Genomic DNA, 115,343 nt, shown 5'->3' with positions numbered 1-115,343 from the left:
TGCAATTCCTTTGCATCACGCTCAAGCTGCTCCATGTGCAATTGAAGATCGGTCACTCGTTTGATCAGCTCCGAATCGCTCGCAACACGTCTTAATTGAGAAAAGTAGTTCTTGATTTCATCCAAAGTGTACTTTTCTTTCTTTAACTGACTAATACGTTCGAGACGCTCTATCGTTTCAATGTGATACAACCTATAATTGGTATTTGTTCGCTGAGCTGGTTCGATGAGCCCGATCTTCGTGTAATAGTCGATGGTCCGCTGGCTTAGCGATGTTGCCCGGGCTAACTCCCCAATGCGGTATAGCTTCATATTCACAATTGCCTCCACCCCGTTTCCCTACTCTAATTGATGTCGTGCAAAAGACGAAACCAACATTCGACCTGAGCTGCAGTGCGTGCGAACTGCAGTATTTTATTTCTCTTTGAATGACTGTAAGTGAGGTATTCTTCATTCTTATAACCATATGATACTTCATTCGAAACCATACAGTCAAACGTTACGGTTTTTGTATATGTTAATTAATATTACATAAAATTGTGTTGGTGGGATATAAAAATGATTTATTCTCAATTTTTGAAATAAATATTGCCATAACTTAACTAATATGATTATAATGTCATCAATACTTATTTAGCATGTAATATAAACTAACATTAAGGAGTGGCTGTCATGAGGTTGGTCGTGAATAGGTCGAGAATGTTGTCGGTATCTGCTATGGTGTTCATCAGCTTGCTTTTGGGCGGAAGTTCTGCATTTGCAGCTGGTGATGCGACCACAGCTGAGCTGAAGGTAGGGTTGGATGGAGTGTGGATCCTGATTGCAGCTGTACTGGTGCTGCTGATGCAAGGCGGATTTGCGCTTCTAGAGGCGGGCTCAACGCGAATGAAGAATGCAGGTCATGTTGCAGGCAAAACGGTCCTTACCTTAGGAATCTGCGCGATTGCCTTCTGGATGTTTGGTTTTGGCCTTGGATTTGGCGAGACGAATGGATTTTTTGGAACGACCGGCTACTTCTTTGGTGGAGATGAATCCACCTCTGCTTCTTTATTTAGCTCCCTCAGCGGTTCAGATGTCCCCATTACCATTAAGTTTTTGTATCAAATGGCATTTGCTGCAATCTCCTTAGCCATCGCTTGCGGTGGATTCGCAGAACGTGCGAAACTCTCCATCTATATCATCTTCGGTTTCTTATTCACAATCATTATTTATCCTGTTGCTGCTCACTGGGTGTGGGGCGGCGGATGGCTGGCGGAGCTAGGCATGCAGGACTTCGCGGGCTCTGCTGTAGTCCATATGCAAGGCGCAACGGCCGCGCTGATCGCAACCATTCTCCTTAAGCCTCGTCTTGGCAAGTATAGTCCTGATGGCAAGCCTGCCATGATTCCTGGACACAATCAGGTATATTCTGTGCTTGGTGTTATTCTACTTTGGATTGGATGGTTTGGATTCAATCCAGGAAGTACGCTTGGGGCTGTAAATGATGGCTTCTTCGGATATGTTGCGATGACGACCCAGCTTGCAGCTGCGGCAGGAGCAGTAGCTGCCCTTCTCATCTCTTGGATGGTTTTTGGCAAGGCTGACATCCCGAGCATGCTGAACGGCGTACTGGCGGCGTTAGTTGCCATAACAGGCGCTTGTGCATTTGTACAGCCATGGGCTGCCCTTGTCATCGGAGCTGTTGCGGGCGTCGTTACATTTTTTACCGCACAGTGGGTCGAAAAGATGGGGATTGACGATCCTATCTATGCTTTTTCCGTTCATGGTGTGGCAGGAATCTGGGGAGCACTTTCGACGGGGCTGTTCGCTGCTCCGCACTTGGTCGAGACAGTTGGGGTAGGCAAGGCAGGATTATTTTACGGAGGCGGTATCAATCAGCTGTTTGTGCAGTTGATCGGAATCTTAGGCGTATTCGCCTTTGTGGCTGTGCTGTCTGTAGTCGTACTTGGATTCTTGAAATGGACCATTGGACTTCGTGTCACGGAAGAAGAGGAATTGGTTGGCTTAGACATGAGTGAGCATGGAAGCTACGGATATCCTGAACAAATGAAGGCATTGCAAGCGCAGGAGGCAGCTGTGCTGGCAAAAGCCGACGAGACGCTTCGCATTGACTAATCCAAATGAGCCGATGACAGAAAGGCTGACGCAATACTGGCTTCAACGCTTCTCCTTGGACCGTTCACGTTCTATGGATGATCGGTTGAAAGAGATGAGGCATATTCGCGAAGAATGGATGCGTGCTATCTCCGATTGGAGCGTCACAGGAAGGATGAATCCTGATTGTCCCGATTGCTTCCTTGATGGATCCGTCTCATCAGATGCGAGCATACAAGTGACTGCGCTTGACAGGCATCGAATGATAACCCGGATATATGATCATCTGTTTCGCACTGCAGCAGCTTGGACAGAAGAATGTATGGAGATGGAGGGAATAGGGAGTGCTCCACTCTCTTATGTCTGTGTATGGTTCGGCAGTGGAGGAAGAAAAGAGATGACACCTTGGAGCGATCAGGATCACGGGGTAATCTGGGAAGATGAGCATGGATGGCTCCAAGCACGCGTGGAAGCGTATTTTACAGTATGGGGAGAAACGTTTACGAGTTTGCTCACTCAACTCGGTTTTGCTCCCTGTTCTGGGAAAGTGTTAGCCAACAATCGGCAATGGCAAGGGTCGATCACGGAATGGAAGAATAATACAGGACGCTGGATGCAAGAAAGAGGCTGGGAAAATACCAGATATTTGACGATGGCAATGGACATGAGGGCGGTATATGGCCAAAGCGAGCTTGCGAAACGGTGGAGCCATTCCTTGGAACTGCCCCCTTCGTCTCTGCGAGAAAATGTGGCAAGCGCATTGACGGCAAACCTCCTGCATCGCAAAAGAGCTCATAATAGCTTTGGCAAGCTCATTCGTGAACGCTACGGTGAAGAGGCGGGACGCTTTGATGTCAAATATCGAACCTATGTCCCGATCGCTCAGCTTGCCCGCAACACAAGTTGGATTGTAGGGAATACAGAGCAAGGTCTTTCGACCAAAGAGCGATTGAGTTGGCTTCTCGAACATACTATCGAGGATGGTGCTCTGCATGCAGCTATTCATGAAGCGGATCAAGCTTGGGAAGCTGTGCTAGAGTGCCGCCTTAAGGCAGAGGGATACCAAGAGCAGCTGCAATGGCAATCAACAGGAATGATTGATCCCGATCGATTAACACCAGCTCTAAAAGACAGTCTAAAGGCAAGTTCCCATGCGATAACGAAATGGCTTAAGTGGCTGGAACGGAGGTACTTGCATGGTTGATGATGATAAGATCGGTAGCTCCGGGTGGTTGCAGCGCTTAAGAGCAAAAGCAGGATGGATGGAAAAATCATCACTGAAGCAGAGGGCGCAGCCCCCGAGACAGGAGAGGAGCCAATCGGTATATCGCTCCTCACACCTTCATTCAGAAGGGGCAAGGCAAGCTTATGAGCGTTCAATTGCGAAGGAAAAAGGAAAGGCACAGCAAGGCAAAAATCGCTCAGATCTGCTTGATATCCCCTTGAATGAGCTTCCGGTTGTGGTAATAGATCTTGAGACGACGGGCTTTGAACCCTATGCAGATGAGATAATCTCTATCGGGGCAAGGAAAATTACCGGAATATCATGGGAGCCTGAAGAATCGAGTGTGATGTATGAGCTGCTGAACCCAGGCATGCAGATCCCTGCCCATATTGAATATCTCACGGGAATATCTAATGATGATGTCGCACATGCCCCGGATGTGGGAGCAGGCTTAAGCCGCTTTATTGGATTTGTAGACAACCGCTTAATCATCGCCCATGCGAGCGGGCATGACAAAGCATTCCTGCGCAATGCGTTGTGGCGTTATCATCGTCATACGTGGAGATATCGCATGCTGGATACGATGCTTGTTGCCAGGTGGCTGTATCCCGAGCAGAAGGAATTGGATCTGGATACGCTTGCTCAGATGCATCACATTGAGATCGAGCGAAGGCACCACGCACTCCACGATGCCAAAGCAACAGGAGAGCTGTGGATCTTGTTTGTTGAGAAGGCTATGAAGAGGCGGGTAACGACCCTGCGCGAGATGTATATGTACTTGAGCCGATATTAGATAAGTAAGCCGATAACGCACGATGAAGGTGCGGCTATCGGCTTACTTTTGCATATGCTGGCTGAATGATTAAGGGGAAGAGCGCTAGGCTACCTTCTTGTCTGGCTTGATGAAGAAGAAGACAAGCACTAAAGCGATAGCGGAGAGTGACGTAACGCTTATAAAAATTATTTTGTGCGATATGTCCATCATCCAACTGAACAAAGGCGGTCCAAGGGCCACTCCAATAAAGCGCATGCTGCTGTATAAGGAGGTGATCATGCCGCGCTCTGCTTTTTCGACTGTGCCTGTGATCATCGTGTTCAAACAAGGCAGCAGAAGTCCGGTTCCTATAGAGCTTAAGGTAATCAGACCGATGAACACATATAGATTGCGGCTGAAGAAGATCGTGAGGCATAGCGAGACAGCCATTAAGGCTAAGCCGATGTTCATTAGCCAGCGAATAAGCACGCCGTTTTTCTTAATCAGGCTTCCTGTCGTAAAAGAGGTGATGACCATCCCTAGAAGCGGAATAGCCAGCACCAGCCCTTTTTTGACCCCCTTTATGGTATAAGGAGCTTCCTCAAGAATATCAGATAAATAAAAAAGAATGCCAAACAAAATAAATAAAGCGAGAGAGCCGGATATAAAGGCGGGGATTAGCCAATGCCCTTTTTGCTTGAATATTTGCTTAATGTTTTTCAAGTAATCAGATAAGGGGATTTTTTTCTTGTCTGCTGATGCTTTTGGTTCTTTGATTAAAAAGATCATGGCGACCAAGGAGCCCGCGCAAAATACAGGGAACGCAAAAAAAGGCACCGTCCAGCTCCACAGAGCAAGCAGCGATCCAAGAATGGGACTTGCTACTTTGCCGGCACCATTGGACGCTTCAATCAGTCCAAGCGCTTGGCTCTCAGTGGCGCCCTTGTATAGATCGCCTACTAGCGCCATCGCAATCGGAGCAGTTCCGGCTGCCCCAATCCCTTGGATCGCTCTTGCGGCAATTAGGATTGGGTAAGACTTCCACAATGCGCCGAATCCTGCAAGGACGCCTGCAGCACCGTATAGGATCAGAGCGGGGATAATGATTTTTTTGCGGCCATAGCGATCGGATAAATAACCGGCTATCGGAATGATAATTCCTGCGGCAAGCGAAAACAGCGTAATAATCAAGCTGGTCTGGAGCTGAGTTAATGATAATTGTCTTTTGACATCAGGCAGGATGGGAACCAGCATTGAATTGCCTAGAACGAGCACAAGCGGGACGGATGCGAGTGCAATGTATTCGATCCATTTGGATTGTTCTGGCTGCTTGGCTTCCTGCTTCGAGTTGGTCTGTTCCATGATGGCCTCCATCTCTATCGTTGTTCACATGCTAATTAACGTTCCCTAGATTCCTTGTGTGCATGCTGTCGTATTATTGAGAAAAAAAGGGTATGATAAATGCTGTAGACCTAAATGAGAAAGGGATGAAAGGCATGAAAAAAAGCACAGGGGTTCTCCTGCTGCTTGTTATTCTCGTTGCAGTTACCGTGGCGAATAATCATAACGTAAGTGGAGAGGAGCGAGGCTCCGCACAGGAAGCGATCGTCTCGACCGAGGAAGCGCCGCGTGTAGGCTACATGGCGCCTGCCTTTGCACTTCAATCAATAGATGGCAAGACAAGCTATGAGGTAGGAGGAAAGCGGGATAAGCTGTTGTTTCTTAACTTCTGGGCATCTTGGTGCGGGCCTTGTCAGGCTGAGGCTCCGGATCTAGTCAAGTTGTATGGGAAATACAAGGATTCGCTGGATATGTACTCCGTAAATGTTACCTCTAATGATACGATTCAAAAAGCTCAACAATTTGTCGATCAGTATAGTCTTGTCAATCCGATCCTGATGGATGTCAAGGGTGATATTTTTCAGAAATATAACGGCATGGCTTTCCCGACTAATCTGCTCATTGATCGCAATGGCGTTGTGCGCCACGTATTTATTGGCATGCGGCCAGTCAAGGATATTGAAAAAGCGATTGTTAATTTGTTGAATGAGAATCCTTGATTCAAGAGCAGATTCAATAGCCTGCTTACATAAAAAGACACCGATGGATCCTTACGAATGTGCCTTGGCTGTAATCCTTAGGGAGACTACAGCCTGCAAATAGAGTGGCATTCGCAAGTCTTCGGTGTCAGTTTGGACCAATATTTATGTTAACTATTGTCGATCTTAATGATTTACAATTCCAAGCTGTTCTTTGCGCTCACTCAGCAAGGATTGTTTTTCTTTGCCGATCAGAGCATAACGGAAGCTGTCAACGAGAGCTTCCCAGCTTGCCTCGATGACGTTAGAGGATACACCAACGGTGCTCCAGGTGCTGCCGAAGTTGGTAGACTCAATAAGCACACGAACCTTGGCTGCCGTTGTATCATTCTCATCGAGCACGCGAACCTTATAATCAGTAAGATGCATATGCTCAATATCAGGGTAATGGCGCACGAGCGCTTTACGAAGGGCATTATCGAGCGCATTGACTGGACCGTTGCCCTCTGCCACTGTAAGGATGGTCTCTTCATCAATCATCAGCTTGACAATGGCTTCTGAGCAGGAAGAGTCGTCGCTTGCCATATCGGTAATGATCTTAAAGGATTCGAAGGTAAAGGCATCCTGGAATTGTCCAGTTGCTTTTCGAAGCAGCAGTTCTAAAGAGGCGTCTGCACCTTCGAATTGGTAGCCTTGATGCTCAAGCTCCTTAATCCGATCAATGATGGATCGAGTCTCAGGATTGGTAGCATCCAGCTCGTATCCCAACTGTGCCGCTTTAGACAACACATTGCTCTGTCCAGCGAGCTCGGACACAAGGATGCGCTGTGTATTGCCTACAAGCTCAGGCTCGATATGCTCATATGTTCTCGAATCCTTCATGATGGCCGAGACATGAATGCCTCCTTTGTGTGCGAAGGCTGCATTGCCGACATAAGGCTGATTGACAGGCATATGCACGTTGGCAATCTCGCTGACGTATCGCGCAACGCTTGTGAGATCTTTAAGCTGATCTTGAGGCAGCACATCATAATTCATCTTCAACTGCAGCGTAGGAATGATGGAGCATAGATTCGCATTGCCACAGCGTTCGCCATAGCCGTTGATGGTACCTTGAACCTGAAGAGCTCCTGCCTGAACCGCAGCGAGAGCATTGGCAACAGCCAGCTCGCAATCATTATGAGTATGAATGCCTAATTTTACTTTAACCGTTTGAACTGCGCTGGTCACGATCTCAGCGATCTCCTGCGGCAAGCTTCCTCCATTCGTATCGCACATTACAATCCAATCAACCCCGGCTTCTTCTGCGCGTCGCAGCACAGCTCTTGCGTATTCCGGATTGTGCTTGTATCCATCGAAGAAATGCTCTGCATCAAGCATAACTTCAAGGCCAGCCTGCTTAAGATAAGCAATCGAATCTCCGATCATGGCCAAGTTTTCTTCCAGCGTTGTTTGAAGGGCAGTATGCACGTGAAAATCCCATGATTTCCCGACGAGCGTTGCTGCTGGTACTTGCGCTTCAATCATTCGATTGAGACTTATATCTTGTTCAGCTCGCGAGTCTTTTCTTCTCGTACTGCCAAATGCAGTGAGCTTAGAGCTCCAGCTGTAGGTTTTGGCTCGATGAAAGAACTCGATATCCTTGCCATTGCTTCCAGGAATTCCGCCTTCAATATAATGAACACCTAGTGCATTTAATTTACGCGCAATCTTGATTTTGTCGTCTGCAGAAAGACTAATGCCCTCTCCTTGTGTACCGTCTCGAAGCGTTGTGTCGAAGATGGCAATGGATGTCGTCATGAGATGGCCCTCCTTTTTTGAAGTGTGGATGAATATGGTAAGTTTTATTTTCCTATTATAGCATCGGATTTTGGCTTGTATAGTGGAAGTTTCAGAACTTCGCGGACAAGAGCATAACAAGTGTGACATGTTTATATAATGTTCAATAGGAGAAAATCGCTTTCATGCTCTTTAAGATGATTGGCATACGCTAGGAAAGTGAGAAGTGTGATGCTGGATGAAGGCATGATTAGCATTATTGGAAGAACTTGATCCTTTTATTATGGTAAAATAAGAAAAGAAGGTGATGATGGAGGAAGAAGAGATGAGTGCGGATGAATCGGTTGTCGATGTGAAGCGTTACTATCCAGCGAAGGGAAGAGTGATTCTTCACTTGGACATGAACGCTTTTTACTGTTCTGTTCATGAGGCTGAGGATCCTGAACAATATCACAGGAAGCCTACTGCTGTCGCTGGGAGTACAGAGCTAAGAAAAGGCATCGTCGTGACATGCTCCTATGCAGCTCGCGCAGTTGGAGTGAAGACGGGAATGACAGTAAGACAAGCTACTCAGCTTTGTCCCGATCTCATCCTCATTAGGCCGGATTTTGATTTGTATCGTACCTATTCAAGGGCCTTTCTAGAAATAGCGAGATCGTACACACCGCTGGTGGAGCCGGTATCTATTGATGAATGCTATCTGGATATTACGGGCTCAAAAAGCTTTGGCACACCCTTGGATATTGCTAAGGAGCTTCAGGGCCGGATTCGTGAACAGCTATTGATTCCATGCTCCATCGGCATAGCTCCCAATAAGCTGCTCGCCAAGATGGCCTCGGATATGAAGAAGCCAAATGGAATCACCGTGCTTAGAATTCGAGAAGTGCCGAAGCTCATGTGGCATCGACCGTGTGGCGAATTGTTCGGGGTAGGGAAGAAAACAGCTGCTAAGCTTGAACGTATGGGCATACGAACGATTGGGGAGCTTGCCAAAACGGATGAGGATAGACTTGTGCACGCCTTTGGGACATATGGGCATGCGATGAAGCAGGCGGCGAACGGAATAGATGACGGAGAAGTAAAGCCGGAACGAGAAGCGGCCAAGTCCATCGGACATTCAACAACGCTTCCCGCAGATGTGGATACGGAGGAGGATGTGAAGCGAGTGCTGCTTAATCTTGCGGATCAGGTGACTAGGCGAATCCGCAGGCAGCATGTGCTTGCCCACACGATCCAGCTAACGATTCGGTCCCCGGACATGAAGACGATTACTCGATCTGTGACACTCGAAACGCCAACGGACGACCGCAACAGAATGCTGGAAGAAGCCTTGCGCTTGTATCACAGGCATTGGAAGCATGGAGAGCCTATTCGATTGCTGGGCATCACGGGCCAGAATTTAGTGATAAAGGAAGAAGCAGCAGTCCAACTGGATTTATTTGATTATGAAGAGCAGCCGAAAAAAGATAAATTAAATGAAACGATGGACAAAATAAGGGACAAGTATGGTGAGAATTCGCTCGTTACGCTCGGCATGCTGGGTGATGATCCGTCAGTATTGCTTCGCAACCATAAACGGCGCGGGACATCTCTGGAAACAGATTTTTTGAGGGAATGGGAGCAAGATAATAAAAAGGAGACATAACGGGATAAATGTTGTCTCTAATCAATATGTGGTAAAAAATGGATTTACATGCATCTCAATTAATCCGTTCTCACACGGAATAGACCCTGATTTGTCAAGGAAAATCGTTTGAATTTCCACCATCTTTGTATTATAGTGATTACGGAGGAACGAGAAAGTAGATCGTAGTTAACCAGGAGGGAACAAAGTAATGGCAAAATATACTTGGGTTGAGAAAGATACATGCATTGCATGTGGTGCTTGCGGAGCAACAGCACCTGATATTTACGATTACGATGATGAAGGTCTAGCTGAAGTCATCTATGAAGGCGACAACAATCAAGGAATTACCGAGATTCCAGAAGATTTGTTTGACGACCTGCAGGATGCTGCTGATGGATGTCCAACAGACTCCATTAAGATCGCGGACACTCCGTTCAATTAATTCGTTATTATCTACATGATGATTTGTCATGATATATAGAGATCAACCAACACAACCAACAAGCGAAGAAACTCCCGCGTGAAGCGGGGGTTTTTTTGTCGAATCCAATGAGAAAATTGTCACGTTATGCAGTGCGGCTTCGAATCTTGTAGTTTTAAATTTCCTATATAGCCATTACAATGAAATAGATAAAAGAAGGGAGATGGATATGCACACAAAAACATTTCCTATTATAATAGCTTGTTTGATAACGCTCATATTAGGAGGATTATACATAGGGGGATCAGGCGGCATTCTGCAAGTTACCGAGAATGCCTTTCGAGATGTGCTGCTGCTTAAGTCCGAAGAAGAACGGCTGCCTGATGATCGAATCAAAATGATTGTCATTGATGATGAATCACTGCAGACACTGGGGAGCTTTCCCTGGCCGAGATCGTTATATGCGGATGTGGCGGATGAACTGATGTCAGCAGGGGCAAAAGCTGTCGCGATCGACCTGCTGCTCTTGGAACCGTCCGCAGATGCGCAAGATGATCAACGATTATCTGAGGTGATGAAGCGTTGGCCTTCCATCTATGTTCCTGTTCAAGCAGTCTTTCCGCTGCTTCAAAAAGATAAGCATTCCCTTGAGATCGAGCGTTTGGATCGACCTGCCAGCACGATTGGAGCTGACAAGAATCAGCTTGGCCATGTCAATGTGATGCAGGATCAAGATGGCATCATTCGAAGATTGACGCTCGGGCTTCCTGATGAAGAGGGAAACATGATTCCAGCGCTAAGCGTTCGACTTGCGAACGCGCTTTTAGAGAAGAGAGAACAGATCATATGGGATGCAGACAAAAAAGTTTGGATTCAGGGCAACCGCATCATTCCAACGAATGATCGCTATCAAGTTCGCATTGATTATTACTCTACTGCCTATGATTCGATTAAAGGGGCGCTTAGAGGATATGATCGCCAATCGTTTTCCGATGTTTTACTAGGCCATATTGATCCTAACTATTACAAGGATACGATCGTCTTACTAGGCCCCTATTCACAGACGTTAGGTGATCGACATCTTACACCGGTGAGCCGATCTATTCCTTTATTCGGATTAGAGATTCATGCGAACATGATTCAATCACTGCTTGAGCACGACTATTATCAAGAGATAAACCCTATGGTCGGCCTGATCATGATCTTTATCATTACGCTGCTTGCTTCTATTTCAGCGGCTTATTTTAAAGGCTTCAAGACCTATATCAGCTTCGGGTTAATTATCTTATTATATATGAGTATAGGGTATATGTGCTTTTATCTAACCGATACCTATATTCCGTTCTTATATGGTTTGTTAGGGATACTAGCTGGATTTGTCGTCGTTACGGCAAAAAAGAGCAGTGATGAACGCGCTCTTCGCAAACACGTGACGCATTTGTTTGGACGCTATGTTTCCCCGGATGTCGTTACTGCTTTATTGGCCTCTAAGGACCCGATTAAGCCAGGGGGAGTCCGTATGGATATCACCGTGATGTTTATCGATATCAGGTCCTTCACTCCGCTTGCTGAACAGCTTTCTCCGGAAGAAACGCTCTCTATTCTCAACCGTTATCTGCATATGTGTACAGAAACTGTATTCCGACACCAGGGTACGCTTGACAAATTTTTGGGAGATGGCGTAATGGCGATATTTGGTGCGCCTCAGCGACTGGAGAGCCATGTCGAATTTGCAGCGGATGCAGCCTTAGAATTGACTCGGCTGGCTGAAAAGTGGACAGCAGATATGGAAGCAGAATATGGGCGTGGAATACAATTTGGGATAGGGCTTGAGTGCGGCGAAGCGGTAGTGGGAAATATTGGGTCGGAGTCGCTTCGGATGGATTATACGGCAATCGGCGACACCGTCAATGTTGCTGCAAGACTTGAAGGTAAGGCTTTGCCTGGGAGAATTGTCATTGGGCCAAAAGCGGCTGCAAGATTAGAGTCAGCCTATGAATTACACTCAATTGGAAGGGTGGAGCTTAAAGGGAAGTCGGAACCGATGGAATTAAGTGAGCTCCTTGGAAAACGATGAATACTGTCATTCAGAATTTGTTCGCTATTCAAAAACTTGAACGAAAACCATTCATTGCCGATAAACATGAAGAGAGGAGGTCTGTGATGAGAGCGACACGTTACATTGCCGTCTTGCTGTTGATTATGCCGATCCTATTTGGCGTACAGCCTCATCAGATAATGGCGCAGGATAAGCTTGTCCGGGCCGCCGTTGTAACAGACTGGAAAGGAAAAGCTTCGGTCACAAAGACAGGAAGCAAAAAAGCCATTCAGGTTTTCAAAAAAATGAGCATTAATGAAGGAGACCGAATCGTAACAGGCGCGGAATCCAAAGTTGTCCTGCAGCTTGTTGGTGGAGACAAAGAAGATACAGTAACAATTGGAGAGGACTCGGACGTTACCTTTGCTTCGTTGAAGAGTGAAAAAGGAATCAAGACGAAGATTAGTGTGTGGTCAGGATCTGCATGGCTGAAGGTGAAGTCTGCAGCAGGTGCGGATGCTAGATTTGAGCTGGAGACGCCTACTACGGTGATGGCTGTTCGTGGTACTCAGTTTGGCGTGCATGTGAGCCCAGCAGATGGCCGTTCTCGACTGCAGGTGGCAGCGGGGGTTGTAGAAGTGCGCTACCCTGTCCAAGAGCTAAACCATCACACTAAGTCCTCCTATGGGGATCAGTCTATGCTTATGCTGGATCAGCTCAAGGTATATCCGGCACAATCTGCTTTATTTATTCCAAGACAAGCAGATAACGGCCATGTTCGTGCATTTATCAGCTACATAGATCCCGCGCTGCTCGCTAATGAGAAGGATGCGGCTATGATTGAAGCGATGGCTGCAGGCTATCAAGATGCCGTGGAGGAGAATAATCAGCTGTGGGAAAAGTGGACGAAGGCATTTGCAGAGTCCCCTGATTTCTCTTCACCTTCTTTACAATCGTATGCGGAGCTTGGAAAGGACGGAAGTGCTACATCGATAACAGAGGAGCTTCTAGAGCGTGCTAAGCATAATATCGACTATATGATAGGCGCAGTTATGCTTAAGGCGGAAGCGAATGGAGTGGTCTCAAAGCCGGTGTTGACAAGCTGGCTGAAGGAGGCAGGGCTGAATGCGAATCATATCACGCTTAAGCTGACAGATGATGAGCGTTCGATGCAGCAGAACATACAGCTAATAGAGCAGGAGTCGGTTAAGGTTGACATGTCTGATCGGCTGGGACAGCTGACAAAAGAGCTGGAGGCTGCCTGGCAGCAGCGTCTACAGAATCAGAAGGAACTTGATCAAAAAGCGCAGGCCGAGCTTGAAGAGAAATATAAGGACCGCCTCAGCGCCCAAGAGAAGCTGCAGTATGAGAAGGATCGACTGACCGCTAATGAGGAGCTGTGCACACATGCATCCGCCTATTATGCATGCAGCGATTCCGGAGGCGGAACGGGAGAAACCTCCACTGGTGGAGGCGATGGAAACGGCGGCAAGCCGGAAAATCCTGATCCGGAACCAGAACCGGAACCAGAGCCAGAACCGAAACCGGCTAACGTCATTGAACTTGGCACCAATTCTAAGGATGCAACTGCTGGAAGTCGGGTTATGGTTAATGTGCTGCTGGCAAGGTTTGATGCGCCCCCGCAGGTAAGTGCTGTAGAATTAACTTTTGAGGTTGCAGGCGGAGATTGGGATATGATCGAACTGACAGGCCCAGACAAGAAAAAATATAGACACGGAGCCAATGGGAAGCTGGGCATTGCCTTTACGGCTGCTGAACATGCCTCCTCCTCAGCAGTTGATCAGATGAGGCCTGATGGTAAACAACTGGTTTATCGGGTGCTGAAGACGAGCGCTGGCGCAGTGTCGCTTGAAAATGGCGATGTGCTTCTATCCCTTCCCGTGACAGCGCTTCAGGAAGCGAAGCTGGTAATCTCCATCAAGGACGTTAAAATGTATGATGCCGCCGGAAAGCTAATCGAAGCACATGCTTCAAAGGATCAATTGGCTATACCGATCCAACAACCTTAACAACTACACATCTCGTTATCTATTTGGAGCGGGTACAGGATAAGGAGCAGTAAGAGTATGAATAGATGGTTGCATCATCAATGGTTTAAACGATGCTTGTCACTCGTTTGTATGCTTATCATTGTTCAAGCAGCAGCGGTACATGGCATGTTTGGAGGCGGGCGGGCCATCGCTGCTTCTGCCGCTAAACCTAATAAGACCGATACACTCTCTGTGATGAAATCGCCTAGATTCGATGCGAAGGATTGGCTGCAGTCACCAGAATGGTATGAAATGGATTCATTGACGGGTATAGGAGCGCCGGGCTATCGTGATGGCAGCGTTGATCGGGCAGCTTATCGCAATCCTTCTGGCTTGTTCGCTGCAGCGGATGGCTCATTGCTTGTGGCAGATACGGGCAACCATATCATCCGCAAATGGACGATGCAGGGGACAACTTCTATCGCTGGAGCGTGGCTCGGTCCCCTTGACACAGGACTGCCACACGGCGGCTGGCATGACAGCAAGGCTGCTACTGCCTTGTTCAATGAGCCCTCGGCTATCGTGCAGGCGCAGGATGGAACGGTATACGTAGCAGATTCAGGCAATCATGTGATTCGCAAAATTGACCCGATGGGCAACGTAACAACAATAGCAGGAGACGGACTTGCTGGCTTGCAGGATGGAGTGGGCGCCAAGGCTCGGTTCCATTCACCGCACGGCATCGCGCTTGCCGAGGATGGAACGCTTTATGTTGCGGACTCTTTGAATCATGTGATTCGAAGCATTGATTCAACCGGAAAAGTGGTCACGCTGACCGCACCAACAGATCGAATTGTCGAATATTCGAAGGGGGCTATTGCAGCTGCGGGTGATTATAAGGATGGCGCATTGGAACAAGCAAAGTTCAACGAGCCTTCAGCGATTATCGTTGCTCAGGATGGGACACTGATTATTAGTGATTCAGGCAACCAGCGTATCCGTCAAATCGATCTTAAGAAGCGGCAGGTGTCCACGATCGCTGGCGGCAATCGGTTCAGCTCATCTCAATGGTATGCGAAGAACAGCTTATATGCACCGCCTGGCTACAGAGATGGGGCAGCAAGTGAGGCGTGGTTTCATTATCCTGTTGGACTTGCAGAGCTGCAAGACGGGAGTCTCGTGGTGGCGGATCGCAACAATCATGCGATACGATTAATTCGAGACAAGCGTGTTTACACCATAGCAGGGAGCAGTACTACAGCAGGATATCAAGACGGCATTGCTTCACAAGCATTGCTGCATGAGCCGACAGGAGTGGCGGTACTTCCAAATGGTGCGATTGCCATAACCGATTCCTTCAACAGTGCCATTCGGATCTTGAAGCACTATCAGCTTCCTGAGCAGGCATTGGATCAACTGGCAGCAGGCGTAGAAAAGAGACCGCTGCTTGTATACAATCAGCAGTTGATTGTTAGTGATGCGCCACCACTATTGCATGAAGGAAGAACCTATCTTCCGATTCGGGCATTGGGGGATGCCATTGGTCTCTCTTCGGCTTGGGATGCATCCGATGGAAAGGCGAAGCTGTCAGCAGGAGAGACAGCCTATCATTTTGAACCGAATGAACGAGAGGCAGTACGGCAAGTAGGGAGCAAGTCGGAAGCGATAATGATGGATCAGGCTCCGCTGCTTATCAAAGGAAGATTGTACGTGCCTGTTCGATTTTTTGCCGAGGAGTTCGGATTCCGAGTAGATTGGATTCAAGCTCTAGACACAATCGTTGTTCGTGATGCTGCACATGTAAAAATGATCAGGCATTCATCTGCAGCATCGCTGAAGCAATAAGGGTAGACCATGGATCAGCAGGAGGGCTAACATGAACAAGAGGCAGGAGGATGCCGGATTCTCTGCTAAAGATCAAGCCTATATGAAGAAATACGTGGAATCCCACCCAGACAGTCGGATGGCGTGGTACTTGCTTGGCAAAGAGTATGAACGAATGGGAGAGCTGAATAAAGCGAAATACTGCTTCAATGAAGCAGGCGATATCTATAAGGCGTTTGAAAATGAGCCGCTGCCAGCGGAGATGGAAGCTGAGGCAAGAGAGAAGCGACAGCAGATCGTTCTATGGAAGCAGGACAAGAAAAGACGGCAGAAGCTCATCATGCGCACTATTGCTACAGCACTCTTCTTGCTTATTATGGGAACAATCCTGATCACAAGTGATGCAGATGCGCCCTCTATGAGCCCAGTGAAGCAGGTGGAAGATCCAAAGGATATGGTAGAAGTGGAAAAGCCGAATGTGGCCGTTCAGGACCATATCTACTTATCGGTCAAGGGGGCTGCGGGCAAACAAGGTGAGCTGTTGGCGAAGCTGCTGCAGGAGAGGATAAGCGCTGATGCCTCTTCCCTAATCGTTGAACAAGACGATGCAGGGCGGTGGAAGCTCTGGACGCAGCAGCCGCAGCCTGTATATGCGCTGCAGGCAACCGATAAGAAGCGTATCTCGCAGGTAACACAGCTGCAGCAAGCGGATTGTGAATGCGAGGAGGAGCGGGCGAAGAGCAAAATCAAGGCGCAAAGCTGGGCAGAGGATCAAGAGCGGATGATGCAGGCGAGATCAATTCTGTCGGCGGTTCTGACGCTTGGAAAAAAACCGCCTTCTGATCTTCATCAGCTGGCAGCAGGCTATCCGAACAATACGATTGCTGGAGTGGACAAGCTTCTTATTCCGTATTACGAAAAGGCTTATGCGGAATGGAAAGCATTCGGCGCACCTCTGACGGAAAAAGGCGGCGAGGAGCTTTGGAAGGAACATCCTGCTTCAAGCACCCATCCATTTGGCGGGCCGCTGCGCATCGTTGTCGATAAGGCCAATCATCGGCTGGCAATCATTAGCGGGGATCAGATTCTCCGCAATTATGAGGTGGGCCTTGGTGGAAAGCGGACGCCAGAAGGCGAGTTTGTGATCTCGGAGAAAGTCGTGAATCCTAATGGAAGTGCAACGGGGGCCTTTGGGAGCAGAGGAATGACGCTATCGGACACCTTATACGCCATCCATGGAACGGACGAACCAGAGAGCATGGGCCAGGATCAATCGCTAGGATGCGTAAGGATGCTGCGTGAGGATGTAGAGGAGTTGTTCGACCTCGTGCCTATGGGGACAAAAGTAACGATTACATCAGGTGTGCTGCCTGATGAGAAGCATGTGCCTGAAGGGGACAGATATCGCGTGCCACTGACACCGAAGCAGGATAATCCCCATAAGATTTATAAATGGCTGTAGGGATTGAACTCTTGATCCGCAGACTGCTTGGCGCTAGCTTGCAGTCTGCGGATCTATTTTTTTGCTCAGAACATTATAAATACAGTACCATGAGAACGATTAGGACCAAGACGATGAAGCCTAAGGAGCCCACCACCCATTTCAGTGCGCTGCGATTGACTTCTTCTTGCTGCTTGTGAGACATGGTTGGCTTGACTCGTTTGACAGACATGTTCATCACCTTTCTTTGCATCACTTGTCATGAGAATGATCTAGAATGAATACAAAAATCGTATACTACTATTGTAAACGGTTTCTCTTTTTTGGGCTATAGATTTCATTTCGGGAGTACTTTTCTTTTATTCATCAAACGATTAAACTGATGCATAGGTGTGTTGTGGATTCGGCAAGAAGTGGAATCAAGCTAACCATTTAATATGATTTTATGTTAGAATTAATTACATGATAACTGACGAACGGAGTGACATCTTTTGTTATACCGTAATTTTCTGAAACCTATATTTTTCCGTATGGACCCTGAACGTGCGCATCATACTGTAATGGGAGGCATGTCTGCGGCTGGGAAAATTCCAGGAGCGCTGGCGATAATAAAAGGGCTGTATGGTGTCAAGGAAGACCCGATGCTTGCATCCGATGTATTTGGTCTTCACTTTCATAGTCCAATTGGTCTAGCAGCAGGACTTGATAAGAATGCAGAAGCGGTTAGAGGGATGTCAGCTGTAGGCTTTGGCTTTCTTGAGGTGGGAACCGTAACGCCTGTGGGGCAGCCTGGCAACGACAAGCCAAGAATGTTCCGACTGCCTCCTGACGAAGCGCTTATTAATCGAATGGGCTTCAATAATGAAGGCGCGGATGCCATGCTGAATCGATTGACAGCATTGAAGCAGCACACGGTGCCGGTATGGGTGAACATCGGTAAAAATAAAGTTACCCCGAACGATCAAGCGCACGAGGATTATCTTACATGCATTCGCAAGCTGTATTCGGAAGCAGACCTATTCGTAGTCAACATCAGCTCCCCGAATACGCCTAATCTCCGCAATCTTCAGCACGGCGAGGAGCTTCGCCAGCTGCTGGGGCAAATTGTGCTGGAAATGAAAAAGCAAAATGAATCTGCTGGTAAGAATAAGGCTGTATTGGTCAAGATTGCACCGGATGTCACGGAAGAGGAACTGGCGCACATGACAGAGACGATCGTTGACAGCGGCGTGTCGGGAATCATTGCGACGAATACAACTTTATCCCGCATGGGAACAACGCACGCAAACCGTTCAGAAACTGGGGGCTTAAGCGGAAGACCTCTGACTAAACGGTCAGCAGATGTCATCCGCCAAGTGTATCAGCTGACGGAAGGGAAGATTCCGATTATCGGATCGGGCGGCGTGTTCACAGCAGAGGATGCTTATGCCCAGATTTGTGCAGGTGCAAGCCTGGTAGAAATATATACCTCCTTTATCTACCGCGGCCCAGATGTGAACCGCGAGTTAGCAAAAGGACTAAAAGAACTGCTTCAGCGTGATGGCTACAAGCATATCTCAGAGGCGATCGGTCGAGATCATCGCTGATGAATTGGCCTGTCGCCTTAGCAAGCATGAACGGTTGTAAGGACAGGAGGCGTAGAGATGGACGGAAGAGACTGGGGAAAGTTTTTATTACCTTATGAACAAGCCGTCGAAGAGCTGAAGGTCAAATTCAAGACCATGCGAAACGAGCTTAAGAAGCGTGAAGAATATTCACCGATTGAATTCGTAACGGGACGGGTAAAGAAAATATCGAGTATCCTGGAGAAGTCGAGACGGCTTCATATCCCGATGGAAGATATTGAGCAGGGCATAGAAGACATTGCCGGGATTCGGATCATGTGCCAGTTTGTAGAGGACATTCGTTATGTTGCGCAATTGATTCGTAACCGTAAGGATATGAGTGTGCTCTATGAGAAAGATTATATTACGAATTTCAAGGACAGCGGCTATCGCAGCTTCCATATGATTGTGGAATACCCTGTACAGACAGCCCTTGGGCAGAAGCTCGTGCTGGCTGAGATTCAAATCCGTACTCTGGCAATGAACTTCTGGGCTACGATTGAGCATTCGCTGAACTATAAATTTCGGGACCGACTTCCTGAGGACGTGAAAGAACGTCTTAAAAAGGCAGCTGAAGCGGCCTTTATTCTTGATAACGAAATGACAAGCATTCGTCATGAGATTCTTGATGCTCAGCGCAGCTTCGAAGATAAGTCGAGAATTGTGCAGAATTGCTTGACCTTCATTCAGGAACTGTACTTCTACCATCAGATCCATGAGGCGCTTCAATATCAAAGTCGCTTCAATGAGATTTGGGAACATGAGGATCTTGCAGGCTTAAGGCAGCTTGAAGAAGAGTTGATTCAAGCGATAAGCGATGCAAAGCGCAGCAACAGTGTGAAGGATTAGCCGGAATCAGAATAAGTTAAAGGCTCGTCATCCTAATGGGATGCGAGCCTTTTTTTGAGCAAGCTGGTGGTTCAATCAGCAATTTTAGAATGAGCACTTAGGATGAAAAGATAAGTATCAAGAATGAGGATTGTGTTATATCGTGCATTCATGCCAGCTGTCATCGATAGAGATGCAGTTCATCAGCATTAGGCGGCTATTGCAGGACTACGACATCACCCATTTGAAGTCCTTCCTTAACTTCGATCTTCTCAGGCGTTTCCATGCCTGTTTGGATATCTCTGCGGATGACTTGTCCATCGGATTGACGAAGCATGACGTACGAGCCTGCCTCATCTTTCATCACGGCAACCGTTGGGACGACGATCACGCCTTCCTTGCGTTCCGTCTCGATCTGACCGGTCAGGCTTAAGCCTGCAATAAGATGCTCGCTCTTTTCAAGACTAATGATGACTTCGAATTGAGCAGGCTGACTGCTGTTGCTTTCCGTTCCGCTTTTTGCAAATTTAGATACTTTCAGCACGTCACCATATAGCGTAATATCCTTCAACGCATTAATAGTCACTTGAACAGGCATTCCTTCTTTAATATTGAAGACATCCTGTTCGCCTACGAAGGTGACAAGCTGGAGCTTGCTCATATCGACAATCTTGCCGATTCGTTCATTTTCTTGGACAAGCTGCGGCAGCTTGGAGGCATCATCATACAAGAAAATGCCGGATGTCGCCGCCTTGTACTGGGCTTGGTTCATTTTATTTCTTTTTTCCTTCACATCTTCGACTTGAATATCGGTTGTGACCTGACTTAATTCACGCTGCAGCTTAGCGCTCTCGCGTTCAATGAATTGACGCTTGGCTTCTTCTTCTGTCATCTCCATCGCAGCATTTGCTCCAGCTGCTTGCTGCTGGAATTCTGCCAATTGCTTCTCAAGATCCTGCTTCTTCAGATTCGCCTCCGTTTGAGCGATGTCTTGCTTTAGTTCTTTCGTGCTTAATTGGAAGAGCACATCGCCCTTGCTGACCTGCTGGCCGTCCTTCATGGTCCACTTCTCTACCTTGCCAGTGAAAGGGGCGTATACGATCGTTTCCTTTTCATAGGTGGATTTGCCTTTTACCTCGATATTATGGATTAGAGTTTCCTTCGAGATGTCAAAGGTGATCATGGAATCCAGGTCATTGTTGTTCATAGCGGGTGTATTCGGCTTGCTGAATTGATAGAGTCCGTAGCTGATACCTAACACGATGATAATCACAATCAGCCATTTTATTTTTTTCTTCATAAAAGGTTAGTCCTCCCTTTGTTGTACCAATAACCTTATTTCAGCTAATCTCGTTTTATCGCCGTCAGCGCGTCTGTCTTCGAAGCCGACAACGCTGGATAGATGCCAGACAGCACTCCAGTCAAGATCGCAAAGAAAATGCCGAGCGGGATAATGTAGAACGGAATGAAAATAATGGTTTCCTGGCTTGACGTTGCTGTTATGACTGCGCCATTAATGCCCCATACGATCCAATAAGACATCAGCACCCCGATCAATCCCCCGATAAATCCAAGCAAGGCGGCCTCGATAATAAACATGTTGCGGATCTGGCCAAGATTCGCACCAAGCACCTTCATAATGCCGATTTGCCTTCTGCGCTGGTAGGTGGACATGGTCATTGCTACGACGATGGAGATGGAGGCAATAAGCAGTACGAACAATCCAGCTCCAAGCGCGATCGTACGGATGATGGCAAACTGCTCCGTGAGTCGATCTTTCTGATTGAGATTGGTCTGTGTGTTCAGCACGAGCTTCTTGATCTGCTCTTCCACCTTAGCTACGTGGTCTTGCTGGTCGACCTTAACCACGACAGCATTGTATTGGCCTTTCTTCAAGGGAGCAACCCCGCTCGTTTCGCTAAGCTTCAGCTGATCCATAAGCAGCTCAGCGGTCTCAAAAGAGACATAGGCTTTCTTGTCATAAACGGCCATGCTGTCCGTTGAATTAGCGGGCTTGGCCAGTATTCCTGTGACTCTCATATAGGAGCTTGAAAGTTCCTTATTCGGCTCCATGCCCTGATATTTAAAGCGAACCTGCTTCTGATACAAGGAAGCGGGCAGCTTTTGAATCTGATTAATCTGCTTGTTAAGCTCCTCGTTGAAAGGATCTCGCTCAAGCTTCGTATATAGATCATTCAAAGCCTGTTGATCAATTAAGCCGAAGGTGGCTCCATGATTGAGCACGATTGTATCCGGGATATCTGAGGGGGAGCCTTGCCTGAACGTATTCCCCATAGACATCAGCTCATTCAGGTCAGTCGCAATGACTTCAACATGGTTGTTGCGATCATCTGACATAAACATAGGCATATAGGATAACGACTGCATGGGCAGCGCACTCTTCACATGAGGAAGCTTGCGAATGACCTCCAGCTTCTGATCGGTAAGCTGTCCGCGTATCGCTTCTTCGCTGTTCGGATTGGACTCGCCGCTGCGATTGCCGCCAGCAGAAAAGGGCGTTACTGTAATCTCATCAATGCGCAGGAAGGAGTTCATCTCCTTCTCCGCATAGGACTGTGCGGAATCTCCCAAGCTCATAGCTACGATGATGGCGGCACAGCCGATGGAGATCCCTGCCGCGCACAGTGCCGTCACAACTTTGCGTCTTCGCAGCTGATCAAACGCTAAGGACATATAATCTCGAATTCTCATGTTGTTCCTCCAAGCACAGGCGTGCGCACAGGTTCCTCTTCAAGATGACCATCGCGCAGGGTGAGGACACGTCTTGTATGTTCGGCAACCTCGCGTTCGTGCGTGACGATAATGAAGGTGGTCTGCATGCTCTTATTAAGTTCTTTTAAGATCGCGATGATCTCTTCTTCGGTTTTGGTATCCAGGTTCCCTGTAGGCTCGTCCGCAAAAATGACCGACGGCTCAGTGATGAGCGAACGAGCAATACTTACGCGCTGCTGCTGTCCGCCGGACAACTGAGAGGTAAACATCTCCGACTTGTCGGGAAGACCGACCTGCTCAAGCAGCACCATTGCTTTTTCCTTGCGCTTCCTTGGCGATAGGCCTTGGAAGACGAGTGGAAGCTCAATATTCTCTCTAACGGTTAAATTCGGGATCAACTCGTAGGCTTGAAAGATAAAGCCGATATGTGATCTTCTGAATTCGGCCAGCTGATTCTCGTTCATCGTCACGATATCCTGACCGGCTATGTAAATGCTGCCCTCCGTCGGCTTCATTAAGCCTGCCATCAAGTTCAACAGAGTGGATTTCCCGGAGCCGGAGCTTCCAAGAAGCGCAACCATGTCTCCTTTATGAACTTCAAAGCTGATTTGATGAAGGACCTCGGTCCATTCAAGACCATTCCGGAAGGAGTGCGACAGTTGATCTATTTTAAGCATAGGACTTTTGTCTCCTTTCCCATTTAAGCCTAAGAACGATTGTACATGCTGTTCTCGATTGTGAACAAGCGAAAAGATGCAACGTGACAATATTGTAATGTTGATTGGACGTAAGCGTTTGAAAGATTACGTCAATATTTCAAAATAAGTTTCAAAATGATATGCTGTACATAGTAATGACACGTAAGGCTTGAAAGGATGAATATATCGATATATGAGGCTTCCTACAGCGTTTGTAAACGCCATGAAACAGCGGCTTGGCGAAGAATTTGAAGCATTTATGAAGAGTTATGAGGAGATTGTGCGTGCGGGAATTAGAATAAACACGATAAAGACGGAAATGGATAAGGTTATCGCTCATCTTCCTTATCCTGCGGCTTCCATACCTTGGACCAAGGATGGCTTCTACACGCCGCCAGAGGCAAGACCTGGCAAGCACCCGTTTTATTATGCCGGCTTGTATTACATTCAAGAGCCAAGTGCGATGTCGCCAGTCGAGCTGCTTGATGTTCAGCCAGGGGATTATGTGCTGGATCTGTGTGCGGCTCCGGGAGGCAAATCCGTGCAGATTGGGGCAGGTCTTGAAGGACAGGGCTTACTTGTCACAAATGATATCCATCCAGACCGTACGAAGGCGCTTGTGCGCAACATGGAGCTGTATGGCGTCACCCAGTCGATCGTGTTGAATGAAGAGCCAGCACGAATAGCAAATGCATTTCCCGCCTTTTTCGATAAGGTGCTGGTCGACGCGCCATGCTCAGGCGAAGGCATGTTTCGCAAGGATCCAGACATGGTTCGAGCTTGGGAGCGGGAGCCGGTTACGACTTATGCACAGATGCAGCAGGATATTCTCGATTCAGCTGCCAAGCTTGTTGCGCCTGGAGGACGGCTTGTATATTCTACATGCACGTTTTCACCAGAAGAGAATGAAGCTTCAATCGCACGTTTCCTAACCAAGCATCCAGATTATAAGGTCATTCCGATTGAATTAAAGCATGGCTTTGCAAGCGGAAGACCGGAGTGGGCGCAAGCCTGCATGGAGGAGCATGGCTGGGAGGCTGACAACGAGGCGATTGAAGCGACTCGACATACCATCCGCTTATGGCCGCATCGCCTGCAGGGCGAGGGTCATTATGTGGCTGTTCTTGGGCGAGCTGGAGCACGCGAGGAGCGCGAGGAGCTTCAAGGTGCTGCAGCTTGCTCGTTACAGGGACATCCTTGTACGAAAGAACAATCCCATGCTGGTTCAGCACTCAAGCATCGGGAATCGAAGAAGCATGCTCGTAAAGGCAATAAAGAGGATAAAAAGGCGATGCGCACTCATTCAGGCCCTGTGAACAAAGGCCCTCGCTTGCCTGACGTTACCGAGCAAGATCTTTATTCTGCCTTCTGCCAAGAGCACTTGCGTGAGCAGCCTGCTCCGATGAATGCGATGATGAACACCTATGGATACAGCTGTCCGCTGCCGATTGAGCGGCTGTCTGGTCTTCGCGTCGTGCGGCCAGGCTGGTTTCTCGGGACGTTCAAGTCTGGACGCTTCGAGCCTTCGCATGCGATGGCGCTTGGACTCAAAGCTGTCCACATGAAGCGTGTGTATCCTCTTCAAGTGGATTCAGACACGCTGATCCCGTACTTGAGAGGCGATACGCTAACAATAGGCGAAGAGCAGCTTGTTCTGCATTCGGGTGCTGCAGCCAAAGGGTATGTGCTGATTACCTTGATGGATGCGCCCTTGGGCTTTGGCAAATACGTGAATGGCATGCTCAAAAATGAATATCCTGCGGCGTGGAGGTGGAATTCTTAAATGGCAAAGACGATGAGAGTGGATAAGCTGCTCAGCCATATGGGCTGCGGCACAAGGTCGGAGATCAAAAAATGGACGAAGGCAGGCTTGATTCAAGTGAACGGAGCCGTTATAAAGGACAGTGGCAAGCAAGTTCATCCTGAGCAGGATGAGATTCGATTGGATGGAGAATTAATCCGTTACCGCGAATTTATATATGTTATGCTGAACAAGCCGCCTGGGGTCGTCTCAGCGACAGAGGATCGCCATGACCCAACGGTTGTGGAATTGCTGGCAGATGAACTGCAGGCCTTTGAACCGTTTCCTGTAGGGCGGCTCGACAAAGATACGGAGGGCTTGCTGCTGCTGTCTAACGACGGCAAGCTGGCTCATGAGCTGCTGGCGCCAAAGAAGCATGTCCCAAAGACCTATTATGCTAAGGTGCAAGGCCGTGTAGACGATGCGGATATTCGTGCCTTCGAGGCAGGGGTCACCTTAGATGACGGCTATGTGACCAAGCCTGCACATTTGATCATTACCTCGGTAGAGGAGGGAGCATCGCTAACGATGTCTCATATAGAACTTACGATCTCTGAAGGGAAGTTCCATCAGGTAAAGCGAATGTTTGAGGCTGTTGGCAAGAAGGTGACTTACTTGAAGCGTCTGTCAATGGGAGCATTAGTCCTTGACGAAGCACTCTCGCTCGGTGAGTGGAGAGAACTTACAGATGAGGAGCTTCATTCATTGAAGAATACGTCCTTATCGAAATAGAAAGACATGATGGAGGGAAATAAAACTTGCATATAAAGATGGTAGCATTGGATATGGATGGAACGCTGCTTCATGACGATCATCGTTTGTCGCCGAAGAATAGAGCCACGATTCAAGAGTTGTCAGCACATGGTGTTGACATTGTTCTATGCACAGGAAGGAGCCCGAGCAGCACACTGCCTTATCTAGATGAGCTTGGGATGGATGGGATCGTAATCACGCATAACGGTGCAGCAACCGTACAGTCGGTAGGGCGCAAGGTGCTTCATTCCTTTGAGATGACTCAAGAAGAGCTTAGCCCTTATTTGGCGTTTTGCGAGCAGCATGACCTTCATTTTGATTTGAATACAACGTTTGATTTGTTTGTGACACATTATGAAGCCTTAACACCTGAGATGCTGGGCTTATATGCACAGTTTCGCATCGAGCCAAAGGGCTTTCCCGGATGGGATCAATTAGAGAGCCCGGTCGTAAAGATGACCATAAGCGGTGAGAAAGAACGGATGGACAAGATAGAAGAAGAGCTTGCGAAGTGGGATCATAAGCTGCAGTGCATCCGATCTGGCGACTATTTTATTGATGTCATGCATGCTGAAGCCACTAAGGGAAATGCGCTGAAGAAGCTTTCTGAGATTCGTAATGTGGATCAAAAGAACATTCTAGCAATCGGCAACTATTATAATGATTTGACGATGATTCAATTTGCTGGAATCGGTATAGCAATGGATAATTCTCCAGAAGATATCAAGGAAGCGGCTGATGACGTGACCTTGTCCAACAATGATGATGGCGTACATGCTGCATTGGTCAAGTACTGCAAGTCCATTATATAGAACAAAAAGGAGGGGGATTAATCCCCCTCCTTATCGTGGTAGCGTTCTGTTGTTGGAGTTAGTAAAGGAATACTTTAGAAACGATGACCAACAGGATGAACAACACCAAAATAACACCCGTGGAAGTGTAACCTGCTACAGCACTCATTATACAATTCCTCCCTTAGCAATGTAGTTGGTCCACACCGAATCGGGCTGATTTGGCTCCGGGCAGTTGGAGGATGCAGCGGAACCGTCCGTCATTCGGTATATAGTATAGTATGCGATCGCCTTGATCAGGATTGGACATTTATCCCGATTCCTTGCATTTGGGCTATACCGCCAAGTTTCCTCTTCATACACAGGCATTGATTCTTTATAGACAAGCTTCTGACGTCTGCCGCGCCTCCACCCCTTCAATCTGGAAGATGACGATAATGTAAGAGTTTTTCTCCCTATAATGCATTACAATAGTAACTGCCAGTAAGCAAATCCCCAAAGGATATGACTAGGGTGTAACAAATAAGGAGTGAGGTCATGAATGATATCGTCGTAGAGATTAGAAATGTGACGAAAAAAATGGGCGGCAAGACGATTATTGATAACTTGTCGTTTAGCGTAGAACGCGGAGAAATATACGGCTTTCTTGGACCGAATGGAGCGGGGAAGACAACCACCATCCGCATGATGGTTGGACTGATGTCCATGAATGCTGGTGAGATCATTATTGAAGGGCACAATGTAGCGACAGATCGTGCTAAAGCCATGATGCATGTGGGCGCTATTGTTGAGAACCCTGAGTTATACAAGTTTATGACAGGTCGTCAAAATTTGATCCACTTTGCCAGAATGAGCGGCAGAACGATTAGTGAAGAGCGGATCCAGGAGATCGTGAAGCTCGTTGATTTGGATCAAGCGCTGGACAAGAAGGTCAAAAATTATTCTCTAGGCATGAGACAGCGTCTTGGAATTGCTCAAGCGCTGCTGCACCACCCATCGATTCTAATTCTTGATGAACCAACCAATGGCCTAGATCCTGCTGGAATTCGAGAGCTTCGCGATTACTTGCGGCGCTTGTCTAGAGAAGAGAATATTTCGATCCTGGTATCCAGCCATTTGCTCTCTGAGATAGAGCTGATGTGTGATCGTGTATTGATCATTCAGAATGGCCAATACGTGGGTGAGCGTTTATTGGATGGCAGCAAGGAAGGCTCGCAAGCAGAAGAATTACAGTCGATTCAGCTGCAGGTAGAGACAATGGAGGAGATTCAACAGGCGCTGCAGGATAGCGCATGGAGCATAACCTCAGCTGAAGGCAATCGCGTAACGCTGAGCTTGCCACACCATGACATCCCACAGTTGATTGAACATCTCGTAAAGCAAGGTGTGAAGCTGTATGAGGTACGGAAGGTTACACCAACCCTTGAGGATACATTCTTGCAAATGACAAAGGGAGGTCGTATCCAATGAAGTACTTCAACGGACTGGTTCAAAATGAATGGATGAAGGCAACAAGCAAAAGACAATTGCCTTACTACTATATCTTCTTGGCGCTGCTTGCAATTGGGATCGGCGTTGTGATGAGACTCGCGATTGGAGGAAGAGGCGAATATGCTGCGATAGAATCCATGAACGTCAGCATCTCTGTGCTTCTGACCATATCAAGTTACTTCTTTATTGTTGTGGCATCTCAGACGATAACGGATGAATTCAAGGACGGCACCATCAAGCAAATTCTAATTCGTCCTGCAAGCCGCACGATGGTCTTAATGTCCAAGCTTGCGAATCTGCTGCTGATTATGCTGTCTGTCTATGTTCTGGCAGTTGTCCTGAGTGCTGCAGTCGGCTTTATTTTGTTCTCAGGGGATACGACCATGACCATCATGGATGTGCTGAGACAGACCTTATTGTCGCTGCCATCCGCATTATTCTATATGCTGTTTGCTTTTATGGTTGCTGTGTTAACAAGAAGCTTAGGGCTAGCAATCAGTATTCCGATCATTATTCAGTCGCTAAGCGGACTGACGATGTTTATGGCGAACAAATCGTGGTACAAGTTCCTCATCTTCCCGAATCTGAATTGGGAAGGGTTTATAACAGGGAACTCCAATGCATTGCCTTATGAGGGAGCAACATTCCTATTCACGCTTGTCATTTATGTGATCTATATGCTTATTCCGCTCCTTGCATCGATTTACGCTTTTAATTCGAGAGACATTCAATAAGATAAAAAGATCCCCTGCAAATCGCAACTGACCTGCAGGGGATTGTTTATGTCTACGTCAACTTGATTTGGACGGATAATGGGATGCGTTGCTTAGCTGATCGAAGCTCGTTACACGATTCTTGCCGCGCTGCTTGGAACTGTACATCGCTTCGTCGGCTTGCTGAACAAGATCATCAACCGTAAGCTTTGACTTGTGAATGCTGATCCCGAAGCTGCCGGTGGCGCCTGTCTCCTGCTCAATTCGGACGCGGATCGATTCGGCCAATTCCACAGGATTCACATGCTTATTCGTAATGAAAGCGATGAGCTCTTCTCCGCCAAAACGGCCTGCAAGACCGTACTCCTCTACCTCTTCGCGAATGATATGCGCGGTTTTCTTCAGCACTTCATCGGCATACATATGTCCTTCTGTATCGTTGAGCCTCTTGAAGTTGTCCAAATCACAGAAGATAAGCGCTCCATATCGATTGCGATGGTTGAACCACTGATTCATGCGCTGATACATATATCGCTTATTATACAAGCCTGTAAGGCCATCCGTAATGGAGGTCCGATAGGTGCTTTGCAAATTCTCAATAATTCGTTCAAAGAAGATCAAGAGCAGAATACTATAGAACAATAGAGCCGTCACCTGCGTGATGGAAAAAAGAAAGTCATTGCCTGATTCGTAAATATAAGCATTGAGCATCAAGATGACCAAATACAGATTGTAGGTCAATAAGCCAAGCAGATAAGGGATGCGTTGATTAATTCGCGGCGCGACCCAGAAATAGCACAGCAGGGCGCAGATCATTTGATATACAATGGTAGGCCAATACAACCCACTATGGGTGGATTCAACAGGCATTAAGGATACAGATAGTACCGCTGACACAGGAATGCCTGCCGCGAGCAGGATAAAGCGATTGCGCATGCGCCGGTTCATCCGCTTGTACAGCCGCAGTACAGCTAGATTCAACAAGATATAGGATAAGGCCAGCATGGAGGCTCGTCCGATTCCAAACCAGTGCTGCGTTAAGAGTGCATGCGAGTAGTCTGATACCATAATGATCCGATCAATGAGCACAAGGGCGAGGCCGATGCTGAGCCATATATATGCGAAAGAACGCTGTCTTGTGTACACTCTTAGCGCTAAGGTGATCATGATGATCATCAAGTAAATCAAGCAGTATACACTAAAGGCAGCTGTTTCGTATGAGTCCGGAATGAACATGAGAAACTCATTCATAGGTGAGAGCTCCTAAACGTTTTTTGTTTACGGAAAGTAAGGTCTAATATATCATAAACAATGGTGAGCGAAAAGGGAATGCGAAAAAAGGAGGGGGAATCGTGAAAATATTGCAAGCCTTGTTTTTCCCGCCTGAACAGCCGGGTGGGGTATCGTCTATGATCCCTTATATCCTAGAACGATTTCAATCGCCAAATTGGGAGATGGACTTGTTTTCCCTGCCGAAGCGCATTAGAGGAAAAGGATCAGAGCCTGTGTCCTTTGAGACCTTTGATTGGAATGAATATGGGGACAGTCTTATCGTTCAAAAATATATGCAAACCTATAAAGATTATGTCTGGTGGACGAAGCTTAGGATTCAAAAAGAGTATGATCTCATTCATGCTCATCATCCGATCGCTGCGCTGGTTATGAAAGAGCTTTTTCCAAAGACGCCGCTTATCATGACCATTCATTCAAGCTTTGAGCAGGAGTTGATCTTGAATAAGCGCATTGAAGCAAACGGGCCAGAGTATCATTTCTTAACTTCACTGTACCGGGAGCTGGAGGAGAAGGCAGACCTTATCATGACCGTGTCAGAGTCTTTTAAAAAGTATCTCGACGGCTTTTTGGTCGAGGCTGAAAAGGTCGAGGTGCTGCCAAACGGATTTGACGAGAAGCGATTCAAGCCAATCTCTCATGACAATGTTGTTCCTCAGCTAATCACGGTATGTCGGCTCGTGCCGGCCAAAGGCATTGATGTGCTGCTTGAAGCCTGCTCAATGCTGAAGCAGCGTGGACTAGACTATGTCCTTCATATTATTGGCGATGGACCTATCCGTGAGGATTTGGAACATAAGGCTCAGCAGCTGGGTATTTATGATGAGACCATCTTCTATGGCTATATGCTTCATCCTGAAGAGTTCATGCCGTTCTCGGACATCTTTGTCCTGCCGTCACGTGCCGAAGCCTTTGGCTCGGTATTTGCAGAAGCGGCCTTATGCTGGCTCGCGCTTGTCGGTACGGAAGTGGGCGGTATCTCCGAGCAAATCGAAGATGGGGTGAATGGCCTGCTCGTTCCAGTGGATGATGCGGCGAAGCTAGCAGAAGCGTTGGAGCGTGTCATGACGGATTCGCAGTTCCGCTATGAGTTGGCCCGCGCCGCTTGGACGAAGGCAAAGGGAACGTATTCGTTAAGCCGCATTGTCAATGAGCTGAAGCTGACATATATGAGGTTTCGCAAAGCAACCTGAACAAAGGGATTAGCCGTGTCGTCACATAAAGACGGTTCGAGTACCCTGTCTAACTGGAATGTTCGATAAGTGAACAAGACCTCAGTCTCCACGCACAATGCTGTGGGTATTGAGGTCTTTTCACGTGTTAGTATAGGCAGTATGTTATCTGACACCTTTAGGGGACAGCCCCTTTTCACAAAGGCGTTTCCTTTTTAAAATAGAAATAGATGAGGATATAAGGAGTACGCTGAATTTATCTATTTATAGCGATTACAATGCAGGGAGTGAAGGGGATGGGATTTCGATTTGTACATGCAGCCGATCTTCACTTGGATAGCCCGTTCAAGGGACTTGCGGAGCTTCCTAATGAGCTGCGTGAGCAAGTGCTTCAGTCTACCTTTACAGCATGGGACAAGCTGGTCGACTTAACGATCCGTTGTGGTGCAGATGCGCTCTTGCTTGGCGGAGATTTGTTCGATGGGGCTCATCGAACACTACGAGCCGAATGGCGTCTGAGAAGAGGCCTCGATCGGCTTGGCGAGGCACATGTTCAGGTATTTATTATACATGGCAACCATGATCCAATGAAGCAATCCGAGCCTTGGTCGGAAGCCGAGCATGTCCATGTATTTGGCACACATGAGCCGCTTAGTCTCCCGTTATTCAATCAGCAGGGAGAATGGGTAGCTGTTGTGACAGGCATGTCGTATGGAGAAGCGGCGGTCTATGATAATCTGGCTTCCTTGTATCCAAGAGAGCCAGAACGAAGAGTTCATCAACAAACCGGACGTTCTGTCCCTGATTCCATGTACCGCATCGGGCTTTTGCATGGGACTGTGGATTCGAACAAGGATCATGATCCCTATGCCCCTTGCACGAAGGAGGAGCTTGTTCAGAAGGGCTATGATTATTGGGCGCTAGGCCACATTCATGTGAGGCAGCTTCTGTCCACTGATCCCTATATCGTATATCCGGGCAACCTCCAGAGCCGGCACATCAAGGAGACAGGAGCAAAGGGGGCTTTTGTGGTTGATGTTCATGATGATCACAGCACAGAGCTTGCCTTTCATGCCCTCGATTGCATGCGCTGGTTTGAAATGGAACTTAATCTCCATGAAGCGAGCAGTCTGCAGCAAGCAGGGGATATGCTGCTTCGAGCGGTGGAAGATATCCGTGAAGCAAGCGAAGGTCGATCAGCATTTGTACGGATGACGTTGTGCGCAAGCCCTGCTGTGCAGCATGACCTGCTGCAAGGCGATCTACAGCAGGAATTGCTTGAACTATGGAAGGAATCCGAGTGGCCGCGACTTGAGAGTGAGGAGTCTATCGTATGGCCTTTGCAGATTATGGTGAACCGCGAGGAGACAAGCGACTTGGAGCGCTGGCGCGAGGCCGACCATTTTATTGGAGATGTCGTGCGTCTTGGGGATGCGCTGCTTCAGGATAAGGAGGAGCTTGCAGCGCTGCTCGAAGAGGTGTTGGGCAGCTTCTACAGCCAGCGAAGGCTTCGCCAGTGGCTGCAGCATCAATCGGAGGCGGAGCAGGAAAAATGGATGAGAGATGCGCTTCAACTCGTTGTTGGCAGATTGGATCAAGGAGGTGAGAAGGGGTGAGAATCACTGAGCTCTATCTGGATGGCTTGGGTCCGCTTAAAGCATGCACGCTGAGCTTTGCTCCTGATGGGCTGACGCTTATTGTTGGACCGAATGAAGCTGGGAAGAGCAGTGCTGCCGAGGCGATTCGGATGCTGCTATATGGAGTGCCGAAGCGTCAGGAACGAAGCGCCTTAAGTTGCCAGGGGGCATTTAACGGCAGACTGCATATGCTCGATGATCAAGGGCAGCAGTGGATCAGCGAATGTCGGGAGCAGGCGAATGGCTTCATGCACCGGGTACAGCACTTGCCCACGGATGCAGTCATGATGAAGAAAAGCCTGCCAACCATGGAGAAGGAGCTGCTTGGCGGAGTTAATCTAGAGATGCATCGCAGGCTGTACAGCATCTCGCTTGACGAGCTCCATGCCATACATACCCTGCAAGGGGAAGAGCTGCGCTCCTTTTTATATGATTCTGGATTCGATGCGGGAGTTCGCTTGGTTGAGACTGAGGGCTGGCTTACCCAGGAAATGGAGAAGCTATACAAGCCAAGAGGCCGAGTACAGAAGCTTCATAGTGTGCTGCAGGAGATGGAGCAGCGGAGCAAGGATCGCAAAGAAAGCGAAAAGCACGAACAGCGGCTGCTGATCATACAAAATGACAAGCGTATTTGCAAGGAATCTCTAGCGAATAGGCTGCAGCGAAGGGAGCAAGTGAAGGAACAAGTGATGCTCGTTGAACGAGCTGTTCGCTGCAGAGAAATATGGGTCGAACTCGTGGCAGTGCAAGAAGAGCTTGCTTTGCTTCCCAAGCTTGAACGGTGGCAGCCAGCTTGGCAAGAACAGCTGGGACGGATTCAGCAGCGATTGGACAGCCATGAGGAACGGGGCCGCTTTATTGAACGTAAAGTGGAGCAGCTGACACATGAGTATATGGCCTTGAATGACCGACTGCTGATGAGCGCTCAGGAGATCAAGCGTCGTGTTAGCGAGATCGGCATGATGAAGGCCTATTGGCAGGAGATGAAGGAGCTAAGCCGGGAGCGGGATATGCTGAAGCAAGAGCTTGAGCATATCGTCAGTATGGACAGCCAACGCGGGCAAGAACGAACAGCAGGCGAGCCGATCGAAGTCTCGTTGGATGATGCTGCGCTTGAGGATGTACAGCGAATGAAGGACAGGCTGTCGAGGAAGGAGGATCAGGCTGTCCGAGCAGAAGAAGAGGGGCATCGTGCTGGCGTCGAGCTGCTTATGGCAGAGGAGAATGAAGAGCAAGCCAAGGCTCTCTTGAAGCGTCATCATGACTTTGGAGTGCTGGGATGCGGGTATGCGCCTGATGCGTTTCGCGTACAGCGTCTCATTCGCGACGTAGAGGATGCCGTATCCGCTCTTGAGGAAAAAAACCGCCAAGAGCCTCTTCCTTCCTCATTGCCGCCAAGGCATCGGCGGCTTTATCCTTATCTCATTGCCGCTGCCGGTCTTCTATCCGCTGGGATCTGCGCCTATATTCAGCAATGGGCAGGTGCAGTGCTGTTACTGCTAATCAGTACTGCTTGCGCGGGCCTGATGTATGCTGCCATGCCTAGATTGAATAAAGCTGAACAAGCTGCTGAATTGTCGCAATATGATGGGCTGCTAGAAGAACTCAAGCCCGTGATTCATGCGCTGGGCTATTCGACTGCTGCTCCTCGCATGAACGACGCCGTGGAGGAGACGGTCTTAGGACGCCAACGGCGCGGACAGCAAAGGGGAGCAGCGAATAAGGCGAGTAAGCAAAGGTCCGTGCAGGTGAGCGCAGTAAAGTCGGCAGGCCTTTCATCTCCGCTCATGTATGAGGCATTGGATGCTGTTCAAGCCTGGGATCATGAACGAGAACAACTGGAGACAAGCTGCCGCACGGTCCGAGAGCTGCACAAGCAATGCATGCGGGATGCTGAAAGGGCGCGTTACAGCGAAGAGAGCCTTAGTGCAGAATTGAGTAAGCTTAAGTCAAACTGGATTCAATGGCTGATAGAGCATAAGCTGCCTGAGGGCTGGAGTCCCCAAGCAGTGCTAGACTGCTCCTCGCGATCCATGCAGGCTCACCAGCGAAAGGCTAGGATAGCCCGCTGCGAAGCACGCTACCAGCAGCTGGATGAAAGTATGAATACCTTCGTTCAGCAAGTGGATGCTTTGTTCCTGCGTGCATGTGAGCAGGAGGAGAAGCCTCTGACGCACACATTTGATCATGCACAGGAACAGCGCTTCCGATCGAATGGGGATCTTCAGGCTGCCATGATAGCCTTGAATGAGCTTCATGAGAAGCTTCAGCTTGAAGAGGAGCGTGCGTTGGAGAATCGACGACTGGAAGCGGCCATGGCGGAATGGCAGGCTGAGCTGGACCATGTTCAACAGGAATGCTTGAAGCTGTCTGAAGCGCAGAAGAGCATTTGGAACAACGCGAAGGTGATGAGCAAGGAGCAATTTGCCGAGCGCTGTCAGCAGGAAGAGCGGAGAGCTTATTTAGAGCAGAGAAATAGGGAGCTGAAAGCGGCATATGGCCATGGGGGGACAGAAGCATCAACGGCCTCCATAGAGGCGCTTCTGGCCACCTATGATGAGCTGCAGCTAGAGCAGCAATTGACGGATTCACAGCATTTGCTGGAGAAGCTTGACCAAGAGATTCGCGACTTCGAACAGCAAGCTGGTCGATTGAGTCAAGAAGAGGGGCAGCTCGTGAAACAGTTGGAGACCGAGGCCTGGCACCAGCGTATGGCGGAGCTTGAGAGTGAGCTTGATCAGCTTGGAAGCCAGTACGCGGTATATTCCATCGCAAGGGCGCTTATCCGTAAAACGAGACGAAGCTATGAGCAGGAAAAGCAGCCATTCGTACTGAAGCGAGCGGGGGAATATGTCCGTCGGATGACGAATGGTCAATATGTCCGGCTGATGTCTCCTGCAGGCACGCAGGATATTCATCTAGAACGATGCGATGGCGAGTGGATTGACAGTCTATCCTTAAGCCGAGGCACAGCAGAGCTTGTTTATTTGGCAATGCGCTTCGCATTGATTGATGGCTTGTCCAGCAGAGTAAGTTTGCCTGTAATCTGGGACGAGCTGTTTGTGAACTTTGATCCAGATCGCCTCCGCCATACATTGCGCTGCATTCCTGAGCTTCTTGCCGGACAGCAAATGATCTGGACGACTTGTCACCCATACATGGTTGAGGCTGTTAAAGCAGCTATTCCAAATGCTCATATTATTTCGCTGCAAAGTTGAGCAGGAGGGCTCTCTTCATTAGAAGGAGCCCTCTTCCTGCTGCTATTTATTCTGTTGTTCAGTCGATCGCGATACGCTTTAGAATGAAGAGAGGAGTGCTGTGAAAATGTTTCGGCGCAACCCATCGGTGCTATTGATCATGAGTGTTCGGAAGCTTTTTTTACCGATGTCTTCTTGAGTGGAAAATGGCTGTAGTCTCCTGCTGGTGGAGTTGGATGAATAGGATGCTGGTCATCCAGCTTGATCTTGACCAGTAAGATCAGCCAAGCAAAGCTGAACAGTCCAAACAGTGGATAAAGGATCGATACCAGAGATTTGAAGCCAAACTGGCTCATTAAGAAGCAAAAGAGCATGATGGCCATGACGATGAGCTTCGGATGGATGGATACGCGCTGCTTGATCTGAAGCGTCACGCCATAAATATCCGCGATAAAGGTTGTGAAAATTTCGGAAAAAATGAGCAGAATATAAATTAGCTGGATCGCAAAGCCAAGTCCATAGGCGATTTGTCCCATTGGAATCTCGAATTGGATGATGCCTGGCATGTGAGCGGACAACGCAATGTGACCGGCATACAGCATGCCGCCGATTAATACGCCTCCGATCCAGCCTCCTGCACGTATGACCTTCTCATTAGGCATGGAGGCTCCCATTGGAACAAGTACGGCCTGTGCCATGGCGAGATTGAAGGCACCGTACAGAAAAGAAGAGGAAATTGCGCTGTACAGCGGCTTGTCTGATATGTAGGTAAACGCCATCGTTGTTGTTGGCAGCTGCAGGGTATCCCATAAGATAAAGCAGGTAAAGACGAGCATGGTGGGTACAACAAGTGAATTCAAGTTCAGGATGGCATTCATCCCGCGATTGATGATGAGATAAGAACCAAAAATGGTGATTAAGAGTCCTGTCTGGTAGTGCATATTGAGGTGTTCGGCAAATACGGAGCCAGCTCCTGCGAGCATGACACTATTGACGCAGATGATGACGGCAAGGGTGAATAAACTGACATAGCCGCCAACCTTAGGGCCGAATAAGGTGAGATTGACATCTTCATAAGACCGGGCTTGGATGCGATGGGATAGCACCATGAGCTTCGTGCCCAGCCACACAAACAATAAGGTGGAGATTAAGATCGTAAATAATGCATTTCGACCATATTGGGTAAAGAACTGCAGGATTTCCTGGCCTGTAGCAAAGCCAGCACCTACTACCGTTCCGATATAGGTAAAGGATATTTGGAGAACTTTAAATACATTTCTCATTAACAGCAAGCTCCTCTCATGCCTAGCAACAGCCTATAGTAGAACATGCAGAAGTTGTCCTCCATAGACTGTATGCATGAAGAGAAGCGGACATGCTTAACGTTTAGCGCTATGCAGCAGTTGTGCGAAACAGCTTAACAGCGTGAACTTTACTTGTTGTGGGATCAAGATCGAGCCTCAGCATCGAATGGCTGGTGGAATAGCCCCACACATATCCTGAATCCTGATCAGGCGAGCCCATTGCTTTTTTTACCGTATCACTATGCTCACCCACTCGCAGGCCGTCGATGCCTGTATGAAGTCCAGATTGGTGAACCTCAACGAAGGCTACGTGGCCGCTAGCCGTGCAGCCGACTGAGAAGCCATCATATTCGTATACCTTGACAGGCTCTTCCTCAGGCATAATATAAGAGGAAGATGGCTCTCCCCATGAGGAAGTGAGATCTTCTGTTGAATCATCCAGATGTATGCCCATGAGACTCATGTCATGCGGGTCGAAGGGTTGACTCAACATGCTTTGATCTAGAGATGAAGCTGACGCAGAATCTGTGGAAGACGCGATCTTCGCGTTCTCCTTGCTTGAAGCGTGACCTGCCTCTTTGGTGCCAACGAGGGACTGTGCTACAGAATTATCCGAAGATTGGTTATGATGTGACGGGGATGTCCACACATATAAGGATGACATCATAATGATCATAGAGATCAATAGAAACAACCGTATATGGCTTTTGTTATGCTGGTTCATTCTGTACCCTCCTTAACCTTTGTCTCGCGACAAACCGTGTGTTTATAAGCTTGTTTACCCTGATTCTATAATCTAACCACAGTGGTCACCGTATGAATCGGAGCAGCTGTATATTTACAATCTTTTTAGAACGAATGCTCTTTATATATGGACGCGTGCAAGCAGGGATAAGTTGCATGGAAACAATTATAATTGAATCCTTTTCTCCTTTTATAGAAATCGCATATAATGTAAGTAAGTATGGAGAGGAGGCGACTCGAAATGGTCCACGAACCATCCGCCCAATATTTGCAAGAGAAGGTAGCTGAGGCGAAAGTTCATTTCGAACGTGCGTTGGATTGCAAGCACACCGAATTTGATGATTTGTACCCTTATATGATAGAGCACCCTCAGTTTTTCTGGTACAAACGCTATGTGGCATGGTCTGAGCTGTTAACTGTAGTCAAGCTGTGCAACGAGTTGGATGTATCTTGGCGCCATCAGTTCTCCGTCACGCAAGCCGAGTATATCGACAAGCGGGTTATGTCTGCGAAGGTACTGGATTACTGGTTCGAGAAGAACGATTCCAAGGAACATGTTGGACACTAATGGAATAGAACTGCACAACCTCATTGCAGCAAGAAGCGGCGCAGATTCCCGAGATTCTGTGCTGCCTCTTGCAATGATGCTTACATGGAAAGGAACAGCATGATGATAGATGATCAGGCTTTAAACGACTATCGAGAAGCGGGAACCAAGGTTAGAGTGGTCCGAGATATTCTCGAAATGAATGATGTAAAGGGAATTGTTGTGGCTTGGGATGAGGAGCATGTAATGATTCGCAAGCAGAATCGGCGAGTTGTGAAGGTGAAGCGCAGCTATCTGCTCCAGCCGTTCGATGAGCCGAGGCGTCTGCCGCCGGGACTGCTTGAAGACTGAACGCGATGGGACAAGCCACTTTGCATGTTGCCATGCAGTCAGACTGGCTGTGCATATAGGTGGGTGTTCTACCTAGAGGGCAAGGGCGTGCATTTAGGGGATTAGGACCTGATTCCTCGTTCTTGTCCTCTGTCTAAATAAAAATAAAAAATATTGTTGACCCCATTAAATGATTGTGATATTATAAATCTTGTCGCTGCTGATGGTTATGATAACGGCGGCAGACAATCAACAATATGCAGTCATGGCGGAATTGGCAGACGCGCTAGATTCAGGTTCTAGTGCCCGCAAGGGCGTGGAGGTTCGAGTCCTCTTGACTGCACCATATCTATAATTATGAGAAGCCTTTGTAGATAAGGCTTTTTTTGTTTGTCTAGAAATTTTGGAGATTGAAAGATAAAGGGGTAATATGTCTTGGGGACAAGATTAAACAGATTGGCAGCCTCACGACTTAATCTTTTAGTTTGTTAAGCTGAAATGGCGGCTTTTTTGCCTGATGGTAATCTCCTGTCACAATGCTGTGGGATGGGGGAAGTAAATTGGAAGCCCATAGCCTGTATGAAATGTGTACGGAATGTCCTTGCCTCTCCACTCAACTCCCGCGCATTCTCTTTGCATTAACCAACCATTGTAAAAGTCCCTAGTTAAATTCATGTACCATTCTGGTATATCCACCCATCGTCTTCGTCGTTTTTTCCCTTCTCATCATTTACTCCGTTTCTTTTCAGTGAAATAAATGCGGTGTACATATGTGAAAATACATTTTTCGGCATATATAGGCAAGGAAAAGTAAGAATAAGTCCAAGGCTATAAGCTGCTTCCTGTACGTGATGGGGAGCAGCTTATTTGCTTGAAAATAACCATACCACTCTCGGACTCATGTCTGATGCTCCATGCTCTTTTAGTCCCAAGCGCTTGTCTGATTTCCTCTCGTTACGGTATATCTTCATCCAGTACTTCGAACTTCCAAGATCATGGACACTCAAGCGCGCACAGATATCTTGAGGCCATTCCATTTCTCTTCTAGATATAAGCGACTTTGATCTCTCCTTTCTAATTTCTTGAATAGGCCGTTTTAAACTTCTGTTCGTATGCTCCCTTAATAGGGGAAGACGCTCCCGCGATAGGTAGAGATTATAGTCAAAATCATGAATAATAGTCATCATTGATAATGATTATCAATTAGATCAGTTCCTTGCAACAGAGACAATCGAACAAAGGAGTGGTTTTTTGAAAAAGAAATGGGGACGGCAAGTTTTATTACCTGTAACTCGATTGCTGTACCTCGCAATAGGAGTAAAGCAGATTCACCGCAAAGTTAGCGTTTGAAGGAGGGGAAATGAATGACTAATTCGAGTAAGACCACAGATGACAAACTAGAGCAGCAGGTACATCCGCGTAGATGGTTAGCGCTGGCGGTCATCCTTCTCCCCATTTTACTTAATTCCTTGAATACGTACATGATTCAGGTGGCGCTGCCACTGATCCAACATAGCTTGAATGCTAGCTTCTCTGATGCGCAATTGATTGTGACCTGCTTCTCGCTCAGCTTGTCTATAGCGCTTATTGTCAGTGGGAAGCTCGGAGACATTTACGGCCGTAGACGGCTGCTGCTCATTGGCGTGAGCGGCTTTACGCTGATGGCCTTGCTGGGCGGCGTGACAACGAGTCCAACATTGCTGATTGCTATTCGAATGGTGCAAGGTCTTGCTGCGGCGCTTATTCAGCCCCAAGTACTGTCCATGATGCAGATTAATTATCTGCCGCGGGAGAAAGGGATCGTATTCAGCATTTACGGTGCGTTGATTGGATTCGGCTTTGCCTTCGGGCTTACGCTGGGCGGACTGCTGGTGCATTGGAATGTGTTTGATCTGGGATGGCGTACCGTTTTTCTGTTCAATGTTCCATTCGGTCTCCTTGTGCTGCTCTGTTTGCCGCTCCTACCGGAATCAAGAGGCAACCGGGCACAGAAGATTGACTGGACCGGCACAGTCTTTATCATGAGTGCCCTGTTTCTGCTTGTCTATCCACTATCCGAGGGTCAAAAGCAAGGATGGCCTCAGTGGGTATGGGGCAGCTTGCTTCTTTCGCTGCTATTGCTGCTTGCCTTTGTCATCGTCGAAATTCGCAAGCAAAAACGCGGTGGCACACCGCTCGTCGATTTGACGATTTTTAAGCAGCGCCTGTTCGGCGTGGGGATGCTTTCCGTCATTTTAATTTATCTCAGCATGTTTTCTTTCTTTTTCATCCTGACGTACTACTTGCAGTTTGGCTTGCATCTGGATGCCCAAGCCACGAGTCTCGCTTTTTTGCCGCTTGGCTGCGGGTTTTTCCTGACCTCCTTGTTCTCGTCACGGGTGGTAAGCAGATGGGGGATGGCTGTGCTGAGAATCGGAGCTTTGGTCACGTCAAGCAGCTGTTTTTTATTCATATTGTTGCTGCAGATCGACGCGGTGCAGGTGCTGGATTTGCCTTTCCTTGCATTGTTACTGGTATATGGTCTAGGGCTCGGTCTTGTTACCACGCCGCTCACCCGCGTTGTGCTGGGCACTGTCCCGGCGAAGGATGCGGGCACAGGTTCGGGCTTGTTCAATACCGTCATGTATCTGGCCAATTCGCTAGGCGTGGCACTAATCAGCATTTTATTTTCTACAATGCTCGGACAGTCTTTGGACAGCGCTGGCTTGCTTGATTATGTGAGGGCATTTAGCGTCTCAATGACAGCCTGTGGAGGACTCGCATTTGCTGCTTTTATGTGTCTTTGTTTTCTACGCGACCCACAATAGTTTTATAAACCAAGATTACTAGAAATCAGGAGGAAGCACCTATGTTTATAAAGAGAAAGATATCTTTATTGCTAACTACGATCCTTTGCTTGATGATGCTGTCGGCTTGCTCGCCAAGCAAGGTTGAAGTAGAACAGTCGAACCTGAAGCACTCCGAAAAGACGACGAGCAATTCAGCAGGGAACAGCCATTATCCGTTAAGCTTTTCGATTTATGACGATGCTGGAAAGGAGCTGCAGCAAACGATTGACAAAGAGCCAAAGCGCATTGTTGTGATCGGGCAAGGCTTCGCAGAGTGGATGATTGCCTTCGGAGAGGAGGAACGAATCGCTGGTCTCGCTTATTTGGACAAGTCCTTCTCTGAATATGAAGAACAAATCAAACAGCTTCCCATCATGACGGATATGTGGCCCTCGAAGGAATCCATCCTAGAGCTCCAGCCGGATTTGATTATTTCCATGTCTTCCGCTTTTCAAAAAGAACGAATCGGGGATATTTCGTTTTGGAACAAGAGAGGCATTCCGGTGCTAACTGGGATTAATTACACGACTGGGCGCACCATCGACAGCTTTTTCGAGGATATTACCAATCTAGGAAGAGTGCTGAATATTGAAGATCAAACAAATGCCTTTGTTGACAAGCAAAAGGAGCAGATCAGTGAAATCCAGAAAATAGCGGAGCAGGCAAAAGACAAACCAAATGTTCTGCTGCTAGGGATGAGCGGAGAAACGACTTATTATTATGGTCCATCGCTTTGTCTCATTGATGAGATGATCGAAGGCGCAGGCGGCGAGTATATCGAAGTATCCAAGGAAACATATGTCGAGATGTCGGAGGAATCGATCTTATCTGTAAATCCAGACAAAATTATTATTACCGGCTTCCAAAAATCGGACAGTGAAGCATTGATTAATCAATACCTGCGCAATCCAAAGTTGAAAAATGCGACTGCCGTTAAAAACGGAAATGTAAAAGTGGTCGAATATACAACTGCTGTGCGTGGAAGCCTCGGGCTTGCTGATTTGTACAAGGATGTGGCTCAATATGTTCATCCAGAGCTGTATAGAGGAGAATAGCCATGGCAATAGCACGAGCGCAAAGAAAGCTGACTAACAACTCGTTAGATACGGGAAGCCGGATACAAAACCGTTCCTTGTTCTCTGTAATTGTCGTATCACTGCTTGCAGCGGTTGGCGTATCTATCATTGTGTCGGTCTCGATCGGACAAGTATCGATTCCCTTTGGCCAATCCTTTTGGATATTGGTGGAGCAAATCACAGGGCTGCAAACCGGCCGCATCCCTGCGGACGCAAACGACATGTTTTTGGATGTGATCTGGCAAATTCGATTTCCACGGGTGCTGCTGGCGATGATAACAGGCGCGGGATTGGCGCTCTGTGGAACTGTCATGCAAGCATCTGTTCAAAACCCGCTGGCTGATCCGTTTATCCTCGGGATATCTTCTGGTGCTTCACTGGGTGCAACATTCTCCATTCTGATTGGCTTTGGCATCGGGGGATTTATAGGGGAGCTTGGCGTTGCCGCATGGGCGTTTATTGGGGCACTAGCTGCTGCAATTCTCGTCTTGGGTCTTGCAAGCATTGGCGGTAAAACCTCCTCGGTTAAGCTGATTTTGGCCGGAACGGTGATTAATGCGCTGTGCGGCGCGTTTTCCAACTTTATTGTGTTCTTTGCCAAGAATGTGGAAGGCATTCGTTCCATCTCCTTTTGGACAATGGGAAGCTTGGCAGCAGCGGAGTGGGGAACGCTCCCCCTCATTACAGCCGTGGTGCTCACCGCGACACTCTTCTTTCTGTTTCAATTTCGGGTCATGAATACCATGCTGTTGGGCGAGGAAACAGCATTGACGCTTGGAATTAATCTCAACCATTACAGACGGCTGTATATGGTGATCTCCTCGATCGTCACTGGTGTACTGGTCTGCACGTGTGGAATTATTGGGTTTGTTGGACTTATTGTGCCTCACATGGTGCGCAGTGTTGTAGGCTCCAACCACAAACGGCTCGTACCGGTCGCCATTCTGTTCGGATCGCTGTTCATGATATGGACGGATGTGTTTGCGCGTACGGTTATTACGCATGGAGAATTGCCGATTGGCATCGTGACATCTCTTCTAGGCGCCCCCGTCTTTATGTATATGTTGATCAAAAAAAGCTACGGCTTCGGAGGGAAGTAAATTGAATCTGACAGCAGAGCATCTATCCATCACCTTAGCAGGAACGGACATTGTAAAAGACATCAGTCTCAGTGTGGAGAAGGGGCAATTTGTTGGACTTATCGGACCGAACGGCTGCGGGAAATCGACGTTATTAAAAAGCATCTACAAAGTCATTAAACCGCAAAAGGGACTCGTGTTCTTAGGAGAAAAGGATGTGTTAAAGTCGTCGGCGCGCATGATCTCGAAGGAGATGGGCGTGGTCGGACAATTCAACGAATTGAGCTTTGATTTTACCGTTCATGAGATGGTGATGATGGGGCGAACGCCGCACAAACATCTGATGGAATCGGATAGTCTCAAGGATTATGACATCGTTGCGGATGCACTAGAAAGGGTCCACTTATCCGCATATGCAGATAGGAGCTATTTGACGCTATCGGGTGGTGAAAAGCAGCGTGTAATACTGGCTAGAGCGATAGCTCAGCAGCCCAAATTCTTAATACTTGACGAGCCGACCAACCATTTGGATATTAAGTATCAGCTTCAAATTCTATCCGTCGTTAAATCATTAAACATAGGTGTGCTCGCAGCCCTGCATGATCTATCGATGGCATCTGTGTATTGCGATATTCTTTATGTGATTAAACAAGGCGAGGTTCTAGCCTCAGGAAGGCCGAAGGACATACTGACCAATGAGCTTATCAGGCAGGTGTATGACATTAATTGCGAGGTTTATACGAACCCGATTACAGGAGATCTGGCCATTGCTTATCTGTAGTAAACGGGATCAGCGCTCTATGAAGGCGGGAAATGACCTGTAGCTCGACAATCATGTGCAAGGACCTCTGCTTCTTCTAGCATGCAGCCTAGCCGGCCGTTCAAGAGGGCTGGGGTCCTTTTTCAAAGAATGCCCTCCGTTGCGAATGTCCTATGTGTCACTGATCCGCGAGCTACTGCTAGAGTTAACGATTATGCGGCCTGTTTTGCTCGATATCCGATTGTCTAATACGCTTGAGATAATCGCTTGGATTGCATCCGTAATGTTTGCGAAAGTTCTCTGTGAAATTGCTTGCATTGCTGTAGCCGACCGAAACAGCCGTCTCTCCGACGTTCAAATTCGCTACTTCCAAATACCAGAGCGCTTTCTCCATTCTTTTTTGACGTACAAGTTCGAAAATGGTCATGCCAAACAATTCCCGAAATCCTTTTTTTAGCTTGAATTCATTCATTCCAACCTGCTTGGACAGCTCACGAATAGAATACGGCTGCTCATAATGCTTTTGCACTAACTCATGAGCTAGCTGCAGCTTGGAAATGTCGCTGCGGTGCAGCGACATGTTTCCTCCGACCGAACCGTACCCGTCTGACTCTCCAAACAAAGCGATCAGCTCAAGCGCCTTGCTTTCCATATACAATCGTTTCATAGCGCCAAGATGCTCGCAATGAAGCATTTCGGAGACACATTTATAGATGGCCGGGGTGTTGGGGTATTGATCAATATTCCCATGATGATGCTTAAGCCACGTTTCCATTTTGCGTTGTTCGATGACATCCTCCGCATAGTACAATAATTGTTCAGGCGAGAAGCGTACTTCAAGAAGCTGATTACGCATGCCGGCTTTTTTTTCTTCATACACCTTAACATCCTCAAGAAAGAGAACATTGCCTGTATGTGTAACGGTCTGGCTTGTCTTACCGCTCCACTCGCAATAGATCTCGCCGCTCATGCAATAACTTATTTCAAATAACGAACAAGCTTCTTGGATATGAAGAATCATATCGTTTTCGAATGTAATATCCGTCATCATAATCTCCATGCCTGGCCGAATGTGGGTTCTTGTTATTTTTCCTTGGCCTATATGTGAAGGAATGGTAAGATGCTGTTCTCGGTCTCGTTGTTGGATATGTCCATTTATCTTTCTCGTAAATTGATCAAATAGATCGTGAATCTTAGTTACGTTTAAAGTCATGGTGTTCCCCCTACAGCTATAGCTCAATTCATGTTCTCTAGGTCGACTGAATTCTGCGAATATAGCACCGTTTAACTCTATACTAACATAATCAAATCTTCGAGAAAGCGGCAAAATCAAGGTGTTAAGCAGACTCTTTACAGCACTTCGCATACACAATTGACCGGAAGGCTTCTCTCTTAGATCTATAAAAAGTGATAGCAGGAATGCGAAGAAGTTCCATCTCCTGGGAATGGAACTTCTAGTAAACGAGGCATCGCGTTGTCTATCTTCGTCCGGGATATAGTTTTAATTGTTGTATGGCTATCATTCTTCCCGCATACCATTTCTGATATAGTATTAATTAGAACTATTTTTAACATCATGAATTCGGAATGGTTGGAAAATAATCTTACACTATTAGTGAATGGAGGTAATCTGATGAGTCATATAAAAGGCAGCAGTCCCGGTGTTCCGAGTTGGGATGAACGATTTAGTGGAGATGAGTACATATATGGTGAGGAAGCAAACCTCTTTTTACAGGAATCAGCCCAGCTTATTCCTTCGAAGTCCAAAGTAGCCGCTTATGCAGAGGGGGAGGGACGTAATGCGGTGTTCCTAGCCAAGCTAGGACATGAGGTTACGGCTTATGATTATGCACAAGTCGGCCTCAGGAAAACGGAGGCGTTAGCAGCGAAGAACGGCGTGCAGGTACAGACGGCACAGGCGGATCTGATCGAAGAGGAGCTGCCTGTTGAAGTATATGATGCGGCCGTCATGGTGTTTGGCCATTTTCCTCGCCAGGATCAATATCGAGTTCTGAATAAGATCATCCGCTCGGTAAAGCCAGGCGGACGGCTTCTAATGGAAGTGTATGAGGAGGCGCAGAACAGCTATGACACTGGAGGTCCGCGGAATGTGGACTGGCTGTATCGTGCAACAGAGCTGCTGGAGTGGTGCAAGCAGCAGCGGATTATACACTTTTTCACAGGGGAAGTAGATCGGACGGAAGGCTTGTATCATAGCGGAAGCTGCTGTGTCGTGCAGATAGTCGTAGAGAAGCTTGAGGGCAAGTGATGTTTGATAGGTAAGAAAGATCGTAACAAGATTATAGATCATTCGCGTTTAGCCCTTCCTTTGACGATGGAGCGCTGAATTTGTTACAATGGCTTAATTAAAAAGGAAAGGGTGTAGGCAATGGTTCGTCGCTTGAGACGCTGTAGAAATGTTGCTACTGGATTCCGCTTCTAAGTGATCAAAATGATACTTAGAAGCGAGGGAGAAAAATGAAGCAGCAAATGAAAGACCGTTATCATCATTGGTCCGATATTAAATACTTGAAAGATATCGTTACGAATCCCATGATTGAAGTTGGTGAGTATTCCTATTACTCTGGTTATTATGATCAGCATGATTTTGAGGATGGGTGTGTAAGATACCTTTGGGGCGATGACAGATCAAGGAAGTTATTCAACCCGATTGAACAGTACGGCTGGGTTTTAGATAAATTAATCATAGGTAACTACGTCTGCATCGCAAGTGGCGTCATCATTCTAATGGGCGGCAATCACAATCATCATCCGGAATGGATTACCGTGTATCCATTTGTTGAGCAGATTAACAACTCCTATGAGCGTAAAGGGGATACCATCATCGAAAGTGACGCCTGGATCGGCATGAATGCGATGATTATGCCAGGTGTAAACATAGGTGAAGGAGCAATTGTTGCAGCAGGATCGGTTGTTGTCAAGGATGTCCCAGCATATACGATTGTTGGGGGCAATCCAGCAAAAGAAATAAAGAAGCGATTCACAGACGAAGAGATCGCCAAACTGAAAGAGATGCGTTGGTATGATTGGGAACGCAAGCAAATAGAACGAGCGAGCCATCTCTTATCACGCTCTTCTATTCATCAGCTTTATGACTATTATCTAAGAGAAATCAGACCTGATCGATCAAAAGTTTGACGGTTTGCATGGAGATGCTCCAGTCGCTCGCTGATGAGCGTATATGAAGTTTTCTAGAAGCAGCAAGCAATAGGATCGATGCATTCGCCAAATAGGCCGCCTTAGGGCGGTTTTATTTTTTACATGATGCATGGTCATATGAATGCTTGTAATGCTTAATTAATGTATTTCCGTAATTATCAAAATATGGTATACATAACTTGATGGTGATCCGGTTTGTTTTTATACCAGGAGAAGGAAAATAAGAGAGCAGAGGTTGAGGAGGAATGTTAGTGCGCTTAAAAAAGAAAAGCACTCTGTTAGCGCTTGTTCTTGCGGTCATTCTTGCAGCGGCAGCCAGTTACTATTATTTCGCCGTATACAATTCTCAACATGATGTATTTGCAGGCATCTCAGAGTACAAGGGCTACACAACTGCGCAAGGGTTATACGCAGGTGCTGATCTCGTTGTCATTGGCAGCCCTATCAAAGCATACAAAGATCGGAAGACGCATATATCAATGGCATCCACTGGCTTTATAATCGCTTTTGCCACGTTTACAGAAATTAAGGTGGAGAAGGTGTTGAGGGGACCAGAAGCGGATGCTGTCGATCTTACAGTTATTGAACCTGTTCTCATCACCCAGACCTTAAAAGGAAAAGAAAGAATGGGGCTTGAAGGGTATACCGAAATGAAAAAGGGCAGCAAATATCTTATCTTTTTGGGTAAAAACTCGTATGGCCAATACAGCGTGATTAATATGCATGCGGGGAAATACAATATTGATGGGACGGATCCAGAGGATATGCGGATGAGCGATCATTTGAAGCAAAGGATTTATAGGGATATTAAAGAACGATACTTGAAGGATGTGGAGTGAAGCAGAGGTCAGTTGCTTTTGCTTCTTTTTTGTGCAAGATATGAATCGGTTAACACAGAACTGTTAATAGAATTTCAAAAATGAGAGCGGCTGAAAGGAGGAACTCATTGCACATTCAGCCGCTTGAGTTAATGTTCCTGCCGCTCTACAGGACTACTGTTTATCCAAATCTTTTTTCTCAATCGCAGCAGGCATTTGGTTGACACGTCTAATCAGCTCTGGATCGAACTTTGCTTGACGCTCGTAAGAGTACAGCCCGTTCACTTCCTGCTCCACATCATACAATTGCGTGTAACAGAATGCACATATATTCGAATTATCCAGCAGAGTTCGGGTCAAGCGCTCATAGCGCTCTAGGAATTCCTCTTCAGTCTTAGGACGTTCGCCGTATCCCCAGCCATCGCTGCCAGGGCACCACCAGATGCCGCCATATTCACTTACAAAGTAGGGCTGACCGCCATAAGCCTGGCGATGGCTATGATTATCATACGGCTGGCCGTCGTTCTTGAAGGCTTCATGATGCGAAGCAAATGCCTCAGGGTCCTGCTCATAATCATGGATATCATAAATATCCGTCTCTACATGATAATTGCCGCTTGTATCGATTACAGGACGCGACGTATCGAGAGATTTGGTCAGCCGATAAATAATCCGAAGCACCTCATTGTTCTGAACACTTCCGTTGCAGTCCCATGTCTCATTGAAGGGACACCAGCCGACGATGGACGGATGATTGTAATCACGCTCTATCGCTTCCATCCACTCGGGGATAAACACTTCAAGCGCATCGGCACGGGAGAGATTAAGTCCCCAGTTCGCATGCTCACCCCACACCAGATAGCCCATGCGGTCAGCCCAGTACAGGAAGCGCGGTTCAAATATTTTCTCATGCAATCTAGCGCCGTTAAAGCCAAGCCCCATCGATATCTCGATATCACGCTTTAGATCCTCATCCGTCGGAGCTGTATATACGCCTTCAGGGTAGAATCCTTGATCGAGTACGAGCCGCTGGAATACAGGCTCGCCGTTCAGCAGGATAGCCATGCCTTCAAGCGCCACAGTGCGCAGACCAAAATATGAGGTGACCGTGTCCTGTGCTTCGCCGTCCGATAGTGTCAGCTTCACGTCATATAGATTTCCTTGTCCTACTCCCCATAAATGCTTCTCGCTCAGCACAATCGTGGTTTCTCCATTGCCGCCGTTCAATAGCAGCTCAGCAGACCCGGTCGGTGCCCCAGCATAAGAGGTATCAATCGTAAGCCTCGCCCCTTGGCTTGCGCCTATACTGTGAACCTGAAAAGCAACGGCTCCATTTACAGCATCTGGCGTCATCTTCACTTGTGTGATATGCGCCTTTGGCACGGCTTCAAGCCACACCGTCTGCCAGATGCCCGTCGTGCGCGTGTAATCACAGCCTTTGGAATAATAGCTTCCTGACTGCTTGCCGCGCGGCTGCAGGCCGCTTCGTGTTGCATCCTCGGCCGCGAGCGTGATGACATTCGTCCCTGGAAGAAGCTGCATAGTTATGTCGAAGGAGAACGGGGTGTACCCGCCGCGATGGGTTCCTACGGATACACCGTTAATCCATACCTCCGCTTTATAGTCCACAGCGCCGAAGTGAAGCTTAATCACTTGGCCCTGCCAATCCTTAGGCAGATCAAAGGTGCGTCTGTACCATACCGCATTCATGAAATCCTTGTAACCGATGCCAGACAGCTTGCTTTCTGGGCAGAATGGTACCACGATGCGTTGAGATAATGAATCAGCCTTATAGAGCTCGCGCTCGCGGCCGCTTTGCCCATGGTCGAACTCAAATTGCCATTCACCGTTCAGGTTCATCCAGCGTTCACGAACGAGCTGCGGACGAGGATATTCTGGTCTTGGCAGATGAGGAATATATGACATATCGAATCTCTCCTTTGTTCACCGCTTAGGTGAATAATAATCCGCTTTCACAGCTCATTGTAGAGGAGTTTGTTCTTATAGTCAACGTTTAAGATAACTAGATAACTTATTAATTAACTAAATGGTGCACACAAATATTACTCAGCTTATGTTGATTACACGCATACTGAATGCAGCTATTTTATTTAGAAACAAAATGAGACATATGAGTTCTTACCCTCATATTGTTTGATTAATGAACTTTTAAGTTATATAATGGGGTTACTTCATAGAGGGGGCAGAGCGATGGACATTCAGGTAAATCGAGCCAATCTTCCATTTCTGGAGTGCTTCGGGTCTGAGACCCGTCTGCATATGATTGAACTGTTGAATACAAGGCCGATGAATATTAAGGAGCTTGCCGCGGCGCTTCACGTATCCTCGTCCATCGTGACGAAGCACGTACAGAAGCTCGAACAAGCCGGTATTATTGCAACCGAGAGCCAAGCCGGCGAACGCGGCCGCCAGAAAGTATGCCGACTGCTGCTTAACAGCGCTACACTCCAGATCAAGCAGAACACGAAGCCTGTAACAAAGGGATATGCCGTGTCGATACCGATCGGACAATATTCGGACTATCAGGTTCAGCCGACCTGCGGACTGGCCAGTGAGCACCAATTGCTTGGCATGGTCGATGATCCGCGTTACTTCTCCGACCCTCAGCATGTGAAGGCCAATCACCTGTGGTTCGCAAGCGGTTATGTAGAATATCGGATACCGAATTACATCGTCGGGCAGCAGGCGATTGACAGTATTCACATCTCGCTGGAATTATGCTCGGAGGCGCCTGGCTATAACGAGAATTGGCCGTCCGATATTACCTTTTCCATCAATGGCCATGCGGTTGCCATGTGGACGTGCCCAGGCGACTTTGGCTCCAAGCCAGGCGTGTATACGCCATCTTGGTGGACGATGGGAACGAAGTATGGGGTGCTGAAGAGCATGACGATCAAGTCTGACGGCACCTATATGGACGGTGTTAAGATGTCGGAGTTTCGTCCAGAGAATCTAAATATTGCAGTGGGCGAGGATATCATACTGCGCATCGAATGCCCCATGAACGCGGAGCATTGCGGTGGCGTAAACCTGTTTGGCAAGCATTTTGGCAATTATAATCAAGACATCGAGATTAACGTCAACATAGCTGAATAATAGGGTTGCAGCCCGTCTTTCCGATCTGGAGGACGGGCTGTTTACATGAATTATGGAGAAGCAATTTAGAGAGCTTGTAATGTAAACGGGAGGGGGCGTCATGCTTTCATCGCAAGCTGCATGACAAAGCGAATCGGCCATGAGGGCTTCGCCAGCTGATTCAGGTCGCCGACAAAGAAAATTTCCTTCTTCGGATAATAAAAAGCGAAGGAGCCTGACGTTCCGGAGTGGCCAAGCAGCTCCCCGCTTCCCCTAAATGCGGTAAGCAGCGTCTGAAGCCCGATTCTCATATAGCCTCCGCCATAGCGGATCGGCCCCATCGTGAGCTGCAGCCTGTTGTATTGGGCCAGCGTATGCATAACCGCAGAATTGAAAAGTTTTCCTCCAAAGAAAGCTTTTAAGAAGATCATTAACTCGCGCGCGGTTGTAATGGTTCCACCGCTTGCCCGACAGCTGCATACAAACAGTGGAAGATTGAGCCTCTGCTCCTTGTAGCAGATCGACGGAATATGATCGTCAACAGAGAGAGGAAGATAGGTGGATGTAAGCTTCAGCGGGCGGTAAATGAATTCCTCATAGGCATCAGCTATGGTAGTGCCATTCACCTTCTCAATGACAGCCCCCAAGAGATCAAAGTTGATATCTGCATAATGGGCCTTTCCTTTGGTTCCGGGAGCAAAGTGAGGCTTAAGCTGCTTAGTCCAACGAATCATATCGTCCAAGTCATAAGAGAAATCCTGCTGGATCGCTCTCGCGTTGGTTGCATTCTTGCTCTCCTCGAAGATATCCGGCAGTCCGCTTGCTTGAAACAATAGATCAGATACGGTCAGCTTACTTGTATATTCCCGGCCTTGGTATACATGAAGTCCGCTAAGCAACTGATCATCAATGTACATCGCGAGTCTGTCATTCAACGAGAGCTGCCCTCTTTCTTGAAGAGCGAGTATGCATGTTGTTGTAAACAGCTTGCCAATGCTTGCCATAAGAAGCGGGGAATCGATGTCCCTGCCTCCATAACCCCTGCTCCATGAATAATTCCCTTGTGAATCTTCGATCAGAACAACGGCTTCTTGGATGTAATGCGATTGTGTAATGCGGTCAAATGCTTTGGTGAATGCAGCTGCGCTATGCGTTTTCATCGTTCCTCCTTTTAACCAACTCCATTTTCGTTTCTTAAGCAGGATTGAATGGAGATTTACATATAGCTTATTCCACCGCCTCCTGTTTCATGGCACATTGTTGCCGCAGGGTCTATATCTGGCTAGTCGAATCGCCAATCATCATCTAGCGCAGTGATGCAGGATTCGTCTGATCGTATGCCGGTACAGCACTTCGGCAATGATCATGCCGCAGGCAATCCCCGCAGCACCATAAGCGACTTGCAGGAATACTACCGCAGCTGCGCCGTTATTGCCGGTAACAAGCCCGCGGAAAGCCTCGTAGAACGTTATGCCCGGCACGATCGGTAACGATACACATGCTATGCCAGCCCCAAGCGCACCTGCAATGCAGATAGCCTCAATCGCACCCATCAAGCCTGACAGATAATGTCTTGCCATCATATCGCGTATGGCATTGGTAATCGCAATGCCGGGTACAAGAGGAATCACGGCTCCCATCATAATAAGATTGAGATGCACGCCAATAAGCATATACATGAGGCAGCCCACAGCGCCGCCAAGGAACGCGGACCCATATTCAGCTAGAAAGGGGACCTTCAAGGCGCGGGACAAAAAGAGATAACAGAGGTAAGCCATGATGCCTGCAGCCATGGCAGCGGGCACATCCTGATAAACCCTGCCAAATATCAGCATGACGCTGCCGCTCAAGCAAGCCGTCCAGCATAATCTCTTCCATAGCGCAAGCTTGGGCTGCTCCTTCGCAACCCTAAGCAGCTCTCGGTGGATGTCAACTAGCTCCATTCGTCCATCAACATAATCACGAGAGAGCTGATTAATGCTGCAAATATGCTGCAGATGAAACGTTCTTCCATCAATCCTTTCGAAGTAAGCTTCTCCGGATTCAGCTTTCACAAAGATTCCGCTTACCGTAACGTACGTCTAAGAACTGCTTGACCGCGAATCACACAAGGCCTTCCGCATCATTCGTTCCATCGTATCCTCAACACGACTTGTCTCAGCGCCATTCTCCATCATGAGCTTGCCAGCCAGCAGTACGGTTTCAACAATTAGAGAGCTGTTCTTGAAGGTTATAGGTTGATCCAATGAGCGTCCTCCGTTCCTATTTGTGTAAAATGATGATCAAAATAAGGAGTTGCAAAATAATTTATAGATAATTATAATCCATTATAGATAAAAAAAGTAGATGAATGTCGATGACAAACCAACTTTGGTCGTGCCCAAATTAGAGGAATCACATGTGCAGAAGGGAATCATGGATACGGACATCGTGTCATACTGGGACTATCCATCGCCTGCGGGTGAGAACTGGCATGAGCGTTTGGGTTCGGTACTGGAGAAGTACAAGCATATCGGATTTGAAGGGAACATTCCGGCGGACCAGTATGCCCTCATTCAAGCACACAACTCGACATTATCCGATATGGTATCTACACTGCGACAGTACAAGAGCGGCTATGAAGTTGAACGCATCCGCTTCTGCGCTCAGCTCGCTGACCGGACGATGCTGGACATCTTCAAGAAGGTATCCCGAGAGACGATGGTGCTGGAGATGTCAGCATTATCACAAATTCCGTATATGGAGCTTATTCAGAAGAGGCAACTTGATCCGTTAAGCAGCAATCTATTAGCTGTTGTATGGCCAGCACCGGAAAGTGCAATGCCGCATGGAGTGCCTGACGTTTACGAAACCTATGGGGATGGACCGAATGTTGCAATGACCTATTACCGAGTCAACGGCTATGCCTCGGAGTGCGAGCGCACATTCTTCCTCGGTGATCCAACGCGAGAAGAAGCAGACATATGATGAACGCCCGACAAGCAGCGCTAGAGGTCTTGAAGCCGGGTGTACCTGCGAAGGAGGTGGATTTGGCGGCACGCCGCTACTTCGATCAGTACGGACTTCTCGACAATTTGCTTCATCGGACAGGGCATGGCATTGGGCTAAGCAACCATGAAGCTCCATTTGTTGCTGAAGGAAGCGATGATGTCCTGACCGAAAATATGGTTATGAGCTGTTGACCAAAGCGCCTATCGAACTGGATGAACTTGTCTTCTAATATTGCTGAGATTCCTATTTCCTGCTGAAACACTTGCTGAAGCACTTACTGAAACATTTTATAAGTCTTCTAGACCTCAGTCTCCGCTTTGCTAGGGAGAATGGGGTCTTCTTGCATGAAGCTAGGACATGAGACGAGTTTCGCGCATGGGATTCGATTTTCGTTTGGAGTCTGACCGCAAAGACCCTATAATAGAGCAGAAGGAACCCGCGACATTAGATGAAAACAAGAAATATAGAGGCAAAAGGAGATCATTATGCAAATCAAAAGTGGAGTGGAACAGGCCATTTGCATCATGGTCATGCTTGCCACGCAGCACAATGGAGATGCAGTTACAAGCGATACGATTAGTGACCGATTGGATGTGTCGCCTTCCTTTCTCAAGAAAATCATGCGCATGCTGGTTGTAAAGAAGCTGATTACTTCGACTTCTGGGAAAAATGGCGGTTTTCAACTGGCGAAGGATATTGATGAGATCCGGCTGCTTGATGTATTCGAGGCAATAGAGGGAACACCTCCGTTTTTGAAGACGACCTCCTTGGTACATCAGATCTTCTCTGATCAGCATACAGCCTCGATAGGAGAGCAGCTTGTTATTCAAGCGTTTGGCAATGCGGAAGAGCGCTATCGAGAAGCGCTTGGTCAGTATTCCCTGGGGACGCTCCTGAGGAAAACCTTTAACGTGGGTCAACTGGAGCAATTTGATTGGAATGCCTATCGAAGAGTATAAAAATGCTGTATCGTAACGAATCTCGCTCTAGTAAGCGGCTGCTTGGACAGAACCTGTGGACAAGCACACGTACTGCAATTTTTAAGGGCATGGTATGAACGAACAATCGACAAGCGGATGGATTCGTATCATGGTTTGAACTTGAGCTCGCTTGGGTCAAAGTCAAGAAGAGGGTGCCGGAGTCTCATTTCAGGACGTTAGAGGCACCCTCGTGTTTAAAGAACAATCCGTAGCCGCTTAGAGCGGCGAAGCGGCATTACGCTCCAAACTAGATGATCTGGACTGATCTAATTGAACAATAAGAATAGGCTTCCGTGATCGTTCAGCTCCTTAAGCTGCTTTATAGATTTTTTCAATGTGGCTCCTAACCTCGTTTGCTGACCACAGGACTATCCGTAAGTCTTAGGGTAGTAGAGTAGGCGCAGCCCGTATGGACTTCTATTGCTTCCCCACCATAATTGCCCCAGCTTAATCCTTCATAATTCCATGCCTGATTAATGATTAGTTCAGCTTCAACAGCAGGGGATACCGTGTTATTTAGAATTTCAAAAGCATCAATGATGACATATGCACCGTCATTATGTTCAGGCACCTGAACAGTGAGCTTGTGTGATCCTAGCGGCAGGTCTTGAATGTCAATTCGCTGCTGATAGAGCGGCATCCCGATATCACTGTGCGCTGCAATGAGCTGAGCGGGATGATCATCGACTTGGATGAGCAGGCTGCCGGTATTGCTTTGTTTTTTGTAAAGGAGCTGTACGCCTGTGCCGTAGAACTCGAAGCTAGCGGACGCTCCCGGCTGGTTGGAGAACGTCTCAGTGCCTTGATAGCACTTCGAGTCCTGTCCCTGGCTCCACTCTCCCGTATAGGTCAGTATTGAGGTATCGGTATCATTAACCCGCTGCGGCTGCTCCAGCTCGTAGCGGACCCGCGCTGCTTCATGGCCTTTTGATTCGACTCTGAGCCATTCCTTTATGGATTCGAATCCGACTTGATAATAATAAATATGCTCGCGCATCGTCTTGAAGTCGTTGGTTACGATGCCTGATCTAGGGTTGTCCTTTGCTTCTAAATAATAATTGCGCATGTCGTCTTTCCATTCCCAATTAGGGCGTACGCCATATTGATCAGGACAGCGATCATAGTCTGCTCTTACACGCTTTGCACGTCCGCGAAGCCTTCCAATATGATGCTCAGGGTAGGCGGAATACAAGCCTGACTTCTCCCATTCTACACATTCAAGATGGGCTGGCAGCCTAAAGGAAAGCCCGAACTCCTGCAGCGGCTGCTCCGGCTGAACGTCAAGGAGCATATATCGTGTTTCTATTGTGCCCGTCTCCGAAATGGTTTGCACAAATTGAACCCGCCATCCTGCATTGTAATGCCCGACAATGGTGACAATGGCATGCTTTCCGCCGTCCATAATCTCTGCTTGAATGGATTCTGGTATCCAGCGGCCAAGCTCTATGCCAGCAGCATGAAGCTGCGGTCCTCCTGACAGCAAGGTGTTCCCATTGAAGGAAGCTTCTAAGAGTTGGGCGGCATGCTTATCATAGATAAATGTGACGCGATCATTATTAATCCTATAACGCTGATCCGACTCCTCAAGCATAAGCTTGCCGCCAACTTCTTCTCGATACTGAAACTGAGGGGGAGTGATCGGAATCTCATATTCATCTACGATGAGTCCGTCTTGCATTTGGAAGCTCAGGCGAATCCTCTCATGATCTTCCCAAGCTCGCTTAGGGAGCGTGAGAATGCCTTCTTCATATGGTTTAACATCAGGACCTTGAAAGGTATATGCTTCTATCCTGCTATCTTCCTTATATATTTCACAATGGACACTAACATCATTTAAGTTGGTATGGTTGAACCAATTTTTGATCGACAGCATGAGCGGGGCATCTCCTGGGTTGCCGGCAGGCTGCTCTGTCAGGCGAACCGGCGAGTAGGCCTTCTTCGTCAGCCAGAATTCAGGCTTAGGTCTGCGCCAGATATCACTCATATTGCCCCATTCGCCATAACCTGCGGCACTGCCTAAGGAATGCTGCTGGTGACGTTCAGGAACGCCATCTGGCAGCAGGAAAATATCGTCAATGTTTGCCCATAAAGCTCCGCCTAAGGCCCCTGTGGTATTTACAATGCGTTCCCAGAATCTTAATATGCTCTCGCCCCAGAAGTTGCGCACATTGTTGTCTCGCATCAACTCGTTCAAGTTGTAGCATGCAATATGGGCGTATTCATCATGAATGACAGGCGAGGACTCATTGATGACAATGTCTTCTCGCGACACGCCATAGCTGACAAGGTGATGGGCCATATCATCTTGATAACCGGCATAATGCGCGCTGTAGATATCGGTTGTACTTCCATCCTCCACAAGGAATGGGTAGCTGAACTTGGTTGGACGAGTAGGCTCTTCTTGACGGACGTAGGCGAGCTGTCGTCTGAATTTGTTGCCCTCTTCGTTCTTACGCCATCCGCATTCATTGGCAAGCGACCAGATCAGCACGCTCGGATGGCTGCGATCACGCTCAATCATTTCTGCAAGCTGATTCATGTACCAGACCTCATCATCCCGCCATGGGCCTGGACCATTGGCATATTGAAAGTTAACTGCGGTTTCTTCCTCCACATACATGCCAAGCTCATCGCATGCTGCAAGAAATGCTTCTGTAGGCGGGTAATGGGAGGTTCTTACATAGTTTACATTTTGCTCGCGGAGCATCTTTACATCCTGCTGGTCCAACTCCGCAGAGGTAACTCTGCCAAGCTCAGGATGGATGCTGTGTCGGCAAGTGCCTCTTAGCTTAATCCGTTCCCCATTTACATACACCTCTCGAGGGTCGGTTCCATTTGCGCCGGCGTACGTGATTTTCCGAAACCCTACTTTGATCTCGACGGCTTCCAGCAGCAGCTGTTCACTTATCAACGAAGCCCGCAGTGTATAAAGGTAAGGCCGCTCTGCATTCCATTTGTGCGGCTGTTCGACAGGAAGGGTGAGGCATAGCTCGCTTCTATCGTCAGTAAAGTGAATATCATGCTGTTCAAGCGAGACAGAATGAAGGTTCGCATCGAAGAGCTCTAATTGAACATGTGCTTCGCGGGTATGCGCAAGCTGAGCGCCGATCATGAGCTTGAGCTCGGCGTTCTCATATTTTTCATCAAAATCGACCTCATAATGAAGTCTTGTCAGGTGAACCTGCGGGAGCGCAATCAGTTCCACATCGCGCAGGATTCCGCCAATATTGTGGTGGGCATACTTGCTGCCAATGGAAGGGTCCATAATATCATCAACAAATTCGACCACAAGAGAAGCCGCTTCGCCTGCAACCACCTGCTGCGTAATGTTGCAATCCCAAGTTGTAAACCCACCTTGATGCTCTCGAATAAACGTACCATTTACCCATACGCGAGCCTTGGAGTAAACCCCATGGAATCGAAGTATTATGGTTTTATCCTTATAGTCGTTAGGGATTGCGAGTACTGTCTTATAGAAGTACGCCGTATCATTCTCAATGTCATAGCCCTGCATGGCCAGCTCGCCGGGCACGGTAACCTCCTTCCACATGCTCGCAGTGGTAGAGGGAGCAGTGACAGCAGCTATCGCATGAACATCAGAATTGAATAGCCAATGCATGTGAGCGCTTGTGTTCAATGATATTACGGGATCAGCCGTTCCCGTGACATAGCTAGGCTTCGGTGCAATAGTGGGCCGCGGCCACACGGCTTCAAGCGATGGGGCCTTGTAGGCAGTGATCATGTCTTATCTCCTCCTGATGTATGAACAAGCAAATGGCTTTTTAAGCTGTCGATCGTTAAGAAAAAAGGCTTAGCAGAGTTGGGTATGCGATTGGTGATGCCTTGAAAATCCTTATCGCGATTGCTCGTCTGGGTTATGTCATGTACTGCTTCTCCAATCGCTTCGCCATCCAAGAGCATACCTCCCATAAGTCCGAGACGGGCTGATTCGTAAAAGGGAGGGTATGCATATAACCTGGTGGTCCATATTCTGCGGTGAACGTCATGAGATGCTGTCCTTCTTCTTGTCTCTTCAGGCAGATCTCTCTCCACCACTGTTCATGGGCGTGAAGCTCTCTCTCATATTCCGGTGCTCCTGGATGAGGAACCTGAGGGCCTTCCGCATAGCCCACGCGCGCGTGGATGTGGACGACATGACGGAATAAGAAGGTTGGGCATTCCTGCTGATCCTCAAGCAGGGATTCACATACACAGCACCAATGGCTGAGATCCGCTGTGAGCTTAAGCGCTGGAAGCTCCTCGACAAGCAGCTTTGTCGTCCATGGCGTGAACATGGCTCGTCCTCGATGCGTCTCATGTGCAATCGGAACGCCTGCCTGCGCTTCAATCCTCAGCGTCTCTTGAAAGAATGCCACCTGTTCGGCAAAAGGCATCGAATCCTTCCCGCTGTGGGAATTGATGAGTACAGGGTTAAGATCGAGACAGCGTTCAACCTGTCTAGCAAAAGACAAGGCATGATTCTTGCCGCTTGTCGCGATGAGCGCGATGTAATCAAGATTGTATTGCTGAAGCAATTGCTTGAAGCTTTCGGTATGTTCATCTGCGGGAGGATGCGCTTCGATGCCGCTGTAGCCTGCCTCTGCAATTCGTCTGAATTGCGATTCCATATCGCCATCCATGCCCCATAATGCTTTGTACATCGAAATACGCATACAACATGTCTCCTTTGGAGGTATATAAGTTGAAATGATCGTTATCGTGGAACACGCCTAATAAATGCTATAAACTACAGGTTGCCTTCCTCTCAGCATATAGGAAGCGGTTAATCAATTCTTTATTCAAAACCGGACATCATTTACTCAAAAAAGGCCTCTCGCTGCGATCAGCATGATCCCAATCGCTGCAAACTTCGACAAAGTTTACGAAATTGACAAGCACCGTGATACAATTAACGGTATAATCAACCATAATTAGATCCGTACGTATTGGTTAATAACCTATTAAGGCAGGATACGAACATACCGGATGCAAGACAACTGCCGAAGCTGCTGATCATGTGTTTTGAATCATTATGTCTTCAATCAACCGAACAATAGAGAGGAGTGTATGCATCATGAAAAAGTGGATCATAGTAGGTTTGTGTGCAGCTGTGCTTGGAGGGGGGACGGCTGTATGGGCTTCAGGCAGCTCACTGGTCGGCAAGAAGGTTGAGAGAATCGTCAGCCTTTATGTTGGAGATACGAAGGTTAACACGGATGCGATTATCATTGATGGGGTAACGTATGCTCCTGTCCGCAAAGTCGGCGAGATCACGGGCCTTCAAGTAAACTATGAATCGGGTACCGTTAAGCTCAATCGCAAGAACGCAGGCGACAATAGTTCAAACACTTCCAATCTGACGCGCATAGAAGAGATTAATGCTAGATTGCAGGCGAACAAGGAAAAGATGAAATCCAACAGCCAAAGCATCGGCGAAAGTGAGAAGAAGCTCGGTGAGCTTCGCGCGAAATATGGAAGTGATCAGACCGGCCTGCAAAGTGACAAGGATTACAAATATCATCTCGCGTTTGTGAAGGCAGCAAAGGCAGAGAATGCGGATATTGAGAAAGAAAATGAGAGCTTGAACAAAGAGAAGCAGCAGCTGCTCGCCATGAATAAATAGCGCTGCTATCGATTGAGGACGATATTCTTTTATACCCTTTTACATAAGAGGCTGTTCTGTGCATGGATCGAAGGGATTTTCGATCGTGTGAAGGACGGCCTTTTCGCATATCTGAGCAGTGAGAACCTGCTTATTGCCGCTTAACTCAGCTCAATGTTGTTGTTCTTGTCAAGGCTTTCCTTTCTCATTTATTTCTCATATTTCCTCTGTGAAGTGGTTGAATGCTACTGCTCATACCGCTTTTCCCCAAGTTCCTTACATTTTGCTAATGAAAATGCCAATATTTAGATCTTGTTCCTAAACTTTTGCTCATGTCAAGATGAATCTATGAAAGTGCAAGGAGGAGATTCATAGAATGAGCATGAAACGATACATAAAAGCCGTTGTCATTATGCTTACGATATTTGCATGGAGCACTGCCACTTTGCCTGCAATGGCCTCTCAGCAGGAGCGTCCAGATCGATTTGCGATGGCCTATCTCTATTTTGGCACTCCTAGCAAATATGTGCAGGCAGTAGATTCCACCAAAGGGAGCTTGGATATGGTTTCCCCAAGCTATTTTGACTTGAAGCCTGATGGATCGTTGAAGTTGACGGAAGCGCTGGATGCAGCCTTTATCGAAGAGATGCACAAGCGAGGCGTCAAGGTCGTTCCATTTCTCAGCAACCACTGGGACCGAGAGCTTGGGAGGAAGGCGCTTGCCAATCGCGAGGCGCTCGCGAAGCAGGTGGCGAATGCGATTGAGAAGCACAATCTGGATGGCGTCAATGTAGATATCGAGAATGTAACGGCACAAGATCGGGACGCTTATACCGATCTCGTACGACGCTTGCGTGCTGTTGTTCCTGATCATAAAGAGGTATCCACAGCTGTCGCTGCGAATCCGGAAGGATGGACAAGCGGCTGGCACGGTTCCTATGATAATGAGAAGCTTGCGAAGGCAAGCGATTATCTTATGATTATGGCGTACGATCAGAGCTATCAAGGCAGTGCGCCTGGTCCAGTAGCAGGACTGCCCTGGGTGGAGAAGACCATTCTGCAGGCGCTGAAGACAGTGCCGAAGGAGAAGATCCTGCTCGGCATTCCTTTCTATGGCCGGTATTGGAGTGCGGATGGCCGCTATAAGGGGCTTGGAATTCAGAATCAGACTGTTGAGCAGCTGGTTCATAAGTACAACGGAAAAGTAAGCTATGATACGGTCCAGCAGTCTGCCAAGGCGACATTTACCATTGCGTCCTCAGACAGCAAGCCGGTTGTTCATGGCGTAACCTTAGGAGCGGGACAGTATACCGTATGGTATGAAAATGAAGCCTCCATTAAAGCCAAGCTTCAACTCGTGAATAAATACGATCTGAAGGGCGCAGGCAACTGGAGCCTTAATGAGGAATCGGGCAATACATGGGATTACTACAGACAATGGCTGAATGGGGCTTTATTCTATGATACGATTGGCCATTGGGCTCGTGATGAGATTGAATATGTCTTTCATGAGAAGTGGATGACAGGCGTCGCGGAGGGGCAATTCGCTCCGAACCAGCCATTGACCAGAGCACAGGCGGCAAGCGTCGTGGCGCGCTCACAAGAGCTTCTTTTCCAAGAAGATGAACTTCGCTCATTCCACGATGTTTCTTCAAGTCATTGGGCATGGCATGACATTCAGGCTGTACAGGCAGCAGGGTATATGACAGGCTTTGAAGATGGGAGCTTCCGACCAAATGAGGCGGTCACGAGAGAGCAGCTGGCCGTCATGCTGGCTCGTGTATTGGAGCTGAGCACATCTTCATCATCAGTAAGCGGGCCATTTGCGGATGTTCATGCGAGCCGCTGGTCGAGCGGAGCTGTCTTGTCACTAGCGAAGGCAGGCGTACTGAATGGCTATGAAGACGGGACATTCCGTCCTGCCCGTGCTGTAACGAGAGCAGAGATGGCAGCAGTTCTCCAGACAGCTCATCCGTTAATGAAATAGCAGATAACATGCAGCATGCAGCATGAATATCCATTGTAAATGAGGGTGCCCTTCCGGCAGCAAGGAGTTGAAGCATAAGCTTCCCGACCTTGTCCAGCTGGAGGGGCATTTTTGTATGCTAGGGCATTGTGTGTGGGGAAGTTGTTTATTTTATGCAGCGAGTTGGAAGGAATCGCTAGCGTTCATGGTGAACCTATGTAAGCAATGGATGATGGATCATTTTAGAAGAAATGTTATCGATATAATACACACAACATCGAAAAGGAGCGAAGAAATATGAAACATGCCTTAATTGTACAAGGGGGCTGGGAGGGCCATGAGCCCAAGGAGGTTGCTGCGTTATTTCAAAGCTGGCTTGAGGAGGATGGGGTTCAAGTTGAGGTAAGCCATACGCTTGAGGCGTTTCGTGATCAAGAGAGATTAATGGATCTTGATTTGATTATCCCGATCTGGACCATGGGACAGATCGATCCACAGCTTGTAGAACATGTATCGACAGCTGTGCAGCATGGCGTTGGGCTAGCGGGCTGTCATGGCGGGATGTGCGATGCATTCCGCGACAATGTCGATTGGCAGTTCATGACAGGCGGCAATTGGGTTGCCCATCCTGGCAATGACGGGGTCGAGTATAGCGTACACTTTCCCTCCTCCTCCAGTTCGCTTACCGAGGGTATGCGAGACTTTACAGTCGTGACCGAACAGTATTACCTGCATGTGGACCCTGCTGTGGAGGTATTGGCAACGACACGCTTCAGAGCAGATCATGGTCCCCATGCCGCAAATGGCGAAGTCGATATGCCGGTAATCTGGACGAAGAGGTGGGGCAAGGGCCGTGTGTATTACAATGCGCTTGGGCATCGGGCTTCCGTATTGGATACGCCAATCATCAAGGAACTAATGATGCGCGGATTCCGTTGGTGTGCTTCTGGCAAAGAGACTTTCTAAAGGCTTGGCTAATCCATACTACGAATAGGGTGAGTAAACATGATCAAGGCAGGCATTGTTGGAGCAGGCAATATTAGCGGTATTTATTTGCAAAATGGCAGCAGGTTTGAATCGATGGAGATTGCTGCTATTGCGGATATGGATCATGCCAGAGCAGTATCGCGCGCGCAGCAGTATGGGGTGCGTGCCTTGTCGGTGGAGGAGATGCTGCAAGATCCTGAGCTTGAGCTTGTCATTAACTTAACGATTCCACAAGCTCATGCTGCCGTTAATCTGCAGGCGCTTGAAGCAAACAAGCATGTGTATGTAGAGAAGCCTTTCGCTGTCACACTTGAAGAAGGCAGACAGGTTCTGCGACTTGCGAAGGCGAAGGGGCTGTATGCTGGTGGAGCGCCAGACACTTTCCTTGGCGGCGGTCTCCAAACTTGTATCAAGCTGATTCAAGATGGAGCAATTGGTACCATCGTTGGCGCGACTGCGTTCATGATGAGCGGAGGCCATGAATCATGGCATCCAGATCCTGCTTTTTACTACAAAAAGGGCGGGGGACCGCTGTTTGACATGGGTCCCTATTATATGACGGCTCTTGTTGCGATGCTTGGTCCCGTGAAGCGAGTAACAGGAGCTGCAAGAATGACGCGCCAGGAGCGCTTAATCACGAGTCAGCCGAAGGCTGGGGAGATCATCCAAGTTGAAGTTCCTACTCATGTGGCTGGAATCATGGAGATGGAAGCAGGGCCGATCGCGACGCTCTTGACAAGCTTTGATGTGGCGGGAGGTTCTGTGCTGCCAAGAATTGAAGTGTATGGTACGGAAGGCACGCTGCTGGTTCCAGATCCGAATGATTTCGGGGGCAAGGTGCTGCTGCGTCAAGCCGCAGACAGCGATTGGCGAGAGGTTCCGTTAACACACGGATATCATGAAAATGCCCGCGGACTTGGCGCCGCCGATATGGCTAAGGCCATCCTGACAGGCCGTACGCATCGCGCGAGCGGCCATATGGCTTATCATGTGCTGGAGACGATGCATGCTTTCCATGCTTCCCACTCAGCTGGCACCCATATTGTTATCGACAGCACCTGTGCTCAGCCGGCTCCTCTTCCTGTCGGATTGCAAGATGGCAAGCTTGACGGTTGATCGAACGGCTTACCTTGAATGGAGATCTTACAATACTCCATATTTATCTGGGCCTATCCTATGTTCACTGCAACCGATAGCGCTTGCTGCTCCAATCCCTTATGTGCGCCTCCAAGGGCTTGATCCTGCAAGACAATATGAGGTCATTGAGACAGGGCAGATTTATGGCGGGGATGAGCTGATGTATGCTGGGGTTCCGGTTCAAATACCCGCTCAGGATTTCGCAAGTGTAATGTGGAGATTGAAGGCCGTATAAAAAGGTTCACAAACATAAGGGGCGCTCCCGCAGCATAAGTGTATATACGCTATGCGGGAACGCCCCGTATGTATTGGAGACAGCCAAACGCTATTTCCAGTTTTCTTCTGGAACCTGCTCGTCGATGACATCAACGAAGCGATCAAAGCATTTGCAATAGAAATCCTTGCGGCAGATTGGGCATGGGATTGTGAGCAGACGATTGATCGTTTTTTTGCCGTTATTGTTGAACAATCGAAGCTGTGTTCCATCATGCATGGTTACGACAAGCTGCTTCAAGCCTACTTCCTGATTGTTGTCACTGTTGTCTACATGTTTAACGATAGGTTGATAGGACATATCGTGAATCACCTGCATTCTTGGTTTTTTGCGTAATTATTATCTTAGGGGTTTTTAGAGAGGTTGTCAATTAATGAGCTGATGATGCCTTCAAATTAATCGCAATTGTTTCGATTTGCGCATGTTTCTAACAGAGCAACGCATACTAAAGGTACAAATTATCTTTTGAGACATGCATGGGAGGCTGGTTTGATGAACAACTGGTTTATATCCAAAGCAGTGGATAACACGGCATTCAGACATTGCATACATACTTCTTCACGTATAGTGCTTGTTTCAAGTCTATTATTACTATGCTTCACCTTAATCTGGGGGATTCCAATAGCAGCCGCTGAATCTTCCCTGAATCCGTCTGATGCAGCTTCCAATAAGAAGGTCGCCATTGTCATTGATGATTTTGGGAATCGAATGAAAGGCACTGTAGAAATGATGAAGCTCCCTGTACCGATTACCGTTGCCGTCATGCCTTTTCTCCCCAGCTCTAAAGAGGATGCTGAGATGGCTTATAATATGGGCCACGAGGTCATTGTCCATATGCCAATGGAGCCGAAGCATGGAAGAGCAAGCTGGCTTGGTCCCGGTGCAATCCTCTCTAATTTATCTGATGAAGAGATCGAGAAGAGAGTTCGCGAGGCTATTGATGCAGTGCCGCATGCTGTGGGCATGAATAATCATATGGGTTCCAAAATTACGGGTGACAAGCACATTATGGGCATCATTTTGCGCGTATGTAAAGAAAAAGGGATGTATTACCTGGACAGCAAGACAAATTATCGTTCAGTCGCAGGGGAAGTAGCTGAACAACTAAACGTTCCGATTGTATACAATCAAGTATTTCTTGATGATGTGCATACAGAAGCGCATGTGACGAAGCAGTGGGAAGAAATCCTAAAGCGAATGACTTATCAATCCTCCTGTGTAACCATTGGACATGTAGGCCATCAGGGACAGAAGACTGCAGCAGTGCTCCACCGTACTGTCCCTACGGCCATGAAGGCATATCAATTTGTTCGGATCTCAGAGCTTGCCTATCAAGGCAAGCTGCCGCATCAATAGTACAGCGTGTGATAATGAATTATGGCATCGCATAGACGCATTGCGATCAGTGACTGGCCTCTGCGGCTCGTCAGAAGCTCTCGATCCTTAGCATTGCTGATAAATCCGGTCTCGACGATGACTGCTGGCTGCTTGACGCGTCGAAGCAGATAATATTTCGAGCCTGTATCAGGCAAATGAGGGGACGGGGCCAATGTTTCAAGCTCCTGCTGGATTAAAAAGGCGAGCGCTTGGCTTCTTCCTTCTGCTTGGTGAATCACCATAGGTCCTCGCTTTGAAGGACTTTTAGCCCAGTTCACATGAATGCTGACAAACATTGAAATGGGCAGCTCTTCACTCAACTGCCGCCGCTGTGCAAGGTCACGACGATGTCTGGAGCGTGTTGCTGACCAGCGATTGTCATCGCTAAGCGCGTAATCGCCTGTACGATTAAGAATGACGGGCACCCCTTTGCTTTTCAGCAGCAGATACAGCTTCTGTGCAATGGCAAGATTAATATCCTTTTCCAAGATTCCATGATGTACGGTTCCTCCGTCTATGCCGCCATGACCAGCATCAATAAGGACAAAGCGTTGGGTAAACACGTGGGAGATGGGCTGCTTATCTTGTGGTGCAGCCGGCTGAGCTTGGGCGTTGACCGGCCACGCTGCTGCAGCTTGAGCAACCGTAAGCATGATGAGCATGCGGATTATGAACCATTTATACATAATGTTAACCTCTCTTATCCAATCATTCATTTAACGGTAGGATGCGCGATTGCTCTAGCCCGCATCCCATGTGCATGTTGGAAATGATGGATATACGTTTAGAAAAGCCTCATTACGCCCACACTAATATCGACATTCTTCAGTAAATAGGGGTCAGCTTGTGCGTGCAGTATGACTGATACAGGATAGCGTGTCTGGTAAAAAGCATGAAGAATGTCTGTTAGCACAAAGAGTTCTGTGGCAGCAGGAAGTCTGAATGCAAAAAAGGAGGGGTGACAAATGGCAAAAAGCGATGATCTTATCAAGTACATTACCCAGCGTGTTGTAACGTACATGGATATGCCTAAGGAGACAAGGCAAGAGCGCAAAAAGGAACACAAAGCGCGGCACCGTGAGCCGTTTCTTGTGCGATGGTTTGGTCTTATGCCATTTGGCATGAAGATGTGGGCTAGCGATATGGGGAAGACGACGAAGCCAATCATCAATCGCGTTGCGAGATTTACCGGTAAGATATCGAAGGTGAAATGGAGAAAATCTGCCACATGATTCATATTTACAGCATGAGCGGCAAATAGGGCATACGAGGTGAAGTGCAAATCTCACTGCGTCTGCCCTATATTCATATATATTGATTGGTATACCTTCCATCATTTAGATTAATCCTTTGTCAATGGTGGCTGCGACAAGCACTACAGTTACTTTGAGACGGAATAGGGAACGATATCTCCTTGCTGCAGCAGGTCATCCTGCATGATCCAACGCAGTATATCCGCATTTGCTTCATGGGCAAGACCGAAATATGCAGCTTGCTTCGACTCCTCTTCTTGATTCGCCATGAAGGATGAAGAAGCTTGAGCATTCTTGGCGATCCTGCTGTTAAGCTGCCAGATTTGCCTGCCTTGCAGGACATAAGGAATGCGCACGGCATCCTTCATCAGGGAATGGACATAGATCAGCCTCATGCTGGAAGTTGGATTCCAATGATTCAATTTGTCTTCTGCTGCGTTTTTATCCAATTGATGCTTGAGTGTCATCCATTGGAGATTCTCATATACATCGAACCAATTGCCTATCTCGGCTGCAGTTGCTGCCATAGGCTGTGAATTTGCGATTACTCCATCTGGACTTGTCAAGGCACGCATGCGTGTTTGGATAGGAGCCTCTATAGTCTGTGAAGAAAGTGTCAACGGAAGACGAGCGCCAGGCTTATCCTTTACAAGATGAATCTCTTTCTCCTCATAAGGTATTTCTTCGCCTGTAAATGCGTCCAGATAAAACACCGCTCCATCTGAACTAACCTTCCATAAAGCTAATAATGTTGAGGGATAGATGGCCTCAAGCTGGACTTGAAGCGGGTGGTAGCCTTTGTTCTGAAGAGATTGTGTTAAGGCAGCAAGGTCATAAGGCAGCTCTTTCCCCGCTCCATACTCCGTAAGCTTGTACTGTCCTTGTTCATTCGCGTGCATGATCAGATAGCCTAATGCTTGTCCATCTGCATCAAGCATGCGAATTAGCCAGCCATGAGTACCTGGCCCTAGGGGCATAATATCTGTCGTGGCATTTATCCAACTTGTATACGGCTCGTGCTCCGATAAGGCTAGTATCGCTTGCTGAATCGCATGCTGCAGCTCTTCCTTGTGGTTTCCGTCCGTTCTAGCGGTGCTATAAGCGCCTGGTCTGTTCATGGCTGCGGCAGCGATACTTGCTTTTTTCTGTCCGTCAGGCTGGCAGCTAGGAGTTGGGGGCGTGCGATGCGGCTTGTCCACATTTATCGCCTGCATTATATCCTTTGAAGGCATTTGCGCAGTACAGCCGGCATAGTCCCGATAGGAAGGATAGGCTTTGGCAGGCTGTACGATCGCAATGGAAGACGATTCTCCATGCGCGGATGACTGCACAGTTATTCGTGGCAGGGTATCAATAAGGAAATACGATATTCCCGCGCATGCAAGAGACGCAGTTGCAGCAAGCGCAGTTGTACGCAGCGCTTGGGTCCACCAATTTGATCTTTTCATTAGATAGGATCACCTCTTCATTGTCCACAACATTCCATACTATTCATTCTGTACCCGAATTAGACGTATTTATTCTTTATTTTAGGGTACTGTCCATACAAAGGCTGTCGTACGAGAGAAGACAAATTGCTTTTGTCAGCTTCTAATTTTGACAGGTTATGGCGCTTATGCGCCTAAGCTCGCCTATTTTCAGAACAGATACAAGAATACATGAAGGAAATGTCGTATGGTTACAGAAAAACGCGGCTCAGGACTGCTCATGTGGGAGATGGACCAGAGCCGCATTAATGAGGTGTATTTCGATTCGAGGCTCAAATTGCCATTCCAGCTCCTTGCGCCTCATATTGTATTGCTCCTGAATGCTCATCGGAACGGAGGATTCTGTTTGCTCCTGTTCGCTTTCCTTCAGTTGTTCTTTGTCTTCTGGCGGGATCAGCGAAGAAGGAGGTTTGTTTATGATCGTTGGAACAACTGCTGGAGCTGCTTCTTGAGCTGCGCGTGCTGCTTCTTGCTCTTGCTCTTGCTTAAGCAATGGAATGTAGTATGCATCCAGCAGATCGAGCTCTTCTTCAAGACGCTCACTGGCCTCAATCGCCCAGGTGAGATCGATGTCCTTCAGCAGCTCATTGAGATGGTCTTCGATGAGCAGGATTCCCTGATCGACGGTGAAGCGTGACGGCACGGTATGCACATGATTCGGGAGCTTCGGCGACATATCCCGCTGCTGCAGCTGCTCCATAAATTCTTCTTGTATAGCTCCGTTGTATAATGAAATGCCAAGAGAATGAATCTCTTCACGCTTCAAGTCGCATGCGAACTCAACTTTGAGATTCAGCATCAGCCACGGCTCATAGGCTAATGAGCGCTTTGGCCCGCGCGATATCGGACGATGCTCGGCATAACCTTGATCAAACAGCGCGATGAAGCGTCCCTGCTCCGCGGCAGCACGCATCATGCTCTCTAAACGAGGACTGCCATAATGCACATTCTCTCTTGGGATCCGTCCAATTCCTCCTCCGCCTCCTGTGAAGGCTGGAGCAACCCCGAAGTACCGTCCCATGATGGAATCCTGCCCGCCATCGGGCTGATTTGTACCCCCAGAAGCAGGAGGCTGGCCCGCAGGAGCTGTGACGTAGCTGACAGGTCCTCTCTCGGGGGGGAGCTTGGCAGGATCGAAGACAAAGGTGAAGCGCATGGTTTCTGGCTCTGCGCCTGTACGATCAACAAATCCCCAGTAGTACGGGCGATTTGTAAGCGCGCGATCCGCTTGTTCGGACAGCTTTACCGTGACGTAGACTGGCGTCTTCTCCATGACCTGACATTCCATGGATTCCAAGTATCGCATGACAAAGTGCTCGATCTGTTCGGTATTCATCACCATATCTATACCTCCGTCCCGTTGCTGTACTGTTTGAGGAATGATTGGATGCGAGATTGCTCTTCGCTGACAGCAGAAGCGCCATTGAACGCCTCCTTAATGGAAGTCAATGATTGTCCGAGAGAGTCCACTTGTGTGCGAATCTCGTCTTCAGAGCTTGCTTCCATAAGAATGCGGGAGATGCTTCGCTCCAGATTGTTCTGCTCCTCAAAGCGTTCAAGAATCATATCCAATCGGCCAATCACACTCTCAAACATATTGATCTTCTCGTGTAGCAGATTAAGAATATGTTCCTCAATGGTCCCTCTTGTAGACAGATTATAGATCTTCACATCTTGGGATTGTCCTAAACGATGCACGCGGCCGATACGCTGCTCGACACGCATGGGATTCCAAGGAAGATCGAAGTTGATCATATGGTGGCAGAATTGCAGGTTAATGCCTTCGCCCCCGGCTTCTGTCGCAATCATTACTTGAGCGCGTCCGCGAAAGAGGTCCATCATCCAATCCTTCTTGCCGCGATTCATGCCCCCCCTGTATGGAACAGCCATCAGGCCGTGCTTGTGGAAGTACTGCATCAAATACTCCTGGGTTGCACGATATTCCGTAAAAACAATCACCTTGTCATCCATGCCTCGAATCAATTCCATGGCTGTTTCTGCTTTGGTGTTGGCCGTTATGCTTTTAATTAGGTCTATCAGGTCCCATATTCGCTCGCGTACAGGGGAATTCTCGGGCAGCTTCTTCGCTAGATTCACGAGGGTAACGAACACGGCATCACGGCTTGAGCATACTTCTCGCTGCAGCGTAATCATGGAGAACATGCTTCCAATATCCTGCCCGTTCTCTTTATATTGTTCGCGAATGAATTGCGTTACGCCATCATACAACGCTTGCTCCTCTGGAGAGAGCTCCAGCGGCACATTTTTAACAATGCGCTTCGTAAACTGCACGCTGCCTTCGCCGCGACGGTTGCGAATCATAACCTTGGACAAGGTGCTTTGAAGCGCGCTTTCATTTTTAGGCACACGTTTGTCATGCATATAATTAGCGCTGAATTCGCCTTGAGCGCCCAGCTGGCCTGGCTTCAGCAGCGTAATCAAATTATAGAGTTCATTCATATCGTTCTGTACCGGTGTTGCGGTGAGCAGCATGCAGTATTTCTTGCGAAGCTGTACAATAAATTGATAGTTTGTCGTTTTCTTGTTCTTCAGCTTGTGCGCCTCGTCAATAATCAGCATATCGATGTCTTGATTGAGCAGATGGGCACGATGCGGCTCGCGTTTCGCGGTATCCATTGAGGCGACCACGACCTCAGAACCCCAGTGGTACTCTTTCTTTTGAGCGATCGCAGGGATGCCGAATTTATGGTTCAGTTCTCGCACCCACTGCAGCACGAGTGAGGCGGGAACGAGAATCAGCACTTTTTTGACAAGCCCGCGAATCATATATTCTTTTAGCACAAGCCCGGCTTCAATGGTCTTGCCTAGTCCAACCTCATCGGCAAGGATCGCTCGGCCGCGCATCTCATGCAGCACCTTGCGAGCAGTGTCCAATTGATGCGGCAGCGGCTCGACATTCGTCAGATGGTTCAGGCACTGGAGCTCGTCGAAGGAGTGGATGCGCTTCGCCTGCTCAGCCTCATAGGCAAGCTGGAAGCAGGTCCAATCATCCCATGGACCATTGCGCTCCATACGGCTGTGGAAGGTTTCGATCCAGCTCTTGTCGAAGCGAACAGGTACCATACTTGAAGTTGCGAGCGGCGAATATCCGTTGTTCACGTGTCCGTCCTCCCAAGGATAGATGATATGATGTAGATGTAGTATGCGCCTCTTTTGCGATATTCATAACTTCCTCGCGCTGAATTGAAGTTTCTTGCTGCTTGCTCACGGAATTGTCATGATCTGTTCGTATTTTGTAGCAGACGTCTTTGAATTTAAAGCATCGTTGAGATTCATAGAGCAATCTACAGATTGTTACCGCTACATTGGATTTGCACCTCGCTCCATCCATCTATCCCCATTAGAAAACAAGCAGTCAGTATAGTAAAATAGCTAAGGCGCACAATATGTTGTATGGGATACATATGATAATATACTAAATATAGATAATGTGCGGTTGTTGAAAACCTATGTGTACAGGAGGGCGTTCGTGTTGAATACAGGGAAACAGCGCTTGGAAGGCCTAAGTGAGAAGATTTTTTTGGATCGCTATGCGAGAAAAAATGCAGATACAAGTCAGACAAAAGTTGGGGATATCGTGCTTGTCCTAACCAAAGACGATCCGAAGTTTCCTGCGAAGGAAGTCGGGGAAGTCATTGAGCGCCGCGGGAATACGGTATCTGTTAAGGTGAGAAGCGGAGATATTGTGGAGTCAAGCGTTGAGAAGCTGACGCTCACGATTGAGAAGACGCCTGAGGAGATGTGGGATCGTCTCGCACAGGCCATGGCTTCTGTGGAAGTGCCGGAGAAGCAGGCGGAGTGGACAGATAAGTTCCGCTATATCCTTGACGATTGGAAGCTTGTTCCCGGCGGACGCATCGCTGCAGGTGCAGGAGCAAGCGATGAGCTGACCTTGTTCAACTGCTATGTTATTCCTTCTCCGAAGGACAGCCGCGGCGGCATCATGGAGACCCTGTCGGAAATGACAGAAATTATGGCTCGCGGGGGCGGCGTTGGCATCAACCTGTCTTCCTTGCGTCCTAGACGCGCGATCGTACGCGGCGTGAATGGAACTTCCAGCGGCTCTGTATCCTGGGGCGGATTGTTCAGCTATACGACTGGCCTGATTGAGCAGGGCGGCAGCCGTCGCGGCGCGCTTATGCTTATGATCAACGACTGGCATCCAGATCTTGAGGACTTTATTACGGTTAAGCAAACGGCAGGACAAGTAACGAATGCGAACCTGTCCGTCTGCGTAAGCAACGGCTTCATGAAGGCGGTGAAGGAGGATCTTGATTGGGAGCTCGTCTTCCCAGATACGACCGATCCGGAGTACGACGAGCTGTGGGATGGCGATCTCGACAAGTGGAAGAGCCTTGGCAAGGCCGTTATTCCTTATCGTACCGTTCGTGCTCGCGATGTATGGCATACGATTATCGAGTCGGCATGGAAGTCTGCTGAGCCAGGCGTTGTGTTTATGGAATATTACAACCAGATGTCGAACAGCTGGTACTTCAACCCGATCATTTGTACGAACCCTTGCGGAGAGCAAGGGCTGCCAGCATGGGGAGTATGCAATCTGTCTGCCATCAATCTGTCCAAGTTCTATGACGAGGACAAGCATGATGTCGCTTGGGATGAGCTTGGCAAGGTGACGCGCTACTCTGTTCGTTTCCTGGACAACGTCATCGACAAGACGCCGTATCATTTTGAAAAGAACAAAGAGAATCAGCAGACGGAGCGCCGTGTCGGCCTAGGCTCTATGGGCCTTGCGGAGCTGATGATTAAGCTTGGCATTCGTTACGGCTCGCCAGAATCGCTTGAATTCCTAGATAAGCTGTACGGCTTCATCGCTCGCGAATCGTATCTTGCATCAAGCGAGATTGCCGGTGAGAAGGGATCCTTCAAGGCTTTTGATGCTGAGAAATATTTGATGAGCGGATTTATGAAAAATATGGTGGATCGCTATCCGGAAGTTGGAGAATCGATCCGCGAACACGGCATGCGCAATGTAACCGTCATTACCCAAGCGCCAACGGGCTCGACAGGAACCATGGTCGGCACTTCAACCGGAATCGAGCCATACTTTGCCTTTAAGTACTTCCGTCAAAGCCGCTTAGGCTTCGACGAGCAGTTCGTGCCGATTGCGCAGGAATGGCTGGATGCGCATCCTGGCGAATCGCTGCCGGATTATTATATTACAGCCATGGATCTGAACGCAGAGGATCATATCCGTGTGCAAGCTGCGATTCAGCGCTGGGTCGACAGCTCGATCTCAAAGACAGCCAATGCGCCGAACGACTTTACGGTCGAAGATACGAAGAGCCTCTATGAATTGGCCTTCGATCTAGGATGCAAAGGGGTAACGATCTATCGCGATGGCAGCCGAGATACGCAAGTGCTGACCACTGAGAAGAAGGATGCTGAGAAGCAAGAGGCGGCTCAGCCAGAACCAAACGCTGAACCAGCAAGCGAGCCTGCATCTATTGCGGCGGCAAGCGAGCCCGCTCCTGCAGTTGTTGATCTGTCCGCTTCTTCGAGCGGCAATGCGTATCTGCGCCGGCCACAGGTGCTTCGCGGTGCGACGTATAAGATCAATACGCCGTTTGGCATGGCGTATATTACGATCAACGACTACGATCATACGCCAGCGGAGATCTTTTTGAACGTAGGGAAGGCGGGCTCTGATGTATTTGCGATGGCAGAAGCGCTTGGCCGCGTATGCTCCTTGTTCCTTCGCTATGGCGACCACGGCAACAAGGTTGAGCTCTTGATCAAGCACTTGAAGGGCATTGGCGGCTCAGGCGCGATTGGATTTGGCGCCAACCGTGTTGAATCCATCGCGGATGCGGTGGCGAAGGCGCTTGAGACGCATATCCATGAGACGGGCTCTCAGCCCAATGGGATTGATCCCGCTCCTATTGCTGCGACCATGGAGCAAGTTGAGCCGAAGGCAGTAACCATTGGCGCGAAGGGCTCCGCGGACTCACGCGACCTGTGCCCATCCTGCGGCACCGCATCCTTGCTGAACGTGGAAGGCTGCAAGACATGCGCTAACTGCGGGTACAGCCGCTGCAATTAAGCGTCAGGGATGACGTAGGCGCTTGAAGTGTATGGCATCGTGAGCACATGAAGCATAGGTATAACTGAACGCATGAATGGAGGCACTTCTTTGAGTTGGAGGGGGCGGAAGCTTCTCGCTCTCACATTACCGCACATGCGAGTCCACTCACAGCGATTCCCAAAAGATTGCTAAGCTTGAACTAACGATCAATCAAACGTTTCAGTCCTTTAGCCCTTTCGCTCTCCAGTAGGAGATTGGAAGGGCTATTTATGTTTTTGAGGCATGTCCAAAGTTCCTCGTGGGTGAGTTTGTCATCCTACAAACGGCCCGTTCTGAGAATCCGATCCGTTAAAAAATGATGGCTGTTTTCGAAAATATTGTTGCTTTTTATGAAATAAATTTCAGAAAACGTATATTTGAAACTAAAGGGTTAAATATTCGTATAAAATATTACAGATAGAATTTTGTATAAGTAGAAAAGTAATGTGATATTTACAAGCAGGTGTCGTCATTTGACGGCATTTTTCACTTTAAGTTGTGGTATTTTTGAATCTAATGGGTTAAGTATTCCTATAAAAGTTTATAGATTGGAAGGAGGTGTTACAAAATGGACTATACTGAAATATATAATGAGAAACTGATTGCCTCAGTAAAAGAGAAATTGAATTCAATTGGTGTGGTTAAAACGGTGAAGTTTTTGAGAAAAGAAACAGGTATGTCATTGATAGAGGCAAAAAAATTTGTAGATGCTTTTAAAGCAGAAGCATAAATTAGAGTGAGTCACTAACTTGTGGCTCTTTTTTATGCACTTCTTAGCTTAGATAATTGTCTAAATAACGACTTCCCACAATCATTACATAGATAGCGTTTACGAAATTACTTAAAGGCATTTGTGAATCACGATTTGCATTTGATATGGGTTGTCTTCATTGCGGGAGTACATCTGTAAAGCGGAACGGTAAGTATCGTTCAAGACACGAAAACAGTCAAAATGATTGAATGGGGGTAATCAATAAGGAAGCAGCATGAATGACGAATATCCTAAAGTTGGAGGAATCTAGTATGAATGAAGGTAACCTAAGACAAGAGATTGAAGCAACGTGCGAGACTTACGACAGCCTGTATGCTCAACTGGTGAAGCCAATTAACCAGATGTTAATGGAGCTTGATGCCTCCATTTTAGAGGAGACAGCCCAACAGATCGTAGACAATCTAAAGGCATTTCATGCAGGAGATAAGGATATTGCGGATTGCCACTGGGATGAGAGCCAGAACTTCATGAGAGATGGAATGAAGCTGCTGAAGGAAGGCGATCTCGCTAACGGTGCCCTGCAGCTATTTGGCGCAGGCTTGAATTTTGCTAGTTATGCAGTGAAGGCGGCGAGCAGCAAAAATGTGCATATTCACAGCCAGATGAACGATGCGTTTAAGCATATCATGAGTGAGTTGAAGGAATCGTAAAGCAAATATTTAGTGAAGAAAAAAAGGTTCCGGCTTCTTGCTGGAACCTTTTCTTAAAGTATGATGTTAGATCGGCAACAACTCTAGCTTGATCATGGTGATGGTTGCATTCTTCATTTTTCATCTTCACGCGGATTTCCTCTCTATTCGCCTTTCATAAGCATCTCTCAGCGATTAGAGACACAAGAGAAACGAACGAATTACAGATTCAGGACCGCTTTTGCTACCATGAAATAGATCACTAATCCGGTGCCATCCACAAAGGTCGTAATGAACGGGCCGGATACGACAGCAGGATCAAGCTTCAGCTTTCGAATGATAAGCGGGAGGGCAGATGCGATGATGGAAGACCAGACCACGATGCATAACATGGTGATCGCGACGACCTGAGCCACCTCAAACCCTACACCTAGAATCGAAGCGCGGATCAAGCCTGCAACCCCCATCATGAGACCTAGGCACAACCCGACAGTCGCTTCCCTTTTTATGACGCGGAAAATGTCTTTGAATTTCACCTCTCCTACGCCAACTGCGCGGATGATCGTTGCAACCACCTGTGTACCCGTATTGCCGCCTGTGCCCACCAGCAGCGGCACGAAGAAGGCGAGAGCTACGACCTGCTCAAGCGTGTCCTCAAAATGCTTCAGCACCGTACCTGTATAGGCTTCAGCAACAAATAGGATGAGCAGCCAAGGGAGACGCTTTTTAAATATGCTCCAGATGGAAGCTTCGAAATAAGGCACATTCAAAGGCTCGCTGCCGCCTAATTTTTGAATATCCTCTGTCGCTTCTTCATGGATGACATCAATGAGATCATCGACGGTAATCATGCCGATCATCCGATGCTCTTCGGTCACGACAGGGAGCGCGACTAGATCATAATTGGATAATTGCTGCGCAACCTCCTGCTGATCCATCTGAGCAGGGACGGTAATCAAATCCTTCTTCATAATAGCTTCTATGCAAAGCCCACCATCCGCAAGGATTACATCCTTGAGCGAGGCGATCCCAACCAGTCTGCCGATGGAATCCATGATATAGATGTAGGCGATCATCTCCGCATCCTGTCCGACCTTGCGAATATGCTGAAGCGTATGTTCGACCGTCCAATTGCTGCGTACGGCGATGTAATCGATTGTTGCGAGGCTTCCCGCCGTTTTCTCCGGGTATCGCATCAACGCTTCGATCTTTAGACGATGCTCGTCAGGAAGCAGCTTTAGCAGAATCTGAGCTTGATGAGGGTGAATAGCCAGCATCAGATCGACGACCTTGTCGCTGGACAATTCATTTAGAATCAAGGCTGTTCTTTCTTCAGCCCGATCTAAAATATGATATTGAACCTCTGGTTCGACATATTCTAGCACCTCCGCTGCGAATGCTGCAGACATGCTGTTAATCAGATCAAACTGCTCATGCTCTTTCAGGTCAAGCATCATTTGAGCGATATCATAGGGCTGATATCGGCTGAGGAACTCGTGGAGACGTTCTTGATGTTGTTCGACTAATCTCTTTTTTAATTCTTTGACTACCCATTGTTGGACCATTGTGATGACCTCCTAGAACAAAGGAGAGCTTGCTGAGTATGCTCTTATGCCCTTAGTCTAGTCGAATTCGCAAATGGATGAGCTTGCTTGTACAAGATGTTCTTGAAGCAGCATGCTTAGCAAGCAAAATGATAGCCAAGGGCAAGAAGAACATCGTTCTCCCGCTTTGCAACATAATAAATGATTGTTGATGATCGACCAGGACTGCTGTCCATAGGATGTTCTCCCCCCTTTTTAATGACATAATAATACCCCTCTTGGATTGTGATCCTAGAGGGGCAGATGGAAACATGCACGTAAAATCATGCATTCGGCCCCCTAGTTGAGTTTTAGCACTATGCAACGTAAAGAGAAGGGGATGTATCTCTTAGCCACCTTATGAAAAGCCTTAATCCGGCAATTCCTGTTCTACCCATGGGCATCTCTCGATATTTCTGGGCAGTGGCCTGTGTTTGCATAGGAGCCTCACCTAACAAGGTCAATATGAAACTTTCGTCAGCTTCGCGCATCAACGAGTTCAGTGTAACGGATTCATCAGCAAAAAAGGTTATGAAAAAGTAAAAACTGCAATCTAGGTTATCGTTATGCATCGATTTTCTTGCAGAAGGTTCTGGGCCAATTGAAGGGCTCCAACGTTTCAGCCATCAGCATAAAGGGTAATGATGAGTTAGTGAATTTTGTCTCCATTTCTTGATAGGATGATAAAGAGCTTCACTCTATGAAGGAAATGAAGGGGGAATGTGGAATAGAAATTAGGGTTCAATAAGTGGATTAGAAGTTGGGTCCATGACAGGAAAGAAAGGCGTGTTCTTCTTATTCAGGAATACTCTGTTTCGGTTCGCAGCATAATGTAAAGGGAGCTTTGCACTGAGAAAGGATCTCATTTTATAATTATTATAAAAAAGTCTTGACAGATTGCATCGTTTCGTAAATAATAATTATTATAAAGTGAACCGAAAGAAAGAAGCGCTGCGCTGCTTCGGAATTTCGGACAAGCTTTATAACATATAAAATATAACTGTAAAGGAGATATACACACATGTCACTTATCGGTAAAGAAATTCTTCCATTTAAAGCATCTGCATTTCAAAAGGGTAAATTCATTGATATCACGGAGGAAAACTTCAAAGGTCAATGGAGCGTAGTATGCTTCTATCCAGCAGACTTCACATTTGTATGCCCTACAGAGCTTGAAGATCTTCAAAACCAATATGCAACACTGAAAGAGCTTGGCGTTGAAGTATACTCTGTATCGACGGATACACACTTTACACATAAAGCATGGCATGAAAACTCCCCTGCTATTGGCAAGGTAGAATACATCATGATCGGCGATCCATCCCATGTGGTCTCCCGCAACTTCGACGTATTGATCGAAGAAGATGGTCTTGCTGACCGCGGTACATTCATCATCGACCCAGACGGTGTTGTACAAGCTGTTGAGATCAACGCAGGCGGCATCGGCCGTGACGCAAGCTCCCTTGTTAACAAAATCAAGGCAGCGCAATATGTTCGCAACCATCCGGGTGAAGTTTGCCCAGCAAAATGGCAAGAAGGTGGCGACACACTTAAACCAAGCCTCGACCTCGTAGGCAAAATCTAAGGGTGATATAACGATGGCACTAGATCAAGAACTTAAAAATCAACTCGCACAGTACCTCGATCTCTTGGAAGGCGAAGTCGTGCTTAAGGTTAGCGGAGGTTCGGACAAAGCGTCTGAAGAGATGCTTGAGCTAATCAATGAGATCGCTTCGATGTCTTCGCAGATAAAGGTGGAGCATACATCATTATCTAGAACACCAAGCTTTAGTGTCAATCGTGTAGGCGAAGAGACGGGGATTACGTTCGCGGGTACACCTCTGGGTCATGAATTTACTTCTTTGGTATTGGCTCTGCTGCAAGTTAGCGGCAGACCACCAAAGGTGGAAGAGAGCGTTATTAACCAGATCAAGAGCATCCGAGGCGAATATAAGTTTGAGACTTATATCAGCTTGAGCTGTCACAACTGTCCGGATGTTGTTCAGGCCTTGAACCTGATGAGCCTTCTGAACCCTGGCATCTCTCATACGATGATTGATGGCGCGGTCTTCAAGGAAGAAGTAGAGAGCAAGGATATTATGTCGGTGCCAAGCGTGTTCTTGAATGGCGAATTCTTCGAGAGCGGTCGTATGAACGTGGAAGAGATTCTTGCCAAGATCGGCAGCGCTCCTGACGCATCTGAGTTTGACAATAAAGAGCCATTTGATGTGCTTGTGGTTGGCGCAGGCCCTGCAGGTGCAAGTGCGGCTATCTATGCGGCACGCAAAGGCATTCGCACGGGTATCGTTGCGGAGCGCCTCGGCGGTCAAGTAAACGACACGATGGGCATTGAGAACTTCATCAGTGTGAAATACACAGAAGGTCCAAAGCTTGTGGCAAGCATTGAAGAGCAGATCAAAGAGTATCCCATTGATGTGATGAAGCTTCAGCGCGCGAAGCGCTTGGAGAAGAAGGATCTTATTGAAGTGGAACTGGAGAACGGTGCCGTTCTGAAGAGTAAGACTGTCATCCTCTCAACGGGTGCTCGCTGGCGGAATATCGGCGTTCCTGGCGAAGCGGAGTTCAAGAACAAAGGGGTAGCTTACTGTCCGCATTGTGACGGACCTCTCTTCACAGGCAAGGATGTAGCCGTAGTAGGCGGCGGCAACTCCGGTATTGAAGCTGCAATCGATCTTGCAGGTATCGTTAAGCATGTAACGGTTCTAGAGTTCGCGCCTGAGCTTAAAGCAGATGCTGTGCTTCAGGATCGCCTCTACAGCCTGCCTAACGTAACGGTCCTGAAGAACGTTCAAACCAAGGAAATCACCGGTACCGACAAGGTGGATGGTGTGACTTATATTGAACGTGATACAGGAGAAGAGAAGCATGTTGAGCTGCAAGGCGTATTCGTGCAGATCGGCCTTGTGCCGAACACGGAATGGCTGGAAGGCACGCTTGAGCGCACTCGCATGGGTGAGATCATCGTAGACAGCCGTGGTGCGACTACGATTCCAGGCGTGTTTGCTGCAGGCGACTGCACCAACAGCCCGTTCAAGCAGATCATCATCTCGATGGGATCTGGCGCGACTGCATCCTTGGGTGCATTCGACTATCTCATTCGCAATTAATCGGCATCATAGAATAAACAGATTAGGTTCTGCCTTAAGGCAGAGCTTGCAAAAGCCCTCACGCTTCGTGGGGGCTTTTTGGTGGTACGCCCAGCATGGGTGTCATCTCTAGGGTGAAAGTCCCGAACGGGGGCTGGCGAACGCCTACCGTTAGTCAAGAGCAAGGGTGTCGACCGTGAGGTCGAATCTGAAGGAAGCTGGAGACAAATGCACGAGCCAAGGTACACGAACTGGGTTTGAGGCAGGATTAGTTGGATGAGTCACCCATACATGATGAAATGCAAAGTCGCCAAAGGCTAATCTTGTAGACCCCAGTGGTTGCGGGCAGAAAGATGACGTTCTTATCTGGGGAGACCTGCGGGGAAAAAACGCGAAGTAACTTCGTAACCGCAATCGAGAGGTTGCGCTTAACCCGCAGGAGTCAGCAGAGGTCATAGTGCGTGCGTGGCAGCACGTTCATCAGGTGGGTTAAAGTCCCACTGAGTCTCGGACTAGGAGACTCATATCCAAACTCGGGGGTAATGCCTCGGGGGCCGTTTTTTTTACCGGAGGGCAGGGCGTCTGCCGTGAGGCAGAGTCTGAAGGGCTTGAGGAGAAGTACCAGGCTGTAGTGAAACGGGGCTACCCGAATTGCGAACCGGTCGGCCAAAGATGGGGCAAGGTCGAGTCTGCACTATGGAGACGAAGGCGTTCTAGTCCACCCATCGCACCAAGGTGTGTGCGGGCGGCATGGTACGGAAGATGACGATGTGACCCACGGAGATCTCGTCGTGTCTGAAATAAATGCACTTATGGGCGAGTGGTTAAATAAAGTCGAAGCGGTCGCGCCGCGCCCGCCGTTTCAAGAATGCGCGGCAGTTTCAGTAACGGATGCTATAAGGCAACCCCGAAATGCATACCGGACGCATGGCGAGAAGTCGGAGAGCTGCGTACTACTTTTGAACGGGCGAACAACAGAAACGTCCGGATCAGCCGCCCTGGTGCGGTTGGCTTCCGCTCACACAAAAAGTGAAACGGAAGGGGAAGGCGGCTCGCTTTATGGAGACCGGAACTGGACTGAGTTTCGAGAGTAGGCGGCAAGGAACGGATAGTTCCCTACGTGAAAGACCCAGAACTTGCAGGCGGAGGATACGAAAAGTTCATTCATTAATCGACAAGGTGTATCACCGAACAAACTTGGAAATGGCATGGGAATCGGTGAGAGCAAACGGAGGCAGCGGAGGAATCGACAAGGTTTCCCTTTCGGCATTCAAAGCAGTAGCGGAGGCCGAGTTAGAGCGATTGCACAAAGAGCTGAAACAGGGTACGTACCGACCGATGCCGGTCAGACGGACCCGAATTCCCAAGAAGGGGAAGCCCAAAGAGAAACGTCCGCTCGGTATCCCAACCATTCGGGATAGGGTGTGTCAGCAGGCGCTTAAAAACAGGTTGGAACCGATCTTCGAGCCTCTATTCAACGAATGCAGTTTCGGGTATCGTCCAGGACGCTCTACTCATCAAGCGATGAGGAAGATCTATCGCGAACTGATGGACGGATGCGAATGGATTGTTGACGCGGATTTACGGGACTTTTTCGGGACGGTGCACCACGAGCCGCTCATCGACATGATCGCCGAGCAAATCAGCGATGGGAGAGTTCTCAATCTGGTCAGACAAATGCTCGAAGCCGGATACATGGAAGGCGGAAAGAAATACGAAACGCCCAGCGGCACACCGCAAGGCAGCGTAGTAAGTCCGCTGTTTAGTAACATTTACCTGAGCCGGTTTGACCATGAAATGACGGGCAAAGGATATCGTCTGACGCGTTTTGCCGACGATTGGGTCGTCCTTTGCAAAACGCAGGCGGAAGCCGCGAAAGCACTAAGAGATGCCAAAACGATACTGGAGTCGCTCGGACTGACGCTTCACCCGGATAAAACAAAGATCACCCATATCAAATGGGGATTCGAGTTTCTCGGCTATAAGCTGAAACGAGGAAAAGGACTGTCGCTACCGCGGGAAGAGATAAAGAAGCAACCGAAGGTCAATATATATGCCTATCCCAAAGACAAGTCAATTCAATCGTTCATGGACACAATCCGAGCCCGAACTCACAGACGCATCCCGCTAACCGTCTATCAACTCATTGATTCCATAAACCCCGTTGTAAGAGGATGGGGCAACTATTTCCGCAAAGCTCACGTAAGAAAGCTGTTTAATCGGCTTCAACGCTGGATTATTAGGCGAATTTGGAGCCACCGCTTCAAACGCTGGCGCAATGCAGGATGGAAGAGGTTGCCCGAATCTACCCTCTATTCCAAGTACAGACTGGTAAACCTCTTGTCATTAATTCCAGATTTGAATCTACGAACTGCACCCAAAGGGTGACATGAAGGAAAGCGGATTGCGGGAAAACCGCACGATCCGTTTGAACGAGCGGACGGAGGAAGGCGCAAGCCGACCTCCTTCGACTCTACACGGGAGTATGGGACGCCGGAAACCGGAAGGACCGAACCGAAAGGAGAGTGGAAACCGATGCGTTCGTATGAAGAGCGAAGACAGCAGAATATCTCACCAGAGAGCTTGCGGCAAAGAGAAGCGGTGAAGCCGCCAGGGTATGCCGGAGCGCCGAGTTCTTCGTCGGCACAAATCGCTCCTTCCGCTCGCGAAGACCAAAACGAGCTGCTGGATAGAATGCTTGAAGGAGATAACCTTCGGCTCGCCTACAAGCGAGTCGTTCAGAACGGAGGAGCGCCCGGTGTGGACGGCGTAACGGTAGCGAATCTACAAGTTTACCTGAATACACACTGGGAAACGGTGAAAACCGCACTCCTAGCGGGAACTTACAGACCCATGCCAGTCAAACGGGTGGAAATCCCCAAACCCGGAGGCGGCGTACGGATGTTGGGCATCCCGACCGTGATGGACCGCTTTCTTCAGCAAGCACTTCTACAAGTGATGAACCCGCTCTTCGACGCTCACTTTTCGTGGTACAGCTACGGATTCCGTCCGGGAAAACGAGCTCATGACGCGGTTAAGCAAGCACAGCGATACATCCAAAACGGCTTTCGATGGGTCGTGGATATGGATTTGGAGAAGTTCTTTGATCGGGTAAACCACGACATGCTGATGGCGAGAGTGGCCCGGAAAGTGAAGGACAAGCGAATCCTGAAACTGATCCGCGCCTTCCTGAACGCAGGCGTAATGGCGGATGGAGCACTAGAGCGAACAGAGGAAGGAACGCCGCAGGGCGGTCCGCTTAGTCCGCTCTTGGCCAATATTCTGCTGGATGACTTGGACAAAGAGCTGACCAAACGGGGGTTACGATTCGTACGCTACGCGGACGACTGTAATATCTTCGTCGGCAATAAACGAGCAGGCGAACGAGTAATGGAGTCGATAACAGGCTTCGTAGAAGGAAGGCTAAAACTGAAAGTGAATCGAGAAAAGAGCGCAGTAGACCGACCATGGAACCGAAAGTTTCTTGGATTCAGCTTCCTAAGAGACAAGAAAGCGACGATTCGATTAGCCCCTCAAACGATCTCAAGATTCAAAGAGAAGGTACGAGAGCTGACGAACCGAACGCGATCGATGTCTATGGAAAACCGGATTATGCAATTAAACCGCTATCTCATGGGCTGGATTGGCTACTTCCGGCTAGCCTCGGTGAAAGGATACTGCGAGAAATTTGACCAGTGGATTCGACGCAGACTACGCATGTGTCTCTGGAAGCAGTGGAAACGGGTACGTACCCGCATCCGTGAACTCCGAGCACTCGGAGTCCCAGAATGGGCATGTTTTGTCATGGCTAATGCCAGACGCGGAGCGTGGGAAATGTCTCGCAACACAAATAACGCCCTTCCGACTTCCTACTGGGAAGCGAAAGGGCTGAAAAGTTTGCTTTCTCGTTATTTGGAACTTTGTTAACCTTTTGGAACCGCCGTATGCGGACCCGCATGTACGGTGGTGTGAGAGGACGGGGGTTAGTCGCCCCCTTCTACTCGATTTTTTCTAGAAGTCTTATTATATCTCTAATTAAAACTTTCATGACTCTGCCGGGTAACAGGCTATGATGAAACTTTCATCGTAGCCTTTTTTCTTTTCATCCTTCATGCTGAGATTGACCAGAATCAGTTCGTGGTTTTTTGCGGTGTTTCTACCCCGAAAATAAAACTGAATGGACAATCTTTGAAGTACAGGCTATTGACTGTGAGTCGGATAAAAAAATTTCACGTTTCAGGTTGTCTTTCTGTTTTCTTTCCATTTCCCCAAGGAGGCGAAATTTATGCTGGAGGCCATCTTAGAATGTTGTGCCGGACTGGACGTTCATCAGGAAAGCGTCGTAGCTTGTGTATTGTCAGGACCTCTTGACCGCAAACCACAGTGCGAAATTCGCACGTTCGGCACGATGACCGAAGAGTTGCTTGAACTCGGTGAGTAGCTTGTCAGTCTAGGCTGCACGCATGTTGCCATGGAGAGCACAGGCGTTTATTGGAAGCCGGTCTGGAATGTCCTTGAAGCATTTGAGGTGGATTTGTTGCTTGCCAACGCCCATCACATCAAAAACCTTCCTGGACGTAAGACGGTCATGAAGGATGCAGAATGGATCGCCAAGCTCCTTCGATGTGGACTCGTTGAGGGTAGCTTCGTACCGACCGTCGACTTCCGAGAACTTCGCGACCTTAGTCGCTATCGCAAAAAGCTTGTTCAAGACGCAAATGCTGAAAAGAACCGCATTCACAAGATGCTTCAAGACGCCAACGTGAAGCTGACGACGCATATGTCCGATATTTTTGGCGTTTCTGGTCGTAAGCTTCTTCAAATGATTGTTGACGGCGAAGTGGATACAATGGAATTTCTCGAGTCCCAGATGAAGGGGGCCCTAAAGCATAAGTCCCCCAAATTGCTCCAATCGCTGAACAGCCGACTCCGGCGTCATCACAGAGAGAGGATCCGGCATTCGTGGGAACATTTAATTTTCATTGAGCATGCAATCGCTCGCGTGGAGCAGCAAATTCGGACGCATTTGGCGAACAAGCAGGAAGGGCTTGACTTGCTCGTCACCATACCAGGAATTAACGAAAATGCTGCCTCCGTCATTCTCGCTGAAATCGGGACGGACATGGGCCAGTTCAAAAAAACGAGCACAGCCTCTCGGCATGGGAGGGTCTCAGTCCCGGCAACCGTGAGAGCGCCGGTAAAAAAAGAACACGAGCCCGATCCGGGAACAGCATACTGAAAGCTATTTTATGCGAAAGTGCTTGGGCGGTTTCGATGACAAGAAATACTCGGTTATCTGCACGGTACTGGGCTTGGGTCAAGCGACTCGGGAAAAGGAAGGCGTTTGTCGCACTCGGTGACACCTTACTTCGTATCATTTACCATATACTCCTAAGACGACAGCCTTATGCAGAGCTCGGCCCCGGCTACCTAGATGCGCAACGTTCAGAAAGCCAAGAACGAAAACAAAAGCTCATGATCAAACAGCTTGAAGCCAGTGGATTTCCCGTAACAAAGACCGCCTAGAACAACCAACATATCGCCCCTTCAAGAATTGCTAATTGGGTAGTTCTGCTTTGTTGTGCGTGTTTCCATCATACGAGCTAAGAGAGTTTCATAAAAAAAGTAATAAGAATCTAATATACATTATTTAATGATCTTAAAAAACGATTGACTATTTAGGGAGAGCGTAAAATATCTTGTGTAAATAGATAAATAGCAAAAAGGAAGACCTTTTCTTGTAGAATTAAGTCACCACAACACAATTCACAGAAGAGACCTTCCCTATGAATCATTTTACATCAGATTTAGTCCAAGCTCTAGTCACGAAACAACATGTGACTGAGATTTTTCGTAAACAACTAGAAACAGCAATGGATCACTTGTTAGCGACCGAATTAACAGCATTTCTGGATTATGAGAAGTATGACCGCGCTGGAGTCCATTCCGGCAATTCTCGTAATGGTGGGTACACACACGTACACTTCACACCGAATACGGGAATCTGCAGTTTTGTATCCCACGAGATCGTAATGGGGAGTTTAAACAGCAGACGGTAGCTCCATATAAGCGTTCTAATGACACGCTTGAATCCTTTGTCATTCATATGTTTCCAAAGGGCGTAACCATGACCGAGATTGCTGACCTCATCAAGAAGATGTATGGTCATCACTACACGCCTCAGACCATATCCAATATGACCAAAGCTATGGTGGAACAAGTGGACGCCTTCTCAAAGCGTGTGCTAGCCCATGCGTTATGTCTGTGTCTATATCGACGCCACTTACATCGCGGTTAGACGTGAAACGGTCTCTAAAGAAGCGGTGTATCTAGCAGTAGGTATCCGTGAGGATGGCTCTAAGGAAGTCTTAAGCTATACCATCGCACCTACCGAGCGTGGTACAGAAGAAGTCTTACTCTTTATTTCAGACGGTTTAAAGGGTATTGTAGATGCGATTGAGCAAGTTTATCCTCAGGCCAAGTACCAGGCTTGTTACGTACATGTCGCTCGTCATATCGCTCATAAAGTACGCGTATCTGATCGTAAAAGCATCTGTGAGGATTTCAAAACGGTTTACCGTGCAGATGATGAGCAGTCTGGCAGAAAAGCTCTTGAAGCCTTTTGTGACAAGTGGAAAGCAACTTTAGGTCATTAAATCTCTATGTGGAAACCCTTATATTTTCACGTTCTACAGCTTTCCTAACCCTATCTGGAAAAGCATTTATTCAACGAATCTCATTGAATCATTCAACAAACAGATCAAGAAATACACCAAGCGAAAGGAACAATTTCCACATGAAGAAGCATTAGAGAAGTTCTTGGTAGCTCAGTTCGAAGACTACAATCAACGATTTGCTACTCGCTGTCACATAGGTTTTGATCAAGCACGTGCTGAACTCCAAGCCATGTTCATCACTAAAGACTAACACCATCTTCTACAAGGGAAGGTTATTTTCATTTACACATAAATCTTGACCTACCTGCAGCAACCCTAGCAAATATGAGCTATCACTATACGTATTCCGGAAATAAACTAACAAGGCTTAGTCAACAAGTTGGGGATGTGAATGCAAGTCAATATGACTATAAGCATGATGGCAATGGAAATATTGTGTTCCGTACTCAGAATGGACATTCCGAAAGTTATACCTATGACTTCCTAAGCCGTATTATAGGAACGTCCGGTGGAGATCAGTATAAGTATGATGTTCAACTCATTCAAGTGAAGAAAAAGGAAGTAGATGTAAAGTATAAATATAACGGAGATGGACTGTTGGTAGAACGAGAGTCTAACGGAGGGATTACTCGTTACTATTATGATGGCAGCAATATTATTGCAGAAGCGGACATAGTGGATGGAGAGCCTGTCTTCAAAGCGCGTTACATTCGAGGGAACAGACTGGAACAGATTGAATATGCAGATGGAAAGAAAGCATCTGTATCTGTTAATGGGCATGGGGATGTGACAGAACTGCGCGATGAACAAGGCAATCTCCTCAATGAATACACTTATGATATCTGGGGAAATCCACTCGCAACACAAGAAACGGTTCATAATCCGTTCCGATATTCTGGTGAGCTATGGGATGAGGATACAGAACTTCAGTATTTGCGCGCAAGGTGGTATGACCCAAGTGTGGGAAGATTTATTACTGAGGATAGTTATAAGGGGGAACTGAATGATCCGCAGACATTGTATTTGTATGCGTATGTAGCTAATAATCCACTTAAATACATTGATTTTTCTGGTCATGATTACGAACTTCCTAGCTCGAGTCGGTTCAGAGAATTGGCTCAGAACAATGCTTATGTAGGTATGCTAGATTTTTTCCGAACATCGTTTAAGATAAATCAACATAGTGGATACGATGGGCTCCTCAATCCTGCAGCAGCAGAGAACTTAAGATTACTTAAAGCGGGTTATAGAGACTCTAGTGATTCTAATATTCAAAAAGTTATGGAGATACAAGGACTTGCTTTAAGAAATGATGCTTGTAGTTATTTAGTAGGTGGTTGCCAGGGTGGTAGTGCTTTAATTACGGGGCAAGGTGATGGATACTTTAATATCTCTTTGTCTAATGGAACATCTAAAACAAATTACACGGTTACAAAGACAGGGACGTATGAGTGCAATTGTTTTACAGCAGGAACTAAGATATTAACTAAGAATGGTGAAAAAGCCATTGAAGAAATTGCTGTGGGTGATATGGTTCTAGAGAAGGATGATTTGACAGGTGACATAGCATATAAAGAGGTTTTAGGATTATTTCAAAAGAAAGCAAATGAGATTTATTATATTCATGTTGGAGAAGAAGTTATTGAGGTTACTGGAGAACATCCTTTTTGGTTAAATGATGTAGGATGGACTTTGGTAAAAAACCTAAAGGTTGGAGATCTGCTTGTAGCAAGTGATGGTAGTACCAAGAGCATTGAACAGATTAATAAAGCCGAGGTACACACAACTGTTTATAATTTTGAGGTTAAGGATTACAATTCATATTTTGTATCAAACCTTGGTCTATGGGTACACAATTGTACTGTTACTGAAGGAATGATTCGTAGTGCACTTGGAAATGCTGATTTGAAAGCTCAACAAGTTGCTGTATCGCTTCCCGTAATACAAGCATATGTGGATATGGCATTGAGGGGACAAACTGCACCAGCGATTAAGGTCGACAACGGTATTTTGGTAGATGGGTATCATCGTTATATAGCTGGTCTAGTAATAGGTCAGATACCGGCATATAGACCATACTCGGGTGGAAGACCATCGCAAGTAATTCCTTGGGAAAAACTGAGGATAGACCCTGAGGACTGGGGCAATAGATAGGAGGCAAACAATGATAAAAGTATTTAGTCATGCGTTGGATGAACCCATAATAATTAATCTTGATACGCTTGATAATGCGATATTAGATGAAATTAATTTTCATCGGGCAATCCTCAACGAGAGATCTTTAATTAATGTGAGTCTTGTGAAAGCAAACTTGCGGAATGCTGAGCTAAATGGCGCTAATCTTAGTAACTCTAATTTTTCTGATGCCTCGATGATATTGTGCAGCCTGGATGCGGCTAATTTGAATAAGGCAGTATTGCATAGAGCGAGGTGCAATCATGCAAGTTTTAGAAAAACTGATTTGAGTTTTGTTGATTTTACAGATGCGCAAGTAAAGAATGCTTGTTTTGAAGACGCAATACTTCTTGGGGCAAATATGAATTGCATCGGGTTAGGTGAAGCGATTTTGAACGGCGCGAAGTACAATAAATTAACAATTTGGCCTAAGGGATTTAAGCCCGAACTATTTGGTGCAATACTGCAAACAGATTAGTAGAATCTACAATGCGAAAACCTCCTGAAATAACCTAATATAAGGACAGTGGAAAAACAACGAATATGCTTGAACATGAACTGAACCCTTAGAATAGACATTGGAAAAACCCACTGCTAATTTGTTAAACTGCACTTCAATTGTTAGATATAACCTTGCAATTTGGAGTGCAGTTTATTATGGGGCGGATTGTAATATGAAGTGCGACGTTACCATTGAGAAAAACTGGTTTTATGAAGAAAATGAACCAATCAAAATTTCACATATCTTGCTAGGGAATAACCCATAGAAAAGTCAATAATATGGGGGAACGAAAATTTATGAATTGAAGCTTATTAACGACTTTTATTGTTTTGTGCCTAGCTATATTTATTTGAGCATTTTGCATAATTCCGTTTTTGAAGTTTAGGCAGTGGAATTATGGGGCCAATTAAACCATCATTTTAGCTAAATCGACTTCAACTTTGAAAATGGGCAGACCTGCAGAATTTTTACTGGATCCAAAAATTTAAGCGGCGGCTTCCTTGGACTGACGATTCATGGCTAACGCAGAAGCTAGTAACACAATGGCGTTTAGATACTGGTGAGTCTTCACTTTCTGAATTCCCCAGATATGCATGTCGTCTGCCGTAAGATAGGTTTTCATTCTGGAGTTGCATCTTTCTACGCTGGTGCGTTCGTTGTAAAGTTCCTTCCAGCGCTTTGTATCTCGATGCGGGCTGCAATATCGCCGGAGGTCGTCCTTAGCATCTACTTTAACGACCATACCGTAGTTGGATGAGGAACAAGCGCTCATACCTAACGGACAATCGACTTTACTGGTTGCATGAGGGCAGCGGAACTTTAAGTAATCGCCGTCTGCCCCCCAATACGTCATCGCAAAGCCCATTGAGCAACAAGGGGTTCCGTCTGTTTTCATTCCAGCAGGAGGCTCTTTCTCTCCCCGGGGATTGAGAGGAATAATGGCTTGCGCCTTCACATTCCGGGCGGCTTCATAAACCTTCATTTGGTCGTAACCCGCATCGAGCATAAAGAATCTCACACTTGTTTTGGCAGCTGCGATCTCAATCAGGCTTGGAGCCATGTCCCCGTCGTTCACATGTGCAGGCGTGACTTCTAGAGCTAATGGAAGTTCACTTTTCGTATCAACGGCCAAATGAAGCTTGTAGCCGAACCAAGTCATCTTATTGCCGAAGGAATCGAACTTCGCTCCCCAGTTGGCATTGCCAGTCTGTTTGCTTTTCTTCTTAGGCTGCTTTTTTTCGTAAGCATGGATAGCGGCGCTATCGATTGCGACGTGACTTCCGTCAATGATACCATCTTGTCTGCAACGTTCCACTAAGTCATCGAAAAGTTGCTTAGCTAAGTCCTTCTTTGTCAAATTCGCAAAGACTCGGCTTAATGTAGCGATGGACGGCGCTTCACGATCGAGCGGACGCCCGCACTGATAGCGAAACCGAAGGTCGGTGTCCAATCGATGATGTAAGCCAGTAAACGTCTGAATGTACTCCAGAGGAGCAGCTAGAAGGGCCCGCAAAATGCCTTCTCTACAGTGGCCATCAGCCCCTCGGGGTGAACGACTTCTCAGCTCTTTGGCGTATGGACGAAGATCCAAGGTGCTAAAAAAGATAGGCAATCGATCTTTTGAATGCATTATTAGTAGATCTTCAAAGGAAAATAGACTTTCTTGGAGAATATACAAGGTGACTTCCTCCATTCTTGGGGTTTTTGGTTTGGTCACCGAAAAACTTCGCCAAGTTGGGGTGAAGTCCCTTTTTTATGTTTGAAAAACCTTGAGTATCAAGGGCTCAAGTTAATGCAAAATGCTTATTTGGATAATAAAGGTACAATAGAGGTGTTGAATGATCAGTTTCAGGGGGAGGCTCATGCTATGTTAAGAAGTTGCAGCGTGCTGACAGAAGAGCAGCTTGCGCATTATGAGCAAGAAGGGTATTTGATTGTGAAGGGACTGTTTACGCAGGGGGAAGTTCAGGACATCAAGGAAACATTTGATGCGCTGAGCAGCACGGTTGTGTCAGGCTACTTTGAACCAGACTTGAGTGAGGATAACGCTGATCCATTAAAACGATATCCTCGGGTTATGCACCCGCATCGCTTCAACGACAAGGCCAAGAAGTACATGCTGCATTCAGGTGTGCTCGAAGTCTTGAAGGATTTGTATCAGGAAGATGCATTGGCTGCCCAGAGCATGTATTATTACAAGCCGCCAGGATCAAGAGGGCAGGCGCTTCATCAGGACAACTTTTATTTGAAGGTAGAGCCGGGCAATTGCATTGCAGCCTGGACTGCGATAGATCGATCTGATGAGGAAAATGGCGGGATGCTGGTTGTCCCGAAGACGAGCCAGTACGAGATTGTATGTCCGGAAGAGGCCGATCGGAAGGAGTCCTTTACAACACACTATGTGAAGCCGCCCAAGGACCTGCCAATCATTCCGGCTATTCTAGAGCCGGGAGATGTGTTGTTTTTTAACGGCAACCTGATTCATGGCTCGTACCGCAACAAATCGGAGAATCGGTTCCGCAGAGCGTTCATTTGCCATTATGCCAATGCGTCAGCTGTTCGAATTGGAGCAGGCTATCGGCCGTTGTTCCAAGCGGACGGCACGGAGGTGGACTTGGAGGGCAATCCCGATGGCGGACCTTGCGGCATTGAATATGATACCCAATACCCTCATTAAGGTGTCATGCTAATACGTGAAGCAAGAATGTACGGATCTAAGTGATCAAATACGATCAGATGCGATCATGCTAAAAGACCTCACGATTCATGTAAATGAAATCGGAGGTCTTTACGCTTATTTGAGCTCTAAATCCAGCAGCCTTTTCTTCATGTCCAGTCCGCCGCGGTAGCCAGTCAGCTTGCCGTTTTTGCCCAGTACACGGTGGCAGGGAATGGCGATCAGCACCGGATTGGCGCCAATGGCGCTGCCGACTGCTCGAACGGCGGAAGGCCTGGCGAGTTCATGGGCAAGCTCGGAGTAGCTTCTGGTTTGTCCAAATGGAATGTGCTTGAGTGCCTCCCATACCTCCTGCTGGAATGGCGTTCCCTCTAAATCAAAGGGGAGGTGCAGCGCTCGGCTGTTGCCCAAGAGGAAGTTGGACAACGCTTGTACATAGCTATCCATTACCTCTGGATCGTGAACAAGAATATAACTTCCTTTGAATCTTGTATGCAGGAAATAATGCATCTCATCCATGGAGGCTCCTTCAGACCCTACAAAGCACAGCCCCTTCTCGGTAGCAGCTGCTAGCAGCCTCCAGTCTCTTATCGTTAGTTCCGTCCAGTATATTTTTTTCTTCTCCTCTTGCTCTTTATGAAAAGGTGTACGGCGCATGCTCATATCTGCTCCTCCTATTCCTTCTACATTCTGTTATAAACTTGCTCTTACCTTCGCAGCATAGGACACTGCTCAATCCGGTGTGCAGACGTCATTCATGGTGTTGCTGGCTTTATTCTCCCGATAGGCGGAAGGGGTCATCCCTGTTTTTTGCTTAAACAACGTCACGAAGTAAGACACATTGTCCATGCCTACCTTTGCTCCAATATCTGCGATGCTCTCCTTGGTGCCGCGAAGCCGCTCTTTGGCATGCTGAATGCGCACTTCCTGAACATACGCATTCGGGGATATTCCCATCAGCCGCTTGAAGGTTCGCTGCAGATGATAAGGGCTGCTATGGCTGATGTCTGCCAGCGTATTAAGCGTAACTGGAGACGCATAATGATCATCAATATAGGTCTTAACGATGTCAATCCATTCTTGTTCAGGCAGCCTTACACCTGTTGGCTTGCAGCGCTTGCATGGACGAAATTCAGCCTGTAGAGCTTGCTCTGCATGCTGGAAAATGAACACATGCTCCTTCTTTGGCGGCCGCGATTTGCATGACGGACGACAGAAGATGCGTGTTGAAGTAACTCCGTAGAAGAATTGGCCGTCATACGCGCGATCATTAGCAATAACGGCCTGCCACATATGATCTGGAACAGCAGCAGCTGGTATGGGCCCGCGAACTATGGCTTTTACCTCTTGAGCATTATGATCATCCTTGTTATGATCGGTTATGATTGATTTAGTATTGCTTTTGATCGGATTGACTTCGGTTCCATGATCTAGATGGTTCATTGCTCTTCCCTCCATCTGCTCGCTCATCTAATGTAAGTATAACCTTGAATGAGGTCTGCTGTACCTTATTTTGATTGTAATCGCAAGATATCGAAATAAATGCAGCAGCTGCTGCATGATGTGTACTACTGCATAACCGTGGATGGATAACGGTTAATCATAATCAAATGCACTATAATAAACGGATTTGAATGATTTTGAACGGAATATCATTTATTTTTAATCGATATTGATTGTAAATGATCGAAAATGATTGATTTTTGTTGGCGGTTTCATTACAATAGCATTGAAGGAGATGAAGAGATGTTAACTCCAGAGCGACATCGAATGATATTGGACATGCTTCAGGAGAAGGGAATCGTTAAGATTCAGGAGCTTGTTCAAGCGACAGCTTCCTCAGAAGCGACTATTCGAAGAGACCTAAGTCATCTTGAGAGCGAGAATCTGCTGAAGCGCGTGCACGGCGGGGCAGCCTTGCTTCAAGGCAAAGGAATGGAGGCTTCGTTAAGTGAGAAGTCAACGAAGCAGCTAAGCGAGAAGAAGCGCATCGCCCGATTGGCCGCTTCCTTGATTCAAGAGGGAGATTGCATCTACCTCGATGCGGGAAGCACAACGTACGAGATGATTCCTTTGCTGGTGGACAAGAAGATCACGGTCGTGACGAATGGACTCATGCATCTCGAATCTTTGTATGAATATGACATTCAGGCTTATGTGGTTGGCGGCAAGATTAAGGGCCTTACAAAGGCGCTGGTAGGCAGTCAAGCGATACGAGGCTTGCAGGATTACCGATTCGACAAGTGCTTTATTGGAACGAATGGCATTCATGAGGAGCTTGGCTATACGACGCCAGATCCTGAGGAAGCGAGCATCAAGAAGATGGCTCTTCAATTATCCGAGCAGCGTTATGTCATCGCAGACCGCAGCAAGTGGAACAAGGTATGCTTTGTGCAGTTTGCAGCGATTCAGGAGGCAGCGCTTATTATCGATCAGCTCGAACAAGATGAGGAGAGCGCCATCAGCAACAAGACGACAGTAATAAAGGTTGTGGAATAAATGATCTATACCGTAACGCTCAATCCGTCTATTGATTACTACGTATATGTGGACACGTTTCAGGTGGGCGGCTTGAATCGAATGAGCCATGACATCAAGTATCCAGGCGGAAAAGGAATTAATGTATCACGGGTATTGTCCCGCATCGGGATTGAGACCAAGGCGCTTGGCTTTATTGGCGGCTTTACCGGCCGCTTCATTCAGGAGGTGCTGACTCAAGAGGGGATTGCAACCGACTTTGTTCAAGTCGATGGGGATACTCGAATCAATATTAAGTTGAAAACAGCAGAAGAAACAGAGATTAACGGCGCAGGTCCTAACATCTCTGCAAGTCAGCTGCAGGAGCTTTTTGGAAAAATTGAAGAGATGGACAATAGCGATACACTCATTCTGGCAGGAAGCATTCCTTCAAGCTTGGATGATAGCTTGTACAGCACTATGATGAAGCGCTGCTTGGATAAAGGCATTCGCGTCGTTGTAGATACGAGCGGCAAGGCGATGCTTGAACTGCTTCGTTACAAGCCATTTCTTGTAAAGCCTAATCAGCATGAGCTCGGGGAATTCTTTGGTGTTGCTGTCAATACCTTGGAGGAAGTCATTCAATACGGCCGCAAGCTCGTCGAGAGGGGCGCACAGCACTGCATCGTCTCCATGGCAGGAGATGGTGCAGTACTGATCACAGCTGATGAAGCCTATGTGGCGAATGTGCCGCAGGGTAAGCTGATTAATTCAGTAGGCGCAGGAGATTCACTTGTAGCAGGCTTTATTGGCACGTTTGTACGAACAGGGTCTGTCCAGCAGGCGTTTGCCTATGGCGTGGCAACGGGGAGTGCAACGGCATTTTCCACCGATCTATGCACGCAAGAACGGATTGAAGAACTGCTTCCACAAATCAAGCTAACACAGGCAGGGGAGAGAACTTCATGAGAATTACAGATCTTCTGAAGCAGGATACGGCCATTCTGGATCTTCAGGCACAAGGGAAAGAGGCGGTCATTGATGAGCTGATTGCAAAGCTTAATGAAGGGGGCCGCTTGGCTGATTCGCAGGCCTTCCGTGAAGCCATCATGCTTCGTGAAAGCCACAGCACAACTGGACTAGGCGACGGCGTAGCTATTCCGCGCTGTAGCTGACCCGATCCGTGTGCTGACAAGCTGCATCTTAGGCTCTGCAATCGCTGGCGGCATTGCTATGGCCTTTGGCATCACGCTTCCAGCGTCGCATGGTGGTATCTTCGTCATCGCACTTGTGAACAAGCCGCTGATGTATCTGCTAGCCATTCTTATCGGTTCGGTTGTATCCGCATTCACGCTTGGTGTCTGGAAGAAGAAGATTGCGTAAGGCCAAGTCTGAACCGTCCGCTAGATACGATGCGAGAATTTGCTTCATAAATTGTGAGGTATCGTGAATAGATAATAAATACAAATCTAAGAAGAGCATGATTCAATCTGAGAGGTCGTGATGCTGTGCTGGTGCACAAAGCATCAGGACCTTTTTTTGCATCATAACAGGCTTTGAATTGAGATAGGATTAGCAGTTTCATCCACTCTCAGGATTATGTCGCCATAGCAGGCAATATCCTGTAAAATAAATAAGATAGCGAGCTCTGTTCATGAGCTTTTGCAAAAGTGACTCCTGTGCCTAGTTGTGCGTATAATGATACAGAGGCACTGAAGGTAGATGAAGTTGCTTATAGTACATGCGAGGAGAAACCAATCATGATCTCACATCAACGATTTGAACATATGCTTAAAAAGCAAACAGCACTATCCCAATACTCGACCTATGAGATTGGGGGAGAGGCCCGCTACTTAGCGGAGCCTAATACGACAGAGGACCTGATCCTGCTGCTTGATCAGGTAGAGAAGAAGGGGATGAATTCCTTTATCTTCGGCTCAGGCTCCAACATCTTGTTCCCTGATCAGCCGGACCCAGATACACTCTTCATCTCCATGCGAGATCATATGGAGGCGAAGTTCCATGACAACAAGCTGTATGTCTCGGCTGGAATGCCAATGTCCTCGCTCGCTTTGATCGGTGCGATGAATGGCTTTCATGACTTTGATTTTACATTCCTGCTTCCAGGCACATTTGGCGGCGGCATCTTCATGAATGCGAAGTACTTCAGCCGTCAGATGAGCGATGTGCTCGACACGGTGTATTATTTGGATCTCGATCATATCAGCCGCGGCGTGCAAGCGATTCAAGCAGAAGACTGCGAGTTCGGCTACAAAACGACGATCTTCCAGAAGCATCGTTGGTTTGTAACGGGGGCGGACCTTAAGCTTGAGGGAACGGTTAATGATCCTCAGCTGCTGAATACGATACTCGATCAATTCAAATCCCAGTTGTATCATCATTCCAGCCTTGGCGCATTTTCTTCCTATTATATCGGCCATCTGGAGCAGCTTCGCTCGCAAGGCCGCAAGATTACAGCCATGGAGGATGTCATCACGGATCGTGTTGGCAAGAAGCATTTTGACTATCCATCCTGCGGCTCTGTCTTCAAAAATAATTATGATTATGGGGTGCCAATCGGCAAGCTTGCGGATCAGCTGAATCTTCGCGGCACCGAGTACGGCCGTGCCATGATCTCGCCGAATCATGGCAATATGATTCAGAATCGCGGCGGCGCCAAGGCCTCTGACGTGGTTCATCTGATTCAAGTCGTACAGGAGTCGATTGACAAAGCATTTGGGTTCGTGCCAGAGCCTGAAGTCGTTATTGTATAATTGCATAATCGAATCATAAGCAAGCCTGCATAAAAGTATGCAAGCTTGCTTTTTTATGCGGAATACACACAATGGACTCATGAGGTGAAGGGTCGCATTCGTTCACAACCATAAAGGTATAGTGGCAGATTACAATTAAGAAATTATCGGTGTGGTTCAGGGCAGATAATGCTTATAATTGTAGCTAAAAGGATAGAATTGCAGTTCATCATTGTAATGACGGGGGAGTGAGTGCTGACCCATGAAGCTTCATATTGAATATCCACATGACATTCCGATGAATGCCTTTCAGTGGACGCCAAGCACGCTGCTTGAGCCTTTCCATACGCATCAGAGCTTGGAAATTGGAGTATGCCTTTCTGGTTCAGGCGTGTTTTATTTCGAGCAGAAGCGCTATCCCGTACGCTCAGGGGACGTCTTTCTTGTCAATCAAACCGAGCTGCACATTGCTCAGGCTGATCCTGATAATCCCTGCACCTTTATTTTTGTTAATTTTGATCCGGGTGTTCTGCTTGTAGAGGATGAGAAGCTGCTGCTGTCGTACAGCTATCAGTCCGAGCAGTTCCAAAATCATATCGCAGCCGATACCGAACTTGCCAAAATGATTCTGCCTCGAATGCAGATTATGCTGGAGGAAATGAGGAATCAGGAGATCGGTTTTTTGTTGCGCGCGCGTTCTGTGCTGATTGAGATTCATGTACTCTTTCTTCGCAATTATATGAATCAGATTTCCTCGGATCAATGGAGAAGATTGAATGAATCGTATCGCGAGCTTCAGATGATTCTTCATTTTATCCATGAGCATTATAGGAATGATATCCAGCTTGCCGATGCAGCGAAGCTTGTCGGTTGGTCAGCGGGACGCACGTCCCGTTTTTTTCGAGCGTGCATGGGGCAGAGTCTGAAAGATTATATTCAAGCGCTTCGAATACGTGCGGTGACCAAAAGGCTGGTGAGCTCCTTTGACTCGATTAGCAAGCTTTGCTTTGATTGCGGCTTTCAAAGCATGGCGAGCTTCTATCGCGCCTTTCAAAAGGTGACGGGGATGTCGCCAAAAGCGTATCGAGAAAAATATTGCCTTGGGAACGTTTTTGAGAATTGGGAAGCGGATAATGAGAAGCGGATGTAAACCTGGCTCAAGTATAATAAGGGCGTGAAAGACAACAATACGCAGAATTTGGCATCATGTACCTTATGAATACGACAGGAGGCAGGACATGGTCACCTACCACTCGGATTACGCTGAGCGAGTCTATGCAGGCTGGCTAGGCAAGATGATCGGCGTTCGCCACGGGGCGAATATTGAGAACTGGAGCTATGAACGGATCGAGCGGGCATTTGGCGAGATAACCGGCTATTTGTACGACTTCAAGAACTTTGCTGCAGATGATGATATTAACGGTCCCATCTTCTTTATGCAGGCGCTTAGAGACTTGCCGCTTGGAGAAAAGGTGTCCGCCAAACAAATGGGAGATACGTGGCTCAATTATATTGGGGATGGCCACGGCTTCTTCTGGTGGGGCGGCTATGGCAAATCAACGGAGCATACAGCCTATGACAACTTGAAGGCAGGGATTGAAGCACCGCGATCGGGATCGATGGAACAGAATTCGAGAACGGTCGCTGAGCAGATCGGCGGTCAGATCTTTAGTGATGTGTGGGGTTTGCTTGCACCTTGCGATGAGCAGGAAGCAGCGGACTTGGCGGGCAAGATGGCATCTGTATCTCATGATCAAAATGGCATCTACGGTGGGCGCTTTGTGGCAGCCTGCTGTGCGGCGGCCTTCCATGCGAATTCCATTCATGAGGTTATTGTTAGAGGGCTGTCGACGATCCCACAGGATAGTGAATATGCTCGTGTTGTTGCGGATATGGTTCGCTTTCATAATGAGCAGCCAGAGGATTGGCGCGCTTGCTTCCGCTACGTACAAGCGCATTATGGCTACGACCGCTATCCAGGCGTATGCCATATCATTCCGAATGCGGCAGTGGTCGTGCTTGGACTCTTGTATGGAGAAGGAGACTTCAGCCGGTCCATCAACATTGCGAACATGTGCGGCTGGGATACGGACTGCAATGTAGGTAACGTCGGCGCGATTCTAGGTGTGCTGGTCGGGCTGACTGGCATTGATGAAGCTTGGCGCAAACCAATTAATGACTTTGTATGCTTATCAAGTCTCATTGGTTCACGCAATATTCAGGATCTCGCGAATGTGGCTAAGGAGACGGTTGCGATTTCGAAGCGCTATTTTATAGGCAAAGAGATTGCTCACAATCAGGGCTTGCATGCGCATTATGATTTCGAGCTTCCGGGCTCAACCCATGCCTTTCGCAATGCGGGGCCGGACGGGGCCATGCTCATGACATCGTGCGTGAACACCGATGCTGCCGCTTATTATGGTAAGCGCTCTCTTCAAGTATGCTTCAGCTCACTGTATGGCGGCGGGAGCTATCGCACTTTTTTACAAACGTATTATACGCCAGAGGACTTTAATGACAGTCGTTACGATCCAAGCTTTACGCCATGCTTTTTTCCTGGACAGACCCTATCGATGCATGTCTATGTTCCACGAGGAGAAGAGGAGCATCTGGCGGCACGCTTGTATGTGCGCAACCTTACAGATGGCACGTTCCTGTATGGAGATAAAGTAGAGCTTCCATTAGAGGAGTGGATCTGTTTAAGGTGGACAGTTCCCCCTATACCAAATGCGGTCATTGGGGAAGTTGGAATTGAATGGATTCCGCTGGCGGAAATATACATTTCGCCGAAGTCGCTTGTTGCTTATATCGATGAGGTAACGTTTTCGGGACAAGCAGAGATTCATCAATCCTTTCAAGCGTCAGCAATGGAAGTGTGGAATCCGCTCCATCGAGAGGTGCGTCAGCTGACCTATCTTAGAGGACTTTGGACGTTAGAAGACGGAAGGCTGACAGGCAGCGGGGCGACCGGAGACATTGAAGCCTATACGGGAGGACACTACTTTAACGATTATACGTTTGAGTCGACGCTGACGCCGCTCACGGGCTCTTCACATGGCCTTTTATTCCGTGTGCAAGGAGCGCTAAGAAGCTATGCTGCTCTGATTGAAGACAATCATCTTCTGCTGTTGAAAAAGAAAAGGCAAGGCTGGACTGAGCTCGCGAAGGTCCCTTATGTGCTCCAGCATCATCGTGAACTTACTCTATCAGTGAACGCGAGAGGCAATCATTTTGAAGTACGGGTTGATGGCAAGCAGATGTTGGACTATATCGATAATGACCATCCCTATCTGAATGGACAGGTTGGCTTTATCAACCGCAAGGGAAGCCGAACCGCTTATGCGAGCTGTTCTGTTCAATCCTAGTAGGGGAGCAGCATTCGCATAACGTCTATGAGATATAGAAAAAGAACTCCTTATATCTGCAATCCGCAGACGTATAAGGAGTTCTTTCAATTAGACGACATATTTGAATGTGCAGCTAATCGATGACACATCTATCGAATGTTAGCTAGCCTTCTCACCAGGCAATATCTTATTCAATAAGATTGCAGCCAGAGAAGCTGCAAGGATCGGCGAGCCTAAGAGATATTGCACAAACGTAGGCAGCGAATACAAGTAATCTTTTGGAATCAGCACGAGCGCAAGTGTAATGATCATCGGTATGGCGATGATGTACATTTCTTTCTCGCCGATTCTTTCGTTTTTGATCACTTGCACCCCGTTTATGGCGATAATGCTGCACACAATGGCAAATACCCCACCGATGACAGACGTCGGAATGGAAGAAATTAAAGCAGCTAATTTGCCTGAGCAGCCGAAGAGGACGAACCATCCTCCTACCGCAAGAAAGACACGGCGGCTTGCAATACCCGTGATGGAAATAATACCGGCATTGGTGGAATAGCCTGTTACAGGAGTAGAACCGACCAAAGCTGCGATGAGACAGCTGATCCCTTCACCGATTACCCCTTGATTTAGGTTTTTATCCGTTAAAGGCTTATCGATAACGTTGCTGACGGCAAACCACGTGCCCGTCGTTTCAGCAAGCAGCACGAAGTATATGATCACCATCGTGATAATTGCTGAGAAATTGAACGAGAAGCCAAAGTCGGCAAATGGAATCTGCGGCATGCTGAACCACTTAGCGTCTCGAACGGCTGAGAAGTCCAATACGCCCATTGCATCTGCCGCAATACATCCGACAACCAACGCGACCATGACAGACGTTGTGCGGAATACCGTTCCTTTTTTACGAAACACAGAACCTAGAATAACGAATAAAAGAAGGGCGGCGCCTGCAATAAGGGCTAGCAGCACATTCTGATTGATTGTCGCATCCGTTGCGCCATAAATATTGTCTCTTATCGCAACAGGCAGCAGCGATAAGCCCACGATAAAGATGATCGTTCCCCCTACAATTTGCGGGATGAAAGATTTGACGATTTTATTGAAGACACCTGTGTAACCCAGAATAATGACGAGAATCGAACCTATCAAGCTTGCTCCCAAGACGGAGTCCCAGCCTAACTGCCCGCCGCCGCTAGCCGCATAAATACTGACGATGGCACCAAGCGGAACGTAGGAAGGCCCTTGTGCGATCGGCAGCTTCATGCAGAAGTACGTTTGCACGATCGTTCCAATGCCGGCTGCAATGAAAGTGGATTGAATCAATGCGCTGGATTGGCCGGAAGATAAACCAATTAGCATCGCGATCAGGAACGGTACGACATAGACATCCATAGCGATGACATGCTGCAGCCCAAGGATAGCGGACTTGCCGAATGATAGTCTTTGATCCGGTGAGATTGTTAATTGTGGAGCGTGATCTTGTTTGTCTGCTTGTGTTTTCACTTTGATGTACACCTCAAATTTGCTCGTTTTATAGGCTTAACGCGAATGAACCTTCTCGCCCTGTATCCAGACTTCACGGATATTTTCAGGTCTAGATAGATACATGATTTTTTGGAAAATGTCGTGTAAATCTTCATTCGCATCATAGATCGGCAATTTAGAGGAAGGCACATTCGTATCAATGACTTGTACATCCCATGCATAATTCGCTTGGATCCGGCCGATTGGCAAGCTTAAGCTCTCGCCTCCGCCAGCTGTGGCCAGATAGAAGGCTTCATCAATCGTAATGCGTGAATCAGGTACGCCGCGCTCATGGGCAGGAAGAGACGGGTTGACCCCATCTTCTAGCATTCTAGAAGAAATGACGGCTTGTCTGATGTTATCGAAGAGGCTAGGTGAAAAGCCGCCGGAAATATCCGACCCCAAACCAATCTCAACCCCTTTGTTATGGAAATGAGCGATAGGGATCACACTGTTCGCAAAATAAGCATTCGATACCGGACAATGCGCAACAGCCGTTCCTGTCTCTGCAAACAAATCAGCATCATGGTCATCTAAGAAATTGCAATGCGCCATGACAGACTTATCACGCAGCAAGCCAAAATCATGCAGCGCAAAGGCATCGTTCTTTTGGAACCGATCTCGAACATAGCCATGTGCCCAGTCGCTTTCACTGCAGTGGGACTGTACATAGGTATCATACTTGGCCGCGAGCTCTCCGAGCCCTTTGAGTGCTTCATCTGTGCAGCTTGGAATGAATCTAGGTGTCACAACCGGGTAGACCCCTTGTTTTGTCGATTGCGCTAATGCTTGTACCGCAACAATAAATTCCTCTGTATCTAGTAGAGCTGTTCTCGTATCCAGATCACGATAATACGCCGGATTCTGCTCGGGATCATCCATAACCACTTTGCCAACTAGACCGCGCTGGCCTTTCTTCGCACAGATCTCAGCCAACAACAAGCTTGCTTCTTTATGCACTGTGGCAAAGTAAAGGGCAGTCGTCGTGCCGTTGGCGATCAAGGTGCTGACAACATCACCGTATACTTTTTCCGCAAAGCGAAGATCAGAGAATTTGGACTCCAGCGGGAAGGTGTATGTATTCAACCAATCGTATAGAGGAATGTCTAATGCAGTCCCCGATTGAGCCCATTGAGGTGCGTGAACATGCAAATCGATAAAGCCAGGCACGAAATATTGGCCTCCTGCCAAGGGATGGAAATTGTTCTTGCCTTGATAAGCATCAAGCAAGGTCTGATAGTTCGTATCCTGAGGTGCGACAATCTGTTCGATCATTCCGTTGTCGTTAACCAGGAACAGATGGTCTTTTAGTATCTGTGTTTCTTTAGGTGATTTGCTAGAAAATGCAGTGCCTTGAAATAAATGCATATTATTTTCCATAATTACCGCCTTAAAGTTCGTTTTTCAAGATGTATTCGTTATTATAATCCTGTAAAAATGATAAGTCTATAACAGAATACGAATATTAATTTGTAATTTCTGTGAGCTTGTTAAGATATGTGATTTGTCGTCATTCTTATTTTCAGTAAAAAGTCGGTCTTTGATGTTCGTTTAGCATGCAGCACTTGATGGTGTTTATCGAATCTTAACAATCCACTCCTATATTGTAAGCAAACAACTTGGGAGGGAATGGTGGAACGCGTGCAGGAAGCAATGTATATAGGGCCTTTCATGATCAAGCTTGGCTGGATTGCCGTCGCAATAGCTGGGCTATTCGCTTATCTTGCCATCAAGAAGCGTCTGGAGGGACAGGGGGGCATTCGTCATGTCGTTATTGATGATTTGTCGAGTGCGGCCTTTTATGGATTTATGATCTGGAAGTTTAGTTTTATTTTATTTCATCCATCGACGATTGCAGATAACCCCATCGCAATTGTGTACTTTACAGGTGGAGAACGCGGGATGTGGCTTGCCATTCTCTTTAGTGTGTATTTCCTCTATCGACAGTCAAGACGAAGAAGGATTTCATTTTGGATATATGCAGATGTTGTCATCGTGGGCTTGCTCGTCTATTTGAGCGCAGCGTCTCTCTTTCCGATCATCGACCGTCTGGAGTGGTGGAATCCATATATGGTTCAGCTGAGCTTGTCCTTTATGCTGCTTATGTGGGTGTGGAGGAAGCCATCAGGTGTTGGACATCCAGAGGATACGGTGCATGCTTGGCTGTGGTTTTGTATGGGTCAGGTCTTCTACCACTTTTTCAACCCTTATCACAAGACGATTCTATTCGGACTTTCTATGGAACAATGGATCTTCCTCATGATTGCGGTTGTGTGCGTTTTCCTTCCAAATATGAAGAGGAAGCATCGCTTTAATGAATCTTAACAATTCGAATATAGACTCGAAGCAGATGACAGATGGAGGATAAAAAATGAACGATATTACGATCTTATTTGCGTTGATGGCGGGGCTGCTCTCCTTTTTCTCCCCTTGCATCTTTCCGCTGCTGCCCGCTTATGTGGCCAATCTAACGGGTTCTTATGCCCAGAACAACAAGATTCAAGTATCGAAGAGCATGCTCATGTCTCGATCGATCAGCTTTGTGCTTGGCTTTAGTGTTATTTTTATTGCGCTGGGGGCCTCTGCCAGCTTTATAGGTCAGTTGTTTTCGGAGTACCGCGGTGTGCTGGAGAAGATTAGCGGCATTCTTATCATCATCTTTGGGCTTCAGATGGCCAGGATACTCAATCTGAATATATTTATGCGTGAGAAGCATTGGGAAGTGAAGTCAAATGAGCGCAGCAGGAGCTGGAATTCCTTCGTGCTGGGCATGGCTTTCGGTACAGGCTGGACGCCATGTGTGGGTCTTGCGTTGTCTTCTATTTTACTCTTGGCAGGATCATCAGACACGATGTACAGCGGCTTGCTGCTGTTGTCCTTTTACTCGTTAGGCTTAGGCATTCCTTTTTTGCTGCTATCCCTGCTCATTACTTATTCCTTGGGGGTGGTCAAAAAGATCAATAAGATACTGCCTGCCCTATCATTAGTGAACGGGTGGATCATGATTGTGATGGGCGTCCTGCTGTTTACGGGACAAATGACCAAGATCAGCGCTTGGCTCGCTTCGTTTACGCCATTTTTATACTGAGAGAGGATGAACTAAAGGATGAAAAGAAACCTTATTGTTATTGTGGTGCTGTTGGGCCTTGTAGGCTATGGATGGTATGATTCCATTAAGGATAAGCAAGCTGCAGTGACGAATAGCGGCGATAATGGAATGACCATTGGCATTCAGCAAGGCAATCTCGCACCTGACTTTGAATTAGACATGCTGGATGGAACGACTGTGAAGCTTTCAGATTATAAGGGGCAAAAGGTATTATTGAATATGTGGGCTACCTGGTGCCCGCCATGTCGAGCGGAAATGCCGGATATGCAAACCTTCTATGACGATTATAAGGATAAAGGTGTTGCGGTGCTCGCTGTAAATATGACGCAGTCCGAGAAAAGTGTGGAGCAAGTCCCGATGTTTTTGGAACAATACGGAATCAGCTTCCCCGTACTGCTGGACGAGCATAATGAAGTGGCAAATAGGTATCAGGTAAGGTCTTTGCCAACGACCTATCTGATCAATTCTGAAGGGATCATCGAGCAGAAAATTATTGGACCGATGAATAAAGAGATGATGAAGAAGGAAGTTTTGCAGCTGCAATAAATGTGAGGTGAGCTTATGTCGACAAAGGAATCGGCGATCTTGGTTGTCGAGGACGATGCTAAGATACGGAATCTGATCAGCTTGTACTTGGAGAAGGAAGGATATGCGGTGTTTCAAGCCAGTGATGGGGAGGAAGCGCTGGAAGCATTCAAGCTTCATCATCCTTGTCTGGTCATTTTGGATTTGATGCTGCCTAAGCTGAGCGGTGAAGAGGTATGCACACGCATCCGGACAGACTTGAAAGAAGATGTGCCTATCATGATGCTGACGGCGAAGGTGGAGGAGCAGCACAGAGTTGGGGGCCTGAGGTTAGGAGCGGATGATTATGTGACGAAGCCGTTCAGTCCTGCTGAGCTTGTTGCCAGAGTAGAGACCATTCTGCGAAGAACAGGGCAGCGGTGCAGCAAAATCACTTATCGCGGGCTTACTTTGAAGACGCAGCGAGGTGAGGTGCACTATAACGGCGAGATCATTCCGCTTACGCAGCATGAATTTCGGCTGCTTCATTTTTTAATGCGGCATCCAAACCAAATCCTTACTCGGGAGCAAATGATCGCTGAACTTTATCCGCATCAGGAAAAGGTTGTTATTGACCGAACCATCGATGTTCATATCGGAAAGCTGCGGGAGAAGCTAAGTTATGATGGAGATCGTGAGCTTATCGAGACGATAAGAGGAATGGGGTATCGATTTGTGGCGTTTTAATAGGGACTCTGTAAAGATCAGCATCCTATGGAAGCTTATTATTATAAATGGCATCGTGATTGCGATCGCGATCAGCTTAGCAGGTGTATCGGTAAAGGATTACGCCTGTTTGCTCTTTGCTCATTATCCTGCAGTCAGTCAGGAGGAAAGCGCGCTGTTTGCCCAGACGATGCAGGGATTTCTGGTAAAAGCAAGCATATGGGCCGTGCTGCTGGCGGGGATTGTTCATTACTTTTTTGTACGGCGTCTGCTTCGTCCATTGAATAAGCTCGGAGAGTGCACACGGCAAATGGCAAAAGGGCAATCGCCTGAACCGCTGCCGATTCAATATCAGGATGAGATTGGCCAGCTGACCGCAGACTTCAATCAACTTAGTCAGAAGCTTAAAGAGGTTGAAGCCTTGAGAGAAAAAATGGTGTCTGACATCTCGCATGAGCTAAGGACACCGCTAACGAATATTAATGGCTATCTAGAGGCGCTGAGCACAAATATGATCGAGGGCAGCACGGAGCTCTTCCAATCGCTTCACGAGGAGTCTCTTCGAATAACCCGGCTTGTAGAGCAGCTGCATCAATTGAATGTATGGCAGGCAAAGAAGGGACCGAAGGATATAAGCTCGCAAACGATAAACATGAATAAGCTGATCGACGATTGCATCGATCACTTCTCTTTGGAACTCAAACGCCAGAGCATGGTACTGGATCGAAGCGTCGAGGCGGCAGAAGTTGAGGGCAACGAGGATGGTCTTAAGCAGGTCATTCATAATCTGCTCTCGAATGCGCTCCAATATGATCGAGGGGGATGGACAAAGGTAGAAGGCCAAATCATGGAGAATGGTTATAAGGTTACGGTGACGAACGAAGGAAATCCCATCCCGGAGAAGGAAAGAGCAAGGCTGTTTGAACGATTCTACCGCTTGGATTCATCACGAAGCAGAGATACCGGGGGTTCTGGTCTTGGTTTATCCTTGGTCAAGGAGATTATTGAGCAGCATCATGGTAAAGTAGGAGTAGCATCTGAGGCTGGCGTGCATTCCTTCTGGTTTACGATTCCAATGAAGCATAATCAGGAATAACCACATAACCTGAAAAGCGAGGTGTAAGCTTGAGCGTATTTAAGTATATAGAGACAACTAAGAGATTAGAAGTTAGACCATTAAGAGAGGATGACTATGCTCAATGGCTTCGTGCCTATAGCCAACGGCTTCCTTCCCGGCATCGGCATGATGAAGGCCCTATTGATCTAAGCGACTGCCATGAAGCATGGTTTGTGCAAGTGGTTCATAAGCATCAGGAATTGGCAGCCGAAGACAAGGCCTATGTGTTTGATATTTTTCGACATGAGGATGGCGCGCATCTAGGCATGGTGGACTTCTCGACCCTTGCTAGAGATGATTTTGCATGGGGAAGAATCGGATACACGATTCATAATCAGCATTGGGGAGCAGGATATGGCAGAGAGGCGGTGCAAAGCGCGCTGACGATTGCCTTTCGTGATCTGAACTATCACCGAATTGAAGCGCATATCAATGTTGATAACATGGCTTCGATTCATTTGGCTGAACGAGTAGGCATGACGTTTGAATGCATACGAAAGGGATTTATCTATGAATTTGGCGAGTGGACCGACAATCTTATCTATTACCGCAATGCTGAATAATCCGTGCTAAGTGCGAGATTGGCTTGATTTTTAGCCGCTAAAGAAATGACGCAGTGGTTCGACATGCTGCACGAAAATGCTGTAAGACAGCAAAGACAATCTCGAATCAAAAAAATGTTATCGATATCTAATATACCGACACAGTGCAGAGGTCTGCTGATATAATAAAAGTAATCATAAGGTAGAGAACAGGATGGGGGTGAATAATGTTCGTGGAACGTGGTGAGCAGCTTCAGGTCATGATTGTGTCTTGTTAATCTATTAATTACTAATCGCTAGTTGCATTGAAATCATAAGAAAATACCTCATGGGAGGTCCCATCACATGGATCAATCGAAGCGCAAAGCGCCTAACATTGTATTTATTATGAGTGATGACCATGCGGCTCATGCGATGAGCTGTTATGAAAGCGTCATCAATGAAACGCCTAATATTGATCGAATAGCGAAGGAAGGGACGCGATTCGATCACTGCTATTGCACGAATTCAATCTGTGCGCCCAGCCGAGCCTCTATCTTGACAGGTACATACAATCACCTGAACGGTGTGCGAACCTTGTCTGACCGCTTTGATGGACGTCAGACAACTTTTCCGAAGCTGCTGCAGCAGGCTGGCTATCAGACCGCTATCGTTGGCAAATGGCATCTCGGACATGGCGGTGAAAGTGATCCGACTGGATTTGATTATTGGAACATTCTGCCCGGACAAGGTGACTACCATGATCCGATCCTCATCGAAATGGGGGAGAATAAACGCCATGCGGGTTATGTTACGGATGTTATTACGGACCTGACCATCGATTGGCTGGGAGCACGCGATAAGGACAAGCCGTTCCTTCTGATGTGCCATCATAAAGCGCCTCATCGTCCATGGATTCCTGATGAAAAGCATATGCATTTATATGAAGATATGGATATCCCTGAGCCAGCGACCTTCCATGACGATTATTCAAATCGGGCCCGGGCAGCTTCGGATGCGCTGATGCGAGTGGATCGGGATCTGACGAGGACGGACCTGAAGATGGACCCGCCGGAGGGATTAACGGACAAAGAGCGCAAGAGCTGGAACTATCAGCGCTATATCAAGGATTACTTGCGCTGTGTAGCCTCGATTGATGACAATGTCGGCCGATTGCTGGATTATCTTGATGAACAGCAGCTGACAGAAGATACGATTGTGATCTATACCTCAGATCAAGGCTTCTTCTTAGGCGATCATGGATGGTACGATAAGCGATTCATGTATGAGGAGTCGCTTAAGATGCCATTTGTCATGCGTTATCCGCGGGAGATTTCCCCTGGCAGCATCAATAAAGAGATGATCTTGAATATTGACTTTGGGCCTACATTCCTTGATTATGCCGGGATCGAAGTGCCCCAGGAGATGCAGGGAAGAAGCATGCGCTGTCTGGCAAGAGGTGAGCAGCTTCCGGATTGGCGGCAAGCCATGTACTATCGCTATTGGATGCATATCGATGAGCATCGGGTGCATGCTCACTACGGAATACGAACGAAGCAGTTCAAGCTCATTTATTATTATGCTGATCCGTTGGATACCTCTTCGCAGAGCTACGAGCCGATTCCGCCTGAATGGGAGCTGTTCGATCTGAAGAAGGACCCGCATGAGCTTCTTAATGTGTATCATGATCCGGATTATGAGCAGGTGGCAGCGCTCCTGACGAAGCAATTGCAGGAACTGCAGACTGAGGTGCAGGATACGCCTTATGATGGGCAATAGATGCTATACGTAGGGGAATAGATTCAAAAAACGAAGCGCAAGAAAACTTATGCAGTGGAGAGGGGATAAGACAGCAATGCATACACAGCATACACAGCATTCCAGCAGCAAAAGAAAGCCTAATATCATTTACATCTTAGCAGACGACATGGGATATGGAGACGTGTCCTGCCTGAATGAGAACTCCAAGCTGAACACCGTTCATCTGGATCGGCTCGCATCGCGCGGCATCGCGTTTACAGATGCGCACTCCAGCTCTGCCGTCTGTACGCCATCTCGCTATAGCATCCTGACGGGAAGATATAATTGGCGCTCGGAATTGAAGGATGGGGTGCTTGGCGGCTACAGCCGTCCCCTTATTGAACAGGGACGCATGACCGTCGCATCGATGCTTCAGGAAGCGGGATACCGAACAGCTTGCATTGGAAAATGGCATCTCGGCATGGAGTGGAGCCTGAACAGTGACGATATTACGGATGTGGACTACACGAAACCGATTACGAATGGCCCGACAGCTTATGGCTTTGATTACTATTACGGCATTAGTGCTTCATTAGACATGCCGCCGTACGTTTATATTGAAAATGACCGGGTAACGGCAATGCCAAATCGCATCACCAAGAGCGAAACGGAGCTTGGATGGTGGAGAGAGGGACCAACGGGAGAGGACTTCATTCATGAGGAGGTCCTGCCTCGCTGCACGGAGAAGGTATTGGATTGGATCGACCAAGCAAAGGATGATCCGTTCTTTATCTACTTCCCGCTGCCAGCACCGCATACTCCGGTGCTTCCTACAGAAGCCTTCCAAGGGAAGTCTCAGACCAATGCCTATGGCGACTTCGTACTAATGGTGGATGATGTAGTGGGGCAAGTGGTTCACAAGCTTGAGGAATGTGGACTTGCGGACAATACGATCGTGGTCTTTACAAGTGACAATGGCTGCTCACCGGGAGTTGGTATAAAAGGGCTCGCTGAGCTTGGCCATCATCCTAGCTATGTCTTCCGCGGCTATAAGGCCGACATATTTGAAGGCGGACATCGGATTCCGCTTATTATGCAGTGGCCAGAGCAGATACGAGGGGGCCAAGTATGTGACGAGCCTGTCTGCTTAGTGGATCTAATGTCCACCACAGCCGATGTGCTCAAGCTCTCGCTCCCGGATGATGCGGGAGAGGACAGCGTAAGCAACCTGCCGGTATGGCTTGATCAAGAGCTCAAACAGCCTTTGCGTGAGGCGATCGTTCATCACTCGATCAATGGTTCATTCTCGATACGCAAGGGCAAGTGGAAGCTTGAGCTGTGCCCAGACTCTGGCGGCTGGAGCTATCCGATGCCGGGAGAGGCACCCGAAGGCTTGCCAGCTGTTCAACTGTATGACCTGAGCCATGATATTGGCGAGCAGCATAATGTATGCGAAGTGTATCCTGAGATTGTACAAGAGCTGACCAAGCTGTTGTCAAGCTATGTCAAGAACGGAAGAAGCACTCCAGGCGCCCCTCAGCCTAATGCTGGCGGCATGGAATGGGTTCACAGCTTGGAGTGGCTTGTGAAGTAGCTGATGCAGGGCAGGTGAACAGGAAGGTTGAGCGGAAGGCGGTAAATTTGTGGAATGATTCGTTTGTTATCTGCTTCACGCTTTCTGTTGATGAACGGCATGATGAGGAATCCAATATCATGAATGAGACGAAGTATCCTAATGTCATGCATGATAAGGAATTCGAGCGATGAATGACTAGTAATACAAAAGGGAAGGCGCTGTAGCAGTGCCTTCCCTTTTGTTGCTTCGTCATAACCAGATAATTATCGATAACTTCTGAGATCTTCTAAATGGAATCCGCATGTCTTGCATGGAGCTGCCTGCGATGCTTGCCTCGGAAGGCAAGCTGCTTCGTGTCTGTTGCCTTTTCTACACGCTCCGCTGGCGCATCCTTGCATTTTTTGCATACCTTGATCTGATGGTTCTCTTTATCGCTGACGGTATATAAGAGCTTAATTCGTGTTGATAGACAGAGCGGACAAGTTCCCCGTCCCTTGGAAGGCGACTTCCATAATCCTTTTCCTCTATGCGTCTTTGCCAATCCTGATGCCCCCTTTATATAGGCTGTACCTGACCAGCAGGTATATTTAAAGTATAGGGGGATATGGGTTAATATGGTATTTACAGAATGGATATAGGGATTTATTACAAGTTCCATATGTTCCTGCGGGGAAATACATAAGGATTGGAATTTGACATATTTAATGCGGGATATTGTAATAATATGTGATATTATGGAAAATAATATCATCTGTTCTTTCTGTGAAGTTCGTTATAAATACGATCATAAGCTATGCATTTCTATTAAGTGGAGAGAATAACTTCGATGTGAGGCAGCTGAGTCATTTTTCCGATGATGGAAATGATTGTTGTATCATAGTCGGAGGTGTCCCGTGAACGTTCAAGCAGATCCAAATAAAATCGAAGAACTCTCGCAGCATTTCAAGCGCTGGAGAAGAGAGCTGGAATCGAGCTATGTACAGATGGTCAATGTGGCGAATCGTACCGCTGGTTCTGCACGATCCTCATATTCTGAGGATAGCGGGGTGCGGATCGCAGCCAATCAAGTCGAACGATTAGCGCAAGAGATTCAGCGTGAGGCTAGGGAACTGGTAGGGAGATTAGAAGAGCAATCCCGGCTGCTGTATCAGGCGGCTGGCGAGTACAGGCAGCTGGAGCGCGAAGCAGAGCGGAAGCTTCAATCCTCAGAATCTTCTCGCTTGCCCACAGAGTTAAATCGCTTTATTTCTCAAGGGGTACACGCTGGCAGTGGGGCTTTAGCGCCTATGAGCGTTCAGATGCTGCCAGCGATGAAGCAATTGTATCGCATTATGGATCAGACCTCCTTTGTCAGGAAGCTGATGGATATGCTGCTGTCCAAGCAGGTGGCTGTTGTGCATGCTGACCCTATGGTCGCGGAATGGCTTCGTGCCTTATCGGAAGGTACACCAGAAGAGAAGGAAGCGGCTCGCTTAAAGCTCTCTACGATTGCGACGTCTTTGACCGCGATCAAGGAAGCCCAGCAGGAGTACAGTGTATACCACTATTTCGGGCGCTCGGGTTATATGGACGAAGCGCATGTGCGAGCGAATGAAGCAAGGGAGAAGCTGCGAGCACTAGGAGTGGATGATACCTACTACAATGAGCAAGCCAAGCTAGCGGGAACGAACCTGCTGGATTCGCTGGAAGCCTGCCGCTACAATCCGCTGAAGGACGACGGCTCGCCGATGCCGGAGCAAGCAGAGCTGCTTGCATATATTGTCGAAGTAATAGCCAAGGGGCAGGTTGATCCTCTGGATGCCTTGCAGTATCAACTGCTGGAGGAGAAGCTAAGGAAGATCAAGAGTGGAGAGCTTCCGCCAACTCATTTGCCTGATGGGACGCTGATTAATGAGAACAATAAATGGAACGAGACCACCTTTGCTTATTTTGAAACATACATCAAGCATGAAGGAATGGAAGCGCCGCTTACCCACTATGACAGC

95 protein-coding genes, 1 tRNA gene, 5 pseudogenes and 1 riboswitch (1 of these 102 running past the window's edge) are annotated in these 115,343 nt (G+C 47.7%); of the genes and pseudogenes, 72 read left to right on the top strand and 29 right to left on the bottom strand.

Going from position 1 to position 115,343, the window contains the following annotated elements:
• A protein-coding gene (locus tag B9Y93_RS17070) for a MerR family transcriptional regulator (protein WP_085496313.1) crosses the window boundary here: on the bottom strand, positions 1-311 show its 5' portion. Its footprint begins 124 nt before the window's first position; the window shows 311 of its 435 coding nt (coding positions 1-311); its start codon is at positions 309-311; the stop codon falls past the left edge of the window.
• A 360-nt stretch (positions 312-671) separates the two neighbouring features.
• On the opposite strand from B9Y93_RS17070, the gene B9Y93_RS17065 reads away from it, so the two are divergent.
• Genes B9Y93_RS17065 through B9Y93_RS17055 form a run of 3 tightly spaced genes read left to right on the top strand, consistent with a single transcriptional unit; the run spans position 672 to position 4,111 of the window.
• Positions 672-2,114, top strand: a complete 1,443-nt coding sequence (locus B9Y93_RS17065; protein ID WP_085496311.1) for an ammonium transporter — start codon at positions 672-674, stop codon at positions 2,112-2,114.
• Positions 2,107-3,297, top strand: coding sequence for a DUF294 nucleotidyltransferase-like domain-containing protein (locus tag B9Y93_RS17060; protein ID WP_085496310.1), 1,191 nt, complete (start codon positions 2,107-2,109; stop codon positions 3,295-3,297). Before B9Y93_RS17065 ends, B9Y93_RS17060 begins: the two co-directional genes overlap by 8 nt.
• A complete protein-coding gene (locus tag B9Y93_RS17055; protein WP_085496307.1) occupies positions 3,290-4,111 on the top strand; it encodes an exonuclease domain-containing protein in 822 nt (273 codons plus the stop codon). The genes B9Y93_RS17060 and B9Y93_RS17055 overlap by 8 nt, the downstream gene beginning before the upstream one ends.
• A gap of 84 nt (positions 4,112-4,195) precedes the next feature.
• Here B9Y93_RS17055 and B9Y93_RS17050 read toward each other — a convergent pair whose 3' ends face one another.
• Positions 4,196-5,434 carry an MFS transporter gene (locus B9Y93_RS17050; RefSeq protein WP_244903451.1) on the bottom strand — a complete coding sequence of 413 codons (1,239 nt, stop codon included), beginning with the start codon at positions 5,432-5,434 and terminating at the stop codon, positions 4,196-4,198.
• A 134-nt stretch (positions 5,435-5,568) separates the two neighbouring features.
• Here B9Y93_RS17050 and B9Y93_RS17045 point away from each other — a divergent pair, with 134 nt between their 5' ends.
• Positions 5,569-6,132: a TlpA family protein disulfide reductase gene (locus B9Y93_RS17045; RefSeq protein ID WP_085496817.1), complete on the top strand. Its 564-nt coding sequence runs from the start codon at positions 5,569-5,571 to the stop codon at positions 6,130-6,132.
• A gap of 165 nt (positions 6,133-6,297) precedes the next feature.
• Here the strand turns inward: B9Y93_RS17045 and cimA are convergent, their stop codons facing one another.
• Positions 6,298-7,911, bottom strand: a complete 1,614-nt coding sequence (cimA, locus tag B9Y93_RS17040; RefSeq protein ID WP_085496303.1) for a citramalate synthase — start codon at positions 7,909-7,911, stop codon at positions 6,298-6,300.
• Between the two features lie 304 nt (positions 7,912-8,215).
• Here cimA and B9Y93_RS17035 point away from each other — a divergent pair, with 304 nt between their 5' ends.
• The 6 genes from B9Y93_RS17035 (at position 8,216) to B9Y93_RS17010 (ending at position 17,253) form a co-directional block, all read left to right on the top strand.
• Positions 8,216-9,535, top strand: a complete 1,320-nt coding sequence (locus tag B9Y93_RS17035; protein ID WP_085496815.1) for a DNA polymerase IV — start codon at positions 8,216-8,218, stop codon at positions 9,533-9,535.
• 190 nt (positions 9,536-9,725) lie between these two features.
• Positions 9,726-9,959: a ferredoxin gene (locus tag B9Y93_RS17030; protein ID WP_085496301.1), complete on the top strand. Its 234-nt coding sequence runs from the start codon at positions 9,726-9,728 to the stop codon at positions 9,957-9,959.
• Positions 9,960-10,167: 208 nt separating this feature from the next.
• Positions 10,168-12,015, top strand: coding sequence for a CHASE2 domain-containing protein (locus B9Y93_RS17025; protein WP_085496299.1), 1,848 nt, complete (start codon positions 10,168-10,170; stop codon positions 12,013-12,015).
• 86 nt (positions 12,016-12,101) lie between these two features.
• On the top strand, positions 12,102-14,006 hold the full coding sequence (locus B9Y93_RS17020) for a FecR family protein (protein ID WP_176228966.1): 1,905 nt from the start codon (positions 12,102-12,104) through the stop codon (positions 14,004-14,006).
• A gap of 57 nt (positions 14,007-14,063) precedes the next feature.
• Positions 14,064-15,812: a stalk domain-containing protein gene (locus tag B9Y93_RS17015; RefSeq protein ID WP_085496295.1), complete on the top strand. Its 1,749-nt coding sequence runs from the start codon at positions 14,064-14,066 to the stop codon at positions 15,810-15,812.
• A gap of 31 nt (positions 15,813-15,843) precedes the next feature.
• Positions 15,844-17,253, top strand: coding sequence for a L,D-transpeptidase family protein (locus B9Y93_RS17010; protein ID WP_085496293.1), 1,410 nt, complete (start codon positions 15,844-15,846; stop codon positions 17,251-17,253).
• Positions 17,254-17,326: 73 nt separating this feature from the next.
• Here the strand turns inward: B9Y93_RS17010 and B9Y93_RS24640 are convergent, their stop codons facing one another.
• On the bottom strand, positions 17,327-17,464 hold the full coding sequence (locus B9Y93_RS24640; RefSeq protein WP_176228965.1) for a hypothetical protein: 138 nt from the start codon (positions 17,462-17,464) through the stop codon (positions 17,327-17,329).
• A gap of 259 nt (positions 17,465-17,723) precedes the next feature.
• On the opposite strand from B9Y93_RS24640, the gene B9Y93_RS17005 reads away from it, so the two are divergent.
• Both B9Y93_RS17005 and yjbM read left to right on the top strand, forming a co-directional pair.
• Entirely contained in the window at positions 17,724-18,818 is a 1,095-nt protein-coding gene (locus tag B9Y93_RS17005) for a quinone-dependent dihydroorotate dehydrogenase (protein WP_085496292.1), read from the top strand.
• 57 nt (positions 18,819-18,875) lie between these two features.
• The gene (gene yjbM / locus B9Y93_RS17000) at positions 18,876-19,685 is read left to right on the top strand and encodes a GTP diphosphokinase (protein ID WP_085496290.1); all 810 of its coding nucleotides are present in this window, start codon (positions 18,876-18,878) and stop codon (positions 19,683-19,685) included.
• 196 nt (positions 19,686-19,881) lie between these two features.
• Here the strand turns inward: yjbM and B9Y93_RS16995 are convergent, their stop codons facing one another.
• From B9Y93_RS16995 to B9Y93_RS16985, 3 genes are read right to left on the bottom strand one after another with little or no spacing between them, the layout of a single operon-like run.
• A complete protein-coding gene (locus B9Y93_RS16995) occupies positions 19,882-20,964 on the bottom strand; it encodes an efflux RND transporter periplasmic adaptor subunit (protein WP_085496288.1) in 1,083 nt (360 codons plus the stop codon).
• Between the two features lie 44 nt (positions 20,965-21,008).
• Positions 21,009-22,376, bottom strand: a complete 1,368-nt coding sequence (locus B9Y93_RS16990; RefSeq protein ID WP_085496285.1) for an ABC transporter permease — start codon at positions 22,374-22,376, stop codon at positions 21,009-21,011.
• A complete protein-coding gene (locus B9Y93_RS16985; RefSeq protein WP_085496282.1) occupies positions 22,373-23,074 on the bottom strand; it encodes an ABC transporter ATP-binding protein in 702 nt (233 codons plus the stop codon). The genes B9Y93_RS16990 and B9Y93_RS16985 overlap by 4 nt, the downstream gene beginning before the upstream one ends.
• Positions 23,075-23,288: 214 nt before the next feature.
• Between B9Y93_RS16985 and B9Y93_RS16980 the strand changes: the two genes are divergently transcribed.
• Genes B9Y93_RS16980 through B9Y93_RS16970 form a run of 3 tightly spaced genes read left to right on the top strand, consistent with a single transcriptional unit; the run spans position 23,289 to position 26,461 of the window.
• Positions 23,289-24,878, top strand: a complete 1,590-nt coding sequence (locus B9Y93_RS16980) for an RsmB/NOP family class I SAM-dependent RNA methyltransferase (protein ID WP_085496280.1) — start codon at positions 23,289-23,291, stop codon at positions 24,876-24,878.
• The gene (locus tag B9Y93_RS16975) at positions 24,879-25,628 is read left to right on the top strand and encodes a pseudouridine synthase (RefSeq protein ID WP_085496278.1); all 750 of its coding nucleotides are present in this window, start codon (positions 24,879-24,881) and stop codon (positions 25,626-25,628) included. It abuts the gene before it with no gap.
• A gap of 26 nt (positions 25,629-25,654) precedes the next feature.
• Positions 25,655-26,461 (top strand): Cof-type HAD-IIB family hydrolase, encoded by an 807-nt coding sequence (locus tag B9Y93_RS16970; RefSeq protein ID WP_088549583.1) that lies wholly within the window; start codon positions 25,655-25,657, stop codon positions 26,459-26,461.
• 58 nt (positions 26,462-26,519) lie between these two features.
• Here B9Y93_RS16970 and B9Y93_RS24925 read toward each other — a convergent pair whose 3' ends face one another.
• Positions 26,520-26,609, bottom strand: a complete 90-nt coding sequence (locus tag B9Y93_RS24925) for a sporulation protein YjcZ (RefSeq protein ID WP_139829187.1) — start codon at positions 26,607-26,609, stop codon at positions 26,520-26,522.
• Between the two features lie 368 nt (positions 26,610-26,977).
• On the opposite strand from B9Y93_RS24925, the gene B9Y93_RS16965 reads away from it, so the two are divergent.
• Together B9Y93_RS16965 and B9Y93_RS16960 are read left to right on the top strand one after the other, a co-directional pair.
• A complete protein-coding gene (locus tag B9Y93_RS16965; protein WP_085496275.1) occupies positions 26,978-27,910 on the top strand; it encodes an ABC transporter ATP-binding protein in 933 nt (310 codons plus the stop codon).
• Positions 27,907-28,665 carry an ABC transporter permease gene (locus B9Y93_RS16960; protein WP_085496273.1) on the top strand — a complete coding sequence of 253 codons (759 nt, stop codon included), beginning with the start codon at positions 27,907-27,909 and terminating at the stop codon, positions 28,663-28,665. Before B9Y93_RS16965 ends, B9Y93_RS16960 begins: the two co-directional genes overlap by 4 nt.
• A gap of 57 nt (positions 28,666-28,722) precedes the next feature.
• Here the strand turns inward: B9Y93_RS16960 and B9Y93_RS16955 are convergent, their stop codons facing one another.
• A complete protein-coding gene (locus B9Y93_RS16955; protein ID WP_085496270.1) occupies positions 28,723-29,895 on the bottom strand; it encodes a GGDEF domain-containing protein in 1,173 nt (390 codons plus the stop codon).
• A 101-nt stretch (positions 29,896-29,996) separates the two neighbouring features.
• Here B9Y93_RS16955 and B9Y93_RS16950 point away from each other — a divergent pair, with 101 nt between their 5' ends.
• The 3 genes from B9Y93_RS16950 to B9Y93_RS16940 all read left to right on the top strand — a co-directional run bounded on the left by B9Y93_RS16950 (position 29,997) and on the right by B9Y93_RS16940 (position 35,961).
• Complete coding sequence (locus B9Y93_RS16950) at positions 29,997-31,127, top strand: glycosyltransferase family 4 protein (protein ID WP_085496268.1); 1,131 nt, start codon at positions 29,997-29,999, stop codon at positions 31,125-31,127.
• A 275-nt stretch (positions 31,128-31,402) separates the two neighbouring features.
• The gene (locus tag B9Y93_RS16945; protein ID WP_176228964.1) at positions 31,403-32,722 is read left to right on the top strand and encodes a metallophosphoesterase family protein; all 1,320 of its coding nucleotides are present in this window, start codon (positions 31,403-31,405) and stop codon (positions 32,720-32,722) included.
• Complete coding sequence (locus B9Y93_RS16940) at positions 32,719-35,961, top strand: AAA family ATPase (RefSeq protein ID WP_085496265.1); 3,243 nt, start codon at positions 32,719-32,721, stop codon at positions 35,959-35,961. Before B9Y93_RS16945 ends, B9Y93_RS16940 begins: the two co-directional genes overlap by 4 nt.
• 137 nt (positions 35,962-36,098) lie before the next feature.
• Here the strand turns inward: B9Y93_RS16940 and B9Y93_RS16935 are convergent, their stop codons facing one another.
• Both B9Y93_RS16935 and B9Y93_RS16930 read right to left on the bottom strand, forming a co-directional pair.
• The gene (locus B9Y93_RS16935) at positions 36,099-37,223 is read right to left on the bottom strand and encodes a YkvI family membrane protein (RefSeq protein ID WP_244903450.1); all 1,125 of its coding nucleotides are present in this window, start codon (positions 37,221-37,223) and stop codon (positions 36,099-36,101) included.
• A 109-nt stretch (positions 37,224-37,332) separates the two neighbouring features.
• Entirely contained in the window at positions 37,333-37,968 is a 636-nt protein-coding gene (locus tag B9Y93_RS16930; RefSeq protein WP_085496263.1) for a hypothetical protein, read from the bottom strand.
• A 261-nt stretch (positions 37,969-38,229) separates the two neighbouring features.
• Between B9Y93_RS16930 and B9Y93_RS16925 the strand changes: the two genes are divergently transcribed.
• The 7 genes from B9Y93_RS16925 (at position 38,230) to B9Y93_RS16895 (ending at position 44,629) form a co-directional block, all read left to right on the top strand.
• Entirely contained in the window at positions 38,230-38,556 is a 327-nt protein-coding gene (locus B9Y93_RS16925) for a hypothetical protein (RefSeq protein WP_085496260.1), read from the top strand.
• Between the two features lie 102 nt (positions 38,557-38,658).
• Positions 38,659-38,886 (top strand): hypothetical protein, encoded by a 228-nt coding sequence (locus tag B9Y93_RS16920; protein WP_085496810.1) that lies wholly within the window; start codon positions 38,659-38,661, stop codon positions 38,884-38,886.
• Between the two features lie 238 nt (positions 38,887-39,124).
• Positions 39,125-39,211: transfer RNA gene (locus B9Y93_RS16915), tRNA-Leu, on the top strand.
• 1,018 nt (positions 39,212-40,229) lie between these two features.
• Positions 40,230-41,672 carry an MFS transporter gene (locus B9Y93_RS16910; protein WP_085496259.1) on the top strand — a complete coding sequence of 481 codons (1,443 nt, stop codon included), beginning with the start codon at positions 40,230-40,232 and terminating at the stop codon, positions 41,670-41,672.
• A 41-nt stretch (positions 41,673-41,713) separates the two neighbouring features.
• Complete coding sequence (locus B9Y93_RS16905) at positions 41,714-42,748, top strand: ABC transporter substrate-binding protein (RefSeq protein ID WP_085496257.1); 1,035 nt, start codon at positions 41,714-41,716, stop codon at positions 42,746-42,748.
• A gap of 2 nt (positions 42,749-42,750) precedes the next feature.
• Positions 42,751-43,869 carry a FecCD family ABC transporter permease gene (locus tag B9Y93_RS16900; RefSeq protein WP_085496255.1) on the top strand — a complete coding sequence of 373 codons (1,119 nt, stop codon included), beginning with the start codon at positions 42,751-42,753 and terminating at the stop codon, positions 43,867-43,869.
• A gap of 1 nt (position 43,870) precedes the next feature.
• Entirely contained in the window at positions 43,871-44,629 is a 759-nt protein-coding gene (locus B9Y93_RS16895) for an ABC transporter ATP-binding protein (protein WP_085496252.1), read from the top strand.
• A 184-nt stretch (positions 44,630-44,813) separates the two neighbouring features.
• Here the strand turns inward: B9Y93_RS16895 and B9Y93_RS16890 are convergent, their stop codons facing one another.
• Positions 44,814-45,821: a helix-turn-helix transcriptional regulator gene (locus B9Y93_RS16890; protein ID WP_085496250.1), complete on the bottom strand. Its 1,008-nt coding sequence runs from the start codon at positions 45,819-45,821 to the stop codon at positions 44,814-44,816.
• A 420-nt stretch (positions 45,822-46,241) separates the two neighbouring features.
• On the opposite strand from B9Y93_RS16890, the gene B9Y93_RS16885 reads away from it, so the two are divergent.
• The 3 genes from B9Y93_RS16885 to B9Y93_RS16875 all read left to right on the top strand — a co-directional run bounded on the left by B9Y93_RS16885 (position 46,242) and on the right by B9Y93_RS16875 (position 48,627).
• Positions 46,242-46,877 carry a class I SAM-dependent methyltransferase gene (locus B9Y93_RS16885; RefSeq protein WP_085496249.1) on the top strand — a complete coding sequence of 212 codons (636 nt, stop codon included), beginning with the start codon at positions 46,242-46,244 and terminating at the stop codon, positions 46,875-46,877.
• A 221-nt stretch (positions 46,878-47,098) separates the two neighbouring features.
• Positions 47,099-47,767, top strand: a complete 669-nt coding sequence (locus B9Y93_RS16880) for a CatB-related O-acetyltransferase (protein WP_425320355.1) — start codon at positions 47,099-47,101, stop codon at positions 47,765-47,767.
• A gap of 272 nt (positions 47,768-48,039) precedes the next feature.
• Entirely contained in the window at positions 48,040-48,627 is a 588-nt protein-coding gene (locus tag B9Y93_RS16875; protein ID WP_085496245.1) for a hypothetical protein, read from the top strand.
• Positions 48,628-48,780: 153 nt separating this feature from the next.
• Here the strand turns inward: B9Y93_RS16875 and B9Y93_RS16870 are convergent, their stop codons facing one another.
• Positions 48,781-50,532 (bottom strand): glycoside hydrolase family 2 protein, encoded by a 1,752-nt coding sequence (locus tag B9Y93_RS16870; RefSeq protein WP_085496243.1) that lies wholly within the window; start codon positions 50,530-50,532, stop codon positions 48,781-48,783.
• Between the two features lie 285 nt (positions 50,533-50,817).
• Here B9Y93_RS16870 and B9Y93_RS16865 point away from each other — a divergent pair, with 285 nt between their 5' ends.
• Positions 50,818-51,723, top strand: coding sequence for an ArsR/SmtB family transcription factor (locus B9Y93_RS16865; RefSeq protein ID WP_085496241.1), 906 nt, complete (start codon positions 50,818-50,820; stop codon positions 51,721-51,723).
• A 98-nt stretch (positions 51,724-51,821) separates the two neighbouring features.
• Here the strand turns inward: B9Y93_RS16865 and B9Y93_RS16860 are convergent, their stop codons facing one another.
• Together B9Y93_RS16860 and B9Y93_RS16855 are read right to left on the bottom strand one after the other, a co-directional pair.
• Complete coding sequence (locus tag B9Y93_RS16860; protein WP_085496239.1) at positions 51,822-52,862, bottom strand: serine hydrolase domain-containing protein; 1,041 nt, start codon at positions 52,860-52,862, stop codon at positions 51,822-51,824.
• Positions 52,863-53,003: 141 nt separating this feature from the next.
• Positions 53,004-53,948: pseudogene (locus B9Y93_RS16855) on the bottom strand (threonine/serine exporter family protein).
• A 154-nt stretch (positions 53,949-54,102) separates the two neighbouring features.
• Between B9Y93_RS16855 and B9Y93_RS16845 the strand changes: the two are divergent.
• The 3 genes from B9Y93_RS16845 (at position 54,103) to B9Y93_RS16835 (ending at position 55,652) form a co-directional block, all read left to right on the top strand.
• Positions 54,103-54,669 (top strand): hypothetical protein, encoded by a 567-nt coding sequence (locus tag B9Y93_RS16845; protein ID WP_085496232.1) that lies wholly within the window; start codon positions 54,103-54,105, stop codon positions 54,667-54,669.
• Entirely contained in the window at positions 54,666-54,884 is a 219-nt protein-coding gene (locus B9Y93_RS16840; protein WP_085496230.1) for a M24 family metallopeptidase, read from the top strand. The genes B9Y93_RS16845 and B9Y93_RS16840 overlap by 4 nt, the downstream gene beginning before the upstream one ends.
• Before the next feature lie 294 nt (positions 54,885-55,178).
• A complete protein-coding gene (locus B9Y93_RS16835; protein ID WP_085496227.1) occupies positions 55,179-55,652 on the top strand; it encodes an Rrf2 family transcriptional regulator in 474 nt (157 codons plus the stop codon).
• A gap of 364 nt (positions 55,653-56,016) precedes the next feature.
• On the opposite strand, the gene B9Y93_RS16830 is transcribed toward B9Y93_RS16835, so the two are convergent.
• Together B9Y93_RS16830 and B9Y93_RS16825 are read right to left on the bottom strand one after the other, a co-directional pair.
• On the bottom strand, positions 56,017-59,415 hold the full coding sequence (locus B9Y93_RS16830) for a glycoside hydrolase family 2 TIM barrel-domain containing protein (protein ID WP_085496225.1): 3,399 nt from the start codon (positions 59,413-59,415) through the stop codon (positions 56,017-56,019).
• A 133-nt stretch (positions 59,416-59,548) separates the two neighbouring features.
• Entirely contained in the window at positions 59,549-60,346 is a 798-nt protein-coding gene (locus B9Y93_RS16825) for a sugar phosphate isomerase/epimerase family protein (protein WP_085496223.1), read from the bottom strand.
• A gap of 401 nt (positions 60,347-60,747) precedes the next feature.
• Between B9Y93_RS16825 and B9Y93_RS24635 the strand changes: the two genes are divergently transcribed.
• From B9Y93_RS24635 to B9Y93_RS16800, 5 genes are all read left to right on the top strand, one after another.
• The gene (locus tag B9Y93_RS24635; RefSeq protein WP_085496221.1) at positions 60,748-61,296 is read left to right on the top strand and encodes a stalk domain-containing protein; all 549 of its coding nucleotides are present in this window, start codon (positions 60,748-60,750) and stop codon (positions 61,294-61,296) included.
• 355 nt (positions 61,297-61,651) lie between these two features.
• Entirely contained in the window at positions 61,652-63,262 is a 1,611-nt protein-coding gene (locus B9Y93_RS16815) for an S-layer homology domain-containing protein (protein ID WP_085496219.1), read from the top strand.
• 276 nt (positions 63,263-63,538) lie between these two features.
• Positions 63,539-64,207: a ThuA domain-containing protein gene (locus B9Y93_RS16810; protein WP_085496212.1), complete on the top strand. Its 669-nt coding sequence runs from the start codon at positions 63,539-63,541 to the stop codon at positions 64,205-64,207.
• 39 nt (positions 64,208-64,246) lie between these two features.
• Positions 64,247-65,344, top strand: a complete 1,098-nt coding sequence (locus B9Y93_RS16805; RefSeq protein ID WP_085496210.1) for a Gfo/Idh/MocA family protein — start codon at positions 64,247-64,249, stop codon at positions 65,342-65,344.
• Complete coding sequence (locus tag B9Y93_RS16800; protein ID WP_176228961.1) at positions 65,334-65,600, top strand: GH36 C-terminal domain-containing protein; 267 nt, start codon at positions 65,334-65,336, stop codon at positions 65,598-65,600. The genes B9Y93_RS16805 and B9Y93_RS16800 overlap by 11 nt, the downstream gene beginning before the upstream one ends.
• 90 nt (positions 65,601-65,690) lie before the next feature.
• On the opposite strand, the gene B9Y93_RS16795 is transcribed toward B9Y93_RS16800, so the two are convergent.
• On the bottom strand, positions 65,691-65,939 hold the full coding sequence (locus tag B9Y93_RS16795) for a hypothetical protein (protein WP_085496207.1): 249 nt from the start codon (positions 65,937-65,939) through the stop codon (positions 65,691-65,693).
• Positions 65,940-66,131: 192 nt separating this feature from the next.
• Between B9Y93_RS16795 and B9Y93_RS16790 the strand changes: the two genes are divergently transcribed.
• The gene (locus B9Y93_RS16790) at positions 66,132-66,995 is read left to right on the top strand and encodes a divergent polysaccharide deacetylase family protein (protein WP_085496205.1); all 864 of its coding nucleotides are present in this window, start codon (positions 66,132-66,134) and stop codon (positions 66,993-66,995) included.
• Here the strand turns inward: B9Y93_RS16790 and B9Y93_RS16785 are convergent.
• A complete protein-coding gene (locus tag B9Y93_RS16785) occupies positions 66,989-67,702 on the bottom strand; it encodes an N-acetylmuramoyl-L-alanine amidase (protein WP_097676220.1) in 714 nt (237 codons plus the stop codon). The two genes, B9Y93_RS16790 and B9Y93_RS16785, sit on opposite strands and share 7 nt — an antisense overlap.
• A 279-nt stretch (positions 67,703-67,981) precedes the next feature.
• Between B9Y93_RS16785 and B9Y93_RS16780 the strand changes: the two genes are divergently transcribed.
• A complete protein-coding gene (locus B9Y93_RS16780; protein WP_085496203.1) occupies positions 67,982-68,248 on the top strand; it encodes a YqzE family protein in 267 nt (88 codons plus the stop codon).
• Between the two features lie 149 nt (positions 68,249-68,397).
• Here the strand turns inward: B9Y93_RS16780 and B9Y93_RS16775 are convergent, their stop codons facing one another.
• The 3 genes from B9Y93_RS16775 to B9Y93_RS16765 form a co-directional block, all read right to left on the bottom strand.
• Positions 68,398-69,717, bottom strand: coding sequence for a hypothetical protein (locus tag B9Y93_RS16775; RefSeq protein ID WP_085496201.1), 1,320 nt, complete (start codon positions 69,715-69,717; stop codon positions 68,398-68,400).
• Between the two features lie 247 nt (positions 69,718-69,964).
• Entirely contained in the window at positions 69,965-71,098 is a 1,134-nt protein-coding gene (locus tag B9Y93_RS16770) for a YqhG family protein (RefSeq protein ID WP_244903449.1), read from the bottom strand.
• 2 nt (positions 71,099-71,100) lie between these two features.
• Complete coding sequence (locus B9Y93_RS16765; RefSeq protein ID WP_085496803.1) at positions 71,101-72,840, bottom strand: DEAD/DEAH box helicase; 1,740 nt, start codon at positions 72,838-72,840, stop codon at positions 71,101-71,103.
• 409 nt (positions 72,841-73,249) lie between these two features.
• On the opposite strand from B9Y93_RS16765, the gene B9Y93_RS16760 reads away from it, so the two are divergent.
• The 3 genes from B9Y93_RS16760 to B9Y93_RS16755 all read left to right on the top strand — a co-directional run bounded on the left by B9Y93_RS16760 (position 73,250) and on the right by B9Y93_RS16755 (position 77,281).
• The gene (locus tag B9Y93_RS16760; RefSeq protein WP_085496800.1) at positions 73,250-75,838 is read left to right on the top strand and encodes an adenosylcobalamin-dependent ribonucleoside-diphosphate reductase; all 2,589 of its coding nucleotides are present in this window, start codon (positions 73,250-73,252) and stop codon (positions 75,836-75,838) included.
• 589 nt (positions 75,839-76,427) lie between these two features.
• The gene (locus B9Y93_RS24630; RefSeq protein ID WP_170936638.1) at positions 76,428-76,589 is read left to right on the top strand and encodes a hypothetical protein; all 162 of its coding nucleotides are present in this window, start codon (positions 76,428-76,430) and stop codon (positions 76,587-76,589) included.
• A 293-nt stretch (positions 76,590-76,882) separates the two neighbouring features.
• Positions 76,883-77,281 carry a hypothetical protein gene (locus B9Y93_RS16755; protein ID WP_085496199.1) on the top strand — a complete coding sequence of 133 codons (399 nt, stop codon included), beginning with the start codon at positions 76,883-76,885 and terminating at the stop codon, positions 77,279-77,281.
• A 200-nt stretch (positions 77,282-77,481) separates the two neighbouring features.
• Here B9Y93_RS16755 and mgtE read toward each other — a convergent pair whose 3' ends face one another.
• Positions 77,482-78,825, bottom strand: a complete 1,344-nt coding sequence (gene mgtE, locus B9Y93_RS16750) for a magnesium transporter (RefSeq protein ID WP_085496198.1) — start codon at positions 78,823-78,825, stop codon at positions 77,482-77,484.
• Positions 78,826-79,133: 308 nt separating this feature from the next.
• Positions 79,134-79,309: riboswitch (M-box (ykoK) riboswitch) on the bottom strand.
• Between the two features lie 555 nt (positions 79,310-79,864).
• Between mgtE and ahpC the strand changes: the two genes are divergently transcribed.
• The 10 genes and pseudogenes from ahpC to B9Y93_RS16700 all read left to right on the top strand — a co-directional run bounded on the left by ahpC (position 79,865) and on the right by B9Y93_RS16700 (position 91,280).
• Positions 79,865-80,428, top strand: coding sequence for an alkyl hydroperoxide reductase subunit C (gene ahpC, locus B9Y93_RS16735; protein ID WP_085496194.1), 564 nt, complete (start codon positions 79,865-79,867; stop codon positions 80,426-80,428).
• Positions 80,429-80,441: 13 nt separating this feature from the next.
• Positions 80,442-81,971 (top strand): alkyl hydroperoxide reductase subunit F, encoded by a 1,530-nt coding sequence (gene ahpF / locus B9Y93_RS16730; RefSeq protein ID WP_085496191.1) that lies wholly within the window; start codon positions 80,442-80,444, stop codon positions 81,969-81,971.
• A gap of 1,182 nt (positions 81,972-83,153) precedes the next feature.
• Positions 83,154-84,338, top strand: a complete 1,185-nt coding sequence (ltrA, locus tag B9Y93_RS16725; protein WP_244903466.1) for a group II intron reverse transcriptase/maturase — start codon at positions 83,154-83,156, stop codon at positions 84,336-84,338.
• 147 nt (positions 84,339-84,485) lie between these two features.
• Positions 84,486-85,877 (top strand): group II intron reverse transcriptase/maturase, encoded by a 1,392-nt coding sequence (gene ltrA, locus B9Y93_RS16720; RefSeq protein ID WP_085496190.1) that lies wholly within the window; start codon positions 84,486-84,488, stop codon positions 85,875-85,877.
• A gap of 358 nt (positions 85,878-86,235) precedes the next feature.
• A complete protein-coding gene (locus B9Y93_RS24920; protein ID WP_244903448.1) occupies positions 86,236-86,391 on the top strand; it encodes a hypothetical protein in 156 nt (51 codons plus the stop codon).
• A 30-nt stretch (positions 86,392-86,421) separates the two neighbouring features.
• Entirely contained in the window at positions 86,422-87,189 is a 768-nt protein-coding gene (locus B9Y93_RS16715) for an IS110 family transposase (protein ID WP_244903447.1), read from the top strand.
• A pseudogene (locus B9Y93_RS24915) lies at positions 87,147-87,476 on the top strand (IS110 family transposase); the annotation flags it as partial. The gene B9Y93_RS16715 and the pseudogene B9Y93_RS24915, both read left to right, overlap by 43 nt.
• Before the next feature lie 260 nt (positions 87,477-87,736).
• Positions 87,737-88,877, top strand: a pseudogene (locus B9Y93_RS16710) (IS256 family transposase).
• Between the two features lie 137 nt (positions 88,878-89,014).
• The gene (locus B9Y93_RS24910) at positions 89,015-90,781 is read left to right on the top strand and encodes a polymorphic toxin-type HINT domain-containing protein (RefSeq protein WP_244903446.1); all 1,767 of its coding nucleotides are present in this window, start codon (positions 89,015-89,017) and stop codon (positions 90,779-90,781) included.
• A gap of 10 nt (positions 90,782-90,791) precedes the next feature.
• Positions 90,792-91,280 (top strand): pentapeptide repeat-containing protein, encoded by a 489-nt coding sequence (locus tag B9Y93_RS16700; protein ID WP_085496186.1) that lies wholly within the window; start codon positions 90,792-90,794, stop codon positions 91,278-91,280.
• Positions 91,281-91,788: 508 nt separating this feature from the next.
• Here the strand turns inward: B9Y93_RS16700 and B9Y93_RS16695 are convergent.
• Positions 91,789-92,982: a transposase gene (locus B9Y93_RS16695; RefSeq protein ID WP_085496184.1), complete on the bottom strand. Its 1,194-nt coding sequence runs from the start codon at positions 92,980-92,982 to the stop codon at positions 91,789-91,791.
• Between the two features lie 189 nt (positions 92,983-93,171).
• On the opposite strand from B9Y93_RS16695, the gene B9Y93_RS16690 reads away from it, so the two are divergent.
• A complete protein-coding gene (locus B9Y93_RS16690; RefSeq protein ID WP_085496182.1) occupies positions 93,172-93,981 on the top strand; it encodes a phytanoyl-CoA dioxygenase family protein in 810 nt (269 codons plus the stop codon).
• A 117-nt stretch (positions 93,982-94,098) separates the two neighbouring features.
• Here the strand turns inward: B9Y93_RS16690 and B9Y93_RS16685 are convergent, their stop codons facing one another.
• Together B9Y93_RS16685 and B9Y93_RS16680 are read right to left on the bottom strand one after the other, a co-directional pair.
• On the bottom strand, positions 94,099-94,644 hold the full coding sequence (locus B9Y93_RS16685) for a methylated-DNA--[protein]-cysteine S-methyltransferase (RefSeq protein ID WP_244903445.1): 546 nt from the start codon (positions 94,642-94,644) through the stop codon (positions 94,099-94,101).
• A gap of 69 nt (positions 94,645-94,713) precedes the next feature.
• On the bottom strand, positions 94,714-95,274 hold the full coding sequence (locus B9Y93_RS16680; protein ID WP_085496793.1) for a bifunctional transcriptional activator/DNA repair enzyme AdaA: 561 nt from the start codon (positions 95,272-95,274) through the stop codon (positions 94,714-94,716).
• Positions 95,275-95,727: 453 nt separating this feature from the next.
• Between B9Y93_RS16680 and B9Y93_RS16675 the strand changes: the two genes are divergently transcribed.
• The 7 genes and pseudogenes from B9Y93_RS16675 (at position 95,728) to B9Y93_RS16645 (ending at position 102,556) form a co-directional block, all read left to right on the top strand.
• Positions 95,728-96,480, top strand: a complete 753-nt coding sequence (locus B9Y93_RS16675) for a DeoR/GlpR family DNA-binding transcription regulator (protein WP_342351865.1) — start codon at positions 95,728-95,730, stop codon at positions 96,478-96,480.
• Positions 96,481-97,407, top strand: coding sequence for a 1-phosphofructokinase (pfkB, locus tag B9Y93_RS16670; protein WP_085496178.1), 927 nt, complete (start codon positions 96,481-96,483; stop codon positions 97,405-97,407).
• Positions 97,404-97,601 (top strand): annotated as a pseudogene (locus B9Y93_RS16665) (PTS sugar transporter subunit IIA); the annotation flags it as partial. The gene pfkB and the pseudogene B9Y93_RS16665, both read left to right, overlap by 4 nt.
• A gap of 1 nt (position 97,602) precedes the next feature.
• Positions 97,603-97,821, top strand: a pseudogene (locus B9Y93_RS16660) (PTS fructose transporter subunit IIC); the annotation flags it as partial.
• 377 nt (positions 97,822-98,198) lie between these two features.
• Positions 98,199-99,212 carry a UDP-N-acetylmuramate dehydrogenase gene (locus B9Y93_RS16655; protein ID WP_085496174.1) on the top strand — a complete coding sequence of 338 codons (1,014 nt, stop codon included), beginning with the start codon at positions 98,199-98,201 and terminating at the stop codon, positions 99,210-99,212.
• A 241-nt stretch (positions 99,213-99,453) separates the two neighbouring features.
• Positions 99,454-100,341, top strand: coding sequence for an AraC family transcriptional regulator (locus tag B9Y93_RS16650; protein ID WP_085496172.1), 888 nt, complete (start codon positions 99,454-99,456; stop codon positions 100,339-100,341).
• A gap of 88 nt (positions 100,342-100,429) precedes the next feature.
• Positions 100,430-102,556, top strand: a complete 2,127-nt coding sequence (locus tag B9Y93_RS16645; RefSeq protein WP_085496170.1) for an ADP-ribosylglycohydrolase family protein — start codon at positions 100,430-100,432, stop codon at positions 102,554-102,556.
• Between the two features lie 141 nt (positions 102,557-102,697).
• On the opposite strand, the gene B9Y93_RS16640 is transcribed toward B9Y93_RS16645, so the two are convergent.
• Positions 102,698-104,044, bottom strand: coding sequence for a uracil-xanthine permease family protein (locus B9Y93_RS16640; protein ID WP_085496168.1), 1,347 nt, complete (start codon positions 104,042-104,044; stop codon positions 102,698-102,700).
• Positions 104,045-104,080: 36 nt separating this feature from the next.
• Positions 104,081-105,445, bottom strand: a complete 1,365-nt coding sequence (guaD, locus tag B9Y93_RS16635; RefSeq protein ID WP_085496166.1) for a guanine deaminase — start codon at positions 105,443-105,445, stop codon at positions 104,081-104,083.
• Between the two features lie 249 nt (positions 105,446-105,694).
• Here guaD and B9Y93_RS16630 point away from each other — a divergent pair, with 249 nt between their 5' ends.
• The 9 genes from B9Y93_RS16630 to B9Y93_RS16590 all read left to right on the top strand — a co-directional run bounded on the left by B9Y93_RS16630 (position 105,695) and on the right by B9Y93_RS16590 (position 113,549).
• Positions 105,695-106,390 carry a hypothetical protein gene (locus B9Y93_RS16630; protein ID WP_085496164.1) on the top strand — a complete coding sequence of 232 codons (696 nt, stop codon included), beginning with the start codon at positions 105,695-105,697 and terminating at the stop codon, positions 106,388-106,390.
• 46 nt (positions 106,391-106,436) lie between these two features.
• Positions 106,437-107,153, top strand: a complete 717-nt coding sequence (locus B9Y93_RS16625; RefSeq protein WP_085496161.1) for a cytochrome c biogenesis CcdA family protein — start codon at positions 106,437-106,439, stop codon at positions 107,151-107,153.
• An 18-nt stretch (positions 107,154-107,171) separates the two neighbouring features.
• A complete protein-coding gene (locus B9Y93_RS16620; protein WP_085496159.1) occupies positions 107,172-107,720 on the top strand; it encodes a redoxin domain-containing protein in 549 nt (182 codons plus the stop codon).
• Positions 107,721-107,735: 15 nt separating this feature from the next.
• Positions 107,736-108,425: a response regulator transcription factor gene (locus tag B9Y93_RS16615; protein ID WP_085496158.1), complete on the top strand. Its 690-nt coding sequence runs from the start codon at positions 107,736-107,738 to the stop codon at positions 108,423-108,425.
• Positions 108,412-109,500 carry a sensor histidine kinase gene (locus B9Y93_RS16610; protein WP_244903444.1) on the top strand — a complete coding sequence of 363 codons (1,089 nt, stop codon included), beginning with the start codon at positions 108,412-108,414 and terminating at the stop codon, positions 109,498-109,500. The genes B9Y93_RS16615 and B9Y93_RS16610 overlap by 14 nt, the downstream gene beginning before the upstream one ends.
• A gap of 29 nt (positions 109,501-109,529) precedes the next feature.
• Complete coding sequence (locus tag B9Y93_RS16605) at positions 109,530-110,084, top strand: GNAT family N-acetyltransferase (RefSeq protein WP_085496154.1); 555 nt, start codon at positions 109,530-109,532, stop codon at positions 110,082-110,084.
• Between the two features lie 324 nt (positions 110,085-110,408).
• Positions 110,409-111,821 carry a sulfatase family protein gene (locus tag B9Y93_RS16600; RefSeq protein ID WP_085496152.1) on the top strand — a complete coding sequence of 471 codons (1,413 nt, stop codon included), beginning with the start codon at positions 110,409-110,411 and terminating at the stop codon, positions 111,819-111,821.
• A 76-nt stretch (positions 111,822-111,897) separates the two neighbouring features.
• On the top strand, positions 111,898-113,376 hold the full coding sequence (locus B9Y93_RS16595; RefSeq protein ID WP_085496150.1) for a sulfatase family protein: 1,479 nt from the start codon (positions 111,898-111,900) through the stop codon (positions 113,374-113,376).
• On the top strand, positions 113,343-113,549 hold the full coding sequence (locus B9Y93_RS16590) for a hypothetical protein (protein WP_085496148.1): 207 nt from the start codon (positions 113,343-113,345) through the stop codon (positions 113,547-113,549). The genes B9Y93_RS16595 and B9Y93_RS16590 overlap by 34 nt, the downstream gene beginning before the upstream one ends.
• Before the next feature lie 95 nt (positions 113,550-113,644).
• Here the strand turns inward: B9Y93_RS16590 and B9Y93_RS16585 are convergent, their stop codons facing one another.
• Complete coding sequence (locus tag B9Y93_RS16585; RefSeq protein WP_085496146.1) at positions 113,645-113,899, bottom strand: hypothetical protein; 255 nt, start codon at positions 113,897-113,899, stop codon at positions 113,645-113,647.
• A 352-nt stretch (positions 113,900-114,251) separates the two neighbouring features.
• On the opposite strand from B9Y93_RS16585, the gene B9Y93_RS16580 reads away from it, so the two are divergent.
• The coding region (locus B9Y93_RS16580; protein ID WP_139829185.1) for a hypothetical protein at positions 114,252-115,343 on the top strand (1,092 nt) is incomplete at its 3' end.

Source organism: Paenibacillus aquistagni (genome assembly GCF_900177815.1).
In the GTDB taxonomy this organism is placed as follows: domain Bacteria; phylum Bacillota; class Bacilli; order Paenibacillales; family Paenibacillaceae; genus Paenibacillus_B; species Paenibacillus_B aquistagni.
Note: the sequence above shows the minus strand (reverse complement) of the source record. Positions and strands in the feature narration are given on the sequence as shown.

Coding starts and splice junctions, on each gene's coding strand:
- B9Y93_RS16955 (WP_085496270.1), bottom strand. CDS start 29,895: ATGAATGAGTTTCTCATGTTCATTCCGGACTCATACGAAACAGCTGCC.
- ltrA (WP_244903466.1), top strand. CDS start 83,154: ATGGCATGGGAATCGGTGAGAGCAAACGGAGGCAGCGGAGGAATCGAC.
- B9Y93_RS16675 (WP_342351865.1), top strand. CDS start 95,728: ATGTTAACTCCAGAGCGACATCGAATGATATTGGACATGCTTCAGGAG.
- B9Y93_RS24925 (WP_139829187.1), bottom strand. CDS start 26,609: ATGAGTGCTGTAGCAGGTTACACTTCCACGGGTGTTATTTTGGTGTTG.
- B9Y93_RS24920 (WP_244903448.1), top strand. CDS start 86,236: ATGCTGGAGGCCATCTTAGAATGTTGTGCCGGACTGGACGTTCATCAG.
- B9Y93_RS16590 (WP_085496148.1), top strand. CDS start 113,343: ATGGGTTCACAGCTTGGAGTGGCTTGTGAAGTAGCTGATGCAGGGCAG.
- B9Y93_RS17030 (WP_085496301.1), top strand. CDS start 9,726: ATGGCAAAATATACTTGGGTTGAGAAAGATACATGCATTGCATGTGGT.
- B9Y93_RS16700 (WP_085496186.1), top strand. CDS start 90,792: ATGATAAAAGTATTTAGTCATGCGTTGGATGAACCCATAATAATTAAT.
- B9Y93_RS16775 (WP_085496201.1), bottom strand. CDS start 69,717: ATGAAAAGATCAAATTGGTGGACCCAAGCGCTGCGTACAACTGCGCTT.
- cimA (WP_085496303.1), bottom strand. CDS start 7,911: ATGACGACATCCATTGCCATCTTCGACACAACGCTTCGAGACGGTACA.
- B9Y93_RS24630 (WP_170936638.1), top strand. CDS start 76,428: ATGGACTATACTGAAATATATAATGAGAAACTGATTGCCTCAGTAAAA.
- B9Y93_RS16840 (WP_085496230.1), top strand. CDS start 54,666: ATGATGAACGCCCGACAAGCAGCGCTAGAGGTCTTGAAGCCGGGTGTA.
- B9Y93_RS24635 (WP_085496221.1), top strand. CDS start 60,748: ATGAAAAAGTGGATCATAGTAGGTTTGTGTGCAGCTGTGCTTGGAGGG.
- B9Y93_RS16815 (WP_085496219.1), top strand. CDS start 61,652: ATGAGCATGAAACGATACATAAAAGCCGTTGTCATTATGCTTACGATA.
- B9Y93_RS16780 (WP_085496203.1), top strand. CDS start 67,982: ATGGCAAAAAGCGATGATCTTATCAAGTACATTACCCAGCGTGTTGTA.
- B9Y93_RS17025 (WP_085496299.1), top strand. CDS start 10,168: ATGCACACAAAAACATTTCCTATTATAATAGCTTGTTTGATAACGCTC.
- B9Y93_RS16920 (WP_085496810.1), top strand. CDS start 38,659: ATGATAGATGATCAGGCTTTAAACGACTATCGAGAAGCGGGAACCAAG.
- B9Y93_RS16965 (WP_085496275.1), top strand. CDS start 26,978: ATGAATGATATCGTCGTAGAGATTAGAAATGTGACGAAAAAAATGGGC.
- B9Y93_RS16810 (WP_085496212.1), top strand. CDS start 63,539: ATGAAACATGCCTTAATTGTACAAGGGGGCTGGGAGGGCCATGAGCCC.
- B9Y93_RS16630 (WP_085496164.1), top strand. CDS start 105,695: ATGGTGGAACGCGTGCAGGAAGCAATGTATATAGGGCCTTTCATGATC.
- B9Y93_RS16655 (WP_085496174.1), top strand. CDS start 98,199: ATGATCTCACATCAACGATTTGAACATATGCTTAAAAAGCAAACAGCA.
- B9Y93_RS16910 (WP_085496259.1), top strand. CDS start 40,230: ATGACTAATTCGAGTAAGACCACAGATGACAAACTAGAGCAGCAGGTA.
- B9Y93_RS16620 (WP_085496159.1), top strand. CDS start 107,172: ATGAAAAGAAACCTTATTGTTATTGTGGTGCTGTTGGGCCTTGTAGGC.
- B9Y93_RS17035 (WP_085496815.1), top strand. CDS start 8,216: ATGAGTGCGGATGAATCGGTTGTCGATGTGAAGCGTTACTATCCAGCG.
- B9Y93_RS16980 (WP_085496280.1), top strand. CDS start 23,289: ATGAGGCTTCCTACAGCGTTTGTAAACGCCATGAAACAGCGGCTTGGC.
- guaD (WP_085496166.1), bottom strand. CDS start 105,445: ATGGAAAATAATATGCATTTATTTCAAGGCACTGCATTTTCTAGCAAA.
- B9Y93_RS16690 (WP_085496182.1), top strand. CDS start 93,172: ATGTTAAGAAGTTGCAGCGTGCTGACAGAAGAGCAGCTTGCGCATTAT.
- B9Y93_RS16925 (WP_085496260.1), top strand. CDS start 38,230: ATGGTCCACGAACCATCCGCCCAATATTTGCAAGAGAAGGTAGCTGAG.
- B9Y93_RS16770 (WP_244903449.1), bottom strand. CDS start 71,098: ATGGTGATGAATACCGAACAGATCGAGCACTTTGTCATGCGATACTTG.
- B9Y93_RS17010 (WP_085496293.1), top strand. CDS start 15,844: ATGAACAAGAGGCAGGAGGATGCCGGATTCTCTGCTAAAGATCAAGCC.
- B9Y93_RS16795 (WP_085496207.1), bottom strand. CDS start 65,939: ATGTCCTATCAACCTATCGTTAAACATGTAGACAACAGTGACAACAAT.
- B9Y93_RS16755 (WP_085496199.1), top strand. CDS start 76,883: ATGAATGAAGGTAACCTAAGACAAGAGATTGAAGCAACGTGCGAGACT.
- B9Y93_RS16990 (WP_085496285.1), bottom strand. CDS start 22,376: ATGAGAATTCGAGATTATATGTCCTTAGCGTTTGATCAGCTGCGAAGA.
- B9Y93_RS16825 (WP_085496223.1), bottom strand. CDS start 60,346: ATGCGTATTTCGATGTACAAAGCATTATGGGGCATGGATGGCGATATG.
- B9Y93_RS16595 (WP_085496150.1), top strand. CDS start 111,898: ATGCATACACAGCATACACAGCATTCCAGCAGCAAAAGAAAGCCTAAT.
- B9Y93_RS16650 (WP_085496172.1), top strand. CDS start 99,454: ATGAAGCTTCATATTGAATATCCACATGACATTCCGATGAATGCCTTT.
- B9Y93_RS16945 (WP_176228964.1), top strand. CDS start 31,403: ATGGGATTTCGATTTGTACATGCAGCCGATCTTCACTTGGATAGCCCG.
- B9Y93_RS16835 (WP_085496227.1), top strand. CDS start 55,179: ATGCAAATCAAAAGTGGAGTGGAACAGGCCATTTGCATCATGGTCATG.
- B9Y93_RS16645 (WP_085496170.1), top strand. CDS start 100,430: ATGGTCACCTACCACTCGGATTACGCTGAGCGAGTCTATGCAGGCTGG.
- B9Y93_RS16790 (WP_085496205.1), top strand. CDS start 66,132: ATGAACAACTGGTTTATATCCAAAGCAGTGGATAACACGGCATTCAGA.
- B9Y93_RS16865 (WP_085496241.1), top strand. CDS start 50,818: ATGGACATTCAGGTAAATCGAGCCAATCTTCCATTTCTGGAGTGCTTC.
- ahpF (WP_085496191.1), top strand. CDS start 80,442: ATGGCACTAGATCAAGAACTTAAAAATCAACTCGCACAGTACCTCGAT.
- B9Y93_RS16930 (WP_085496263.1), bottom strand. CDS start 37,968: ATGAACCAGCATAACAAAAGCCATATACGGTTGTTTCTATTGATCTCT.
- B9Y93_RS16715 (WP_244903447.1), top strand. CDS start 86,422: ATGGAGAGCACAGGCGTTTATTGGAAGCCGGTCTGGAATGTCCTTGAA.
- B9Y93_RS16765 (WP_085496803.1), bottom strand. CDS start 72,840: ATGGTACCTGTTCGCTTCGACAAGAGCTGGATCGAAACCTTCCACAGC.
- ltrA (WP_085496190.1), top strand. CDS start 84,486: ATGCGTTCGTATGAAGAGCGAAGACAGCAGAATATCTCACCAGAGAGC.
- mgtE (WP_085496198.1), bottom strand. CDS start 78,825: ATGGTCCAACAATGGGTAGTCAAAGAATTAAAAAAGAGATTAGTCGAA.
- B9Y93_RS17045 (WP_085496817.1), top strand. CDS start 5,569: ATGAAAAAAAGCACAGGGGTTCTCCTGCTGCTTGTTATTCTCGTTGCA.
- B9Y93_RS16885 (WP_085496249.1), top strand. CDS start 46,242: ATGAGTCATATAAAAGGCAGCAGTCCCGGTGTTCCGAGTTGGGATGAA.
- B9Y93_RS17050 (WP_244903451.1), bottom strand. CDS start 5,434: ATGGAACAGACCAACTCGAAGCAGGAAGCCAAGCAGCCAGAACAATCC.
- B9Y93_RS16900 (WP_085496255.1), top strand. CDS start 42,751: ATGGCAATAGCACGAGCGCAAAGAAAGCTGACTAACAACTCGTTAGAT.
- B9Y93_RS16685 (WP_244903445.1), bottom strand. CDS start 94,644: ATGAGCATGCGCCGTACACCTTTTCATAAAGAGCAAGAGGAGAAGAAA.
- B9Y93_RS16870 (WP_085496243.1), bottom strand. CDS start 50,532: ATGTCATATATTCCTCATCTGCCAAGACCAGAATATCCTCGTCCGCAG.
- B9Y93_RS16625 (WP_085496161.1), top strand. CDS start 106,437: ATGAACGATATTACGATCTTATTTGCGTTGATGGCGGGGCTGCTCTCC.
- B9Y93_RS17020 (WP_176228966.1), top strand. CDS start 12,102: ATGAGAGCGACACGTTACATTGCCGTCTTGCTGTTGATTATGCCGATC.
- B9Y93_RS16830 (WP_085496225.1), bottom strand. CDS start 59,415: ATGATCACTGCCTACAAGGCCCCATCGCTTGAAGCCGTGTGGCCGCGG.
- B9Y93_RS16600 (WP_085496152.1), top strand. CDS start 110,409: ATGGATCAATCGAAGCGCAAAGCGCCTAACATTGTATTTATTATGAGT.
- B9Y93_RS16905 (WP_085496257.1), top strand. CDS start 41,714: ATGTTTATAAAGAGAAAGATATCTTTATTGCTAACTACGATCCTTTGC.
- B9Y93_RS16785 (WP_097676220.1), bottom strand. CDS start 67,702: ATGTATAAATGGTTCATAATCCGCATGCTCATCATGCTTACGGTTGCT.
- ahpC (WP_085496194.1), top strand. CDS start 79,865: ATGTCACTTATCGGTAAAGAAATTCTTCCATTTAAAGCATCTGCATTT.
- B9Y93_RS24640 (WP_176228965.1), bottom strand. CDS start 17,464: ATGTCTGTCAAACGAGTCAAGCCAACCATGTCTCACAAGCAGCAAGAA.
- B9Y93_RS16680 (WP_085496793.1), bottom strand. CDS start 95,274: ATGTGGCAGGCCGTTATTGCTAATGATCGCGCGTATGACGGCCAATTC.
- B9Y93_RS16935 (WP_244903450.1), bottom strand. CDS start 37,223: ATGAGAAATGTATTTAAAGTTCTCCAAATATCCTTTACCTATATCGGA.
- B9Y93_RS16975 (WP_085496278.1), top strand. CDS start 24,879: ATGGCAAAGACGATGAGAGTGGATAAGCTGCTCAGCCATATGGGCTGC.
- pfkB (WP_085496178.1), top strand. CDS start 96,481: ATGATCTATACCGTAACGCTCAATCCGTCTATTGATTACTACGTATAT.
- B9Y93_RS16995 (WP_085496288.1), bottom strand. CDS start 20,964: ATGAAGAAAAAAATAAAATGGCTGATTGTGATTATCATCGTGTTAGGT.
- B9Y93_RS17055 (WP_085496307.1), top strand. CDS start 3,290: ATGGTTGATGATGATAAGATCGGTAGCTCCGGGTGGTTGCAGCGCTTA.
- B9Y93_RS16985 (WP_085496282.1), bottom strand. CDS start 23,074: ATGCTTAAAATAGATCAACTGTCGCACTCCTTCCGGAATGGTCTTGAA.
- B9Y93_RS16880 (WP_425320355.1), top strand. CDS start 47,099: ATGAAAGACCGTTATCATCATTGGTCCGATATTAAATACTTGAAAGAT.
- B9Y93_RS16960 (WP_085496273.1), top strand. CDS start 27,907: ATGAAGTACTTCAACGGACTGGTTCAAAATGAATGGATGAAGGCAACA.
- B9Y93_RS16805 (WP_085496210.1), top strand. CDS start 64,247: ATGATCAAGGCAGGCATTGTTGGAGCAGGCAATATTAGCGGTATTTAT.
- B9Y93_RS17015 (WP_085496295.1), top strand. CDS start 14,064: ATGAATAGATGGTTGCATCATCAATGGTTTAAACGATGCTTGTCACTC.
- yjbM (WP_085496290.1), top strand. CDS start 18,876: ATGGACGGAAGAGACTGGGGAAAGTTTTTATTACCTTATGAACAAGCC.
- B9Y93_RS16860 (WP_085496239.1), bottom strand. CDS start 52,862: ATGAAAACGCATAGCGCAGCTGCATTCACCAAAGCATTTGACCGCATT.
- B9Y93_RS16615 (WP_085496158.1), top strand. CDS start 107,736: ATGTCGACAAAGGAATCGGCGATCTTGGTTGTCGAGGACGATGCTAAG.
- B9Y93_RS17065 (WP_085496311.1), top strand. CDS start 672: ATGAGGTTGGTCGTGAATAGGTCGAGAATGTTGTCGGTATCTGCTATG.
- B9Y93_RS16890 (WP_085496250.1), bottom strand. CDS start 45,821: ATGACTTTAAACGTAACTAAGATTCACGATCTATTTGATCAATTTACG.